This window comes from Streptomyces sp. NPDC048504, from assembly GCF_043200035.1.
Lineage (GTDB): Bacteria > Actinomycetota > Actinomycetes > Streptomycetales > Streptomycetaceae > Streptomyces.
This window is the reverse complement of record NZ_JBICXA010000008.1, coordinates 338,325-437,854: the sequence shown is the minus strand read 5'-3', so window position 1 is coordinate 437,854 and position 99,530 is coordinate 338,325. Positions and strand designations below refer to the sequence as shown.

The following is a 99,530-nucleotide window of genomic DNA, read 5'->3' as shown; positions in this document are numbered from 1 at the left end:
CCCACTCCCCCCCCCCCCCCGGCGCGGGCCGCCGCGGCCGCGCCCCCCCCCCCCCCCCCCCCCCCCCCCCCCCCCCCCCCCCCCCCCCCCCCCCCCCCCCCCCCCCACCGCGTTCCGGCGGCTCGTGTCAGCTGCTGCCGCGCTTGACCTGACTGAACGGCACATCGCGGTCGGCCGCGTATTCGCGCGGCATCCCGAGGATGCGCTCGCTGATGATGTTCCGCGACATCTCGGTGCTGCCTCCGCCGAGGCTGGCGCCCTGGCGCATGAGGAAGTTGTCGCCGACCCGGCCGGGACCCTCGCCGCTGACGGCCAGACCCCCGGCGATCTCCAGTGCCAGGTCGTCGACGCGCCAGTCGGTCTCGGCGTGGGCCAGCCGCATGATCGAGGCTGCCGGGGACGGCATCTGACCGGTCTCCAGGCCGATGCTGACGCGACGGATCAACTGCTCCTGCACCTTCTCCAGCGCGTGCCCCTCACCGAGCATCTCGCGCACCCGCGGGTCGGCGCTCCGGCCGGACGCATTGGCGATCTGGACGAGGTCCGGCTTGGGCTGGCTGACCCGCCCGGTGCCCTTGCCGCTGGTGAAGGGCGAACCGCCGCCCACCGCCGTCCGCTCGTGGAACAACTGCCGGGAGGCCACCGCCCATCCGCCGTTGACCTCGCCCACCACCGCGTCCGCGGGCAGGACGAGGTCGTCGAAGAACTCCTCGCAGAACTCGGTCGACCCGCTCACCTGGGTGATACGGCGCATCGTGATCCCGGGCTGATGGACCTTCACCAGGAACATCGTCAGTCCCCGGTGCTTGGGCGCGTCCCAGTCGGTGCGCGCCAGGCACAGGGCGTAGTCCGCGGCGTAGGCGCACGTGCTCCACGTCTTGGCTCCGTTGAGCACCCAGGTGTCCCCGTCGCGGTCCGCCCGAGTGACCAGGCCGGCGAGGTCCGAACCGCCGCTGGGCTCCGACAGGAACTGCACGAGGATCTCGTCGCCGCGAATCGCCGCGGAGACGCGCTCGCGCTTCTGCTGCTCCGAACCCATGTCCATGATCGTGGGCGCGCAGATGCTGAACGTGGGAACGTTCAGCAGCAGCGGCATCTCGTAGCCCTCGGACTCCTCGGTGAACGCCCGTTGGTGCTCCGGGGTGAGACCCAGGCCGCCGTATTCCGAAGGGAAGCAGATGCCCGCGAACCCGCCCGCGTACAGCTTCTTCTGCAGTTCGCGGGTACGGACCCACTCGGCGTCGTCGTCCCCGGGCGGCGGCGGGACGGCGTCGACGTCGACCCGCGGCATGTTCTCGGCCAGCCAGGAGCGGGCCCTGAGGCGGAACGACTCCACGGCCTCCACAGTGCTGTCGGTCATGACGTCTTCCTCTCTGACGGCGCGATGATGTCGGCGATGCGCAGGCGGTGCTCTTCGGGCGTCCCGTAGAGGGCCCGGTTCACCGTCGCTCGCCGGAGATACAGGTGGAGGTCGTGCTCCCAGGTGACGCCGATGCCTCCGTGCATCTGGACGCAGTCCTGGAGGATCTGCGTGGAGCGGCTCCCGACATAGGACTTGGCCACGCTCACCAGCTCGGCCGCGTCCTCGGTGCCGTCCTGGACTGCATGCGCGGCCGCGCCGGTGGTCGCCTGGCACGCCTCGATCCACGTCTTCATATCGGCGAACCGGTGTTTGAGTGCCTGGTAGGAGGCCAGCGGACGTCCGAAGGAGTAGCGGTCGAAGGCCCACTGCGTGGTGAACTCGAACACCCGCTCAAGGACCCCGCAGGTCTCGGCGCACTGCAGCACGAGCGCGACCTGGAGCTGGCGCTCGACGAGCGGCTCCGCGCCCCCGACGAGGCCGACGACGGCGGACCCGGGAACCTCTACACCGGCGAAGCGGACCTCCGCGAAGCGCCGGACCAGGTCCAGGCTCCGGGACGCCTCGACCGAGACCCCGGCCGCGTCCGCCGACACCAGGAACTGGGTCGGCCCCTGCTCGGTCATCGCCGTCACCAGGAGCAGGTCCGCCTGCGCGGCAAGCTCGACCCGGTCCTTGACGCCGTCGAGTACGAAGCCGTCTCTTTCTGCCTTCGCCGTCAAGCCGGGTGTCAGCGGGGACCACTGTCCGCCCGGCTCGTAGACCGCCCAGGTGGCGACGCTCTCGCCGGAAACGAGCGCTTCGACGATGTGCGAGTGGTCCGGTCCGTCGGTGGCCGCGGCCAGACCGGCCAGCACGATGTTGGTCGCCAGCAGCGGGCCGGGGCCGACGCCACGGCCGAACTCCTCGGCGACAATGGCGAGATCGAGCAGGCCGTCCCCCGAGACGCTGCCGCCCCCGAGCTCCTCGGAGACGAGCATCGCCGTCCAGCCGAGCTCGGCGGCCCGGCTCCACCAGTCGCGGTCGAATCCGGTGGACGTGTCCGCGAGTTCCCGCACCCTCGTGAGCGGAGCCTCCTTCTCCAGGAAGCCCTTCACGGTGGCCCGAAAGAGTTTCTGGTCTGCCGAGAGCACTAGATCCATGCGGACTCCCTTGTCGTTTCACAGCGCCTCGCGGCGCTCATACCTTCGCGGCCGACGGTGCCGGGCGATCGGGGCCAGGGGCACGCGTGAAACCCACCGGCTGCGGCCGCCGGCTCCGGCGGAGGCTGCCCTGGCGGCAGGGCCTTGGAAGCGGTGCGCGTCCACGCACCGCTCGACGCTTGTCCGGGGCCAGTCGACCACCGGCCGAAGAGCCTTGTCAAACGAATTACCGTAAGGCTAACTTGAATCACTACTGGAAGACATACGGTATAACCAACCGAGCCGTCGGTGGAACGCTCGGGAGCTACGGGAACGGGCTCCCCAGAACCACCGCGAGCGGCCCCTGGGGAGAGACAGGCATGCCCGCAGCAGACGAGTACGACGGCAGCGCCGGCCACCGCTTCACGACGCCCCTGGACGTGGCCGACCGGCTAGCCGCCGTCGGATACATCGCGGACCCGCAGATCAGCGGCGCGGTCTTCCTGTCAGGCCGACTCGGCAAACCGTTGCTCGCGGAAGGTCCCGCGGGCACCGGCAAGACCGAGCTCGCGAAGGCGCTCAGCCGGGTGACGGGGGCACGGTTGATCCGGTTGCAGTGCTACGAGGGCCTGGACGAGTCGAAGGCCCTCTACGAGTGGGACTACCGCAAGCAGCTGCTGCGGATCCACGCCTCACGGGACGCCGCCGCTGAGCAGTGGCAGGCGCTGGAGCGGGACATCTTCAGCGAGGAGTACCTGCTGGCCCGCCCCCTGCTCGAAGCGATCCGATCCGAGGACGACGTCGTCCTGCTCATCGACGAGGTCGACCGGCTCGACATCGAGACGGAGGCGCTGCTGCTGGAGGTCCTCTCGGACTTCCAGGTCTCCATCCCCGAACTGGGGACCGTGTCGGCCCGCCGCAGGCCCCTGGTACTGCTCACCTCCAACAACAGCCGCGAGCTGTCCGACGCGCTGAAGCGCCGGTGCCTCTTCCTGCACATCGGGTATCCGGGCGCCGAGCGGGAACGGGAGATCGTCCGCTCCGCCGTGCCGGGCATCAGCGAGCACCTCGCGACGCAGCTCACCCAGGTGGTGCTCTCGCTGCGCGGCCTGCAACTCAAGAAGAAGCCCTCCGTCTCCGAGACGATCGACTGGGCCAGGGCGCTGCTCCTGTTCGAGTCCTCGGAACTGGACCCGGCCGACGTGGTCGCGGCCCTCCCGGTCCTGCTCAAGCACCAGAGCGACATCGAACTCGCGACGCGCGAACTCGGCCGGGTTCCGTCATGACCGTCGCGACAGCGCACTCCGGGCCGCCGTGGCCGGGCCCGTCCGGGCCCGGCCGACTCCCGAGGGCGCCTCAGGAGGCAGGCGAAGCGGTGCTGGCCGCGGTCGAAGGACTGATCGGCGAACTGCGGCAGATCGGTGTGCCGGTGTCGACGAGCGAGAGCATCGACGCGGTCCGGAGCCTGGAGTACACGGACCCGCTCCAGCCGGACCAGCTCAAAGCCGCCCTGGCCGCCACGCTGGTCAAGAGCCACCGGCACGGGCGCGCCTTCGACACGGTCTTCGACCTGTTCTTCTCCCCCGGGCCGCGCCCCGGTCAGGACGGAGGACCGGCACCGGACGCCGACGGCACGCCGGTCCGCGGCCGACTGGCCGCACGGCTCGCCGGGGCCGGTGACACTGAGCTGCGCGACCTGCTCGTGCGGGTTCTCGACCAGCGGGACGATCTGGGCCTGCGCGCCGTGACCGCCGAACTGGTCGACCGGCACGCCCGGATCCGGCCCGGTCAACCGGTGGCCGGCACGCTCGCCGTGCAGCGCACGTTCCGTGCCGTCGAGCCGGATGACCTGCGCGACCGACTGGCCGGGCTCAGTGGCGGGGCCGACGGCTCCCCGGCGTCCGGCCTGCGGGTCCGGCTGGCGGCCGAGGAGGCGGACCAGCGCGTCGAACGGCTCCGGCAGGAGATCGAGACCGAGGTGCGCCGACGCCTCGTCGAGGACCGGGGGGCCGCCGCCGTGGCGCGTTCCCTGCGGAGTGCGCTGCCGGAGGACCTGGACTTCCTGACCGCGTCGACGGCCGAACTGGCCGCGCTGCGCGCCACGTTGGCACCGCTGCCCGCCCAGTTGGCGGGCAGGTTGAGCGCGACGCGCCGACGCGCCCGGCGGGGTCCGCTCGATTTCCGCCGTACGGTACGCGAGTCGCTCTCGGCCGGAGGGGCGCCGGTGCGGCTGGCGTTCCGGCCGCCGCGCCCGGCCAAGCCGGAATTGGTCCTGCTCGCCGACATCTCCGGATCCGTCGCCACGTTCGCCGGGTTCACCCTGCAACTCGCCCAGGCGTTGCGCACGCAGTTCCGGGTGGTGCGCAGCTTCGTCTTCGTCGACGGCACGGACGAGGTGACCGATCTGCTCGCCGGTTCGGACGGCGCCGTCGAGGCGGCGCGCCGGATCGACGAGTCCGGCAGCGGGGTCCGGCTCGACGGGCGGTCGGACTACGGCAACGCGTTCCGGGGCTTCTGGGACCAGTGGGGTACGCAGGTCGGCAGCCGGAGCATCGTCGTCGTCCTGGGCGACGCGCGGACCAACTACCGCTCGCCGTCGGTGGAGTCGCTGTCGGCGCTCCGGCAGCGCGCCGGTCGGGTTTACTGGCTCAACCCGGAACCGCGCGCGGCGTGGGGCAGCGGCGATTCGGTCATGGACCAGTACGCGCCCCACTGCGACGACGTCGTCGAGTGCCGCAACATCCGCCAACTCAGGCAGTTCATCGAGCGGTTGGCGTGAGAACCCACCACCCGCCACGGCCCCCGGGCCGTTCCTTCCGTCCGGTTCGCGAGGAGCACCATGACTGACAGCAGCATCTCGGCGGCCATGCGGGCCGCTGTGGGCGTCGAGCTCGCCCGGCAGGTGAGCCACCCCGTGAGCACGTCCGACATCCGCCGATGGGCCCTAGCGGTGTACTGGCCCGAGCCCGCTCCGCAGCTCTTCCTCAGCGAGGAGTACGCCCGCCGAACCGTCCACGGGGGCATCGTCGCGCCCGAGGAGTTCAACCCGTTCGCCTGGTCGTGCGCCGAGACCTGGGCCCGGAATCCCGAAGCGGTCCCCGATCCCAACGACCCCGACAACACCGAGATCCAGGCCGGTGTACCCGGGCCCGGACTGACGTTCCAGCTCAACGGCGGCATGTCGGTGGAGTACGGCGACCGGATGCGCCCCGGCGACGTGATCACCAGCAGTCGGTGCCTCGGGCCCTACACCGAGCGCGAGGGACGGCTGGGCCTGATGCTCTTCAGCAGCGCCGAGGAGACCTGGACCAATCAGAGCGGCCGGCTCGTCAAGCGGACCGTGTCGACGCTCATTCGCTACTGAAGGGAAGAACCGACGTGCAGACTGCGACGTCAGGCGACAAGGTCGGGATCGGCGACGAGATCGGGCCGTTCACCAGAGAGACCGGTTTCGCGAACTGGAACCGCTATGCGGCTGTCAACGACGAGTTCGTGCCGATCCACATGGACGACGAGGCCGGCCGTGCGGCCGGGTACCCGACCGCTTTCGGGATGGGCAACCTCCAGTGGTCCTACCTGCACAACGCGCTGCGGGCGTGGATGGGCGACAGCGGACGGATCATCAGCCTCTCGTGCCAGTTCCGCGGGGCCAACACGAAGGGCATGACCGTCACCGCCCGCGGTGTGGTGACCGGCGTCGAGAAGGCCGACGGCGCTGTCACCGCGACGGTGGACGTGTGGACCGAGGCGGCGGACGGATCCAGGCTCGCCCCCGGCAAGGCGGTCGTGCGGTTCGGGTGAACCGCACCGGTGTCAGCGCGACCACCGGCACTACTACCGAGATTGCCGTTAGAGTTACCGTAATGCTTTCTATATGTTCTGTACGCCCCCGGCAGCCGCAGGGCCCGTCGGGGCTGTCCGTGACCAGGAGGAGGATTCGTGAGCGAGCCGAGCACCACCGGGCAGGCGTCCGCCGAGCACCCCGTTCTCGTCGAGCGGCGTGGGCACGTGATGGTCATCACCATCAACCGCCCCGACGCCCGCAACGCGGTCAACGAAGCGGTCTGCCTCGGCGTGGGTGACGCCCTCGAAGAGGCGGACCACGACGACGACGTCCGCGCGGTCGTGCTGACCGGCGCTGGCGACAAGGCGTTCTGCGCCGGAGCCGACCTCAAGGCCATCCTGCGCGGAGAGCGGATCATTCCCGAGGGCCGCGAGCTGTGGGGGCTGGCCGGATACGTCGGTCACTACATCGGCAAGCCGACGATCGCGGCGGTGAATGGCGCGGCGATCGGCGGGGGAACCGAACTGGCCCTGGCCAGTGACCTTGTGGTGGCCGCGGACACGGCGTCGTTCGGTCTGCCCGAGGTCAAGCGCGGGCTCGTGGCCGGGGCCGGCGGCGCCTTCCGGCTCGCGGCCCAGCTACCCCAGCGTGTCGGCCTGGAGATGCTGCTGACCGGTGACCCGATCAGTGCGCGGCGGGCGCTCGAACTGCATTTGGTGAACCGCGTGGTGCCGGCCGCGGACGTACTGGAAGCCGCGGTCGAGCTGGCCGGGCGGATCGCCGCCAACGCGCCGCTGTCCGTCCAGGCCACCAAGCGGATCGCGCTGGGATACCAGGGTTCCCAGCGGCCCGCGGATGCTCCGCTGTGGGAGCTGACCACGAAGGAACTGGCCCGTGTGAGCGGCTCGGCCGACGCGGTGGAGGGTCCGCGCGCCTTCGCCGAGAAGCGGGCCCCGGTCTGGCAGGGGCGCTGAGTTCCGGGCACCGGACGGTACGCGCACACGAGCAAGGGCCGGCCGGCGGAGAACTCGCCGGCCGGCCCTTGCTCTCGATGTCACTTGACGTTGAACCGCTGGGCCGCGTCGATCCGGATGACCTCGCCGTTGAGGTAGTCGTTGTCGACGATGTGCAGCGCGAGCCGGGCGTACTCGTCCGCGTGGCCCATCCGCTTCGGGTTCGGCACCCCGGGGCCCCACTTGGCCTGGGCCTCCGCCTCGGGCATGCCGTACGCCGGGGTGAAGAAGGTGCCCGGCGCGATGCTCATCACGCGGATGCCCAGCGGGGCCAGGTCGCGGGCGGCGGTGAGGTTGAGGCCGATCACCCCTCCCTTGGCGGCGGAGTAGTCGGACTGCCCGACCTGCCCCTCGTAACCTGCAATGCTGGCGGTGGTGATCACGACGCCACGCTGGCCGGAGTCGAGCGGCTCGTTCTCGGCCATGGCCGCCGCCGCCCGGCTCAGCACCGTGAAGGTGCCGGTGAGGAAGATCTCGACCGTACGCCGGAAGGTGTCGACCGGGTAGGGCTGCCCCTCGCGGTTGACGATCCGGGCGCCGGCGGCCGGGCCACCATGGACCACGACCGCCGCGCGCAGCGGGCCGAGCTCCCTGGCGGCGTGGATCGCCGCCAACACCGACGCCTCGTCGGTCACGTCCGTGTGCACGAATCGGGCGTTCTCGCCGAGGTCGTCGGCCAGTTGCTTGGCGCGATCCTCGGCCATGTCGGCGATGACCACCTTGGCGCCCGCGGCCACGAGGCGCCGCACCGTCGCCTCGCCGAAGCCGCCTGCGCCGCCGGTGACAATCGCGGATGCACCCGCAAGTTCCATGAGGTCCTCCTTGGTTGGGCCCGTCCCGGGATCTGGTGAGAGGGGAAAGCAGCCCTCTCATATTGGTTATCGTAGGTTATACAGTTAGCATTACGAGCACCATACTCCCGCCTCGCGCGCCGCATCGCGGAGCCACCGAGGCAGGAAGTCCCAGATCTGTCGCTGTGAGGTGGGCCATGCCCGAAGCCGTGATCGTCAGTGCCGTCCGCACCGCCATCGGAACCGCCCACAAGGGCACGCTGAGCGAGACCAGCGCCGAGGAACTCGCACGTCACGTGGTCGCGGAGGCCATCGAGCGGTCCGGTCTCGCACCGGAGAGCTTCGACGACGTCGTCCTCGCCGAATCCATGTACGGCGGCGGCGACCTCGCCCGCCACGCCGCCGTCTCCCTGGGTATGACCGAGGTCGCCGGCCAGGCGGTCAACCGCCATTGCGCCGGCAGCCTGACCGCCGTCGGCATCGCCGCCGGTTCGGTCCGGGCCGGCATGGACCAGGCCGTCATCGCCGGCGGGGCGCAGTCCTCGTCACTGGCCCCGAAGACCGTGTGGCGCGTGCCCGGTACGGTCGACCGGTTCGAGGAGCGCATCGCGCCGACGTTCCCCTACACGGCGGACGCGACCGACGACGTCACCCTGAGCACCGGTTGGAATGTCGCCCAGGAGGCCGGGCTCACCCGTGAGCAGCTGGACGCCTGGGCCTTCCGGTCGCACGCGCGTGCCGTCGCGGCCATCGACGCCGGCGTCTTCGCCGACGAGATCGCCTCGATCAAGGTCACCCGCCGGGACGGCTCGGTCGTCGACTTCGCGATCGACGAGCACCCCCGCCGCAATTCCACTCCGGAGAAGCTCGCCACGCTGAAGCCCCTGCACCCGGAGATCGAGGGCTTCTCCATCACCGCCGGGAACGCGGCCGGGGTGAACGACGCGGCGGCCGCACTCGCGGTGGTCAGCGACGAGCTTGCCCAGACGCAGGGGCTGACCCCCCTGGCGACCGTGCGGGCCTGGGCCGCCACGGGTGTCGCGCCGCGCCGTACCGGCATGGGCGCCGTCGAGGTGATTCCGAAGGTGCTCCAGCGGGCCGGTCTGTCGATCGCCGATGTGGCGCTGTGGGAGATCAACGAGGCTTTCGCCTCGGTCCCGGCCGCGGCGTGCAAACTGCTCGGTCTCGACGAGGAGCTCGTCAACATCTTCGGCAGCGGATGCAGCCTGGGACACCCGGTCGCGGCATCGGGCGCCCGCATGCTGACCACGCTGACGCACGAACTCCGCAGGCGCGGCGGCGGCATCGGCGTCGCCGCCATGTGTGCCGGCGGCGGCCAGGCCGGAGCGGTCGTCATCGAGGTCCGCTGAACCGGGCGTACCCGCGCACATGCCCTGTCGTGCGGTCACGGCGCCATCGGTGCCGCGACCGCACGGAGGGCGGCGCCACCCGTAGCCCCTCGCGCACGTTGCCAAGACATTGCGCCCAGGTGTCGACCTATCGGGTAGATGACTATACCGTAAGCATTGCGAGAAGCATTTCGATCGCAAGCGCAAGGAGGCGCCATGCTGCCCGAGGACCTTCAGATCATCTCCGTCGACGACCACGTCATCGAACACCCCACCGTCTGGACGGACCGGGTGCCGAGCAAGTACGCCGACGTCGCTCCCCGCATCGAGCGCGCCGAGGACGGCAACGACTGGTGGATCTACGAGGGTGCGAAGGCCGGCAACTTCGCCCTGAACGCCGTCGCCGGCAAGGATCCGAGGGACTTCGGCATGGACCCGCGCTCCTACGACGACATGCTGCCCGGGTGCTACGACGTGTCCCGGCGGATCAAGGACATGGACACCGAGGGCGTGTGGGCCCAGCTGTGTTTCCCCAACTTCGGAGGCTTCGCCGGCAGCACGTTCGCCAAGTCCAAGGACCTCGAACTGGCCGCCGCCTGCGTGAGCGCCTACAACGACTTCATCCTGGACGAGTGGTGCGCGTACGACCCCGCACGGCAGATACCGCTGCTCACGCTTCCCTACTGGGACGTCGAGGCGTCGGTCAGGGAGTTCAACCGCACGGCCCCGCTGGGCGCCAAGTCCTACACCTTCCCCGAGTTGCCGGACCGCATCGGCCTGCCCTCCTGGCACACCGACCACTGGGATCCCATCCTCGCCCTGTCCAACGAGTCGGGCATCCCGCTGTCCCTGCACTTCGGTTCGGGCGGATCACCGACGGTGTCGCCGGAGGGCATGAGCACGAACTTCGTCGTCGGGATCTCCCTCTTCGCGCTCAACTCCGTGACGACGATGGCCGAACTGCTGCTGTCACCCGTGTTCCACAAGTTCCCGAACCTGCGCATGGCGCTCTCCGAGGGCGGTATCGGCTGGATGCCGTATCTGCTGGAGCGCCTGGACTACACCTGGGAGCGCCACCGCTGGTACAACGACGTCAACCGCGAGGTCAGCCCGGGTGAGCTGTTCGCGCGCGGTCACCTGGGCGGCTGCTTCATCTCCGACGACGCCGGACTGGAGGCGCGCCACCGGATCGGCGTCGACCACATCATGTTCGAGAGCGACTACCCGCACTCGGACAGCAACTGGCCGAACACCAGGAAGATCCTCGCCGAGTCGACGCTCGACATCCCGGAGGACGAGGTGCACAAGCTGCTGGAGGACAACGCCCGGAGGTTCTACGACTTCCCGCGCAGCAGCTGAGCCGACCCCGCACGCTCGTTGTCCGGATCCGCATCGGCCCCGCCCGACGACCTGTCTGGCGGGGCCGATGAACATGTGCTCGATCACATGCGACAGCACTCGACGCCTTCCCCTGATCAGAGATACGGTAGTACTTACTGTTGCAGATACCGTATGGGCGTCCAGCCGATGCGGACCCGCAGCCGTTCGCCGCGGCTCGGCCAGTGGGAACCAGGAGGCAGAATCAGTGCAGATCAAGCAGATCGCGGTGGTCGGCTGCGGCACCATGGGTGCCGGCATCATCCAGGTGGCCGCTCAGACCGGCATCGAAGTCGTCGGGGTCGAACGCACCGAGCCGGATGCCGAGGCGGCCCGGCTGCGGGTCGAAGCCGGGCTCGATGCCACCGCCGCCCGGGGCAGGATCACCCCCGCGCAGGTACGCGAGGCCGTCTCCCGCTTCAGCGTGACCACCGAGCTGGCACGGGTGGCCGATGCGGACCTGGTGGTCGAGGCCGTGTTCGAGGACGTCGAGCTCAAGAAGGGCGTCCTCAGGGAGATCGACGGCCTGGTCGGACCCGACACGTTCATCGCCTCCAACACCTCCACGATTCCCCTGGTGATCCTGGCCGCCGCGACCAGCCGCCCTGACCGGGTCGTCGGGCTGCACTTCTTCAACCCGGTCCCGGCGATGAAGCTGGTGGAGGTGATCAAGACACCGGTGACGTCCGCGGAGCACGTGCGGACCATGGTCGATCTCGCCGTGGCCATGGGCAAGAACCCGGTCGTCGTGAACGACGTGCCCGGCTTCGTGGGCAATCTGCTCATCGTCCCGTACCTGCTCGACGCGGTGCGGGCCTTCGAGCGCGGTGTGGCCGACATGGAGTCGATCGACAGCGTCGTCCGCCTCGGGTTCAACCACCCCATGGGCCCGTTCCGGCTCAGCGACCTGATCGGCCTCGACATCGTCCACGACATGGCCGCGTCGATGTACGAGGAGTACAAGGACCCGCGGTACTTCCCGCCGCCGCTGCTCAAGCAGTACGTCCGGCTCGGATGGCTGGGTCGCAAGACCGGCCGGGGGTTCTACCGCTATGACGACTGAGGCGACGGCCGGCCGCAGCCGGACGGCCGACTCGCCCACGCTCGTCGAGCAGTGGGACACGCACCTGCGCTCGGTGGATCCGCTCCGGTTCGCGGGGTACGCCGTGCCGGCGTCCGAGGACGAGTCGGTCCGTACCGGCGTGGTCTCCTTCGGCGGCTCCGAGGCCGTCTGGATCGAGTGCGACGCGAGCCGGCAGACCGGGACGATGGGCGCGGTCGCGGGTGAGCGGATCGTGCGCGCGTTCAACCGCGCCGCCGAGCGCCGGCTGCCGGTCGTCGAGACGGTTGCCAGCGGCGGTGCACGCCTCCAGGAAGGCATGCTCTCCCTGCTCCAGATGGCGCGGACATCGTCCGCGGCGGCCCGGCACGCGGCCGCCGGTCAGATGACCGCCGCCGTGCTCCGCTCCCCCACCACGGGTGGCGTCTACGCTTCGTGGGCCTCGCTGGCCGATCTGCGGGCCGCCGTGCCGGGCGCGACCATCGGGTTCGGCGGGCCGCGCGTCGTCGCCCAGGTGACCGGCGAGTTCCCGCCATCGACGTCGCACACCGCCGAATCGGCCCACCGGCACGGACTGGTCGACGCCCTCACACCGAACGGTGAGCAGTGGGGCTGGCTCGCCGCCGCGGTCGGTGCCCGCCCGGGCCCGCCGCTGGCGCTGCCGCAGGGCCGGGCCGAGGGGCCCGACCCGACGCCGGTCCCGGCGGACCCGTATCTCCTCCTCCGGCGGTCCCGTGGCACACGACGCCCGTCCGGCCTGGAGTGGGCGAGCTGGCTGACCGACTCCTGGGTGGAGCTGCGCGGCTCCGACCCGGCCCTGCGAGCCGGCCTCGCGACGATCGGCGGTTCGCGTGCCGTCGTCGTCGCGATGGACAGATTCGCCGGGGCCGGTCGCCCGGCGCTGCCAGGACCGGGGGCATTCCGTCTCGCGCGGCGCGCGATCCTGCTCGCAGGCCGGCTGCGGCTGCCGGTCGTCACCCTCGTCGACACCCCGGGGGCGGACCCGTCGCCGGAGTCGGAGGCGGCGGGCGTCGCGGGCGAGATCGCCCGCACCTTCCTGGCGATGGCGGAGTTGGCGTCCGTGAGTGTGTGCCTGTGCGTCGGCGAAGGCGGCAGCGGCGGCGCCATGGCGCTTGCTCACACCGACCGTTTCCTCTTGCTCCAGGGCTCCGTCTTCTCGGTCATCGGCCCGGAAGCGGGCGCGGTGATCCTCTACCGCGACGCCGGGCGGGCGCCCGAGCTGACCCGCGCCCTGAAGATGACGCCCGCCGCGCTGCTGCGCCGGGGGGTTGTCGACCGCGTCGTGCCCGAGAACGTGGACGCCGTGCGTGAAGCCCTGCTCGACGCCCTGGCGTCCGCCACGCCGGGCGAACGCGACAGCCGAGCCGACGAGGCGACCGCTCGCGCCCTCTTCGCCAGTTGATCGGGCATCGGACGTCGGCGGCAGAAGCAGAAGACGGCGGTGGCGGGGCGGCGACCCGCCGCACAAGACACCAGCAATCGATACCAACCGGTTCGGAAGAGGAGTCCCTCCATGCAGAAGATCGCCAAGACGACCGGCAGCCACGGCATCGGTCAGATGATCCACGTCATCCACATGTCGGACGACGTGGAGAAGCTCAACCGTTTCTATGAGGACGTGTTCGGCGGGCTCCACTTCCTCGGCGTCGACGAGCCCAACTATCTGCCGATCGAGGACCGCTACGCCGGCCTCTTCATGGTCAGTGACGTGTGCATCGAGACCATGGCCCCCGCCCTGCCTGCCGACGGCGCCAAGCCGGTCGGCAAGTTCTACAACAAGTTCGGTGAACACCTGCACTCCGTCGGCTACAAGGTCGACGACCTGCCGGGGCTCGCGGAGCGGCTGCTGGCCAAGGGGGTGTACATCGGAGCCCCGGGCGGCGGGAAGATCGAGAAGCTCGACCCGGAGACGCAGTACTTCTACCCGAGCCCGCGCGACACCGCTGGTCTGATGGTCGAGATGTGCCGGATCGACATGCCCAACGACCCGCGCGACCTGGAGACCTGGTCGTCCCAGGTGAAGATGTGGCGGTCCCACCCGCTCACGATCGAGCGCTTCTCCTACGTCACCCTCGGCGTGCGCGACCTGGAGTCGGCGGTCAGCACCTACGTCGACGTGATGGAAGCCGTCCCGGTCCAGCAAGGGATCGACGACGCCCTCCGGGCCCGTTTCCAGACGGTACAACTCGGTGACTGCCTGCTCCAGTTGGCACAGCCGCTGGAGGAGCACTCCGACCTGGGCCGCCATGTGGCGAAGTGGGGCAACATGATCTACAGCCTCCGGTTCAAGGTGACGGACCTCGACTCGGTCGAGAGCTGGCTGAAGCGTAAGAACATCCGCACCGAGAGGCTCCGTGAGGACCTCGTGGTCACCGACATCGATGACTCGTACGGGGCTCCGATCTTCTTCACGACCGAGGAGATTCCGGGAGATCCCTTCGCCTCCTGACCGCAACGCCGCCGCGTGACCCGCGTCTGGAGCCGGTCGGACCGGCTCCAGACACGGGTCACGCGGCATCCACGGCACATCGAGAAGCTCGGCAACGCGGGCCCGCTGGTCCGCCGGGGCGGCCGTCGGCGTGCCCGGCATCGGCCCCCTGGAAAGCCGAACTCCTGCCCGCCGCCGGGGACTTCAGCACGTCTTCCGCGTCACGACCCACGCGGCCGGCCTTTCCGGAATCCCGCCCGCGCCGCGCGTCTCCGGCGATGTCGGCGGCAGCCCGCGCTGGATTCCGCGCCGCCGCCGGGGACTTCAGCGCGTTCTTCCGCACCTCCACACCGATCGATGTCCGTCACTGCGACGCGTCGGCCGAGATCACCACTGCCAAGGTGGGCTGCTGACGGCTCGGCAAGCATGGAAGGGCCGCGGGCCGGGCCACGCGCTCAGGCGGGCGGCGGACCGACCGGTTCCACCGCGTCGACCAGACCCCAGTTCAGCGCCTGCCCGGCGTCGAGCGGGCAGCCGCTGAGCACCAGGTACAGCGTGCGCCAGCGACCGATACGGCGCGGGATGCTCACCGTGCCGCCCGCGCCCGGGATCAGCCCCATGCCCAGCTCCGGCAGCCGGAAGACCGTGCCAGGGTCGGCGACGATCCGGGAGGCGAAGGCGGGCAGCTCGATCCCGGCGCCGACGCAGGTGCCGTGCATCCGCACGGTGATCCGGTCCCGCAGCTCGTGCACCGACCGAGCCGCGCCACCACGGGTGCGCACCAGGTGCGCCGTCGACAGATCGGCGGCGACCCCGAACTCGCCGAGATCTCCGCCCGAGCAGAAAGAGGGACCGTTCCCGTCCAGGACGACCTCGGCCACTGTCGCGTCGAACCGGGCGATGTCCAGGGCCGCGACGAGCGCGTCACGCAGCTCCCGACCATAGGCATTGCGCCGCTCGGGCCGGTTCAGCGTGAGGTGAAGGGTGTCGCCGTCGCGGCGGACCAGCACGGTCTCGTCCCTCGCGGGCGGGGGCGCCGGCCGGCCGCCACCAGCCGCCAGCCAGCGGGCGAAGCCCCCGCCGGCGAGCAGTGTGGAGTAGGCGAGCGACTCCGCGTCCAGCGCCTGGTGCACCGCGAGTCGCTCTCCGGCCCGCAGGACCTGGCCAAGGACAACCGCCGCCTCCGGATTCCCGAGCGTGTGGCCGTGGAGCACCTGGGCCTCGGCGTCAGGATCCTCGACGGCGACCAGACGGCGATCCCCGTCGTCGGCCGGTGCCAGCGTCAGGTCCAGCGCCTCGGTCAACGCGGTCGAGGGCGCTGCGGCGCGGGTGACGCCGATGAGCAGGCGGTCGCACTCCTGGGCCCGCTCCACGGCGCGTCGGAGGACGGCCGTACCGCCGAAGGAGCGGTCCAGGTCGACCATCAGCAACGGGTCGACCACGACGCCGCCCTCGGCGAGCAGGTCCCCGTGGGCCGCGCCTGCGGCCAAGTCCGCCACGGAGATCGCACTGCGAGTCAACATCATCCTGGCCTAGCATCCTGAACATGGTCACTTGGTCCCCGGGCTCCTCCGCCGAGACCGCACGCGACTGGGCGCGGAGCGGGGTCCTGCCGCTGACCGGTCACAGTACCGGCCCCCCGATCCTACCCGCGGGCGCCGCCGCCTCCTGGGCGGACCGGATGGCCGACCGCGTCGAGCTGGCCACCCGGGGCTCCCGGCACCCGGTCCGGATCGACGGACCGCGGCTGCTGTCCGAGCGTGCGGCGCTCATCGGCGGGAGCCGCCGGGGGCAGCTGTCCGTCGGCGGCAGTTGCCGACTGCTGCCGACGCTGGACGGTTGGGCGGCGGTGTCGTCCGCCCGCCCGGACGACCCTCTCTTGTGGAGCGCGCTGATCGGCCACGACCTCGACGAGCGGTTGCCGCAGCGGCTGGCCGCCTGGCTGGCCGTACACAGCGGCGCCCAACTGGACGAGCGGGCAACGCTGCTGAGCCTGGCCGCGGGCTCGATCAGAACACCCGGACGGCAAGGGGACGGCACAGGCAGCACGGGCCGTTGCACCGAGCCGCCGCAGCCAGGCAGGCCGCGCTCGGTGGAGCGGTTGCTGGTGGTGGACTTCAGCGCGCTGTGGGCCGGCCCGCTGTGCGCGCACCTGCTCGGTCTCGCGGGCGCGGACGTGGTGAAGGTCGAGGTCCCTTCTCGTCCGGACGGCGCCCGACAGGGCAACCGGACCTTCTACGACCTCCTGCACGGTAGCCACAGCTCGGTCGCACTCGACCCGGCGGACCCTGCCGGGCGCACCGCCCTGCACGCGCTGGTACGCAGGGCGGACATCGTCATTGAAGCGTCGCGCCCCCGCGCGCTGGCCGGGTTCGGACTGGACGCCCTGGCCGAGGTGGAGCGCGGTTGCACTTGGGTGTCGATCACCGCCCGCGGCCGGGCCTCGGACCGAGTCGGCTTCGGTGACGACGTGGCCGCCGCGTGCGGCCTGCTGGCGTGCGACGAGCAGGGGCTGCCGGTCTTCTGCGGGGACGCGATCGCCGACCCGCTCACGGGTCTGACCGCCGCTGCGCTGGCCCTGTCCGAGCCCGAGGGCGGGGGCGGAGTGCTGTGGGACGTGGCGATGGCGGACGTCGTGGCGGCGACCCTCGAAGGAGTGGAGACGGGTCCTGGGGCGCGGATGCGACGGGCCGGGACCGGGTGGGCGGTGGACACCGGGCAGGAACGGGTTCCGGTGCTCTCGCCCGTCGCGAGGACCCCACGGGCCGCCGCGCCCGATCTGGGCGCCGACACCGGCGCGGTACTGCGACGGCTCGGGATCGCCGCACCGTGAACGGCCTGCTGATCCGCGGTGCGGAGGTGAACGGGGAACTGCTCGACGTCCGGATCGGGCAGGGTCGGGTGTTGGAGCTGGGCTGGTCGTTGCCGCGTGCGGACCGGGCCGAGGAGGTGGTGGAGGCGCACGGCGGCACGCTGCTCCCCGGACTGACGGATCATCACATCCATCTGTTCGCCACTGCCGCCGACCTGGCGTCCGTCTCCTGCGACCCCGTCACCACGCCTGACCGGGCGGGACTCGCCCAGGTGTTGCGGCGTGCGAGGCCGGATGGGCACGGCTGGATCAGAGGCGTGCGCTACCACGAATCCACGGCCGGAGATCTGGACGCGGCCGGTCTCGACCAGCTGCGCGACGACGTTCCGGTCCGGCTGCAACACCGCAGCGGCGCCCTGTGGGTGCTCAACTCCCGTGCCGCCGAGGCCGTCGGACTCGGCAGCGGGGACCATCCCGGTATCGAGCGGGACGCCGGGGGTCACCCGACGGGACGCCTGTGGCGGGCCGACCACTGGCTGCGCGCGAGGCTGCCGCGCGGCGGACCGCCCTCGTTGGCCGGGCTGAGCCTGCTGCTGGCCGGGTATGGCATCACGGCCGTCACCGATGCGAGCCCGGAGCTGGACACCGGCACGGTCGAGGCGATCTCCGCCGCGACGGCCGGCGGCGAACTGCGCCAGCGGGTGCTGCTGCTGGGCGCACCGCTCAGCGGCTCCCCGCGACCTGGCGGCACCCCGGACTGCGCCCCCGGTCCGAACCGGCCCGAAGCCGGTCCCTGGAAGATCGTGCTCGCAGACTCCGGTCTGCCCGACGTCGACGAGTTGACTGAAACCGTCGCCGCCGCGCACCGGGCCGGTCGGCCGGTCGCCGTGCACTGCGTGACCAGGGAGTCGCTGTTGCTGTTCCTGATCGCGCTCAAGGAGGCGGGCAGCCTGCCCGGAGACCGCCTGGAACACGCCTCCCTCGTACCGGCCGACGTCATTCCCGGCATCCGCCGACTCGGCCTGCGGGTGGTGACCCAGCCTGGCTTCCTGGCCGACCGCGGCGACGACTTCCTGCGCGGCACCCCCGCATCCGAGCACGACGAGCTGTACCGGTGCGCCTCACTGCGCGCGGCAGGTGTTCCGTTGGGGCTGTCCAGCGATGCCCCGTACGGGCCGGTCGATCCGTGGGCGGTGATGCGGGCGGCGGTACGGCGACGCACCCGCTCGGGCGCGGTCGTCGCCCCCAGGGAGCGGCTCACCGCCGCCCAGGCGCTGGACGGCTACCTCTCCCCCGGACAACTGCCCGGCGATGCGCCGCGCCGCGTCCACGTGGGAGCCCGTGCGGATCTGGTTCTGCTGCACGCCTCGTTGAGCGCGGCGCTCGACTGCCTGGACACCCGGATCGTCCGGCTGACCCTCGTCGGCGGGCATCGGGTGGCCTGACGCGGCAGCGCCGTGGGCGAGAAGGCCGCAAGGGTCACCGCGGGTGCGATGTCGGAGGTGGCGATGACGGACAAGCAGGTTCCGGTCCCGGACCGGTACACCGCGTTCTACTGGGAGAACGCGGCCCTGGGACGCCTGGCGGTCCAGGCATGCGAGGAATGCGGCCATGTGCAGTTCCCGCCCGACGCGGTCTGCGAGAGCTGCCAGTCGCAGTCCCTGACCGCGCAGCCGGTCACCGGCCGCGCCACCCTCTACGCGATGACCGTCATCCGCCAGGCCTTCCACCCCGCCTGGACAGACTCCCTGCCCTACGTCATCGCCCAGGTCCAGCTCGACGACGCACCCGGCATCCGCATCCAGACCAACATCGTCCAGGCCGACCCCGCCGACACTGCCCCAGTTCCGCCCCACCCAGCAGAACGGAAGTACGTCTCGCCGACCCGGATGGCGTCAGGGTCGGGCAAGTCGGCGTTGAGGACAGGATCGCCGTAGCCGCTGGACACAGTGGGGACCCGCGGTCAGCGCAGCGTCAGCCGGTACGTCGTCTGTGTACGGCCGGTGATCAGGACGCGGATGCCGTCCGGGGTGAGGGAGCCGCCGAGCCAGGCGTAGGGCTCGCCCGGGTCGACGACCGGTGGCTGCCTGCCGCCTCTGCCGTTGCCGGGGCCGAAGACGATGTGATCTTCCCCCACGGTGTACGCGGCCTCGCCATGGGCGAGTTGATACGTGTCGTCGGAGACCCGCTCCAGGCCGTCGCCGGTCAGCTCGCCCCCGGGCCGGAAGCACAGCTCCAGCGCGAACGGCACGTCGGACCCGGTCTGGGAGCAGGTCAGGTCCCAGCCGCCACCCGGCGTCTCCCGGAGCAGGATCTCCGTACGGAGCATCCGGTACTCCCGCTCACGGTGCGGGAAGTCCATCGCCGACCAGAAGCGGCCGTCGTCGGTGAGCGCGTAGCCGCCGTCCTGCCGCCGGTGACCGGGTGGCAGCGGCTGGTGATAGGCGCCGCGCACCTCGGCGTACAACCGCCATCCGTCCGCGTCGCGCTCCAGGCCCTCGGCGCGGAAATGGCCGAGGGAGAAGAACCGGGGGGCCAGCCGCAGGGAGTCGAGGATCGCCGCGCCCTTGCGCATCTTGAAGAACGTCGGGTTGGTGGACAGTCCCGAGGAGATGGCACGGACCTCGGGGAAGTCCGTGCCTCCGAAGACGGTCGCGGTATTCCGACCGTGACGTATGCGGACCAGCCGGCAGCCGTCGTCGTGGTGCTCGAACTCCGTGGGCGGCATGGCAGGTTCGGGAAGGTGACGGGCCAGTTCGGGACGGTCCAGGACCTCGGCGAGCCGGTCGCCGGCCGGGGTCTCACCGAAGGTCTGGTCCGTGCCGCGTCCGCCCAGGAGCGCGGCCACCGCGGCGAACCGGCCGTCGCCGTCGCGGATCGCCAACTCCCGGTACTGGAGCCAGAACTCGGGGAGGTGGCGCAGCGCGGTCTGGTCCTGGCGCCGTGAATGGACGCTCTCCACCTCGCCGTTGGGCTCGACGAGGTACAGGCCGGCGGTCAGATTGGCCCGTACGTTCGCGTAGAGGTCCTCGCGTCCGTGGAGGCGGGCGATCGTCAGCAGGGCCGGGTTGGTGACGGCCGCGGCGTAGTTGGGGCTGCGCTCGCTGTACTCGCCGCCCGGCAGCTGGTCGATGCCCTCGGCGAGCCAGGCGTCGATCCGGCGGACGTAGGACGGGTCGGGCCAGTGGGAGTGGGTGCGGGCGAGGGCCGCGCAGACCAGCCAGCGGTGGTTCGCCGTGTGGACACCACCGGTCGCGAGCCCGGGGCCCGCCGCGCGGAGGATCCGCCCGACCGTGCTCCGCAGCCGCTCGGTGGACGGGTGCGCGTCCTGGTCGAGAAGGCCCCACGCCATGGCGAGGTCGACGACGGAGAAGGCGGTGTCCGGCGGGGAATGCGCGCCTCCCTGGTCCCACAGGCCGTCCTCGAACTGCTCCTCGGCGACGGCTTCCGCCAGTTCTTCGAGCGGGGCGAGCAGAGTGTTGTCGTGGTGGTACGCCGATCCGCCGTACACGTGGACGGAGGTGAGGGTGCGCAGTGAGCGGGCGGCGGCGCGGGCCTTGCCCAGGTCTCGGAGTTGGGTGAGGTCGTCGGCGCGGCTTTCCAGGATGTCCGTCGCGCGGGCGTCGGCGGTGGCCCCGAGGAAGGCGAGGAAGTGCTGGTCGTTCCGGCTGTCGGTGGGGTCGGTCGACTCGGGGCAGTGACGGGCTTGGTCCGGGATCATGCTCGACGCTCCTCGGGCGGTGCTGGGGGAATCCACTTGGGGCCATGGGATGGGCGATCTTGATTGACGCCCGTGAGCTGGGGTGTCAACCTCGGCACGTGCAGGTGACGATTCGAGATGTGGCGAGGACGGCCGGGGTCTCCCCGTCCACCGTGTCCCGGGCGCTGTCGCCCGACGGAACAGTGAGCGAGAGCACGCGCGAGCGGGTACGGGCCGCAGCCGACCGGCTCGGCTACCAGCCCAACCGTGCGGCACGGGGCCTGATCACCGGTCGTACGGGCCACCTGGGGGTGATCGTCCCGGATCTGCTCAACCCGTTCTTCGCGGACATCTGCAAGGGTGTGCAGGCCCGTGCCCGGGGCCTGGGCCACGCGGTGTTCGTCAGCGACTCCGAGCGGGACGAGGGCCTGGAGCTGGACGCGATCCGCACGCTGGGCCCGGAGGTCGACGGCATCGTGCTGTGCGCCCCCCACCTGAGCAGCGAGGAACTGGCCGCGCTGGACCAGGTCACCATGAAGCCGATCGTGTTGCTGCACCGCAGGGAGCCCGGCTTCGCGAGTGTCACCGCGGACATGGTGGAGGGGATGACCGACGCCCTGACCCATCTGCACGCGCTCGGCCACCGCCGGATCGCCTACGTGGGTGGCCCGCGCTCCACCTGGACGGCGCAGGAGCGGGCGGCCGGGATCAAGGCGGTGGAGGAGTCCGGCAAGGTCGAGATCATCCACGTGGGAAGTGTGGCCCCGCACTTCGACGGCGGGATCACCGGGGCTGCGGACGTGGTCCTGGCCAGCGGGGCGAGCGCGGTGGTGGCCTTCAACGACATCGTCGCGTTCGGGCTGATCAGCCGCTTCACCGCGCGCGGGGTGCGGGTGCCGGACGAGATGAGCGTGGTCGGCTGCGACGACATCGCCCTGTCGGGTATGGCCGCTCCCCCGCTGACGACGGTCTCGGTGCCCAAGGCGCATGCCGCGCGGGCTGCGGTCGACCTGCTGTTCCGCATCCTGGGGACGCCCGCCAAGGAGGGGGCGGAGCCTCAGCAGCGGGTGCTGCCGACGCACCTGGTGGTGCGGGGGTCGACGGCCGCGATCGAGCGGCGCTGAGCGAATCTGTCCGGTCGAGGTCATGGCGTCACGCTGCGCCGATAGGCCTTGTCGTCACGGTGCTCGCGCCTCAGGGAGAGATACGTGGCGTGCAGCCGGTCCAGTACCGCGCGATCGAGCTGTACCCCGAGCCCGGGGCCGTCGGGAATCCGCACCGAACCGTCCAGGAACGACAGCGCGCCCGGCAGCACGACATCCTCCGCCGCGTTCCACGGATAGTGGGTGTCACAGGCGTGGCCCAGGGCCGGGGTGGCCGCCGCCGCGTGGGTCATCGCGGCGAGGCTGATCCCCAGGTGGGAGTTGGAGTGCATGGACAGCCCCCAGCCGACCGCCCGGCACACGTCCCCCAACGCGACGGACGTCCGCAGGCCGCCCCAGATGTGGTGGTCGCCCAGCACGATCCGTACGGCGTCCCGTGCCAGCGCCGGATGTACATCCTTCAGGGAGGTCACGCACATGTTGGTGGCGAGCGGGATCGACGTGGCGGCGGCGACGGCCGCCATGCCGTCGACCCCGGCCACCGGATCCTCCAGGTATTCGACGACGCCCTCCAGTTCACGGACCGCCGCCAGCGCGGTGGTGAGGGTCCAAGCGGCGTTGGGGTCGATACGGAGCGGGAGGCCGGGGAACGCGGCCCGCAGTGCGCGGACCGCCGCGATCTCCTCGTCCGGCGGGAAGACCCCGCCCTTGAGCTTCAGCGAGCGGAAGCCGTAGTGGTCCACCATGCGCTCGGCCTGGGCGACGATGCTGTCCGGGTCAAGGGCCGCGCCCCACTCGTCGTCGCCCGAGCCCGGGTGACCGCCCCACTTGTAGAAGAGGTAGCCCGCGTAGGGCACCTCGTCCCGCACTCTGCCGCCCAGCAGGTCCACGACCGGCACCCCGGCCCTTCTGCCCTGCGCGTCCAGACAGGCGACCTCGATCGCCGAGTACACGCGCATCACGTCGAAGGCGGGCGCGGGTATCGGCGCAGGGCCCCGTGATCCGGGCGTACGGCCGGACCAGCGCCGCCAGTTGGCGTCCGGCCCGTAGTCGAGGCCGTCCGCCCGGCCGGCCAGCAGTTGGCTCACCAGCCGGGCCAGCGCCCCGGTGTCGTAGGCGCTCATGCCCCGAATCCTGGTGCCGACCAGCTCCAGCCAGTCCAACTGCCAGGCGTGGCCGGTGCATTCGCCGAGGCCGGTCACCTCGCCGCCGCGGCCGCCGGTGACGAGTTCGATGACCGCGCGCAGGACGTGCGGCTCGTGCACCCCATCGGCGTTGAGCAGCGGAGGGTCGCGGAAGGCGATGGGGGTGACCCTCAACTCGCTGATGATCACCGGCTCATCCTCCGGGGACGGAGGTGTGGAACTTGTCCCACATGTCGGAGGCGGCCGACTTGAGGCTCTTCTTACCGAAGATGATGTCCTGGTAGACGCTGGTGAAGTCGAGTTTGTCCTCGTCGCTGCCGGACGGTGGCGGGGCCGGCGAGGGCGAGAGCTTGCTCTGGATCGACGTGAGGAACTGGTAGACGGCCTTGTCGCCGCCGGTCAGAGTCGGGGCGAGGGCGGCGAGGTTCTGGGTGTTGGAGGGCAGCCCTCGCACTTGGCCGAGGATCTTCGCCGCGTCCGGATCGTTCAGCAGGAAGTCGATCAGCAGCGCTGCTTCCGCCTTGTGCGCGCACTTGCGCTGGACGCAGAGCGCCTGCGAGGCGCCGCCCGTCATCCCGATCGGGGAGGTGGCCGTCTGGGTGGGGAAGGCGATGGGCTGCACCGCGCCGTACGTCTCGAAGTACGACGAGGCGCTGGACGTGATGGAGAACTCGCCGGTCGACAGCTTCCGGATCAGCGGCGAGTCGGCGGTCGAGCCGCTGGCGTAGGAGGCGGTGAGGCTCGGGGAGGTGAAGACGCCCTTGTCCCGCAGCCGGCCCATGTACTCCCAGAACTGGACGAGGTCGGCCTTCGTGAAGCCGAGGGAACCGTCGTTCTTGTAGAGCGGTTTGCCGTGCTGGACGAGCCAGATCTGGAAGATCTCGATGTGGCCGCTGAAGTCGGTCAGCGGCGCCCTGTCCGGTAGCGCCTTCTTCAGCGCGGGGCCGATGTCGTTCAGCAGGTCGTCCCAGGTCCAGCCCGGTTTGGGGACGCCGACCCCGGCCTTGGTCCACAACTTGGCGTCGATCAGCAGGGCTTGGGTGGCGATGCCGGTCGGCAGCCCGTACAACGTGCCGTCGACGAGGCCGGTGCGGGCGTAGATGGCGGGTATGCGCTTCAGGGAGATCGTGGAGAACACGGAGTCGGTGAGCTTCGAGAGCACGTTGCGGTCGGCGTAGGCACGCAGGTAGCCGAAGTCCATCTGCAGGACGTCGGGGCCGCTGCCGGCCGCGACCTGGGTGGCGAGCCGCTGGAGGTAGGCGGAGTAACCGGCGAACGACGTCGTCACCTTGATGTGCGGGTGGCGCTGTTCGAAGAGCTTGATCGCCTTCTCGGTGGCCAGGTTCCGGTCCGCGGAGCCCCACCACTGGAAGTCGATCGTCACTTTGCCGTCGGTGGACGCGTCGCTCGTGCCGCACCCGGCGGCGGCACCGGCCAGCGGGAGCGCGCCGAGCGAGGCGATGAGCCGACGGCGAGTCAGTCCCGGTGAGGTGGATGGGGTCGGGGGACGGCGTGCTGCGGACATCGCGGCCCTTCGCTCGACGGTGCGGGAAATGTGACTGCAAACGTTGCCACTCTGTTTCCAACTGGCGGGGAACGTACGCCCGCCGGAACACTTCAGTCAATGCGATCGACCGGATCAGCAGGCAAGACATAGTTCCGACACACCTCTTGTCGATGGCAGGGTCGCGTGCAATCGTTACCGCCGACATCCAGCCTCACCGTGGAGGAGTGGACCCCGATGGCCCAGGCGACCGCGCCGCCCCGCCCCATGCCCCGCCCGAGTGGTGGCACTTCCGCTGTAGAGCCGCCGTCCAGGCGCCGCCGATCCCACGCTGTGGCGGGACACGTCTTCCTGGCCCCGTGGCTGATCGGCGCAGTCGTGCTGACGCTCGGCCCGATGCTCATCTCGCTGTATCTGTCGTTCACCGACTACAACCTGTTCTCCAGGCCGCACTGGGTGGGCCTGGCCAATTACCGCTACATGTTCGAGGACGACAAGTTCCTCACCTCGGCCAAGGTCACCCTGAAGTTCGTCCTCATCGGCGGCCCGCTCAAGCTCGCGGCGGCACTCGGCGTCGCCCTGCTGCTGAACCGCGCCCGCCCCGGAGTCGGCCTGTACCGCGCGGCGTTCTACGCGCCCTCGCTGCTCGGCGCGAGCGTCAGCGTCGCGCTGGTGTGGCGGTCGCTGTTCGCCACCGGCGGGCTCACCGACCGCACAACATCCTTCTTCGGCTGGCACGTCGGCGGCCTCACGGACAACCCGGACTACGCCATGTACCCGCTGGTGCTGCTGACGGTCTGGCAGTTCGGCGCACCCATGGTGATCTTCCTGGCCGGGCTCAAACAGATTCCGAAGGAGCTGTACGAGTCGGCGGCCCTCGACGGCGCGGGCCGGATGCGGACGTTCTTCTCCATCACCCTGCCGATGCTGTCACCGGTGCTCTTCTTCAACCTGGTCATGGAGATCATCCACTCCTTCCAGTCGTTCACCTCCGCGTTCGTGATCAGCGGTGGCACCGGAGGACCGTCGAACTCGACGCTGTTCTACTCGCTCTACCTGTACCAACAGGCGTTCACCAACTTCCACATGGGGTACGCCGCGGCGATGGCCTGGCTGCTGCTGATCGTCATCGCGGTGGTCACCTACGCCGCCTTCCGCAGCGCCCGGCTGTGGGTCTTCTACGGACAGGACGATGCGTGATGACGAGCGTGACGACCCTGATCCGCAGCCGCCCCCGCATACCCGGGCGCTCGGTGGCCTGGCACGTGATCTGCGTGGCGATCGGACTGGTGCTGCTCTACCCGCTGTTGTGGCTGTTCACCGCGTCGTTCAAGTCGGGTACCGAGATCCTCTCGAACCTCAGCCCCGTCCCCAAGATCTTCACGCCGGGCAACTACTCCCAGGCGGCCGACGGGATCAGCGGGTTGACGCTGTGGCGGCTGTTCGGCAACTCGCTGCTGCTCGCCTGCCTCGCCGTGGCCGGGAACGTGATCTCCTGCTCGCTCGCCGCCTACGCCTTCGCCCGGCTCCGGTTCCGTGCCCGCGGGCTCTACTTCTCCGTGATGATCGCCACGCTGATGCTGCCGATGCACGTCATGCTCATCCCGCAGTACGTCATCTACCAGAAGCTCGGCTTCCTCGGGACGTATCTGCCGCTCGTCATACCGAAGTTCCTGGCCACCGAGGCGTTCTTCGTCTTCCTCATCGTCCAGTTCATCCGCTCGCTGCCACGCGAACTCGACGAGGCGGCCGTACTCGACGGCTGCGGCCCCTACCGCACCTTCTGGTACATCATCCTGCCGCTGCTCAAGCCGGCCCTCGTCACCACGACGATCTTCTCGTTCATCTCCGCCTGGAACGACTTCTTCTCCCAGCTGATCTACCTCACCGACCCGAAGATGTACACGCTCCAACTCGGCCTGCGGCTCTTCGTCGACCAGACCGACAGCTCCGCCTACGGCCCGATGTTCGCGATGTCCGTCATCGCCCTGCTGCCGGTGCTGCTGTTCTTCCTCGCCTTCCAGCGCCTGCTGGTCGAGGGCGTCCAGACCTCCGGGCTGAAGGGCTAGGCGCGCCGTGATGCGTGGTTCCCGCTTCCATCTCTTCGCGGACTGCCTGCTGCTCGGGGTGTTCCTGCTGCTCTGCTCGCTCCCGGTGGTCACCGCCTACCCGGCGCTGGTGGCCGGCTGCACGGTGCTGCGCGAACAGGCCCACGGCGGCCCCGGGGTGACCCCGGCGAACCTGCTCGCCGCGCTGCGCCGGGTGCTGCGCTCGGGGCGTGCCGTCGTGTTGGTCCCGGTCGGCGTGGTGGCCCTACTGTGGCTGGACGCCGTCGCACTCGACGCCCACGGCCCCGGGCTGGGAGCGGCCTTCACCGTGGCGACCGCGGTCCTCGCGGCGTTGGGCCTGCGCTGCGCCGCCGGTTGGCGGGAGGGGATGCCCTGGCGGGCCGTCCTCGTCGCCGCGTTCCGCTCCGTACCGGAACAGCCGCTCGTACCCGTGCTGTTGGCCGGTTCCGCGGTCGCCGTCACCGTCCTGCTGACCATGTCCCCGGTCCTGCTGTTCATCGTCCTCGGACCGCTGGCCCTCGCGGCGACCGCCACCGACCTCTGGCGGCCGCTGCCGCTGTGACCACCCGTACGCCCCCAAGTGACCCCATCCGAAAGGGCCGTTCCCCCATGCCGTTCACTCTTGGCATCGTCGGCGCCGGGCAGTTCGCCGGTCAGTTCGCCAAGCTGTTCCACCTTCATCCGGGAGTCAGCGAGGTCCACATCACCGATCTGCTCCCCGAACGCGCCGAGCGCGTCGCCACCGAAGAAGGACTGGCGGGCACCCTCCCCTCCTACGAAGCCATGCTGGCGTCCCCGTCCGTCGACGCGGTGGCGATCTTCACCCAGCGCTGGACCCACGGCCCGCTCGTCGTCCAGGCACTGCGCGCCGGGAAGCACGTGTACTCGGCGGTGCCGATGGCGGTCGCCGAGGAGGAGATCGCCGCGATCGTCGAGGCGGTACGGGACACCGGGCTGACGTACATGATGGGCGAGACCAGCCACTACAACCCCGCGACCGTCTACGCCCGCCAACGGATCGCCGACGGCGGCTTCGGGCGGCTGTTCTACGCCGAGGGCGACTACGTCCACGACATGGACCTCGGCTTCTACGAGGCGTACCAGTACAGCGGCGGCGAGAACTGGAAGTCCACCGCCAGCTATCCCCCGCTGCTCTACCCGACCCACTCGATCGGCGGGGTGCTCGGCGCCTGGAGCACCCACGCGGTGAGCGTCTCGGCGATCGGTGTCACCGACGACCGCGACGACGGCGTCTTCGACAAGGATGTCAGCCAGTTCGGCAACGACTTCTCGAACGCCACCGCCCTGTTCGAGGTCGCGGGCGGCGGATCGTTCCGTGTCAACGAGTTCCGCCGGGTCGGATACCCCTCCCGCAAGCGCGAGTCCAGGTTCCGTTTCTTCGGCACCGAGGGCAGCTTCGAGCAGCTCGCGACGTACAGCGTGTGGCAGAACAAGGAGGGCGTCGAGGACGTCAGCGAATATCTGCGCCCCGTCCGCTCCCTCCCCACCGACGACCCGTCGCTGGAGCACATAGCGCCCGCTCTGCGGGACGCCTTCGTCTCCGGTACGGCACCGGTGCACGACCGCGCCCGACTGCCCGAGGAGTTCAACCACGTCCACAACGGCCACGAGGGCAGCCACCACTTCCTCGTCGACGACTTCGTGACAGCCGTCAACACCGGCACCCTGCCGCCGGTCAACGTCTGGGTCGCCGCCCGCTACACCCTGCCGGGCATCATCGCTCACCGGTCCGCACAGCAGGCCGGAGCCAGGCTGCCGGTACCCGACCACGGCGACCCGCCCGCCGCGCCCGAACCCGCACCCCACACCCCGGAACCCCGCCGAACGGAGAACGTATGACCCTCGACACCGCACGCCGTCGCCGCTGCGCCGTGGTGGGGCTCGGCGCCCGCGCCCAGCTCTTCACCCAGGCGCTGTCCGGTCCCTACGCGGACCGGGTCGAGCTGGTCGGCTTCTGCGATGTCAACGCCCACCGCATGGCCGTCCACAGTCAGTGGATCGGGGCGGACCTACCCGCCTACGCGGCCGAGGACTTCGAGGAGATGCTGCGCCGCGAACGCGTCGACCTCGTGGTGGTGTGCAGCGTGGACCGCACCCACGACCACTACATCGTGCGGGCGCTGGAGGCGGGCTGCGACGTGGTCACCGAGAAGCCGATGACCACGGACGCACCCCGCGCCCGCCGCATCCTGGACGCCCAACGCCGCACCGGCCGCGACGTGCGGGTCGCGTTCAACTACCGCTACAACCCGGTGCACGCCGCCGTCAAGGAGACCCTCGCGTCCGGCGCGATCGGCGAGATCGGCTCGGTGCACTTCGAGTGGCTGCTCGACCTGCGCCACGGCGCCGACTACTTCCGCCGCTGGCACCGCGACAAGGCCAACTCCGGCGGCCTGATGGTGCACAAGGCCAGCCACCACTTCGACCTGGTCAACTGGTGGCTCGGCACAGCCCCGGAGACGGTCTACGCACAGGGCGGCCTGTTCTTCTACGGCGACGAGGCCGGCCGGCGCCGCGGCCTCGCCCGCGAATACGCCCGCGCCCACGGCTCCCCCGCCGCCGAGGGCGACCCCTTCGCCGTACGCTTGGCGGACTCGCCCGTGCTCAGCGCGCTCTACCTCGACGCGGAGGCCGAGGACGGCTACCACCGCGACCAGAACGTCTTCGGCCCGGGAGTGACGATCGAGGACGACATGGCGGTGCTGGTGCGCTACGCCTCCGGCGCCACCCTCACCTACCACCTCACCGCGTACGCCCCCTGGGAGGGCTACCGGATCGCCTTCAACGGCAGCGCCGGACGCCTCGAACTGCTCGTCGAGGAGTCCACCTGGACCCGTCCCCAGGCACGGACGGACGGCGCGAGCGCGGTCATGCACGGGACGGCGGTCGGCGACGACGCCGGACGTACGCAGCTGCTGTTGCGCCGCTTCTGGGAGCAGCCGGCCGAAGTGAAGGTCGCGACGGGCGAGGGCGGCCACGGCGGGGGTGATGTCCGCATGTTGGAGGACCTGTTCGGCGGTCCGCGCACCGGCGGTCCCGACCCGCTCGGCCGGGCGGCGGGCGCGACCGACGGGGCCCGGTCCCTGGTCACCGCACTGGCCGCGAACGAGTCCTTCGAGACGGGTCTCCCGGTGCAAGCCCGGGATCTCCTGGAGGTGTGACCGTCGACGCGGGACCCGGGCCGGCCTGGGTTCTGTCAGTCCTCCCGCACCAGGTGGATCAGGGCGCTGGCGTTGTCCTGCGCGGCCAGCGGCAGTGGCAGGCCGTGGCTGAGCAGGACGGCGCCGTGGTGCAGCGCCCCGGTGTCGGCGTCGCGGTAGCGGGCGTCCGGGGCGAGGGCGCGCAGCGGCAGAGCGGGGTCGGCGTGGCCGTAGCGGCGGGCGCGGCGGGTGACCAGGACGGCGGCTTCGGTGCCGTCGGAGGCGAGGTACTGGACGGCGCTGAGTTCGCCGTCTCCCGGGGCCCGGAGCCGGTACTGCAAGCCGTGCTGGATCAACGGCCGGACGCGCTTGTACGCGGCCACCAACTCGGCGGCGCGGGCGAGTTCGGCGTCGCTCCAGCGAGTGAGGTCGCCGCCGATGCCCAGGACACCGGCCATGGCGACGTGGAAGCGGAAGTCGAGAGGGAGCCCGCGGCCGGTGTAGGGGTTGGGGCTGTCGGTGACCCAGGCGCCCATGACACGGGCGGGGTAGAGCTGGGAGAAGCCGTGCTGGATGTCCAGGCGGTCCAGCGCGTCGGTGTTGTCGGAGGTCCACACCTGGTCGGTGCGGGCGAGGATGCCGGGGTCGAGCCGGGCGCCGCCGCTGCTGCAGGACTCGATGCGCAGGTGCGGGTGGGCTCCGCGCAGCCGGTCGATGACGGCGTAGAGGTGGTGGACGTGCTCGGTCCACAGGGCCTCGGGATCGCTCTCGGCGTCGGGCCAACCGGCTTCGGTGAAAGGGCGGTTGAAGTCCCACTTGAGGAAGTCGATGTCGTCCTTGGTCAGTAGCTCGTCGAGCCGGTCGTACATCCAGGAGGCGACGTCGGTGCGGGCGAGATTGAGGACGAGCTGGTTGCGGTGCTCGGTGCGGCGGCGGGTGGGGTGGTGCAGGACCCAGTCGGGGTGGGCGCGGTACAAGTCGCTGTCGGGGTTGACCATTTCGGGCTCGACCCACAGTCCGAAGCGCATGCCCAGCTCGTGGACCCGGTCGATCAGGGGAGTGAGTCCATCGGGGAAGCGTTCGGGGTTGGGGGTCCAGTCGCCCAGCCCGGCCGCGTCGTGTGTACGGGAGCCGAACCAGCCGTCGTCCATGACGAACAGCTCGACGCCGAGCGCGGCGGACCGTTCGGCCAGCGCGCTCTGGCCCTCGACACTGACGTCGAACTCGGTGGCCTCCCACGAGTTGTAGAGCACCGGCCTCAACTCCCGCGGGTGCGGCAGCACATGGTCGAGCAGATAGCGGTGCCAGGCGCGGCTGGCACCGCCGAAGCCCCCCTCGGTGTACGCGGCGGCGCTGACCGGGGTGCGCAGTTCGGCGCCGGGCGACAACTGCGAGGTGATGGGGGCGTGGCCGGAACCGGCGGAGACGGCGACCCGTTCAGTGGGCAGCCGCTGCACGGTGAGCTGCCAACTGCCGCTCCAGGCCAGCGCGCAGGAGTGGACGCTGCCGTGCTCCTCGGTGGCGGTGCCGTCGTCGAGCATGACCCAGGGGTTGGCGTGATGGCTGGTCGTGCCTCGACGGCTGCTCAACACGGTCTCGCCGTACGGCAGTTCGGTGCGGGTGAGCTGGGTCTCGGCGCCCCACTGTCCGTGCACCTGGCTGAGCCGGTAGCCGTCCAGGAGGGGGACGGTCCAGGTCGCGGAGTCGGCCCGTACGACCGTGATGGGACCGTCGGCGGCCTCGGTTCCCGTGTGCCGGAGCACCAGGTGCCGCTCCATGACATCGGTGTCGGCGTGGACCCGGAAGTGTGCCTCGACCGTCAGCGGATAGTGCCGGTCCGCGAAGGTCAGGACCAGTTCGTGGTCAGTGCGGGACTCGCCGGTCCAGTTCAGCTCCAGGTCGCGTACGCCGTCGGCGAAGCGGACCTGGACGGCGGCGTGGCCGTATCGCATGCCTCCGGCGGCGTCCAGCGCCAGGGTGCCGTCGGTCGGGTCCTCGAACTGCCGCCGGGGCAGCGGCCGTTCAAGGAGTGAGGCGGCCTGTTCGGTGGTGAGCCTCGGGCCCCAGTGCAGGCCCCGCAGCCGGTCCTCGTCGTCGAGGTGCAGGACGTAGGAGGAGGTCGGTCCGGACAGGACCCACAGCCGGCGCTCGGGGTCGTGGGCGATGTACGGAGGCATGGGGGCGGGCCTTTCGGGCTGGGGCGATGCGGTACGGGCAGGGGCGGGCCGCCGCCGCGCCGGGCTGACGCGGCGGCGGCCCTCGGGAAGCCGGTGAGTTGTCAGCCGATCACCGGTGCCACCTCGATGTAGTCGATGTTGGGTGCCCAGGCGGAGGAGTTGGACAGCTTCAGGGTGTTGGTGCCCGCCGTGAGGGTGACTGTGGTCGGGAGCGTCCAGTAGTCGCTCCAGCTGTAGGAGTTGCGGAAGGTGAGCGTGGTGGCGGTGCCGCCGTTCACCGACAGGTCGGCGGTGCGGGATTCGACGTTGGTGTTGTAATTGCCCGTGCCTGCGCGGTCGTTGTTGGCGTAGTGGACCACGACGGTGTAGCGGCCCGCGGCGGCTGCGCTGACGCTGCCGAAGGTGAGGGTGTTCGCCGAGGTGTTGCCGATGTAGCCGACGTTCTTGCCACCGGACGCCCAGCTGTCGGTCTGCGTCACCGCGGCGCCCGCCAGGGTGGCGTTCTCCGCCTGGTAGGTGGTGACGCCTGTGGTGGAGCCTGCGCCGGTGACCTTGAGGTCGCTCAGCACGGTGGTGGCGCCGCTGTTGGGCGAGATCTTGACCCGGTTGATGCCGGCGGTCAGGTAGAGCTTGGTGCTGGAGGTGGTCGCCGATCCGCCGGACGACCCGTAGGTGGCGACGGTGGTGCCGTTGAGGGCGAGCGCCGTGGAGCCGCCCGCCGATGTGTAGTCGGTGCTGACGGTGTAGTAGCCGTCGGTGGCCGCGTAGGCGTCGAAGATCGTGCTGCCGCCGCTGGTGAGCGCCACCGTGCCGGTGCCGGTCTCACCGATGCTGCCGTACGCGTACGTGGCGCTGCCGCTGGTGTCGGCGAACGCGGCGTCGTACACGGTCTGCGGGGTGCTCTGCGCGGCGGTCAGGTCGATCTTGTCGAGGGTGACCTCACCGCTCGCGGTGCCCAGGGTGGAGTTGGAGACGGCGAGCGCGATGGTGTGACTGCCTGCGCTCAGAGTGACGGGCACGGTCACGGTGCTGCGGTACTGCCAGTTGAGCGTGGACGGGTAGTTCACGAACTGCGGGTTCGCGCCGTCGACGGTCAGCACCTGCTGGGACGGCGTGCCGTGCTGGTTGCCGTAGAAGATGGCGAGGTTGTACGTGCCCGCGCTGGGGACCGAGACCGAGAAGGCGACCTTGCTGTCGGCGGCGCTGATGTAGCCGACGTCCTTCGTGCCCGAGGTGGCGTAGGCGTTGTAGTTGGACACCGTGCCCTGGGTGACGACGGTGGCGTCCGTGATGGTGGCGTTCTCAGCCTCGTAGGACGCGCTCCACGGCACGGTGGGCGCGGTGGCGGTGCCGCCGCCGTTCGGGGTGACGGTGACGCGGTAGGCCGACATGGCGTTCAGGCCCGTCAGCGGCACGGTGACGCTGCCGCTGGAAGGAGTGTACGCGGCGCGGGATATGGTCACCGGCGCGGCCGAAGCACCTTCGTATCCGCTCCAGTTGAGGGCCTGGACGGTGACCTCGACCTTGCTGCCGAAGGTCGCGCTGGGGATGTTGTTCAGCACGACGTTGGTGTCCGAGGCGGAGCCGCCGACGATGACCTGGGCCTGCTTGCGGGTGGTGTCCAGGGACGCCATGCCCTGCAGGGTATCGGTGGTGTTGGCCGACGGCGGGGTGACCTTGACGGTCTTGCCGGTCAGGCCCGCGTACCAACGCCAGAACCACCAGGTGCTGTTGGGCACGTTGGTGTGCACGGTGTTGCCGTCGAGGTTGCCCGCGATGTCCCAATAGGCCTGCTCGCCATAGGACTTGGTGTTCTCCAGCATCGAGGCCCACTGCACCATCTGGCCCGGCACCGACAGGTCACGCCGGTCGGCGTACTCGTCGATGTTGATAGGGCGGGCGCTGATGCCGCGGGCGGTCTCCAGGGCCCGGTAGGTGGTGTAGTGGCCCTGGTAGTCGGCGAGCGAGCCGGGGTTGAGCTCGTGCCAGGTCATCCAGTCCGGCAGCTCGGAGTTGGCCTTGGTGTAGGTCAGGAAGTCGCCCAGGAACGTGGAGTTGTACGAGGCCGTGTTGGGGCCGCCGATGACCGCCGCCGGGTAGTCCGCCTTGATGCGGTTGTAGACGGTCGTCCAGTCGGCGAGGAACTTGTCGCGGGCGGTCTGGTAGGTGGAGGTGTCCGAGGAGTTGAGACCGCTGTACCAGATGCCGTCCGGCTCGTTGAACGGGACGAAGACGACGTCGGAGGCGTAGGAGCTGGCCTTGATGGCGTTGACGACGGTGTCGACCTGGGTCAGGTAGTCGGCGATGCCCAGGTTCTGGTACGGCCAGTCCGAGTACATGTCCTGGATGTTGCAGAAGAGCTTGCCGCCGCCGTTGCGTTTGTAGGAGGCGGCGACTTTGAGGATGTCGCCGTTGGGGTGCTGCGCGCCGCCCGGGGGCTTCTGGGAGACGGTGGTCAGCTTGAGCGGGGCCAGCAGGTTGTCGCCCGGGACGCCGTCGTCGCTGAGGCCGTACAGCGAGCCGTTCGCGCCGTGCAGTACGTCGCCGGTGGTGGTGCCGAGGTCGGCGGTGAAGGTCTGGGTGGCCGCCGAGGCCGTGGATGGCACGGCGAGCGATCCGACGACCAGGGCGGCCGTCGCGAGCAGCGCGCCGGTGAGGGCGCGTCCGGTCCGTCTTGTGCGGGTGGACATGGGTACCTGGCTTTCTCCCCCCGCTGCACTGCGGGAGGGCAAGGTGGGGACGGGTGTGAACGCTCACATCCCCCGCGAACGTGAGTGCCTGTTTCGAGTTTCGAGCGGCTCGGCTCGCCGGCGGTGAACCGGCGAGCCGTGGATCAGGTGGTCACGTACGGGCCCGCCGGGAAGGCGCCGGACCGCTGCTCTCCCGGACGATCAGCTCCGGCTCGCCCCACAGCGGCAGCGCCGGCGCGGTCTCGGGTTCGAGGAGCCGGTGGAGCATCCCGAAGCAGCCGCGGCCCAGGCCCTCGAAGTCGAGCCGGACCGTGGTCAGCGCGGGATGGACGTACGCCGACTGGGGTGCGTCGTCGAAGCCCACCACGCTCAGGTCGCCCGGCACGTCCCGGCCGGCCTCCCTGGCGGCCCGCAGTACGCCGAGCGCCAGGTCGTCGTTGCCGCACAGCACGGCCGTCACCGACGGGTCGGCCAGCAGCGAGCGGGCGGCGAGGTAGCCGGAGCGTGGACTCCAGCCGCCGTCCAGCGGTTCCGGGAGCGGTTTGCCCGCCGCCCGCAGCGCGTCGCGCCAGCCTTCGGCGCGCTGCCCGATGCGGGTGGTCGAGGAGGGGATCGAGACGTAGCGCACGCTCTCGTGGCCGAGACCGAGGAGATAGCGGGTGGCCTGAGCGGCGGCCGCCCGGTCGTCGAGCCAGACCTGGGGCCGGTCGCCGGGGCTGCCGTCCTCGGGCCGCTCCACCACCGCCGCGGCCGGGAACTCGGCCGGCAGCGCCTGCCACGCCCGGACGCCCGGGGCGTCGAAGGCGATCACCAGCACCGCCTCCCCCGGCCGGCTGACGCGGGCCGCGACATCGGCGGGCCGCTGGGCCGAGCCGGAGTCGAGCACGCTGATCCCGACCGTGAAGTCGGCCGCCCTGGCCGCCTCTTCGATCCCCTTCAGGGTCGCCGAGGCGCCGTACAGGGAGGTGTCGGAGGTCAGGACGGTCACCGACCGTACCGCCCCGCCGGCCAGGGCGCGAGCCATCCGGTTGGGGGTGTAGCCCAGTTCGGCGATCACCTCCAGGACCCGGGTGCGGGTCGACTCCTTGACCTTGGGGTGGCTGTTGACGACCCGGGAGACGGTCTGGTGGGACACGCCCGCTTCCTTGGCGACGTCAAAGATGCTGACGGCCTTCGGAGCCTGCGGTCCCCCGTCGGACCGGGGGGCGGGCGTCGCTTCCTGCATGGCGGTGACGGCTCCTTGTCGCTGTCGGCTAGTCGGTGATGGCGGCGTTGGACTCGGTGTTCACCGTGTCCGCGGCCTTCTTCGGGGTCTGCTGGCCGAGCCAGACCTGATTGAAGGGATCGAGCACCTTCACGTTGTATGTGGCCGACGAGGTGGTCAGCGGGTAGCCGATCGTCGTGCCCTCGGCCCCCTTGGAGAAGGCGCTGACGTCCACGCCCTGCTTCTGCCAGTACGCCACGAAGTCCTTGTTCAGAGTCGGGATCGACGGCCACACCGTACCGGCAGCGGTGATGATCTTCTCGGACTCCTCCGAGCCGAGCCACTTGACCAGTTCCCAGGCCTCCTTGGGGTGCTTGCTCCCCGCGTACAGGGCGTTGCTCAGACCGTTGTACACAGTGCCCTGTCCGGCCGGCCCGCCGGGCAGCAGCGCGACGCCGAAGTTGCCCTTCAGCGAGGTCTGGTAGGCGCTGAGGTCCCAACTCCCGTCCCACACCACGGCGGCCTGCTTACGGGCGAGCACCGCGGGCAGGGCGGCGCCGTTGGGGGTGTTGGTGACCGAGGCCGGCACCGCCACGTGGTACTTCAGCCGCAGGTCCTGGACGAACTGGATGGCCTCGACACAGGACGGCTGGTTGATGGTCCACTTGCCCCAGGCCTTGTCCTGGAGCTTGCAGCCGTTCTGGGTGGCGAAGTCCCACCAGTCGGTCTGGCCGTTGGGCGAGGCCAGCGCGAGCCCGTACTGCTTGACGTTCTTGCTGTCGAAGCCGGACTCGTTCGGGTGCTTGCCGTTCTTGTCGACGGTGAGCTTCTGCAGCGCCTTGACGAAGGTCCCGCCGTCGTCGGGATTCCAGGTGAGGCCGGACAGGTCGTCCTGGGTGAGGCCGGCGGTCTTCAGCATGGTCTTGTTGTAGACCTGCTCGATGGTGTCCCAGTCCTTGGGCAGGCCGTACTGCTTGTCGCCCTGCTTCCAGCCGGCGGTGAGCTTGGGGTCGTACACCGACAGGTCGACCTTGTCGGCCTTGATGTAGGGGCTCAGGTCGGCGAGCACGCCCTGCTTCGCGAACTGCGGGAAATACCCCACGTGGTCCCAGAAGACGTCGGGCGCGGTGCGGCCGGCCATCTGGGTCTGCAGCTTGCTCCAGTACTGGGCCCAGGCGTTGAGCTCGATCTTGACCGTGATGTTCGGGTGCGCCTTCTCGAAGGCGTCGACGGACTTCTGCAGGGCCGGCTTCTGGACGGCGTCCCAGATCCCGTACCGCAGGGTGACCTTGCCACCCGCGGAGTCGGAGCCGGAGGAACCGCAAGCGGCGGTGAGGCTGGCCAGGAGGGCGCCCGTGGCGGCGGTCGCCAGGACTCTTCGGGAGCGTGCGGACATGGTGAAGGTCCTCTTCTGTGAGGTGCTGCGGTTCTACGGGGGCGGGGTACTCGTGGGGTCTTGGGTGGCCGGCTGCTTCAGCCCCGTGAGGGCGGTTACTTCAGCCCTGTCAGGGCGATCGACCGGACGATGTGGCGCTGGAACATCAGGAAGACGGCGATCAGCGGCAGCAGCGCGAGCGCGGCGCCCGCCAGCACGATGTGCGGCAGGTCGGAGACGTGCTGGCCCTGGAGGGCGGAGATGCCGACGGTGATGACCTTGGTGCGGTCGCTGTTGGTGATGATCAGCGGCCAGATCAGGTTGTTCCAGGTGTTGATGAAGGTGATGGTGGCGAGCGTGGCCAGGATCGGCTTGCTCAGCGGCAGCATGATCTTCACGAGGATCGTCCAGGTGCCTGCCCCGTCGATGCGGGCGGCGGCCTCCAGGTCCTTCGGGATGGTGCGGAAGTGCTGCCGGACCAGGAAGATCCCGTACGGGGTGCCGAAGACGGTGGGGAGGATCAGGCCGGCGAAGGTGTCGACCAGGCCCAGCTCCCGCATCATCAGGAAGAGCGGCACGAGCGTGATCATCTGCGGCACCATCATGGTGGCGATGTAGCCCCAGAACAGCAGGTCCCGGCCCGGGAACTCCAGCCGGGCGAAGGCGTACGCGCCCATGGCACTGAAGACCACCTGACCCACGGTGACGGCGACCGTGACGAACAGGGTGTGTGCCAGGAACGACGACATTCCGTACTGGTTCCACACGGCGGCGAAGTTGCCGAAGGTGGCCGGGTGGGCCGGGGCCCAGGCGTTCGTGGTCAGCAGGTCCTGGGGCCGCTTGAACGCGGCGTTGAGCGTCATCAGGTAGGGCGCGACGGACAACAGGGCCCCAGCGATCAGGACCACGTAGAGACCGGTGCGTCCGAAGGCGGTGGTGATGGTGCGGTGCGTACGCATGGTGGAGCCGCCCTCAGCTGAAGTCGTAGACGGTGCGCTTGCGGAAGTACAGGAACTGCGCTGCTGTGACCAGCAGGATCAGGGCGAACAGCAGCATCGCGAGCGCGGAGGCGTAGCCGGTGCGGAAGAGCTGGAACGCCTGCTGGTAGATGTGGAAGTTCATGGTGTCCGTGGAACCGTTCGGGCCGCCCTGGGTCATGACGTAGACGGTGTCGAACATCTGGAACGAGCCGATGACGTTGGTGACCAGGACGAAGAGCATCGAGGGCCGCAGCAGCGGCAGGGTGATCCTGAAGAACCGCTGAAGGCCCGTCACCCCGTCGATGTCGGCGGCCTCGTAGAGCGATTCGGGGATCGCCTGGAGACCGGCCAGCAGGAAGAGCATCGTGTAGCCCGTGTACTGCCAGACGTTGATGGAGGCGAGCACCGGCATCGCCCAGGTGGTGGACGACAGCCACTCCGGGCCGCTGATGCCCAGCAGGGACAGGAACTGGTTGACCGCGCCGTGCTCCGGGTCGAAGGCCCAGTTCCAGATGATGCCCAGGGCCACCGGCATCGCCATCCAGGGGAGGACGAACAGCACCCGGATCACCTTGCCGCCACGCAGCCTGCGGTTCATGGCGAGCGCCAGCAGGAGAGCCAGCACGGTCTGGGCGGGGATGTTGAGGACGACGTAGTACAACGTGTTCCGCACCGAGCGCCAGACCTCGCTGTCGCCCGCCATCTCGCGGTAGTTGGCCAGCCCGACGAAGCGCGGCGACCCCATCAGGTTCCAGTCGAAGAAGCTGATCACCACCACACCGACGATCGGCGCGACCAGGAACAGTACGAAGCCGACCAGGCTGGGAGTGAGCAGCGCGTACGCCTCCAGGGTCTGCCGCAGACGGCGGCGGGGTGGAGGCCCCACGACAGGAGAAGCAGCGCGGGGAATCGCGGTGGTCGCCAGTGAGTCAGCGGCGCTCTCGATGTCGGCTACGCTCCGCCCAGAAATGTTAGCGCTCACAATTTTGAACTCCGTAGGACCTTGACGACAGACGACGCAGCAATGGAGTGACGCGGGACAAGACGCGCCAAGGTGGCCCCAGCGTGGGGTTCTTGTGCCATTCTCCGACATGGGACGTTAACGTGTCGGTGACGCGAGCCATAGTGTTAGCGATAACTCTTGACGGCCGCAATACCCTGGACGGAAATACTCGCGTGACGCCCCGTCAGGTGAGAAAGGGCCCGCGCCGCACCATCGCGGCGCGGCCCACAGGGCTTGGGTGTCCAAGTCAGAGACACTGCCGACGACTCGGGTCGAGGCCGCAGCGACGGCTCGGCAAACAGGGTCGTCGACACGTCCTCCGGTGGAGCGCGGCTATCGACTCACCAGGAAACCCGATCACCAACGGGCAACTGGGCATGCACCGTTGGGCTGTGCGTGCGGGCAAGCCGCGCGGCCGGCATCACCGCGGGCGCGCAGCCGACATGGGACGCCACCGCGATATCCGGCGGTGCTCGCCCCGCACTTGCTCCCGTCCGCGCTCGCGCACGTCAACACGCCGGTGCTTAAACAGGCGCTCTCCGGACCGGCCTGGACGAAGAAGCCCTCGGAAGGGGACGGGCGCGGCTCGACCGTGCTGTCCTCGTCGAACATCAACCCACATGGGTCCTGCCGCCTGGACATGGACAAGCGGCCCGACCTCGCGCCGGTTCTGCCCCTGCCCTGCCCCCTGCCCTGCCCCCGGACCTCAGCGGCCACCGTCGGCCCGGTCATGGCGGAGTCGCGGTGAACCCGGTACCGACGGGCCGGAGTTCGCCTCTCCCCGCCCAAGAACCCGCACACCAACCGCCTTGGCCGCCACCCGTTCACCACAGAAACCAGCCGCCCCGGGCATGGCCCGCGCCCACTGCGCGACCTGAACAGCACCGAGGACTCCAGCGACGAGTAGCCGTGAGGCCGGCTTACAGGTCGGCGAATGGTCGGGCGGCGTCAGCCCCTTTTTTGAGCAAACGATCCAGATAGGTTACGGTGGAGCCATGGCAAGGACCCGGGAGTTCGACACGGAGGCGGCGGTGAGCCGCGCGATGGAGCTGTTCTGGGCGCGTGGCTACGAGGCCACCTCGGTGCGTGACCTGACCGGGCACCTGGGGATCGGACAGGGGTCCTTGTATGCCGCGTTCGGCGACAAGGACGGCCTGTACCGGGCAGCGCTGGAGCACTATCGCACCACCCTCGCGGCGGCCGCCCTGCGCAGCCTGGAGGAGGGGGCGGACGCCCGGTCGGCGATCCGCACGATGCTGGTCGAGCGGGTCCGGATCGCCGTGGAGGACAACGGCCGGGGCTGCCTGGCGGTCAACGCCGCCTGCGAGCGCCTGCCGAAGGATGCGGCGACCCGGCGCACCGTGCGTGACATGCAGGACGCCAGCCGGGACGCGCTCGCCGAAGTACTGCGAGTCGCGGTGGAGCGGGGCGAGATCGTGGCGCGGCACGACCCGCAGACCCTCGCGGCTTTCCTCGTCACCTTCCTCAACGGACTGCTGGTCTCCTCGAAGATCACGCCGGACGTCCGCGCCCTCGAACCCCTTGTGGAGATCGCCCTGGCCGCCCTCGACTGACCTTTTCATGCCCGGAATCTGTATCAGGCGATCCAGAAAAGAGACCATGCCCGAGCAGGCAGGGAATCCGGGCGACATCCGCGACATCCGTCTCCGCTTCATCGCATACCGAGGAGGACCCATGCCCCCCGCGCCCACCCCGAGCACACCCGTTCTCGGCGGCAGCCGCTGGAACACATTCCCCGCGGCCGGCACCACCCTGACAGCCCGCGATTTCTTCACCGCCACCGAGCCGCTGTTGCAGGGCATCATCGACGACAACGCCCTCACCAGCGCCGACGGCGAGGTGCTGGAGAACCAGATCCGCGCGACGCTCGCCCTGGACACCCGGGAGACCTCCCTGCCGCTGTCCCTCGGCCCGGACAGCGCCTCGGCAGCGCGCGAACTGGGCGCGCAGACCGAGACGATCGGCCGGGAACTCGCCTCCTGGGCCGCCTCGGCCCTGGACAGACTGCTCAGCCACCGGATACCGCTGCCCGACGGACCGCTGGTCGTCCGCAGCCACTGCTACGGCCACCTGCTCACGCCTCCCGCGGCCGACCTGCTCATGGGCCGACGCGGCGGGCCGGTCACGATGCAGCTCTACAACGAGTGGGTGCACCAGATGGTCCTGCTGCGCGACGCCCTGCTGCCCTTCACCAACTGGCAGGACGTCCCGCTCCTGATCACCCCGACCGGGCTACGGCACACCGAGCCGGCCCGCGACGGGTTCCTCACCGAACTGCTGGTCCGCCAGATCCGGCACTCCGGCATCGTCGACTTCGCCCGCCACGTCACCACCGGCACCTCCGGCCCGGCCGGCTACGGCTTCGAGGCGGCCGGCGGCACCGCCCTGCCCGCCGTCCTCGACCAGCCGCCCCTGACCGCACCCCGGCACCTGCTGACCTGGCGCGCCGACCCGGCCGCCAAAGACACCGTCACCTATGTCGCCGAGGTACAGGACTACTACGCCGCCCCCCGCACCCCCGTCGAGGACCTGCCGCCCGCCACCCCCGTACCGGGGCCGCTCACCGCCCGCACCATCACCGGGCCGGCCGCCGACGGGACCCGCACCGCCCGCATCGAGATCACCCACGACGGCACCACCGCCCACGTCGACCTCGGCCAGTCCCTGCGCGGCCACCGCTACGCCCACCGACCGGACCGGCCCGCAGGCGACACACGGTCCGCCACCGCGCCCCGCACCGCGACGGTGTGGTCCGCGCTGCGCGCACCTGGGCTGGTGTGGACGCAAGGGGGCGACGTCACCCTGGACGCCACCGGCCAGGACGACCTCGTCGTACTGGCACTGCTCGGCCGCCTCTACCCGGAGAACGTCACCCTGCGCCCCGTCGACCGTCCCGCCGGTCTGACGCCCTCCGGCGGCAGCGGACCGAGCCGCCTGGTGGCTCTCGTCGACCCTCCGCAAGCCCACTGACACCCGCATCGCGACGTACACCGGGAAGGTTGCAGAACATGATGTTCGACCATGACGGAACGCCGGTCCGCACAGGCCGAGCCGCCGTCAACGGAACGAGCCTGCACTACCGGACCGCCGGGTCCGGCCCCGCGGTGGTGCTCCTGCACGGCGTGCCCAAGACCGGCTACCACTGGCGCCACCTCGTCCCGAAGCTGACGCCCCGCTACACCGTCGTCGTCCCGGACCTCCGCGGTCTCGGCGACTCTGCCCGCCCGTCGGACGGCTACGATTCCGCGACGATGAGCGACGACATCGCCGCACTGATGACCCACCTCGGACACGAGACCTACGCCGTGGCGGGTGAGGACTGGGGAGCGGTGATCGGCTACCAGCTGGCCGCCCGCCATCGTGACCACGTCACCACTCTCGTGTTCGCCGAGGCCCTGTTCCCCGGATTCGGCTTCGAGGACCACACGGCCCTCACGCCCGAGAACGTCTCCAGCGGCATGCACCTGTGGCACCTGGGCTTCTACTTCCAGCCCGACGTACCCGAGATGCTGATCGCCGGACACGAGCGTGAGCTGATCACCTACATGATCAAGTACGAGCGCAGCCACCCCGACACCGCCACCTCCGACGCGGTCGACGAATACGTGCGCTGCTACTCCATGCCCGGCGGCATCCGCGCGATGCTCTCCATCTATCGGGCCATGCTCGTCGACGCCGCACAGAACCGGCGGGCCGCACAGAAGAAACTGGACATCCCGGTCCTGGCGCTCGGCGGATCCGCGTTCATCGGCGACCGCAACGAGTCCCAGATGCGGCTCATGGCCCACGACGTCACCGGACACGTCTTCGACGCCGGCCACGACCTGGCGGAGGAAGTGCCCGACGAGATGGCCGACATCGTCCTGCCGTTCCTGGCCGCACATCCGTAACCGCACCCCGCCACTGAAGCCGGCGAGCTGAAGCGGCCTGCACACGGACAAGCGCGACGTCTGCACCAGCTCGGCGCTGATCAAGCGCCCGCAGGGTGATCTCCTGGTCGACTCCCGCTTCGCGCGCGCCACCGCCAAGCGGTTCGCCACGATGCCGAGCCGCGTCATCGTCCTCATCACCCCACCGGAACCCGGGCCGGACGCGCTACCGGCGCCGGTCACCTGTTGGACGTCGGCGAAACCGCCCTGGCCACCACGGCACGCACCGTGGTCGAAGACCCACGCCATCCGCCACGGCGGCCCGGGCCGGATCCGCCAGGGGTGGACGGTCACGCAATTCCCCGGACTGGCCTCGGGCTCCACGTAAAGCGGAGCCCGAGGCCGCGTCACAGACGCGTTCATCGACCCTGGTAAGACAAAAGAGCCTGGTCAGAGCACCAGCGGTAGGCGAGTCAGGCCCTACACGCTGTAAGGTGAGCGCCATGGCTGGCAGAGACCCCCAGGTCCGGGCGGAGCGGCGCAGCGCCGGTGAGCTGGAGAGCGAGGTCCTCGCCTCGTTGTGGGCGACCGACCGGCCGCTGACTCCGGCCGAGATCCATGCCCAGATCGACGGCCCTCTCGCCTACAACACCGTGCACACGATCCTCAAGCGCCTCTACGACAAGGGGCTCGTCCTGCGTGACGCGGACGGACGGCGCGGCTCCTATCGGCCGGCGAAGAACGCGGCCGAGTTGACCGCCGAAGCGATGCACGAGGCGCTGGACCGGGGACCGGATCCGATCGGCGCGCTGCAGCAGTTCGTGAGCGGTCTGAGTCCCGAGGAGGAGAGGGCGCTGCGCGAGTTGCTGGCCGGGGGCCCGGGATGAGGTTCGACGTCTGCGCCCCCTTACCGTCCGGGGTGCTCAACCAGGCGCAGGCGGCGGGGTGTTCGAGCGGGACACGGCAGAACACACCGGTCGTCAGCGACCGCGGGGCTTGCCGCGCTTGGTTCCCTTGGCGCCGCCGGAGGAGCCGCGAGGGTTCTTGCCGGTGTTTCCGGTCCTGCCGGTCGACTTCCCGGCGGCGGGCTTGCGGCGGGCGGGGGTTTCGGTGCGCTTCGCCTTCGTCTTCGGCTGAGGGGGCGTCGGGGTGCGGCCCCGCGTGCTGTTGACGGTGCGGCCGCGGACGATGCCGATGAAGTCCTCGACCAGTTCGGTGGTCGCGTCCTCGGGCCAGGAGAGGGCGACGTCCGACTGGGGGGCGTCGACGACGGTCCGGTAGGTGAGGTCCTTGCGGTGGTGCAGCCGGGCCAGGGACTGGGGGACGTAGAGGATGCCGATGCCGGACGCCACGTGTTCGACGGCGTCCTCGGTGGTCGCGGGACGCTCGAACGCGGGCTCCCCCGGCGGCTGTTCCCAGCCGAGGACGTCGTCGAGGGGGTGGAGGACCACCTCGTCGGCGAGTTCGTCGAGGGACACCTCTTCGGCCGCCGTCACGACATGGTCCTTCGGGGCCACGACCACGGTCGCCTCGGTGTAGAGGGGGATCGCGCTGAGGACCGTACGGTCGACCGGCAGCCGTACGAGTCCGGCGTCGGCCTCGCCGCGCCACAGCACATCGGACACCTCGGCGGCCGGGACCGGTACGAGGACGAGGGGGACGTCGGGCAGGCGCTCGTTCCAGATCCGCACCCACTTGGCGGGCGTCACCCCGGGGACGTACGCGAGCCGGAACGTGGGGGATGCTTCCGAGCCTGTCACCCCGCAAGGTTACCCGCCGTGGTCGGAGGTCTCGAACGCGGTCGATACTCTTGACGGTATGAAGTCGCACCAGACCACCCAGACCATGAAGCCCGCCACGGCGGCGAAGAAGCTGGGTGTGTACCTAGAGGCCACCCCCGCCGAGTTCCAGAAGGCCGAGATCTCCCGCGCCGAGCTGAACGAGCTGCAGGCCAATCCGCCCGAGTGGCTGCGCGAGCTGCGCGCCAACGGCCCGCACCCGCGTCCGGTGGTCGCGGCCAGGCTCGGCGTCTCCATCGCCGGTCTCGCCCGCGGCGGGGTCACCGAGCCCCTCACCACCGAGCAGATCGAGGCGCTGAAGACGGCCGGCCCCGAGTGGCTGGAGAAGGAGCGCGCCACCCAGGCCGAGGTCCGCAAGGAAGCCGAGCGGATCAAGAACAAGAAGAACGCCGAGAACGCGGACAACGACTGACGGCCTCGGTATCCAGGGAGACGCGCGCGGTGACGGACGGCCCGGCCGGTACGGGAAAACCCCCGGCGATGTACCGGAAGGTCGCGGCCGACCTCGGCCGTGAGATCGGCGAGGGCCGTTACGGCTCCGGCGGCCGGCTGCCCGCCGAGGGCGAACTCGCCGAACGGTACGGCGTCTCCCGGGGCACGGTCCGCCAGGCGATGGCCCTCCTGCGCACCGAGGGCCTGATCGCCTCCCGGCGCGGCACCCGCCGGGTCGTGATCGGCACGCCCCGCCCGCAGAGCTTCGGCGAACTCCTCAGCTTCACCCGCTGGGCCCGCTCGACCGGCGAGGAACCCGGCGGCCGGACCGTCACCGTGGAGACCCGCCCCGCCGACGCGACCGAGCGGGCCCAACTGCGCCTGCCCGCGGGGTCGGAGATCTACGAGGTACGGCGGCTGCGCACCCTCTCGGGACGCCCGGTGATGATCGAGCGGACCGTATACCCGTCCGCCGTGGGCGAGTTGATCGCCGAGCTGCCGCCCGACACTGTCTCGCACACCGTGGCCCTGGAGGAGTCGGGCGTGCTGATCGCGGACGCCCAGCACACCATCGACCTGTGCCGGGCCGACGAGGAGGACGCCCGGCTGCTCGGCTGCCGGCCCGGCGACCCGCTGTTGCGCGAACGCCGGTGCAGCACGGATCCGGCGGGCACGCCGGTCGAATGGTCCGAGGACCGCTATCTTCCGGAGACGGTGGCCTTCACCGTGCACAGCTCGGCCGCCGCCGGTTCGCTGGCCCGCCGCCCGGCCGACGACGCCTGAGCCAGTCCTTCTACCAGTCCCTGTTCAGCCCTTCCGCAGCAAGGCCATGAGCAGCGGGCGGAAGTGCGCGAAGTCCGGGGTCGGGGCCTCGGGGTCCTTGCCCTCGTCGTCCCAGCGGCGCACCGCGACCCCGTCGGCCGCGTAGGGATTCGCCTCGTACGCGGCGACCTCGGCCGGAGACATCGGACCACCCTGCACCTCCAGCGTGTACACCGACGCCTGGGAGAGCTGCCCGAAGTAGCCCGGCTCCACCGCGCACAGATACCGTTTGGCCGCCACGTGCAGCCGGATCGGCTCGGTGACCTCGGGGCCGAACCACTCGGCCAGCCGGTCCGCCCCGGTGTGGCTGTGCCGGTTGTCGGTGCCCTCCATCAACTCCTCACCGCCGACCGGCCCGTGGAAGTGCCCGAGGTCGTGCAGCAGCGCGGCGGCGACCAGTGCGCCGGGCGCACCCGCCTCCTCGGCACGCGCCGCCGCCTGGAGCATGTGCTGCGCCATCGTGACCTCCTCCCCCAGGTAGGCGCTCGCACCCTCGCCCGCGAAGAGTCCGGCCAGCTCGTCCACGAACTCCGCTGCGGCTACGGCCCGTTCGCGACGCAGTACGGCCAAGGTGCCGGCCAGTGCGTCGATGTCGGCGTAGGCGCCCTGGAGGTGACGGGCGCCGCTCTCCTCGAAGGCCGTCCGCGCGTGCAGCAGACGGACGTTGTCGAAGATCAGGCAGTCACCGGGCAACAGCCGGAATTCCAGCTGAAGTTCGGGGCGCAAGGTGATCTCGGCGAAGGCGCGATAGGCCCGGTAGAAGGCCTCCAGTTCGTCGGCGGGCAGCAACAGGGTGCCGATGGAACGGTTGTTGAAGCGCACCTCGCGGATCCGGCCGCGCCCGTCCACGTCGATCAACGGCCGGTCGGCGGCCAACACGGTCTGCGCATCACTGAATTGGAACGGCACCGGCGTGCGCGTCAGTACGGCGAACGCCTCCGGGTCCTCGGCCCGCAGCAGCGTGGCGGCCTTGAACCCGTCGACCAGTCCGGAGTCACCGCCGACCGCCGCGTTGGACAGGCAGTGCAGGAGTTGGAGGGTGGGCACCGGGTCGCGGTACGGGTTGTCGGTGTGCGGGGTGATCCGGGCGCCGGTGAAGGCGAGGTTGTTGGGGTCCGGTTCGACCCGTACGTCGAAGAGCCGCCCGTAGTTGGTCTCACGGACGTACCCGAAGGTCTCCGCGACCTCCAACACCTGCCCCTCGCGGCACGGCACATCACGCAGGAGGGTGAAGCCGAGCCCGAGAACCGACTCCAGCACCCGCGCCTTGCCCACCGGGTCGCCGAGGTATTCCGCCCAACTCGCCTCGGGGAGAAGGCTGTTCAGGTCGGCGGCGGCCCACAGGGTCTTGCCGTTCTCACCACGCCGGTCCCCGGAGCCGTGCCCGCCGTCGGGCCGGTTGGCGGTCAGCCACTGCGCGGAGTACGCGGACCGGTGCCCGTCGGGCGCCCAGTCGACCTCGACACCGTCGGCGGTCCGCCGTACGGCGCCCAACGCGAGGCCGGTGGGCAGCTCGGTGATCTGGAACAGCTTCTGCCCGTTGCGCGGGTCGCGGCACCGGGGGCAGGGGCAGTTGTCCCTCAGCCAGGTGAGCGGCAGGTCTTCTACGTACGGTGACATCCCCATCACTTTCCCTTAAAGTTGTATAGCCAACTTTTCCGACAGAGGGAACGTCTCAGCGCGGGATGAGCAACAAGTGACGCGCTGGCCACCTGTGCGTGAACGAGGCGGCGGCTACTCGGTCAGCGGGGCAGGCGCATGCCCGCGACGAAGACATCGACCAGGCGGAGCGCGTCGTAGCGCTCATCGCCCTCCGCGCCGACGCAGAGATTGCCGACGCCGCGCATGATCTCGTAGGCGGTCAGGTCGGACCGGACCTCGCCGGCGGCGGCCGCCGCGTCGAACAGCTCGGCACACACGGGCAGCAAGCGGTCCAGGAAGTAGCCGTGCAGCGCCTCGAAGCCGGCCGTGTCGGACCGCAGCACCGCGGCGAGTCCGTGCTTGGTGACCAGGAAGTCGACGAAGAGATTGATCCACTCCCGCAGTGCGGCGTACGGCGTGGCACTGCTCGCCAGCAGCGCGGGACCCGCTTCGGCGCAGGCCTCGACCTGGTGGCGGTAGACGGCGATGACGAGATCCGCGCGCGTCGGGAAGTGCCGGTAGATCGTGCCGAGTCCGACGCCGGCCTCGCGTGCGATGTCGCGCACGGGAGCGTCGACACCGGACGCGACGAAGACCTTGGCGGCGGCGTCGAGGAGGGTCTCCTTGTTACGCCGGGCGTCGGCCCGCTTGGACTGCCCGTCCGCCTTCGCGGGCCGGGTCGCGCGCCCCGCGTCCGCACCGTTCTCACTCACCGCGCAACTCCTCCACCCTCGCGACTTGCCAAACCGGAACCTTGTTCCGTATCGTTTCCGGAACAAGGTTCCGGTTGCCCATGATGCCAGAGCGGAGGCCGGACGACCAAGCCACGCCTGCCACCACGCGGTGCGGAAGAGCGGTGCAGGAGAACGGACACCACCATGCCCCACACACTCCGCCCCAGTTTCGGGATCATGACCGCCCCCATGCAGGTCGGCTACCACGACCTCCTCCGCGTCTGGCGCGAGGCGGACACCGTCCCGGAGATCGAGCACGCCTGGCTGTTCGACCACCTCATGCCGATCGGCGGCGACCCGGACGGCCCGGCCTTCGAGGGCTGGACGCTGCTCGCCGCGCTCGCCGCGCAGACCCGGCGACTGCGGCTCGGCGTGATGGTCACCAGCAACCGCATCCGACCTCCCGCGATACTGGCCAAGATCGCCACGACCGTCGACATCGTCTCCGGCGGACGGCTGGACTTCGGCATCGGTGTCGGCTCACGCCCCGACCATCCCCTGGCCAGGCGGGAGTACGAGGCGCACGGCCTCCCCTTCCACGACTCCGCGCACGCCGTGGCGAGCCTCGCCGAGGCCTGCACGGTGATCCGGCGGCTGTGGACCGAGGAGAAACCGTTCGGCTTCCATGGCACCCATCACCACCTCACCGGGGCGTTCGGCAGCCCCAAGCCCGTCCAGCGCCCCCACCCGCCGATCCTCATCGGCGGACGCGCTGCCGCGACACTGCGCGTGGTCGCCGAACACGCCGACCTGTGGAACATCCCCGGCGGAGACATCGAGGACGCCACCCACCGCAGCGCACTCCTCGACCGCTACTGCACCGAGATCGGCCGCGACCCCGCCGCGATCACCCGCTCCATCCACCTCTCCGTCTCCTACGACCGTCCCGAGGCCACCCGCGCCGCGATCAGCGAGGCGCTCGAAGCGGGCTTCCACCACATCGTGCTCGGACTGCCCGCTCCCTACCCCGCCGGAACAGCACGTTGGGTCGCCGACGAGTTGGTCAGGAAGTCGACCTGAGCGCCCTGTCAGCCTCAGTCGTGCGGGAACGAGTGGTGTTCATGCGCGACCAGCCACCGGCCCCGCTCCTTGCGCAGCCCGAAGGTGAGCCGTAGGCGCAGGGCGGGGAATTCGGCGAACTCCTCGGGGGTGCCGCACCGGAGCAGGGCGTGGGCGTACGCGACGTCCGTGCCGGCGGTGATGTCGAGGGAGTCGATGTCGAAGCAGGCGCCCTGGGCCTGCCACTCGAAGAACGGCGGCCAGGTGGCGCGGTAGGCGGCGAGGCCGTGGATGCCGGCGTGGGGCGGCGGGACGTCGTACATGACGAGGTCCTCGGCGTGGTCCGCCATGACCCGGTCGAGGTCGCCGCGGTGGACGGCCTCGGCCCAGCCGGTGATGAGGGCGCGGATCTGTGTCGCGTCGTCGGTCATGGACGGCTCCTGTTCCTGTCCCCCACTCCATGGTCTCTCTGCTCGGTCGACTCCCCGATCTTCCGCACATCATCGCCCCGGCCGGGCAACCGAGACGGATGGCACACTCTCCGTGTGCCGCTGACTTTCGACGACCTCCTCACCCGTGCCACCGCCCTCGCCGCCCCCGGCCGACGGGCCGTCCTCGGTATCACCGGCAGCCCCGGCGCGGGCAAGACGACCCTCGCCGAGCACCTGGTGCGGACGCTGAACGGGAACAGCGCGGAACCGTGGGTCGCGCACGTCCCCATGGACGGCTTCCACCTCGCCGACGTCGAACTGGACCGACTCGGCCGCCGCGCCCGCAAGGGCGCGCCCGACACCTTCGACGCGGCCGGTTACGCGGCGCTGCTACGGCGGTTGCGCGAGGAGACCGACGAGGTGGTGTACGCGCCGGGTTTCGAGCGGGTGCTGGAGCAGCCGATCGCCGGAGCGATCCCGGTGCTGCCCACCGCCCGGCTGGTGGTGACGGAGGGCAACTACCTTCTGCTGAAGGCGGGTTCATGGGCGCGGGTACGGCCGTGCCTGGACGAGGTGTGGTTCTGCGAGGTCGACGAGGACGAGCGCGTCCGCCGACTCGTCGCCCGGCACGAGGAGTTCGGCAAGGACCACGAGACCGCGGTGGCCTGGGTGTCGGGCACCGACCAGCGCAACGCCGACCTGGTGGCGACGACGCGGGACCGGGCGGACCTGGTCGTACCGGTCGGCGCACTGCCCGCGCCGGAGCGGAACTCGGCGGCGCGGGCAGGCGGCTGAGAAGGCTCAGGCCCGCAGGCTGAGCTCCGGCTCGGCGTCGGCATCGCCCGCCGGGTCACCGATCACCGCGGTGAAGGCCTCTGTGCGCACAGTCAGGCCCTCCTCGCCGGTCTCGAAGGCGGGCGAGAACTCCGCTGCTCCGGGTCCGTACCGTACGGCGAACACGTGCAGGTTCTCCGGGGCGCCCGGTGCCGGGTCGGCCTCCAGTGCCGTGGAGCCGACCAGGTGGCGCCAGCCTTCATCGGGGTTGCCGTAGCCGCGCGGGTCGGCGGCGAGGGCGAACGCGGCCTGTTCCTGGGTGAGTTCGGAGCGGGCGTCGAAGTGGTCGGCGCCCTGGCCGGTCGGGTGGGTGAGGCGCAGGGCGCCCGCGGAGGTGACGTCACTCTCCGCCGTCCTGCGCACCCGGTCGCCGTCGTCCGCCGCGTAGGGCAGCCCGGCGAGCAGGTACGGGGCTCCGTCGAGGCGTTCGAGGGCCACCGTCGTCCAGAGACGCGTGCCGTCCGTGACGTACAGGGACTGGATGTGCCGCAGGATGTGGTCGCGGCCGACGACCGGCTTCGTGACCAACTTGGCTGTGAGTCCGTCCACTTGGAGATCCCGGACCCGTACCTCGCCCATCGGGCGGCACAGCAGGAAGCCGTCGACGACCGGGCCGAAGCCGTGCTGCCGGTTCACGGCGGCGGGCAGGTAGTAGGTGCCGTCCGCCTCGACGAGTGAGGGGGTCATCTTGCTGTCGAAGGCCACCGAGACGGTTCCCGCCCGGAGTTGATGCCGGGCTGCCGTCGTCGACGGGGTGCGGTGCCAGCGCGTGGTGTCCTGGATCTGCCAGACCAGCATCCACGCGAAGTGCCCGTCCACTCCCCCGTCCGGCTTGACCGCGTGCCGGCCCCAGCGGCTGTCGCCCCGGTAGCGGCCGATGTCCGAGCCGATACGGCTGCCGAAGTAGCGCAGGCCGAGGACCGATTCGAAGCCGGAGTGCTGTTCGCTGTAGCGCGGGCCGCCGTTGTCGAAGCCGCCGCTGGTGAGGCGGGCGTCGATGTAGCGGGCCAGCGCCTCCCCGTCCTCGGCGAAGACGTCCTCGCCGCTGACGATGTGGGCCTGCGCGAGGAACGACAGGGAGATCGGGCCGTAGTTGTTGTCGTACGCGCCGCCGTGCTCGGGCGGGAGGAGGGCGCCGCGGTCGCTCACTCGGTGGGCGCGGATCTCGTCGCCGTACACACGGAGTGCGCGGGTGCGGACCAACTCCCCGTCTCCCGGCGGGAGATGGCGAGCCAGCATCAGGCCGCCGACGACGCACCCGATGGCCTGGTTGCCGGCCTCCTGCGGGTTGAAGAAGGTCGCCTCGGTGAGCCAGCGCCAGTAGCCGTGCGCCAACTCGACCAGGGCGGTGCGCTGTTCGTCGTCGACGAGGCCGTCCGTCGCGTCGAGGATGTTGACCGCCTGGAGCAGTGCCCACGCCGTGCTCGGCCAGTCGCCGATGGGGTGCGCGCCCGCTTCCAGGACGTAACGGGCGTACGGGAGGCCGGAGTTGCGTACCCGAAGGTTCGGGTAGCCGGGGTTGTCGTCCGTGTAGACGCGCTCCCGGAGGTGGAACGCCAAGCTGCGCCGTACCGCCTCCGGCAGTCGCGGGTCCTTGCCGCGCTGCCATGCGAAGGCCAGCAGGGACGTCATCCCGAGCGAGGTGTCCCCGATGTCGTCGTGGCAGTCGGGGTGTTCGAGGTTGCCCTCCGGCGTGATACGCCGCAGGGCCTGCTCGACGACGTCGGCGAGGACAGCGTCGTAGGCCTCCGGGGTGTCGGGGAGGTCGTGCAACGGGCCGCGCTGGTGAGGGAGTTGCATCGCGGTGGATCAGCCCTTCATGCCTGAGGTGGCCATGGCGTGGGTCATCGGGGTCAGAGGGCAGGTGCGGGGCGGCCGGCGCGCAGTGCGACGCACAGTGTCTGGGGGCCGATTCCACCGAGGTAGACGCGGTTCCCGGTCGTCGCGTCGGTGCCGCCGACCACGGTGTGGTCCTGCCCCGGGTCGTACCGTAGTACGTCGCTCCGGTCCGGTCCGGCGAGGGGTTCGCCTGCCTCGACGGTGGCCTCGACCCGGATCTCGTCGTCGCCCACGCGGTAGGTCATCGGGCCGGTCGTGAGGCACCAGCGTCCGTCGTCGAGCGGTTCGGCGCCCTCGGTGACGCCCCCGGGCCGGAAGGTCAGTTCGAGGGCCCAGGGCACCGATGGGCCGCTGATGTCGATCCGCAGGTCGGCCCCGTCCTCCCGCAGGTCGACCTCGACCCGGGTCGTGTGGGAGACCTCGTCCTGAGGGCGGTCGGGGAAGGACATCGCCGCGGAGAAGCGACCCTCGTCCACCAGGCGGTAGGCGCCGTCGTCACGCCTCCCGTCCTTCGGGAGCGGCTGGTAGTAGGCGGTCGTGAGGGTTTGGGTGAGCCGGTACCGGTTGTCGGCGAGCCGTTCCATGTCGGCGGCACGGAACGGGCCCAGGTCGAAGAACACCCGCGAGAGGCGGACCGCGTCGAGGACGGCGGCACCGGCGAACAGGCGCAGGAAGGTGGGGTTGCAGGCGAGGCCCGAGCGGATGCGCCGGTGCTCGGGCACGTCGGAGCCGCCGTACACCACGGTGTGCGCGGTGGCCGAGACGTGTGCGGCGAGGCGCGCGGTGGCGAGGTACCGGTCGCGCGGGAGCTTCTCCGCGTCCGGGGCCGGCAGGGCGCGGCACAGATCCGGGGTGAGGAGGGTCTGGGCGAGCAGGTCGGAGTCGTCGATGCCGTCGGCGGCCGCCAGGCGGGCCGCGCGGGCGAAGTCGCCCCGGCCGGTGCGGATCGCGAGCAGCCGGTAGTGCGGCAGGTAGGGCCACAGCGCGAACGAAAGCTTCTGGTCCTGGCGGCGCGAGTGGACGGTCTCCACCGTGCCGTCCGGCCTGATCAGGTCCAGGGTCGCGGCGAGGTTGCGTTCGACGGTGTCCAGCAGGTCGGTACGCCCGAGCACCTCGGCCAGCAACAGCAGCGACGGGTTGGTCACGATGGACGCGTAGACGGCACTGCGTTCCGAGTACAGGCCCTCCGTGTCGATGTCGACGCCTTCGGCGAGCCACTCCTCGACGCGGTCGAGCAGCCGGTCGTCGGGGAACGACCGGTGCAGCCGGGCGAGCGCCGCGCTCAGCTCCCAGCGGTGGTTGGGGGTGTGCACGCCACCGGTCAGGAGACTGGCGGTGGCGGCGCCGGCGATCTCGGCGAGCACGGCCGCCACCTCGCCCAGTTCCGGTCCCGCGTCGGCGGCGAGGACGTACGCGTCGCACACGTCGTTGACGGTGAACGCGGAGTCCGGCGGTGACTGGACGTTGTCTCCGCCCGCGAAGAGACCGGAGGGCGTCTGCACGGCCCGCAGGGCGCGGAGGTGGGTCATCGCGGCGGCGACCGTCTGTCCGCTGCCGTGCAGTGCCGAGTCCGGGGAACGGTAGGCCGCGATCAGGGTCTTCACCCGGCGCGCCAGACCACGGTGCGGTACACCGGCGGGTTCCTTGTCGGGGCCGGCCGCCAGCGGGACGGCCGACCGGTCGGCGGCGCGGGCAGCCGCGCGGACGAACTCGTGGTCGAGCGGGGTGCGCAAGGTCAGTCCTTCAGTCCGGCGTTGATGTCGGCACTCATGACGTACCGCTGGAACACCAGGAAGATGATGATCAGCGGGATCATGGAGATGACCGAACCGCCGAGTAGCACCGACCAGTTGATGTTCTGCGCGCCGACGAGGCTCTGGATGCCGATCTGCACGGTGAACTTGTTGGGGTCGTTCAGCATCAGCAGCGGCCAGATGTAGTCGTTCCACCGCCACTGGAAGGACAGGATGGCGAGGGTCAGCATGATGGGCCGGGAGATCGGCACCATGATCCGCAGGAAGATCGACAGTTCACGGGCGCCGTCGATGCGCGCGGCCTCGACGAGTTCGTCGGGGACCGTCAGGAAGAACTGGCGGAACATGAAGCATCCGGTCGCGGTGAGCACGGCCGGGAGGATGATGCCGGCGAACGAGTTGTAGAGGCCGAGGTCACGGACCACCAGGAACTCGGGGGCGAGCATGACCTCGGACGGCAGCATCGTGGTGGCCAGGATGCAGAGGAAGAAGAACTTCAGCCACCTGTTGTCGTACTTGGCCAGCGCGTACCCGGTGCAGCAGCTGACCCCCACCGTGAGGATCGTCGTGATCACGCACACGAGGGCCGTGTTGATGAAGTACTGGGAGAAGTTGGCGCTCTCCCACGCCGCCTTGTAGCCCGACACGGTGGGGTTGTGCGGAAGCACCGTCAGCGGGAGGGAGAACAGGTCTCCCGCCGGCTTGAAGGAGCTGAGGACGAACCACGCGACCGGCAGCCCGTAGAGGGCCGCCAGGATCCACAGCAGTGTCGTCGCGGGTACCGCGCTCCGAAGCCCGCCGTCGCGCCCGTTGCGTCGCCGCCTCTTGGAAAGGGGCCGGACGGAATCGGCGGCGGCCGGACGCGTCGTGTCTGTGGTTGTCATCGGTTCTCCACCCGCCGGTTGACGATCAGCTGGATGATCGCGACGGCCATCAGGATGAGCATGAGCACGAAGGACGCGGCGCTCGCGTAGCCGATCTGGCCCCGGTTGAAGCCGGTCTCGTAGATGTACTGGACGAGCAGGTTGTTCGACGTCCCGGGTCCGCCGTTGTTGAGGGAGACGAACAGCGGATATTCCTTCATCGCGTTGATCGTGTTGAGCAGGATCACGATGAACGAGGTGGGCGCGATGCTCGGCAGTGTGATGCTCATGAACTGGCGCCAGGGGCCGGCACCGTCGAGCGAGGCCGCCTCGTAGTACGACACCGGCACGTTCTTGATCGCCGCGATGAACAGCAGCATCGAGAAGGCCGTTCCCCACCAGGCACCCGCCATCACCACGACGCCCAGCGACAGGTCCGCGTTCGACTGCCACGCGATCGCGTGCCCGCCGAACTTCTCGATGACGTAGTTGATCAGTCCGAAGTTCTCGCCGAACAGCCACCGCCACAGGACACCCACGACGATGGGCGAGATGAGCCACGGGATGAAGAAGACGACACGGGCCACCGACGCGCCCTTGGCCTGCTTGCTCACCACCAGGTTGGCGATGAACAGCGAGAGCACGAAGTTCAGCGGGACGACGAGCACGGCGTACAGCAGCGTCCGGAACAGCGCGTCGTAGAAGGTGGAGTCCCCGAACAGGTTCTGGTAGTTGTCCAGTCCGATGAACTGGAACGCCCCCACACCTGTGTAGTTCGTGAACGAGTAGACGAGCCCGATCACCGCCGGCCACACGAAGAACAACGCGAAGAGCACGACGTTGGCCGCGATGAGGACGAGCGGCGCGAGGGTGTAGGTGCTACGTCGTTTCCTGGGCGGCCTCACGGACACGTCCGCGGCGCTTTTTGTCATCTTCCTGACTTCCGTGCTGGTGGGTTGGATCACTGTGGGCCCACGCCGTGAGCCCGGCATCACGGGGGCGACCAGGGCGGGCGGCGGTGTCTGTCCCCCGCCGCCCGGCCCTGTGGCCCACGATCAGCCGCCGACCGCCTGGTTGTAGCCGTCCACGATGTTCTGCAGGGCCTTGTCGGCCGACTGCTGGCCGTTGATCGCCTTGCCGAGCTCCGTCTTGGTCGGGTCGGTGGTGAGGCTCTTGCCCTTCAGCACCCAGTTCGTCTGCGCGCTGTTGAAGTAACCCGAGATTGGGGCGTAGAGCGGGATCTCCTCGTTGTAGAGCTTGAACGCCGCCTGCGCCGCCGCGGACTTGAAGGGGTACTTCGGGCTCAGACCGCTCTCGACGGGGAGGAACCCGGAGGTCTCGACCAGCTCGGTGTAGTTCTTCGGCTCGTACACCCAGGACATGAACTTCGTCGCGGCGGTGGCCGCGGCGCCGTTGTTGTTGAAGCCCACCATCATGCCGCCGCTGTTGACGTCGCTGGCCTGCACCGGCTGCGCCGGGGTCGGGACGCTCGCCCAGTCGAACTTCTTGATGCTGTCCGCGAAGGCGGGCACCTGCCACACGCCGGACCAGTAGGCGACCACGTCACCGCTCTGGAACATCGCCGACGGGTCGGCGCCGCTGGTCCACACCGACTTCGGCATGACCTTGTCGTCGTTCAGTCCGACGAAGTACTCCACGGCCTTCTTGGTCGCGGCGTCCGCCGAGAACTTGCCGGAGGAGTCCGCGTGGACGTACTTCCCGCCCATCTCGTACACCATGGCGCGGAGCCGGGACGGCGACTGGTCGAACGTCAGGGAGTACTTGGCGCCGGTCTTCTCGCGCACCTTGTTCGCGGCCGCGATGAACTCGGTCCAGGTCCAGGTCTTCGACGGCGAGGACGGGACGGCGACGCCGGCCTTCTCGAACAGCGACTTGTTGATGAACAGGCCGGACGCGGTGACGTCCGAGGGGATGGCCAGCACCTTCCCGGACGAGTCCTTCGCGAGGAAGTTCGAGTTGATGTTGTAGCTCTTGTTGTTCGCGATGGACTTGAGGTCGACCAGCTTGCTCGACCAGATCGGGTCCAGCGCGGGCACGTCCGCCACGTCGGGCAGCGAGTTCGCCTGCGCGGCGTTGTGCAGCTTCGTCGGGTACCCGTCGTAGGGGATGTTGACGAGCTTGACGCTGACGCCGGTTTCCTTCTTGTACTGCGCGACCAGCTTCTTCCAGCCCGCGTCCTGCCCCGGAACCGTGGAGATCCAGAACGTCAGTGACTTCGCGTTACCGCCCGAGCCGGACCCCGACCCGCAGGCGGAGAGCAGCAGGGCACCGGACACAGCGACGGCAGCGAGGGGAACCAGGCGGCGCATGCCGCCGCGGCCGAGTCGGCTGGAGCGCCGCACACCCACAGTGGTCATCTTCGATCCCTTTTTCGTCGTAGGGGACGGAGCACGGCGCCGACCGATGCGGCACGGGTGCATTTTGCAGGAAGGTCTGCTTTCCGGGGGCGCGGCCTCGCCCGGCCGCGTCGTCCACGCGGAGTGAGATCCCCGGCCGTCCTGGCCGTCACCGCACAAGCACACCCTCGTGCGGTTGCCGTACTTCGCGTACGGGCTGGGAAGCCTCACCCCAAGTCGGTGTCCCGACCGACTTAGAAAGCGCTTGTCCGGACATTGGCAGACCAAGTCGGAGGCCGTCAATCCTTCGCCCCCGCACCATCGGTCACGGTTTGGACTCCTCTGGCGACCGCGAGCCGGGCCGCGCCCACCACGGTGCCGAGATCACCGACCGTGCTGCTGACCACCTCGGTGGGCCAGCTCAGCCGCCCCAGCTCGGCCCGCACACCGGGCAGGAGCTGCGGGTCCGTGCCCGTGCTGCCCCCGAGGACGATCAGTCCCGGGTCCAGTACGGCGGCCACGGCGGCGGCCAGCCGGCCCACGTCGGCGGCGTGCCGGCCGACCAGTGCGCTCGCCGTGTCGTGTCCCTGCCGGGCGAGGGCGAAGAGCCGCTCCGCGCTGCCGGGGCACGGTTCGCCGGTGTCCGGCCAGGCGGCCGCCGCCCGGCGCAGCAGCGAGCGGGCGCCCACGTACTCCTCCAGGGCCTCACGGCGCGGCTCCACGGCGTCGTCCCAGGGGTAGGGCAGCCGGGCGAGCTCACCGGCCGCGCCGTTCGCGCCGCGCAGCACCTGGCCGCCGACGACGATGCCGAGGCCGATACCGACGCCGATCCGCAGATAGCCGAAGGTCGTGCGGCCCCGGGCGGCGCCCTCGTGCAGTTCGGCGAGGGCGGCGCAGTTGACGTTGTTCTCCAGGTGGACCGGCACACCCGGCGGCAGGGCGACCGTCATGGCGTCGAACACCGGGCCCGCCTTGGCGGTCGCGGGGCGCATCCCGGCGCCCGCCCGGTCCCGCGCGGCGACGTCACCGACGGCGACGACGACGGTGCGCAGCGGGGTGCCGTCGGGCAGCTCGCCGAGGGCCTCGCGCACGGCGTCGGCGGCGTCCTCCCGGGAGCCGGTCGCCTCGGCCAGCAGGGTGCCGTCGAGGGCGCAGCCGCGCACCCGGGTGAGGGCGGGGCCGAGATCGACGGCGAGTACGGCGCCCGCGGCCGGGCCCAGACGGTAGACGGCGGCGTTGCGGCCCGTGCCGCCGGAAGCGGTGCCGGAGTGGGCGGCGAGCCCGACGTTCTCCAGTTCTACGACGGCGGAGGACACCGTCGGCTTGGACAGGCCCGCGAGGGTCGCGAGCTGCGGCCGAGTCGCGCTGCCGGCTCTCGCCAGCACCGCGAACACCGCACTCGCGCTCTCGGTCAGCCGAGCCGCCCGCGCCACGACGTGTTCCACACTTCCCCCAGTTCACAGGCCGCGTTCCCGGTGGGTGTCCGTGGGATGCGGCGACGGGATGTCCTGATGTCACGCGGGCCCGGGCAGCGGTCCCTGTGACCGAGTTCGCGATGACTCTTGACGCACTGTACTTCGTTAGTTAACTTCCTAACGAACGTCACGGTACTCGCCTGCCGTGGTCCGTCAGAAGCCCGTCCCGGGGCTTCCCTAGTGCTTGAACTGCCGTTCCCCCGGACACGGTTCGCCCAACCGTCGCAGCACTGCGCAACGACGAAAGAGGTTCCGTGCAGGACTTCACGCCCCTCGTGGTCGGCATCGACGTGGGTGGCACCAAGACACATCTGCGCGCCTGCGCGGGCGCGGATGTCGTCGCCGACCACATCCGTGCGAGCAGCGGCTGGCGGCCGCACGACCCCGCGACCGCCGCCGACTGGCTGACCGCGCTGGTCCAGGACGCCCTGCCCGCCGACGCGCGCCCGGCCGCGGTCGCCGTGGGCGGGCACGCCTGTGAGACACCCCGCCAGTGCGCCGGGATCCGTGCCGCGCTGGAGGAACGTCTCAAGGTGCCCGTACTGGTCGTGGGAGACGCCGAACTGCTCGTCCCCGCCGCCGGGTTGGACAAGGGGGTCGGCCTGGTCGCCGGCACCGGTTCCGTCGCGGTGGGTCTGCTCGCCGACGGCGGCCGGCTCCAAGTGGGCGGCTGGGGCGCCGTATTGGGTGACGAGGGCGGCGCCGCCGGTCTCGTCCGCGAGGCGGCCCGCGCCGCCTGGGCCGCGCACGACCGCGGCGAGGCCCCGGACGAACTCGCCCTGGGACTCGTCGAGGCGTTCGGTGTGGCCGAAGTACCCGAGCTCGGCGCCGCGTTGGAAAGCGCTTCCGACGTCTCCGCCGACTGGGGCCGCCACGCCCGTGTCGTCTTCACCGCGGCCGACGCTGGCTCGCTCCTCGCGCGCGAGGTGATAGCCGAGGCCGGCCACTCCCTCGCCGCGCTCGTCGTACGGCTCGCCGAACGCGGCGTCCCCGTCGACGACGTGGTGGTCTCGGGCGGCACCGTCCTCGCCCAGCCCCGCCTGTACGACGCCCTCACCGCCGCGCTCGCCGAGCGGGTGCCAGGGGCGCGGCCGTGGCCCATCCAGGTGCCGCCCGTCGAGGGCGCGGTGGCGCTGGCCCGATCGATCCTGTGAACCGCACGGCCCCCGTTCACCCGGGGGTCATGTCGTGGACGCCGAACACCCTCCGACGGGACATGGCTCGCCGCAAATCTTCGCACGTACGCACCAGTTGACGTATGCGCTTTCTCGCGTCGTACGGTGCACCCCGAACCACAGCCGATCACACGACCCTCCCTGGTCGCACGACCTCGCCGGCCTCAGCGGCCGTAGAACTCAAGAGAGGCACACCCATGCCGTCACCCGCCGGGCAGCGCACGAACGCCGTTCGACCCGCCGTGAACAGACGTGGTTTCCTCAAGACCTCGCTCGGCGCCTCGGCCGGTGTGGTCGCCGCGCCCACCCTGGTCAGCTGGCTGGCCACCGCGGACGCCAAGGCCGCCACGGCTCCGCTCGCGTTCGTCGACGACTACAAGACGAACGTCATCGCGAACCTGACGCCCGAGACCAACGCCGTGGTCCGGATCCTCGGCGGCATGGCCCAGATATGGAAGACCGGCGCCGCCTGGAACACCGGCACGCCGCTGCGCCCCGAGATTCTGCGCGCCAACATGCGGTACTGCGTCGACCTCACCGCCCGCCGCACCCAGGCCCAGGCGAAGGAGGCGTTCCTCTACGACCGCCAGCACCAGAGCTACGCGATGATCGCGGGCCTGGGTCCGCTGGCCGACCTGTACAAGTCCGGTGCCCTGGCGGTCACTTCGATCACCAGCGCTCCTGACGGCACACCCGCCACCACGATCAGCGACGCCGTCCCCGCCGACGCGCCCGCCGGTTCCGCGCTCGGCGCGGGCTCGCACGACTCCGCGCTCGGCAAGGTGGCCGAACTGGTCGACACGCTGCGCGGGAACTACGCGTCGGGCAACCCGGGCAAGTACGCATACCAGTACCCGCGTCCGTGGCGCATGAACGAGAAGAGCGAGGTCGTCGACACCGGCAAGGTCGACGCGCTCGGTTTCCCGGTCTACGACTCGAAAGTCGTCGTCGCGCCCCAACTCCTGCGCCAGCGCAGCACGTCACCGGTCGACGACGGCGGCTTCCCCAGCGGCCACACCAACGCCTTCCACCTGGCGGGCCTCGCCTACGCGTACGCCGTACCGGAGCGCTTCCAGGAACTGGTCACCCGCACCCTGGAGTTGAGCCACACCCGGATCATGGCCGGCATGCACTCCCCCGTCGACGTCATGGGCGGCCGCATCATGGCCACCGCGCTGGCCGCCGCCACGCTCGCCGACCCGGCCAACGCGGCACTCAAGGCGGCGGCGCGCGCCCAGGCCCTCGCCTACTTCGAGGCGAAGACCGGCACGACGGCGGACACCCTGTACGCGTACGCCCACTCGGCGACCACCGCGACCGACCCGTACGCGGACCGGACCGCCAACGCCCGTGTCGTGGAGCCCAAGTTCACCTACGTGCTGACCCGCAGCGGCCGTGACAAGGCGCTGACCGTGCCCAAGGGCGCGGAGGTCCTGCTGGAGACCCGGCTGCCGTACCTCGACGCGGCCCAGCGGCGCGAGGTGCTGCGCACCACCGCCCTGCCGTCCGGGTACATCCTGCTCGACGGTCTTGAGCAGTGGGGCCGCCTCAACCTCTTCGCGGCGGCGGACGGTTACGGCTCCTTCGAGTCCGACGTCGTCGTCGCCCTCGACGCGGAGGCCGGCGGCTTCGGCGCGGCCGACGCCTGGCGCAACGACATCGACGGCTGCGGCGGCCTGACCAAACAGGGCACCGGCACGCTCACGCTGACCGGGCACAACGCGTACACCGGCGGGACCGTGCTCACGTCCGGTGCGCTGGTGGCCGGTTCGGCGCACGCGCTGGGCCACGGTGACGTGAGCGTGCTCGGCGGTGCGCTGCGGGTCTCGGAGTCCGTGCAGATCCACGGCGCCTACACCCAGCAGTCCGCCACCCTGGAGGTCACGCTCCGCTCGGGCCACCAGCCCGCCGTCGACGTCACCCGGCGCGCGACGCTCGGCAGGGGCAGCACGCTGTCGCTGCAGTTCGACGCCGAGCACCCGCCGGTCGCGGGCTCCACGGTGCGGGTCCTGGGCGCGTCCTCGCTGCGCGGCCAGTTCGACACCATCAAGGTGAACTCGGACAAGCTGCGGGCCGTACCCGTGTATACGGCGGAAGGTCTGTCGGTACGACTCCTGAAGCGGTGACGCCCCTGGTGGCGGGAGCGATGCGACAGTAGGGCCATGACCCGGCCCCGGCTCGCTCCCGCCACCGCACGGCCGGCCTCACCGCAGGGCGGATGATGGCGCGCGAACAGCACTCGGTCCTCGACCCCGGCACGCTCGACGACGGCGGTGGCGGGGACTCCCCGCCGCGCGCCGAGGGCTCGCGGTCGGCACGTCTCTACGCCGGGCTGCGGCGCCGCAGGCGGTGGCTGTTGCCCCTCCTCGCGGTGGTGCTCCTCGCGCAGATGGCCGCCGTGATGGTCACGACCGCCGTCCAGCAGACACCGACCATCGACGAACCGGTGTACGTGGCGACGGCCACCGTCTATCTGCGCGAGCACAGCCTCGACTACAACCCCGAGCACCCGCCCCTCGGGAAGCTGGTGATCGCCGCCGGAATCGCGATCGCCGACCCGCACTTCGACGTCAACTACCAAGGCAATCAAGGGGCGTTGGGCCGCCACCTGCTGTACGAGTCGGGCAACGACCCCTGGCGGCTGATGTTCTGGGCCCGGTTGCCGGTGATCGTGCTGACCCTGCTGTTCGGGCTGGTCGTGTTCGCGTTCGCCCGTGAACTCGTGGGACCGGCACGGGGGTTGGTGGCCCTCGCGCTGTACGCCTTCTCGCCGGATGTCATCGCGCACGGCTCGCTGGCCACGCTCGACGTGCCGGAGGCCGGCTTTCTGCTGACGTCGGTGTGGCTGCTGTGGCGGGCCAGGCGACGTCCGAAGCTGTATCTGCCGCTCGCGGGGGCGGCGCTCGGGGCCGCCGTGGCGACGAAGATGAGCGCCCTGCCCGCCGTCCCCGTCCTCATGCTCCTCGCCGTCGCCTCGGTGTGGTCCGCCCGCCGCCCGTCCGACCGCGACGCCCGGCTGCGGACGCTGGCGCTCGGGGCCGCGGGCGCGGCCGTGGTGGCGGTGGTGACGGTCGCCGTCGTCTGGGCGTCGTATCTCGTCGTCGATCCGCAGCTGCGGTTCACGTCCACGGAACCGGTGCCCGTCATCGACGGGCTGCGCGGGCAGTTGGTCCCTCTGATGCCGTTCCCGCGCGCGTTCCGGGACGGGATGCTCATCCAGTTCGGCATGGAGGACTACCCGTGGCAGGGCTTCCTGTTCGGGCATCTCTACACCGGTTCGCACTGGTACTACCTGCCGGTGGCGCTGCTGGTGAAGACCCCGCTCGGCATGATCGTGCTGTGGGCGGCGGGTGCCGTCGCGGTCGTGGCGGTACGGCGGCTGCGGCCGGCGGCGCCGTATCTCCTCGTGCCCACGGCCGTGTTGCTGGCCACGGCGATGGACGGCTCGCGGGACTTCGGCACCCGGTACGCGATCTTCGTGCCGATGTTCCTGGCGGTCACGGCGGCCTGTGTGCCGGCGCTGCGGTCGTGGTGGCGGTGGGCTCCGCTGTCGACGGGGCTGCTGGTGGCGTTCGTCGCGGTCAGTTCGCTGCGGACGTTCCCCTACTATCTGCCGTACTCCAACGAGGCGTTCGGCGGTCCGTCGAAGACCTATCTGCGGCTGCACGACTCCAACGTGGACTGGGGCCAGGACCTCGGCCGCCTCGCCGACCGGCTCCACGAGCGGTACGCGGGCGAGCGGATCTGGCTCGTCTACAAGGGCAGCGGTGTGCCGTCGTACTACGGCATCGAGTCGTCCGATCCGCGCAAGGTAGGGGTGCGCGATGTGCACGGGCTGTTGGTCGTCTCGGACACCGCGATCGACAAGGCACAAGGGAAACTGGCCGAGTTGATCGACAGCAGTCACCCGATCGATCAAGTCGGTCATTCGATCACGATCTACCGGCGCTGATCACTCTCTGGTCACAACGCTCTGTGAGCTATGTTGAGTGGCTGTGGGAGACAAAGGAGGCGCACCGGTGCCATCGCCGCAGCAGGCACGCGCCCAGGCATCCGTGATCACCTCGGGAAAAACCGACCCGGAAGTCGGCGCGGCACCGACGTCCCAACTCAGGGAACTCTTCGACGGGCCACGGCTGTCACCGGGCCAACGGCGCATCGCCCAGTACCTGATCGAGCACATCACCGAGGCGGCGTTCCTCTCCATCACCGATCTCGCGGAGCGCGTCGGCGTCAGCCAGCCCTCGGTGACCCGGTTCGCGGCGGCGGTCGGCTTCAGCGGTTACCCGGCGCTACGGGAGCGGCTGCAGGCGATCGCCCTGCGGACCCTCGCGGGCGGCCCGGCGGCCGAGGAGAACCGGAGCAACGAACTGCAGGCCGCGGTCGACGCCGAGATCGCGAACCTGGAGAACCTGCGCCGGGACTTCGCCGACCCCGACCGGCTGATCGAGGTCGGCCGCGAACTGTCGGCGTCCACCCCGCTCACCGTCCTCGGCCTGCGCATCTCCGTCTCGCTCGCCGAGTACTTCGCGTACGCGGCGCGCCGCATCCACCCCGATGTGCGGCTGGTGACCCGCGGCGGCAGCGTCGCCTACGACGCGATCCTGCAGTCCCGCGAGGCGGGCGGCACCTGGCTGCTCGCGTTCGACATGCCCCGGCACGCGCACGAGACGCTGACCACGCTCCGGGTGGCGCGCAGCGCCGGGCTCAAGGTGGCCCTGGTGACCGATCTGGCGCTCGGCGCGCTGGCCGACGAGGCCGACGTCACCTTCGCCACCGGCACCGGCTCCCGCCTGGTCTTCGATTCGTACGCGGCCCCCGGGGTGATGGCCTCCGCCCTGCTCCAGGCCATGACGGACGCCGATCCCGAGCGGACCCAGGCCCGCCTGGAGGACTACGAGCAGATCGCCGAGCAGCACCAGTTCTTCATGCGGGACTGACCCGCCACTCCCCCCTCATAGGCATCCAAACCGGGGCGATTACGCCCATGTCGCGCATGAATGTTTTCATACGTCTTGCAAAGCGGACGGCATATATAAATACTGCTCACGGATCGCACCCGCCCCGAGAAAGCCCGGCCCGCCCATGCGCACCTCCGCTCGACCCGCCGCGCCGGCGACATCCGCTTCCCGGGGCCCTCTCACGAGCACGCCCAGCCGCCGTCTCCTACCCGCGTCGGCGCCGGACGTGTTCGGTCGGGCATCGCCTCCGCGAGCGCCCAAGGCGGCCTCGGTCAATCCCCTGGGCCGGGGCCGCCTCACACCGTCGACCCACCCCCGCGACGCCGCACACCGGGAAGCGATGACATGCAACTGACCACCACGCGCATCAGCCAGGACTGGCCCTGTCAGGTCAAGACGCCCGGCAGCTACGACTGGGAGCGCTCGGCGGCCAAGTGGCTGCGCGAGCTGGTGCCGGCCCGCTACGCCAGCTACCCCGCGTTCATCCGCCACCCCGTGCTGCTCGCCCGCCATGCGCAGATCCAGGTCCAGCACGAGATCCGGGTGGCCCGGACCGCCCTTCAGACCGCGCGCGCCGACCTGCCCGGGATCGGCCTGCCCGAGTCGGTCATCGAGCACACCATCAAGCTGTACGCCGCCGAGGTCCTCCAGCTCCAGCACATCGCGCGCAGCGTCCGCGCGGTGACCGAGGCGCTGGTCGGGCACAGCACGGGACGCTGACCCCACCGCCGGCCGGGGTCAGTCGTCGTCGCGGTGCCGCCAGTACCAGAACACGCCCACGACGAGGGCCAGCAGCAGGACTCCGGGCAGGATCAGACCAGGAACGCGGGAGCCGCTCATCGGCGTGGCCTTCGGTTCGGAACGGGCACGACTCCGCCGTCCTGCGGCGCCGCGCTGTCCATGATGAGGCCCTACAGCCCCGTCACCACCCACTTTCCGCAGGCCTTGCCACGTGTTCGAAACCCCGGGTGCCCGAAACCCGTACGCCTACTGGCCGTTGTCGAGCGTCGTGCGTGACTCCAGGTCCTTGCGGGTGTCGTCGCCGTACACGCCGTTCTCGTCGCCCCGGATGCCGTACCAGAGCTGGAAGCGGGCGACGGCGGCCGTGAGCGTCGCGTCGTACTGGCCGCTGGTCGAGCCGTTCTCGTAGACGTTGGGGATGCGCAGGAGGCGCTGTTCCAGCTCCTTGACCTCGGGACCACTGTCACCCTCGCGGAGGGTGCCGGCGCCGTCCGGGTCGGCAGTCGTGACACTGCCGGCCGTGGCGGACGCCACCGGAGTCGGCGTGCTGATCGGCTGGGCCGTGCTGGCCTCCCCCCTACCCGGCAGCAACAGGGCGCAGGCGAAGCCGACCAGCGCCGCGGCGCTCACGCCGACCACGATCGCGGCCCGGCGCAGACCCGGTCCGAAGGGACCGGTGGCCGGCAGCGGGTGCAACTCGCCGGATACGGGCGGCAGTTCCTGTGTCTCGGCCTCGGAGCCGAAGAACGGCCGGGGCACCGGCACGGACTCGAAGACCGAGGAGTCCCGGCGGGTCTCCCGCAGCAGCTCCGCGAGGTTGTCGGAGCGGCGGCGGCGCAGGACTCGGGCGGGTTCCAGGACCGGGCCGCCGGACGACGATCCCGGTTCGGGCGGTGTAGACACACTGCTCTCCTTCCGTTCCGCGCGCACGGATGTCCGCCATCCCCCTGGAGAGATACGCGCGCGCAGCCGCCGGAGTTCAGCTCGGCCTCACGCTCGCACGAACCGGTGCAGGGACGCCTTCAGCGCGGCGACGAAGGCGTCCCGCCGCGTGTCGTCGAGCGCCTCCAGGGAGAGGTAGGGGTTGAGGTCCTCCAGTTCGACCAGGAGCAGCTCGCCGTCCGGGGCACGGCAGGCGTCGACGCGCTGGATACCGTGGTCGACGCCGTTCCAGTCGATGAAGCGTTGCGCGAACTCCAGGTCGGCGGGGGCGGGTTCGTACGGTTCCAGCTGCCAGCGCTTCTCGGTGTCCGGAGCGTAGAGGGCGTACTGGAAGTCGTGGTCGACGAAGTAGAAGGACACCTCGTACGAGAAGTCGACGCACGGCTGGACGAGGACGCTTCCGTCGGTCAGCGCGGGCAGGCGGTCGGCCGGGACGATCTCCAGCCCTATGGAGTCGGCGCCGAGTTTGGGCTTGACCACATAGCGGTCCGTGCGGGGCAGCCGGTCCAGGTCCTCGACGCGGTCGACGGTCGGAATGACCGGGAACCCGGCGGCGCTCAGGTCGAGGAGGTACTGCTTGCCCGCCATGTCCGCCCGGCCCGAGAGCTGGTTGTAGACACGGGCCCCGGTGCGGAGCGCGCGCTCGCGGAACGCGTCGTACTCCGCCTGGTAGCCGAGGACGGGGCCGCTGTTGCGGACGACGACCGCGTCGAAGCCGGCCATCAGCGCGGCCGCGTCCAGCGGATGACACAGCGCCAGGTCGAAGTCCTCGCGCAGCCGGGAGGTCAGGTCGATGTCCTCGTCGCAGTAGCGGCGCCCGCGCGCGGGGTACGTCAGGTCGGTGACGTACAGGACGCGGGGGCGGGCGAGGGGTACGGAGGGCATGCCGGTTCTCCTTGGTCGAGAGCGTTCACCGAGAGCGTTCGCGCGGAATGATCAAAACGGTCGGCCCGCGGTCACCGGGCGAGCGTTCTGGCTCCGCAGGACGAGCGGATCCTCAACTCGGGGAGGAGTTCGACGTGTTGACGCGGGGCCGGCCGGCGTCCGTCGCCTCGCTCGGCGAGCCGTCGCAGGAGGAGCTTCGCGGCGGACTCTCCCACCGCTCGCTTCGGCGGGGCCACGGCGGTGAGCGGTACGTCGGCGAGCGGGGCGACCTCGTCGTCGTAGGCGATGAGCGCCAGGTCGTCCGGGACGCGGATGCCGCGGGCCTGGAGCCGGGGCACGAGCACGATCGCGTCCTCGTCGCTGTGCACGAGGGCGGCGGTGACTCCGCGCTCGCGGACCGCGTCGACCAGGTAGTCCACGCTCGACTCGTAGTCGCCGTGTTCGCGGACGGACGGGGCACCGCGGGCGTCGTCGAGGCCGAGGGAGCGTACGGCCGACTCGTAGCCCGCGCTGATCTGCGCGGCGTGCGGGCCGTCCTGGAGTACCGCGGTGATCCGGTGATGGCCGAGGGCGGCGAAGTGGCCGACGGCGACCGCGGCTCCGTGGGCGCGGTCGGTGCGGACCCGGTCCAGAGCCGCTGCGGGGTTGCCGGGCGGGGCGGCGCGCTCGACCAGGACGGTGGGCACACCCCGGTCGAGGAGCCGCTGTTCCTGGCCGCCGACGGGGACACCGCCCGGCCAACTGGGCGCGACGAGCAGCCCTTGCGCGCCGCCCGCGAGGAGGTGCCCGGCCTGGACGGCGTCCTCCGTGCCGACGTATCCGGAGACTCCGAGCACCAGTCGGCCGCCCTGCGCTCCCACGGCCTCGCGGGCACCGTGCACTATGCCGGCGAAGATCGAGGCGGTGGTCGGCACGATCATTCCGATCACGACGCCCTCCGCGGACGCGGTGGACCCGGCGGACGCGGCTGGCTCCTGTCGCGTCGCCCGCATCCCGGCGGTGCTCCCGCCGCCCGGCCACACCACCGCGCCGTGCAGCCGGTGCACCCGGCCCTGGCCTGCCAGTGCCTCCACGTCTCGCCTCAAGGTGACGGCGGAGACGCCGAGTTCGGCCGCGAGCTCGGCGACCCGCAGGCTGCCGCGCTCACGGACGAGTTCGAGCACCCGCTCATGGCGCTGGTCGACGTGCGGTCGCATGGGTCCCCCTGGAGGTGAAACTGGTCGCGGTCACTCTATGCGGCGGATCGTATCGATCGTTTTGATCGCATCGGTCGCTCCAGATCGTCAAGGGGACTCAGTTCCCCGCTTGGAGCGCACTGAGTGCCATCCCTGTGGGCCTGGTGCTACGTTCCCGTCCATGAGCTCCAAGCCGCCCATGCGGGACGCCCTGGTGGCGGCCGCCTTCCAGTTGTTCCTGGAGCGGGGCTACGAACAGACCACCATCGACGACATCGTGGCGTTGGCCGGGGTCGGTCGGCGGTCGTTCTTCCGCTACTTCCCGTCCAAGGAGGACGTGGTCTTCCCCGACCACGAACGCTGCCTGGCCGACATGACGGCCTTCCTCTCCTCAGGCGGCGACGAGCACGAACCCGTACGGCGGGTCTGCGACGCGGCCCGGCTCGTGCTGCGGATGTACAACGAGAACCCGACGTTCTCCGTGCAGCGTTACCGCCTCACCAAGAAGGTGCCGGGGCTGCGCGCGTACGAGCTGTCGGTGGTGTGGCGCTACGAACGCGCGCTCGCCGACTATCTGCGCGGGCGCTTCGCCGGGCGGCGCGACGGCACCCTGCAGGCGGACGTGATCGCGGCCGCCGTGGTCGCGGCGCACAACAACGCCCTGCGTTCCTGGCTGCGTTCGGACGGGCAGCGCGACGCGGGGGCCGAGGTGGACCACGCTCTGGGGTATGTGCAGTCCGCGTTCGGACACCCTCCGGTGCGGCCCGTCGGCACACACCAGGAGCAGCTTCCCGAGGACGTCGTGGTGGTCGTCTCGCGGCGCGGGGCCCCGATGTGGCGCGTCGTCCAGGAGATCGAGTCGGCGTTCGGCCGCGACTGAACCGGAAAACACAAGGGTACGCAGTATCTTTACGCCTGGCACTGAGTGCCATACGCTGTAGCCGTGCACGGTGGCACGGCAAGCCGCGCACATGCGTGCCCGGCTCGGCCGCGCGCGCGGGATTCCGGCCGAGCGCAGGGAGTTGACAGCGTGTACCACCACTCAGGATTCGCGACCCGTCCGGCAGTCGGCTCCCCGGCGGGCCTCCTCGATCCGCCCACCGCGGACGGGGACACCATCCTCTTCCAGCGCTGCACCTGGTGCGGGACGGCCATGTACCACCGGCTGTTGTGCCCGGTCTGTCAGGGCGGCGACCTGCGCACGGAACGCAGCGAGGGCACCGGCACGGTCCGCCACTCCACGGTCGTGCACCGCAACACCCCCGCCGCCCGCAATGTGTCGCTGATCGAGATGGCCGAGGGCTTCGTGGTGCGCGGCCGGGTCATCGGCCCGCCGATCGGCATCCACAGCGGTGACCGCGTCCGGCTGTCCACGGCCAAGGACCCGGTGCGCGGCGAGCCGGTCTTCCAGCTCCTCGACGAGCCGTACCGCGCCTGGCACTGACCCTCACCCCGATCGGCGCCGGTCCGTGGACCTGGACCGCGCCCGAACGGCCGTAGCGCGAAGCCGAGTTCAGGCCCGGCCGGAGAAGATCGGCCGAATCCTCCTCCACAGGCAACCCACAGGCTCTGCTTCTCGTCCTCCGGGGCGCGAGAGGCTCCCGTGACACACGGGGTGCCTGAGCCTGGGGTTCGAGGAGGAGAACACATTGTTCCGTGCCCGGCGAATATGGGTCACGGCCGCGACGGTGCTCGCGGTGGCGGGAGGGATGTCCGGGTCCGCGCAGGCGGCGCCACCGTCGGACGCCGGACCGTTCACGGCGACGGCGGCGGCCAACGACGGTACTCTTCCGCCGGGTTGGCGGATCACGGGGAAGGGTTCCGCGCAGCAGCTGGTCTGGCGCTCGGGCACGCGGGTGCCCATGGGGGACGCGCGCGTCGAGTTCCATGCCGGGGGCCGGTTCCTCGGTGTGCCGAAACCGGCGAAGGACGGCCGGACCTTCCGGCTCGGTCTCGGTGCCGTCGCTCCCAAGCGGCTGACGGATCTTCAAGTACTGGCCGCAGGGCGGCGGTTGGACGCCGCAGGTGACAACAGCGGCTCCGGCAAGGGCCGTTCGGAGGTCGCCGCGCAGCCCGCGGCCCCACTCCCGGCCGGGGCGATCGATCCCGGTAAGCCGGGCACGTACCGTACGACGACCGGCGAGTACACGCTCGACTCGGTCCGACTGCCCGGGTATCCGCAGCCGATCGAGATGCAGGCCGTCGTGGTCGCGCCGAAGGGCGCCACCGGCAAGCGGCCGCTCGCGCTGTTCCTGCACGGCCGTCACTACACCTGCTACAAGCCGGGCACCGAGGAGATCACCGGTGACTGGCCCTGCCCCACCGGCCTGAAGTCGGTGCCGAGCTACCGGGGTTATCTGCGCGACCAGCAACTCCTCGCCTCCCAGGGCTATGTCACGGTGTCCATCTCCGCGAACGGCATCAACGCGCAGGACGCCGATGCCGAGGACGCCGGCGCGCAGGCCCGTTCGTCGCTGATCCGGCAGCACCTGGCCCACTGGGCCGACTGGTCCGCCCACCCGGAGACGGCTCCGCCGGTCGTGCGGAACGCGCCCCGGGCCGACCTCTCCCGCGTCCTGCTGATCGGCCACTCGCGCGGCGGCGAGGGCGTCAACCGCGCGGCGATGGACAGCCTCTACCCGCCGCCGGCCGCCCAGGACGGCTATCACGGCCCGGTCCGCTGGAAGATCCGTGGCACGGTCCTCATCGGCCCAACGATCTTCGGCCAGAACCCGGTGGCCGACGTGCCGTCGGTGACGATCCTGCCCGGCTGCGACGGTGACGTCTCCGACCTCCAGGGCGAGGTCTACGTCGACGGCACCCGCGGGGTCAGCAAGGGAACGGCCCTGCACAGCGCGGTCTACGTCGAGGGCGCCGACCACAACTTCTTCAACACCGAGTGGACGCCGGGCCAGGCCCAGGCGCCCGCCGAGGACGACTTCTACGACGACCCCGACCAGCGGGACGCGGTGTGCTCGCCCGGCACAGCGACCCGGCTGACCGCCGACCAGCAGCACAAGGCCGGCTCCACCTACATCGCCACGGCGGCACGGCTGTTCATCGGCGGCGACGACCGGGCGCGCCAGCTCCTCGACGGCACCGGCCGCCGCGCCCCCTCTGCCGATCCCGCGCGAGTGCTCACCCACGCGGTGGGCGCGAACCGCGGCGCCGGCTTCCTCCCCGACGGTCAAGTCACCGTCTCCGGCGGCACGTTGTGCTCCGCGGTGGACCCCGACCCAGCCGTCGCCTGCCTGAGCGACGACGCCAAGGGCATCTCGCCGCACTTCGCGCAGTGGGAGGCCGCGAAGGAGGTCGGCCGCCGCGCCGTCGCCCTGCGCTGGTCCGCCGCCGGTTCGCCGGTGACGGTACGTCCCGGCAAGCCGGTCTCCCTCGGCGGCGCCAAGGGCCTCGCCCTGCGCGTGATCGTGCCGCCCAACACCACCGACACCCAGCTCGACGTGTCCGTGACTGACGCCTCCGGCCACCGGGCGACCCTCGGCCGGGTCCGCGTCGACGGCCTGCCCGGCACCCAGCGCACCGCCTCCTACTGGGCCCGCGAGATCCGCGTACCGCTGGCAGCCGCCTCGCACGCCGGGCTCGACCTGCGCCACACCAAGTCCCTTGACCTGACCCCGCGTTCGCGCTCCGGCCAGGCCTGGCTGATGGACGCCTGGGCCTGGCGCCCCGGCACTCCGGCGGTCACCTCGGCCCCGCTTCCCCGCGTCGACATCGGCCGACTCGCCGTCAAGGAAGGGGACTCGGGCGTGAAGACGTACCGCGTGCCCGTCCAGGTTTCCGGCCACGGCAGCGGCCAGGTCCGGGTCTACGTCCACAACCCGGCCACCGGCGAGGACACTTCACATCTGGTGACGGTACGGCCCGGCGGAAACTCCATCGACGTACCGGTGAAGGTGGAGGGCAACACCCGCTTCGACTACGGCGTCCAGCACGACATCTTCGTGAAGGCGGTGCACGGCGCGGTCGTCGGCGCCCACCGGGGCGGGGTGACCACCGAGAACGACGACCCGATGCCCACGTTCACCGTCACGCCGATCGCGGACCGGGTCACCGAGGGCAAGCCCCTCAAGTGGAAGGTGACGCTGTCCGCGGCCGCCGACGTGGAGCTGAACCCGGCGTTCCTCGTCCAACCGGTCGTCTCGGGCCCGGAGTTGTCCACCCTGGACGTCGACCCGCAGTGGCTCAGCGAGAACTCCGGTGAGGAAGCCGCTCCGGAGCGCCCGCTGTCCAAGGTCCTGGGCCTGTTCCTCTGGACGCCCGTCCCGGCGGGCGAGTTCAGCGGGGAGATCAGCGTGCCCACGATCACCGACCAGGTGACCGAACAGCCCGAGTCCGTACGCTTCCTGGCCGTGGACCAGAACGGCGACCCGCAGAGCGGCGGACCGGAACTGACCGGCACGGTGCTCGACGCGTCGTAGCGGAACGTCGTAACGGATCGTCCGGCGAAACGCCGTGAGAAGTGAAGGGGCCGCAGCGCGAAAGCTGCGGCCCTTTCATCGTGCGACTGACTGCATCGCACGATCGTGCAGGTGCTCAACTCGGCTTCTGGGTCCCGCTGTTCATCTTGGCGCGGTTCTCCGTGAGGAGTTCCTGGACGCGTTGTTCGACCTCGCGGGGGTCGAGGCCGAGCGCGGCGCCGATGTGGGCGGACCACACCTCGGAGCGGAGGTTGGTCTCGAAGTCGAGGTCGGCGCGGACGTTCTCGCGGGTCGCCTGACGGTTCTGGCTCACCATGACGAAGGTCGACAGGAAGATGGCCTCCAGGCTGACGATCATCGTGAGCAGCCCGTACGGATACGGGTCGAAGATTCCGCCCTGCCCGAGGAGCCCTTCGTTGAGGGCGATCCAGACGGCGAACCACAGGGCGTGGATGTAGACGAAGAGCATGGTGCCGGCGAAGGCGGTGATCGCGTCGGCGACCCGGTCCTGGGTGCTGCGCATCCGGGCGAAGACGACGCGCTCCTGCCGCAGCGGCAGGTCGGCCGGGTTCAGCGCGGGGTCCACGGGCGCTCCCTGGGTTCGGTGTGCAAGGGGTTCGTCGTCAGGGGGTGAGCGTCACGCGGATGCCGATGGTGCCGTCGAGCCCACGGCGGAGCCGGCTGCCGAGGAGTGTGATGCGCCCGGTGAGACCGTACTTGCGGGTGATCAGCTTGCGGTAGCGGGCGGTGGTCTCGGCGTCGCAGATCTCGGCGGTGCCGGGGACCTGGTTGCCGGTGGGGTTGCCGCGCAGGTCGCAGGGGCCGACGAGGACGTCGGCGCGGGCCCGGATGCGCTTCACCTTCCAGGAGTCGGCGACCGTCCACACACCGAGGGTCTCGCCGTCGCGGACCACCCACACAGGGGTGGCGACCGGGGAGCCGTTCTTGCGGTAGCTGGTGATCAGCAGGTACTGGCTTGCGCCGAGCCGGTCCAGCGGGGTCTCGTCCATGGTCGGCAGTCTAAGCACCCGCCGATGCCCGCAGGAGATCGAGATACCGGCGGGCGAAAAGGTAGGCGTCCCCGGGCCAGCGCGCCGACAGGTAGGCCCCGTCCCGCACGGCGAACGCGTGCGTGTCGTCGCTCGCGGTGCCACGCCGGGTGAGTTCCTTGGGGCCGCGCTCGAACTGCGCGCCCGGGTCGTCGAGCGCGGCCCGCACCTCGTCCTCCACGTAGGCGGGGTAGGTGCGGTAGTAGCGGCCGAGGCGCCAGGCGGTGGTCAAGTAGGCAGTGCGTTCCATGTACTTGGGCAGACAGGTCGTACGGCGTCCGGCGATGACACTGCGGCCGGTGTCCGGGTCCTGGGTACGGGCCAGCACGAGAACCCCGTGACAGATGGCGCCGACCGGGCGGCCGAGCTTCCAGAACTCCCCCACCTTGGCGCTCAGTTCAGGGGATCCCAGGTACTGGCGCATACCGGGTGCGTGTCCCCCGGGCAGCAGCAGCCCGTCGAAGCCGGTCACGTCCAGGTCCGCCCACGCGACGGTGGCGCTGAACTCCTGTGCGGCAGTGAGCTGTTCGTAGAACCGCTGGGGTTCGTCCTCGGCACCGAGCTGTCCGAAGAGAACGCCGGTCAGCAACCGAGGATCAGCGGCGGGCAGGGTCCCGGCCCGCTCGGTGGCGAAGACGACCTCGTGCCCGGCGTCGGTGAGCAACCGCCAGGGCACGGCGACCTCGGTGACGTCGAAGTCACGGTCGGGGAGCGGCATCAGCACGCGCATGGGGCCATCATGGCAGCCGGGGCAGGTGGTCAGGACGGCACGGCCGGCGGGTCACTGGGGCGCCGACGGCAGGCCTGACGCGGCATTGTCGCGAGGCCTGCTCCAGCGCCGGCGAAGTACTCAGCCCGGCACGCCGACGCGACTCGCTCCAGCACCGCCGCCCCGTTCAACACGGCACGGCCCCCCGGGCCCAGCCCGGCTGCCCCGCTCAGCACAGCCGCCCGGTCACCCCAGGCACCATCGCCCTGCTCAACTCAGCAGAGCCACCCGGCCCGCCTCAACGCCGCACCCCGCTCAGCCCAGCGCCATCCCCATCCGCCGCACCGCTTCCGTGATCACCTCGGGAGACGTCGCCACATTCAGCCGTACATGCCCGGCTCCCCCGGTCCCGAAGTCGATTCCGGGGCTCAGCGCCACCCGTCCCCGCTCCAGAAAGACCTCCGCCGGATCGTCACCGAGGCCGAGCGCCCGGCAGTCGAGCCAAGCAAGGTAAGTAGCCTCGGCGGGCCGGTAGCCGATCGCCGGCAGATGCTCCGCGAGCAGGTCCGCGAGGAGCCGCCGGTTGTCGTCGAGGCCGGCCAACAGCGCGTCCAGCCACGCCGTACCGTCGCGCAGCGCGGCCGTGTGAGCCATGACCCCGACGTGACTCGGACCATGGCCGACCTCCTCCGGAAGCCGGGCCAGGTCGGCGGCCGACGCGGGCCCCGCGACAGCGAGGGCGGCCTTGAGGCCGGCCAGGTTCCACGCCTTCGACGACGACATCAGCGACAGGCCGCTCTCCCCACCCGGCACGCTCAGATACGGCACGAACGTCACGCCCGCGGCAACGACCGGCGCGTGGATCTCGTCGGCGACGACCCGCACGCCGTAGCGCTCGGCGAGGGCGGCGACAGCGGTCAACTCCTCAGCGGTGTGCACCGTACCGGTCGGGTTGTGCGGGCTGCAGAGCAGATACGCGGTCCGTCGCCCACCCTCGACCGCCCGCCGGAACGCGTCCTCCAGCGCGCCGAAGTCGATCCGCAGATCCACCCCCAGCGGAGCGCCCACCACCCGCCGGTCCATGTGCTCCACGAACTGGAAGAACGGTGGATACACGGGCGGATTCACCACCACCGCGTCACCGGCACCGGTCACCAGCCGGAGCATCTCGACGACGCCCAGCATGACGTCCGGCACGATCCGCGTGCGCTCGACGGCGAGCCCGCCCCAGCCCCACCGCTTCTCCGCGAACCCGGCCAGCGCCTCCGCGTAGGCCGTACCGGCGGGATAGCCGGTGTCGCCGAGCGCGAGCGCGTCGGTGACCGCGCGGACCACCGGTTCGGCGAGCGGTACGTCCATCTCGGCCACCCACACCGGCAGCACGTCCTCCGGATACGTGCGCCACTTCATGCTCGTGCGACGGCGGAGGCGGTCGAGCGTGAGGGCGCGCAGGGGATTCGGTTCACCGGACGTGTCCTGCGGGATGCTGGTCATGAGGCACAAGATAGGGGGATGTGCGGTGACCGGGAATCCTGAGAACGGCGCCCTGACGGAGATCGCCTGCGACGAGTCCGGCTCGGACGGCGAGAACCTCACCGGCGGGAACACGGACGTCTTCGCCCATGCGAGTGTGCGGCTCCCCGTGGAGACCGCCGCCGCGTACGTGCGGGAGATACGGCGCCGGATCCGCTCGCCCGCGGAGGAGTACAAGGCGAACCATCTGCTGCGGGACAGACACCGGGCCGTACTGGAGTCGTTCCTCGGCCCCGCCGGACCGCTGCGGGACGGGAACGCCCATGTGCATCTGACCGAGAAGACGTTCTTCGTCGTGGACCGCGCCGTCGACCTGCTTCTCGACGGGGAGGGCGACGGCACCGAGGCGGTCACCCTGTTCCGGGAGGGCCCTCGGACCTTCGGAGAGCGGGGATGGCGGGAGTTCCTCGCCGCCTCCAACCGGTTGCTGCGGGTCAGGAACGACGCGGCGGCGACCGTCCCCGCCGACGTCTTCTTCCGCACGGTCGACGCCCTGCGCGACGAGTACTCCGGTACGACCGCGGGCGTGATCGTGGGGCGGCTCGCGGCGGCCCGGTCGCGCGCGGAGGCGTACCGGGAGCGGATGCGGGACTCGCCGGTGCTGTTCCCCGTGCTCAATCCGCTGCTCCCCGCGATCGTCAGCACGGCCCGGTACTGGCTCGCCGGGGGACGGTCCGTGCGGCTGGTGCACGACCGGCAGAACATGCTCACCCCGGAACGGATCGCCTGGATCATGGAGTCGGTCCCGCTGAGCGACGTACGGCTCGTCGCCGCCCGGTCCGACGCGCGGGTCCAACTGGCCGACTTCCTCGCCGGCATCGCCCGCAAGCTCGCCTCCGACGAGCTGCACGGCCGCGGCGACCCGGCCCTCACGACGCTGCTGCGCCCGTACGTCGGCACGGATTCCGTCTGGGGCGACGAGGGCAGCGGACTCCGGCTGGGTACCGCCGAGGCCAACTCGGCCGTATAGACCGCTCGTTGGTCGCGACTGCTGAAGCCGATCTTCCGTCCGGTGAACACGGGAGCGCCGGGCCACGTATGGAGGAAGGGCACTCAACGACCGGAGGGCCCCGCGGTGTCGCACCGCACGTTCGGGGTTCGGGAGCCAAGCATGAGGCACGCACGACGACGGGTCATCCGGCGAGTTACACGGTTGGCGGCCGTCGGCGGACTCCTGCTGGGAGGTGCCATGGTCACCCAGGCGGCCATGGCCAGTGACTCTTCCGGCACGTCCGCCGCCACGCTCAGCGCGCCACAGACCCCCGCGGACAAGGGTTCCGCCCTGGTGGCGAAGCTCGGTTCGGCCCGTACGGCAGGCAGTTGGGTCGATGCGGGCGGCCGTACGGTCGTCGCGGTGACCGATGCGAAGACGGCGGCCGAGGTGACGAAGGCGGGCGCCGAGGCGAAGGTCGTGCGGTACAGCATGAACGTGCTGAACTCGGCCGCCACGACGCTGAGTTCGGCGCCCAAGGTGCCGGGCACCGCGTGGGCGATGGACTACCGGAACAACAGGGTGCTGGTGGAGGCCGACAGCAGCGTCTCCACCGCCGACTGGAACGCCATGACGAAGGTCGCGACCGGCATCGGCGCCTCGGTCCAGATGCAGCGCACAGAGGGCAAGTTCACGACCCGGATCAATGGCGCGCAGCCGATCCTGTCGACGGGCGGGCGTTGTTCGGCGGGCTTCAACGTGACCGACGGAACGAACGACTTCATCCTCACGGCCGGGCACTGCGGGCCTGTCGGGTCCATCTGGTTCGCCAACAACCAGGGCGACCAGCAGTTGGGCAAGACGGTCTCCGACAACTTCCCCGGCAGTGACTTCTCCCTGGTGCAGTACGCGAGCGGTTCCGCGGGCGACGGCGCGGACGTCGTCGCGATCGGCAACGGCAGTGGCGTGACCATCACGGGCCTGGCGGACGCGGCCGTGGGCGAGAAGGTGTTCCGCAGCGGCAGCACCAGCGGGCTGCACGACGGCGAGGTGACCGCGCTCAACGCGACGGTGAACTACCCGGAGGGCACGGTCACCGGTCTCATCCAGACCACGGTGTGTGCCGAACCGGGCGACAGCGGCGGCCCGTTGTTCGCCAACGGCATCGCGCTGGGCGTGACGTCGGGCGGCAGCGGTGACTGCACGGCGGGCGGCACGACGTTCTTCCAGCCGCTGACCAAGGCGCTCGCCGCACTCAACGTGAAGCTGCTGGTCGCGCCGAAGACGGCCGCCTCACCCGCGCCGTCCGCCTCGGCGGCCGGCAGCGGGGCAGCCGCCGGTGCGGCCACGCCCGGGACCTCCGCGCCTGCGACGAACACCGCGGCGTCCGGGTCGACGACGCTGGCGGCCCGGCTCACGGACCCGAAGAACGTGGGTCCCGGTCTGCTGGTCATCGCGGGAAGTCTGATCGCGCTGGTGGCGACGCGCTGGATCCGCGCCGAGCAGGACCGCAAGGCGTTCCAGCGGCACTACTCGGCGATGTGGGGCTGATCACTCAAGGGAGTCGACGGGGGTGATCAGGTCGGTCGGGTCGACAGGGGCTCGGCCGGCTGGACCGGGGTCACGAGGAAGGCCGGGCTGCGCGATACCGATAACGACAACGACACCTGCGTCGGTCGACAGCGGCGGCGCTCAGGCCGCCTCAGCCGGCTGCGGAGCCGCGGCGGCCCATTCCATCACAAGCCGTCGGTATTCCTCGCGCTGCTCGACGCTCAGTGTCCCGCCCGATCGGTGCCACAGGGCCCTGATCTCCTCGTTGACCTCGGCTGCCGATCGCTCGGTGGCTGATTCAACGCTGGTGGACATGGTGTGAAGCATACGTCGCCGAAGGTGAAGGCGATGTGAGTAATCGCGAGCTAACCGGACATATCGGACCGTGTTACTGATCACGTCATCTGTCAAGCCCCGTAACGCAATTCACACCTCGGCCACACCCAGCACCAGCACCTGGATCGCCAACACCGCCGCGCCACGCGCCCAGTCGTGGAAGTCGGACACCTTCGTCTCCACGTCGAGCGGGGCGGCCAGCGGGTGCCGGTGGGCGCGGAGCGTGTCGTCCACCGTCTTGCCGGCGACATCGATCAGGCCGACACCCTCACCGGCGAGCAGGATCTTCTGCGGGAGCACGAAGTTGGCGATCTGGGCGACCAACGTGCCCAGCGCGCGGGCCGCTTCGTCGATCACGCGGGCGGGCATGGACTCACCGGCGGCGGCGCGGGCGAGGATCTCCTCGTAGCCCAGGTCGAGTCCGGTGGCGGCCCGGATCTGGTAGCGGATGCTGGGGATGGTCAACAGCGAGACGGCGCTGCCCCGTTGACCGGCGGGGGTGATCGGGCCGTTGGGGTTCAGGATCCAGTGCCGGCCGAACCCGCGGTCCTCCTCGGCGTACGGCACCCGCTTGCCGCCGAGGACGAGACCGTAGCCGATGCCCGCGCCGATGGTGAGGACGACGAAGCGGTCGAGGCCGCGCCCGGCGCCGAACCAGGTCTCGGCCTCGACGAGGGCGGCCACGTCGTTCTCGACTACGACCGGCAACCCGGTTCGCTCCTCGACGAGTTGGGCCAGCGGGACGTCGCTCCACTGCAGGAAGGCCGACTCCCCCACCACGGCACGGTCCTGGACGAGTCCGCCGACGCCGATGCCGATGCCGGTGAGCGTGGGGAACCGGGCGGTGAGTTCACCGGTCATCTCGCCCAGCAGATCGGCCACTTGGGCGGGATCGTGGGTGGTGAGCGGCCGGTCGAGGCGGGCGACGATCTCGCTCCTGAGGGTGGTGACGACGCCGTAGACCATGTCCTCGGTGACCTTGAACCCGACGAACGTGCGTGACTCGGCGACCACGTCGAGGGGCTGGGAGGGGCGGCCCTGGCGGACCTCGGCCGGGCCGCCGCCGTCGGGGACCTCGACCAGCAGGCCGGATTCGGTCAGCGGCTTGGTGAGGCGGGTGAGGCTGCCCGCCGAGAGATCGAGCCGGCGCGCGAGGTCGGTGCGCGACAGCGGGCCGTGGACGAGCACCTCGATCGCGACGGAGCGTTCACCGGGGCTCAGCGGCTGCCAGCTGGCGGCACGTGTGGTCATGAGGGTCACACTCCCACAAGGTTTCCCTCCCCGAGGTTTCTTTTCCTCTGGAAGTAACAGGGCCACTCTACGACCACAATCCCGCACAGAGAAGATCCTTGCACGACTATTGACGCCTGGATTCTTTCGTGGCGAAAGTAAGTGGCCCGAGGACGAGCCGTCGTAGACAAGGGAGTCTCCAGATGACCATCGCCTCAAGCAGTCCCCCGACCCGTCGGCCGCGGGCCCGCGAAGACAGCGGCGACGGTCGGCTGGCGGCGGTCTTCATCGCCCCGGCCCTGCTGGGCTTCCTGGTCTTCCTGCTCTGGCCGACCCTGCGGGGCATCTATCTGAGCTTCACCCGCTACAACCTGCTGACCCCGGCGAAGTGGGTGGGCCTCGACAACTACGACCGGATGGTCCACGATCCCATCTTCTGGTCGTCGTTGAAGGTCACCGTCGAGTACGTCCTCATCAACATCGGCATCCAGACGGTCACGGCCCTCGCCATCGCGGTCCTGCTCCAACGGCTCACCCAGTCCGCCCTGTTGCGCGGGATCGTGCTGACGCCGTATCTGATGTCGAACGTCGTCGCCGGCATCGTCTGGCTGTGGATCCTCGACACCCAGCTCGGCATCGGCAACGAGATCATCGGCGGGCTCGGCTTCGAGCACATCCCGTTCCTCGCCGACAAGACCTGGGCGATCCCGACGATCGCCCTGATCAACGTGTGGCGGCACGTCGGCTACACCGCGCTGCTGCTGTTCGCGGGGCTGCAGGCCATCCCGGGCGACATGTACGAGGCGGCGAAGGTGGACGGCGCGAGCGAGTGGCGCATGTTCTGGCGGATCACGATGCCGCTGCTGCGGCCGGTGCTCGCGGTCGTGCTGATCATGACGGTGATCGGTTCGTTCCAGGTGTTCGACACGGTCGCGGTGACCACCGCGGGCGGCCCGGCGAACGCGACGAACGTCCTCCAGTACTACATCTACGGCTCCGCCTTCGGACGCTTCCAGTTCGGCTACGCGTCCGCGATGTCCGTGGCCCTGCTGATCGTGCTGAGCGCGATCACGTTCCTCCAGTACCGGCTCACCCGCGCCGGCCAGACCGACCTCGGCTGACCGGAAGGAGTCGACATGGCCACCCTCACTACCACACCCAACGTGCCCAACACCCCTACGCCTACGGCACAGCAGGAGATCGTACGGCCGCCCCGGCCCCGGCCCTCCGTCGGCAAGGTCGCCGCCTGGGTCGCGATGACCGCGATCATGCTGATCACCCTGCTGCCCTTCTACTGGATCCTGCGCACCGCGCTCTCCACCAACACCGGCCTCGCCGCCCACCCCTCGGACCCGCTGCCGGTCGACTTCACCACCGGCGGTTTCGAGCGGGCCCTCGGCCTCCAGTCCACCAAGGAGGCGATCGCACAAGGCGGTTCGGGCGGCGGGCTGAAGTTCTGGCGCTATCTGCTCAACTCGGTGATCGTCTCGACCCTGATCACCGTCTGCCAGGTGTTCTTCTCCGCGATGGCCGCCTACGCCTTCGCCCGGCTCCGCTGGCGCGGCCGGGACCGGATGTTCGGGCTGTTCCTGGCCGGGCTGATGGTGCCGGCGATCTTCACCCTGCTGCCGAACTTCGTCCTCATCAAGCAACTCGGGCTCGTGGACACCCTGTTCGGGATCGCGCTGCCGACGATGTTCATGACGCCGTTCGCCGTGTTCTTCCTCAAGCAGTTCTTCATGAACATCCCGCGCGAGGTCGAGGAGGCCGCCCTGCTCGACGGCGCGGGCAAGATCCGCGTGTTCTTCCGGGTCCTGCTGCCGATGGCGTCCACGCCGGTCCTCACCCTCGGCGTGCTGACGTACATCACGTCCTGGAACGACTACTTCTGGCCGCTGATGGTGTCCTACAGCGACAGCTCGCGCGTGCTGTCGGTGGCGCTGGCCATCTTCCGCTCGCAGACCCCGCAGACCGGCTACGACTGGTCGGGCCTGATGGCGGCGACCCTGATCGCCGCGCTCCCGATGCTCGTGCTCTTCGGGGTGTTCGCGCGCCGCATCGTGAGTTCCATCAGCTTCACCGGAATCAAGTAAGGGGCAGGGCATGCGATTTCGTACGGTCATGGCACTGACCGGGGCGCTCGCGCTGTCCCTGACGGCGGGCTGCGCGAAGGGCGGCTCCGTGGGCTCGTCCTCGGACACGGTGACGTACTGGCTGTGGGACTCCAACCAGCTCCCCGCCTACCAGGCCTGCGCGAAGGACTTCGAGCGGCAGAACCCCGGACTCAAGGTGAACATCACCCAGTTGGGCTGGGCCGACTACTGGACCAAGCTCACCGCGAGCTTCATCGCGGGCACCCAGCCGGACGTGTTCACCGACCACATCCAGAAGTTCGGCCAGTTCGCCGACCTCAAGGTGCTCCAGCCGCTGGACGACCTCGGCATCGACGCGTCCGCCTATCAGCCCGGTCTCGCCGCCAACTGGCAGGGCCAGGACGGACATCAGTACGGCACGCCCAAGGACTGGGACACGGTCGCCCTCTTCTACAACCAGAAGATGGCCAAGTCGGCGGGGCTGAGCGCCGACCAGCTCGACAGCCTGTCCTGGAACCCGACGGACGGCGGCACCTTCGAGAAGGCCATCGCGCATCTGACCGTCGACAGGAACGGCAAACGCGGCGACGAACCGGGCTTCGACAAGCACCACGTCAAGGTGTACGGCATGGCCACCGGGGGCGCCGGTGACTCCGACGGCCAGACGACGTGGAGTCCCTTCACCGCCTCGGCCGGCTGGAACTACACGGACAAGACACGCTGGGGCACGAAGTTCCAGTACGACAGCAAGACCTACCAGTCGACGGTCAAGTGGTACTTCGGCCTGGCGAAGAAGGGCTATCTCGCGCCGTTCACGGACTACAGCGACGGCGCCAACCCGCCCAACGCGCAGATCGCGGCGGGCAAGGCGGCGACCGCGTTCGACGGCGCCTGGATGATCTCCACGTACGCCGCGGCCAAGGGAATCAAGATCGGCACCGCGTACACCCCTACCGGTCCGACCGGGAAACGGGCGACCATGATGAACGGACTGGCCGACTCGATCACCAAGAACGCCCACAACAAGGCGGGCGCACGGAAGTGGGTGACCTACCTGTCGTCGAACAACTGCCAGAAGACGGTGGGGAGTTACGGCATCGTCTTCCCCGCGACCCCGGACGGCACGAAGGCCGCCGTCGCCGCCTACAAGAAGAAGGGCATCGACGTCACGGCCTTCACCCGGCCGGTCGCCGACAAGAAGGACTTCGCCACCTTCTCCTTCCCGATCACCAACTACTCGGCGGACGTGTACGCGTTGATGCGCCCCGCCATGCAGGACGTCTACGCCAACGACGCACCGGTGAGCGGCCTGGGCAAGACCAACAAGCAGATCAACTTCATTCTCGGTCAGTGATGTTCGTTCAGTGATTTCCACTCAGGGAAATCCCCGTCAGAGAAGGACACGCACCCATGACGTTCTCCCTCGGCATCGTCGGAGCAGGCCAGTTCTCCGGCCAGTTCGCCCGACTGTTCCAGGCCCACCCGGGCGTGAGTGAGGTCTATGTGACCGACCTCCTGCCGGAGCGGGCGGAACAACTGGTCGCCGAACAAGGGCTGGCGGGCACTTTCCCCTCCTACGAGGCGATGCTGGAGTCGAAGGCCGTCGACGCCGTCGCGATCTTCACCCAGCGCTGGACGCACGGCCCCCTGGTCCTCCAAGGGCTCGGCGCCGGCAAGCACGTGTACTCCGCGGTCCCCATGGCGATCAGCACGGACGAGATCGCGGCGATCATCGACGCGGTCAAGGCGACCGGACTGACGTACATGATGGGCGAGACCAGCCAGTACAACCCGGCGACCGTGCACGCCCGCAACCAGATCGCGGAGGGCGCCTTCGGGCGGATCTTCTACGCCGAGGGCGACTACGTCCACGACATGGATCTGGGGTTCTACGAGGCGTACCAGTACAGCGGCGGCGACAACTGGAAGGCCACCGCCAGCTATCCGCCGCTGCTGTACCCGACGCACTCGGTGGGCGGGGTGCTCGGCGCGTGGCAGACACACGCGGTGAGCGTGTCCGCGATCGGTGTCGTCGACGAGCGCGGGGACGGGGTCTTCGACAAGGACGTCAGCCAGTTCGGCAACGACTTCTCCAACGCCACCGCGCTGTTCGAGGTCGCGGGCGGCGGCTCGTTCCGTACGAACGAGTTCCGGCGGGTGGGCTATCCCTCGCAGATCCGGGAGTCGCGTTTCCGGTTCTTCGGCACGGACGCGAGCATGGAGCAGCTCGCGACGGTGGCCTTCTGGCAGGACAAGAAGGGGGTGCAGGACATCAGCGAACTGCTGGAGCCCAAGCCCACCATGTCTCCTGACGATCCGTCACTCCAGCACATCGCGCCCGACCTCCGGGCCGCCTTCACCTCCGGCTCGGCGCCGGTGCACGACCGGTCGCGGCTGCCGCGGGAGTTCGACAACCTGCACAACGGCCACGAGGGCAGCCACCACTTCCTGGCGGACGACTTCGTGACCGCGGTCAACTCCCGCACCCTGCCCAGCGTGAACGCGTGGGTCGCGGCCCGCTACACCCTGCCGGGCATCATCGCGCACGACTCGGCACGGCAGGGCGGGGCGCGGCTGGAGATCCCGGACTTCGGGGACGCGCCCGCGTAACGGGGTTGGTGCGCAAGCCGGGTGACTGTTCGTCAGTTGCCCGGCCTACGGCTCTGTCAGGTACCCGGCTTGCGGCCGTACACGAAGACGTCGTCGCCGTTCTTCAGCAGCGACCAGTACTTCTTGGCGGTGGCCGGGGTCATGTTGACGCAGCCGTGCGAGCCCGGCGGGTTCCACATGCTGAGGTTGACCGAGTGGAAGGCCTGGCCGCCGTCGAAGAACTGGCTATAAGGCATGGGCACGTTGTAGATGTTCGAGACATGGTCGATGTCCCGCCAGTAGATCTTCTTCAGACCGGTGCGGGTCTCGTAGCCGTTACGGCCGGTGCGCACCGGGACCGGGCCGTAGACCAGCCGGCTGCCGTCCTGGATCCAGCTGATCTGCAGCGTGAGGTTGACGCAGGCGATGCGGCCCTTGTTGGTCGGGCACTTGCCGGCCGCGTTCGGCTTGTTGCCCACGGCCTTCTGCTTGTTCATGAGGTCCATCACGCCCCAGGTGACGGATCCCGCGTAGCCGATGTTCGGCGTGATGCCGTGCTTGGTCTGGAAGGCCTTGATGGCCTTGCAGTCGGCGGCGGACTGCTTCCCGTCGACCGGCCGGCCGAGGAACTTCTCGACCTGCTTCTGGTACGGCCCCGCCTGCGTCGTACAGCTCGTCGCCGCCTGCGCCGGAGCGCCGCCCAGCGCCAGCGTGAGCGGTGCCACCAGCCCGGTGATACCGAGCGCCATGACACCTCGTCTGCGTATGTCCCCCATGACGTGCCCTTCCCCAACCCATTGTCCGGTCCTGCGATCTCTGCCAGCTAGACCGGTGTACCCGGGTGGCGGTTGTAGACGCGGACACGCTGCAACGAAACGGTGACTTTCCTCGTCACCCGGTGACATTTCCGGACGCAGGGGTCTCGGTGCCTACGGTTGCGTGGTCTTGCCCTGGGGCGGTCCTCGGTACATTTCCCCTCAGGCCAGTTTCCCCGAAGTGGACCGATACCCCGGCCACCCCCTCGTCCTACGCTGCCGCCCATGCACCGCACTCTCGCCGACGATCTCTCCCGGCTCCCCGCCCTCCTCCAGTCCGCCCGTGACATGGCCGCCCGTGAGCTGGACGGGATGGCCGAGCGGCCGGTCGCCCGGCTCGACAAGGCGCCCGACAGGGAGCCGCTGCCGGTCGAGGGGGCCGGTGGCGAGGCGGCTCTCGCGCGGTTCGCCGAACGGTGGGCGCCCGGGCTCTCCGCGTCGGCGGGCCCGCGCTACCTCGGCTTCGTGACCGGTGGCGCCACGCCCGCGTCGGTCGCCGGGGACTGGCTGACCAGCGCGTACGACCAGAACGTGTCCGGTGCGGCCGGTTCCTGGGCGGCGGCGCTGGAGCGGGAGACGGTGGGCTGGCTGCGCGAGCTGTTCAGGTTGGGCGAGGCGCACTCCGGGGCCTTCGTCACCGGTGCGACCGTGTCCAACACGGTGGGTCTCGCCGTCGCCCGCGAGTGGCTCGGCGAGCGCCGGGGCGTGGACGTGTCGCAGGACGGGGCCGCCGCGCTCGGCCCGGTCGACGTGCTCTCCGGCAGCCCGCACTCCAGCGTCCCGAAGGCGCTGTCCGTGCTGGGCATCGGCCGCGACCGGATGCGGTACGTGCCCGTGCTCGCCGGGAACCGCGAGGCCGTCGACGTGGCCCAACTCGACGCCGCGCTCAGCGAGTTGAAGGGCCGCCCGGCGATCGTCGTCGCGAACGCCGGCACGGTGAACACCGTCGACTTCGACGACCTGCGGGCGATCGCCGCCCTCAAGGCACGGCACGACTTCTGGCTGCACGTGGACGCCGCGTTCGGCGGCTTCGCCGCGCTCTCCCCCGCGTACGCCCACCTCGTCGACGGCCTCGACGCGGCCGACTCGGTCTGCGTCGACCTCCACAAGTGGCTCAACGTGCCCTACGACGCGGCCGTCCAGTTCACCCGCCGCCGCGACCTCCAGACCAGGGTGTTCCACAACGCGTCCCCGTACCTCGGCCCGCCGACCGGCGACCCGGACTTCCTCCACCTCACCCCCGAGAACTCCCGGCGCCTGCGCGCCCTCCCCGCGTGGTTCTCCCTCATGGCCTACGGCCGTGCCGGGCACCGCGAGATCGTCGAGCGCAACGTGGCTCTCGCCTACCGCCTCGGCGAGGGCATCGCCGCGTTCCCGGGCCTGCGGCTGTCCGCACCGGTCCGGCTGAACGTCGTCTGCTTCACCCTCGCCGAGAACCCCACACAGGAACGGGTGGCCGCCGTCGCGGAGGCCGTGGCCGCCACCGGCGAGGCGTTCCTGACGCCGACGGTCTACGACGGGACACCCGCGCTGCGCGCCGCGTTCAGCAACTGGCGTACGTCCGAGGCCGATACGGACCGGGTGCTGGCGGCGCTCGCCTCACTGCGCCTTGGACCCGCGCTCTGAAAGGGACAGCCGGAACCCGGTGTTGACCGCGGTGAGCCCTCCGTCGACGGCGAGGGTGGTTCCGGTGATCCAGGATGCGTCCCGCGAGGCGAGGAACGCGACGGCCGCGGCGATGTCCTCGGGCTCACCGACCCGGCCCAGCGGGAACAGCCCGCTGACGGCGTCCAGTTCGTCGTCGCGCCCCTCCCACGCGGAGGTCCGTACCGTGCCCGGCATCACCAGATTGACCCGCACACCGCGTCGGCCGGCGTGCCCGGCGAGGGTGCGGGTCAGCGAGGTGAGTCCGGCCTTGGCCGCGCTGTAGGCATGGTTGCCGAAGTCCTGAGCGCCGTTCACGGAACCGATGTTGACGATCGCCCCGCGTCCCGAGGCGACCAGGTGCGGGAGAGCGGCACGGCAGCACCGGTACGTTCCCGTCAGCGTGATGTCGAGGTCGCCGGCCCACTTGTCCTCGGGCTCGTCCTCGAAGAGCGGGAGGTCGGGCGTGCAGTGCGCGGCACTGTTGACGAGAACGTCGAGCGCCCCGAAGGACTCGACGGCCCGGGCGACGGCCCGCTCCACCGCCTCCCGGTCCCCCACATCACAGCCGAACGCCTCCGACGCCAGCCCGAGTTCGCGCAGTGCCGCCGCCGTCTTCTCCGCCTCGGGCAGATCGACGTCGGTCACCAGCACCCGCGCCCCCTCCTCCGCGAGCCGCCGGGAGATGGCCGCGCCGATGCCGCGGGCCGCACCGGTGACGAGAACTCCGTACCCTTCGAAGCGCGTTGTGTCAGTCATGCGGCCGAACGTACTGCCGGAACGATCAACTCGGCAGATAGCGTGCGGACATGAACGCGTTCATCCAGCAACTTCCCGCGCTCATCGGTGTCGTGATCGGCGCCCTCGGCTCGTACGTGGCGATCGTGCGGGGCGATCGGGCGAGGTTCCGCCGTGAGCGGGACGCCCGTTGGGAGGAGCGGCGGCTTGAGGTGTACGCCGAGTACGCCAGGACCCTGAAGAAGTCCGTGACCCTGACCTACCGGGTCGCCTCCCATTTCGGCAACGACCCGCATCCGCACCCGCTGTCCCCGGCCGAGGCGGAACCGCTGCTGGCCGAGGCGACCGTGGACCGGGATCCGCCCGGTGAGGCGCTGCTTCTGCTGGGGAGTACGGAGGTGGTGGACAAGGCCCGGGCGTGGGTCGGCGCGGTGATGGAGATGGAGCGGTTCATGCGTGCGGAGACCCACGACCCCGAGGCCTGGCGGGAGTTGATGGATCGTCAGCGCTCCAGGCGCGAGGGCTACTACGCCGCCGTACGGAACGATCTGGCGCTCCCGCCGGGCCACTCGGGACGCTGGCCGGTGACGCGGGTCTGACCTCTCACCTCACCGATACCCACTCACATCCGCAGGTTTCCCCACGTCCTGCACCTCCACCAGGTACCGCCACGCGTCCGGACGGCTGCCGTCGAGGTCCGTGAAGCCGTACACCGGGGCGAGTCCGCCGCTGGACAGCGACTGCCCGTTCCAGCGGGCCACTTCGGGGTCGGCGGTGAGGGCGGCGACGGCGCGGCCGACATAGCGCGGGGTCTCCGAGATGGCGAAGTGGGGGACGCGTTCCAGGGCGTCGCGCCAGTTGTCCTCGCGTACGCCGAACTGGTCGAGCATGATCTCGGAGCGCAGCCAGCCCGGGGTGAGCGCGAGGGCGGTGGCGCCGCGCGGGCCGAGTTCGTGGCCGAGGGCGAAGGCCATGCGCAGGACGGAGGACTTGGCGAGGTCGTAGAAGAACGAGACGCGGTAGGTGTCGCGGTTGTACTCGGCGGTCCCGTCGGTCATCTCCACGACCAGGCCGCCGGGCCTGCGCAGGAGCAGGGGCAGCGCGTGGTGGCTGGTGATCGCGTGCGTCTCGACCGCCAGCCGGAGGATGCGGAGCCCGTTGTCGAGGTCGTGTTCCCAGACGGGGGTGTCCCAGGCGAAGAGGTGCTCGCCGCCCCAGATGTCGTTGACGAGGACGTCCAGGCGGCCCTGTTCGTCGTCGATACGGTCGACGAGCGCCCGGACGGCCGAGGGTTCCAGGTGGTCCGTGGGGACGGCGATACCCCTGCCGCCGGCCGCCGTGACGAGGTCGGCGGTGTCCTCGACGGTCTCGGGCCGGTCGTACTCGGAGCGCTGGGCGCGGGTGCTGCGCCCGGTCACGTAGACGGTGGCGCCGGCCGCGCCCAGTTCCACGGCGATCCCGCGTCCCGCTCCGCGCGTCGCCCCCGCGACCAGCGCGACCTTGCCTTCCAGTGGACCCGGCATGTCCGGCCTCCCGTGCTCGTTCGACTCGCTGTCATGTCGATCGTGCAGGAGAAGCCGGACACCCTCTGTCGGGTATTCGCCGGTGTCTCAGTGGCCCCGCGCGATCCACTCCTCCAGGTGTGCGGCCTCCGCCCCGACGGTCGTCGAGTCGCCGTGTCCGGTGAGCACCTTCGTCTCGGGCGGGAGGGTCAGCAGCCGGTCGCGGATGGAGTCGATGATCGTCGGGAAGTCGGAGTACGACCGTCCCGTGGCGCCCGGGCCGCCGTGGAAAAGGGTGTCTCCCGTGAAGACCGTGCCGAGCCCGGGGTCGTACAGGCACACCGCGCCGGGCGCGTGCCCCGGCGTGTGCAGGACCTTCAGGTCGGCGCCCGCGGCCTCGATCACCTGACCGTCGGCGAGGTGGGCGTCGGGGTCGCGGTCGGGGTGGGTCTGCTTCCACAGGGGCAGGTCGTCGGGGTGCAGCCAGATCGTGGCGCCGGTGCGGTCCGCGAGTTCGGGCGCCGCGTCGATGTGGTCGTTGTGCGCGTGGGTGCAGATGATCGCGGTCAGCCTGCGGTCGCCGATCGCCGCGAGGATCGCGTCCGCGTCATGGGCCGCGTCGATGACGACGACCTCGTGGTCGTCGCCCACGATCCACACGTTGTTGTCGACGTCCCAGGTACCGCCGTCGAGGCTGAACTGCCCCGAGGTGACGAGGTGTTCGATACGAGCGGCCATCACAGCTCCACCACCGAACGCAGCACGTCGCCGCCGTGAATCCGCTCGAACGCCTTCTCCACCTCGTCCAGTTGGATCGTCTCCGTGACGAACGCGGCCAGGTCCAGGCGCCCTTGCTGATGCAGATCGATGAGCATGGGGAAGTCGCGGGAGGGCAGACAGTCGCCGTACCACGACGACTTCAGCGCGCCACCCCGCCCGAAGACGTCCAGGAGCGGGAGTTCGAGCTTCATCTCCGGCGTGGGCACACCGACGAGGACGACCGTGCCCGCCAAGTCCCGGGCGTAGAAGGCCTGTTTGTAAGTCTCGGGGCGCCCGACGGCCTCGATGACGACATCGGCACCGAAGCCGCCGGTGAGTTCGCGGATGGCCTCGACGGGGTCGCTCGTCTTGGAGTTGACGGTGTGCGTAGCCCCCATGGAGCGGGCCTTCTCCAGCTTCCGGTCATCGATGTCCACGGCGATGATCCGCGCCGCACCCGCGAGCCGGGACCCGGCGATCGCCGCGTCACCGACACCGCCGCACCCGATAACCGCGACCGTGTCACCGCGCCCGACGTTGCCGGTGTTGATGGCGGCGCCGATGCCGGCCATCACGCCACAGCCCAACAGCCCGGCGACGGCCGGGGAGACGGACGGGTCGACCTTCGTGCACTGCCCGGCGGCGACCAGGGTCTTGTCGGCGAAGGCGCCGATGCCCAGGGCCGGGGAGAGCTCCTGGCCGGTCGAGGCGAGGGTCATCTTCTGCTTGGCGTTGTGGGTGTTGAAGCAGTACTGCGGCCGTCCGCGCAGACAGGCCCGGCAATTCCCGCACACGGCACGCCAGTTGAGGATCACGAAGTCGCCGGGGGCGACATCGGTGACGCCCTCGCCGACCGACTCCACCACGCCCGCGGCCTCGTGCCCGAGCAGGAACGGGAAGTCGTCGCTGATGCCGCCCTGTTTGTAGTGCAGGTCGGTATGGCAGACCCCGCAGGCCTGTACCTTCACCACGGCCTCACCGGGTCCGGGATCGGGTACGACGATCGTCTCGACCCGGACCGGCTCGTTCTTGCCCGGTGCGATCACGCCGCGTACTTCCTGCGCCATGGTCCTGAACCCTTTCGTCGCCGTTGTCCCTGCCTCCGACCCTACGCGTGACTGATCGGTAAGGGCACGCTGACGTCCCGGCCACGGCCCCCGCCCATCACCGTGATCGATCGCGGCCGACGTAGCCTGAATGTTCCGACCGACTCCCGAGGAGCGCCGTGAGCATCGCAGGGACTCAGAGCGGTCCGCCGGCCTGGCGGTTGCTCCTCGACTACGTACGACCGCACCGCTGGGCCCTGTTGGCGGGCGCGCTGCTCTCGTTGGTCACCGGGGGCACCGGGTTGCTGCTGCCGCTGGTGGCGCGGGGGCTCATCGACGATCTGTCGCACGACCGGACGATCACCGGGGCGTTGCTCGCGATGTCGGCACTGGTGGTCGCCAACGCGGCGGTGGGCGCGCTGGGTTCGTATGTTCTGCGGCGCACCGCCGAGTCGGTGGTGCTCGGTGCGCGGCGCGCCCTGTCGTCGTATCTGCTGCGGCTGCGGATCAGCGCGGTGGACCGGAGCGAGCCCGGCGACCTGATGGCCCGCATCACCTCCGACACCACGCTGCTGCGCGAGGTCACCACCGACTCACTGGTCGGCCTCGGCACCGAAGGGCTCATCCTCGTCGCGACGGTGGTGATGATGGGTCTCGTCGACCCCGTGCTGCTGGCCGTCACGCTTGGTGTCATCGTGGGCGCGGGCACCGTGCTCAGCGTGATCGTGCCGCGCATCAACCGGGCCAGCCGGCAGGCGCAGGACGCGATCGGCGTGATGGGTGCCTCGCTGGAGCGGATCCTCGGCGCGCTGCGCACGGTGAAGGCGTCCGGCGCCGAGGACCGCGAGGAGCGCACCCTGCACGCGGCGGCCGAGGAGTCGTGGCGGCAGAGCATCCGCGCGGCCAAGTGGGCAGCGGCGGCGGGCAATACGGCCGGCCTGTCGATGCAGATCGCCTTCATCACCGTCCTCGCGGTGGGCGGAGCACGCGTGGCGACGGGCGCGATAGACGTCGGCACGCTGGTCGCCTTCCTCCTCTACGTCTTCTACCTCATGCAGCCGATCCAGCAGGTCGTCGGCGCGATCACCCAGTACCAGACGGGCTCCGCGGCCCTCGCCCGCATCCAGGAGGCGCTCCGACTCCCGGCCGAACCCCCGTCCCCGCCCGCCCAGTTGCCCTCCCCCGGCGCCGAACCCGCGGCACTCGCCTTCGACGACGTCCGCTTCCGCTACGCCGACGACCTCCCCTACGTCCACCACGGCGTGACCTTCGAGGTACCGGCCCAGGGCATGACGGCGTTCGTCGGCCCGTCCGGCGCGGGCAAGACCACCGTGTTCTCCCTCATCGAGCGTTTCTACGACCCCGAGTCCGGCGCGATCACCCTCGACGGCCGGGACCTCGCGGACTGGGAACTGACCCAACTCCGGTCCGCCATCGGATATGTGGAGCAGGATGCCCCGGTCCTGTCGGGTTCCCTGCGCGACAACCTGCTGCTCGGCAACCCGGACGCCGACGACGACGCCGTCACCCGCGTCCTGAGGACGACCCGCCTCGACGGCCTGGTCGCCCGCCTCCCGAAGGGCGCCGACACTCTCGTCGGCCACCGGGGCACCCGCCTCTCCGGCGGCGAACGCCAGCGCGTCGCCATCGCCCGCGCGCTCCTGCGCCGCCCCCGCCTGCTCCTCCTGGACGAGGCGACCTCTCAGTTGGACGCGGTGAACGAGGCGGCCCTGCGCGACACCGTCGCCGATGTGGCCCGTACGACGACGGTCCTGGTCGTGGCGCACCGGCTGTCCACGGTGACGATGGCCGACCGGATCGTCGTGATGGACGCGGGCCGGGTCCGCGCGGTGGGCACGCACCGGGAGCTGGTGACCGCCGACCCGCTGTACGCGGAGCTGGCGGCGACGCAGTTCCTGGCGACGGCGGGCTGATCCCGCGCAACGGCTGAGGGCCGCCCGTTTCCGGACGGCCCTCAAGGTCCGCGTGCTCCGCGGGATCAGTACTGCGGGCTCACGGCTCGATGCTGGGGAGGAGTCCCGTGACCGGCGCGGCCATGTCAGTGACCTGGTGCAACTGCTGGAGGTCGTTCAGGTGGTTCAGCCCCTGCAGCTGACTGGCGACCCGCGGGACCTCCGCCCGGTGCTCGGCGGGGATCTCGCTCACCGCGAGCGAGTCCAGCAGGGCGACCGGGCTGACCTTGCCGTCCTTGAAGGCGGGCGCGTCGGCGGCGTTCGCCATCGGCGCGACGAGGCCGGTGACCCCGACGGCGAGACCAACGGCGGCGGCAATACGTCGTGTTGAGATCATGCCCTCAGCAACGCGGCCGGTCCTCGCGCGGTCACGGGTACCGGGCACCGCTCACCCGTGAGGCGGAGCGCGCCTCCCGGTTTGCCGACCACGGCGAGGCGGAGGAGTCTCGTAGGAGAGGCCCGTCGCGGCTCGCTCCTGTGTGGGCCGCGCCCCTCCGAGGAGGTCACCATGGGCACTGCGGCACGCTCCGGCTTCGACTCCGAAGCCCTGCGCCGGGGCATCGAGGAACACACAGCGGCGACACTTCTGTCGCTCTACGCGGACGACGCCGAGATCCACGTCGTCGACCACCAGACCCAGCCCAGTCACCCCAAGGTCCTGCACGGCCGGGACGAGATCGGCGCGATGCTCGCCGACGTCTACAGCCGCGACATGACGCACAAGCTGGAGGAATGCGTCGTACAAGGGGACCGGGTCGCCTACAGCGAATCGTGTCAGTACCCGGACGGGGCCCGTGTCCTCGCCGAGTCGATGCTTCTACTGGAGGACGGCAAGATCACCCGGCAGACCATGATCCAGGCATGGGACGGCTAACGAGGCTGGTGCCGAAGGTCCGGATCAACACCCGTCTGACCTGGACCTTCTCGGCGACCACAGCACCAGCCCGCTCCGCTGCGACGCGACGGCGGGCGCCGGTCTCCGCGGCGGGACTGCGAGCGTCCGCCACGCTGCTGGGGTCGGCGCTGCGAGCGGCACGGTCCCACTCGCTTCCGCCGCCTGCCGGTCGGACGCGGGGTTTCCGGCGTGGCTGAGCGGGCCCGTGCTGTCGTAGGACTGTCGGTTAGGCTGTTCGTGGGTCGTGACTGGCGCTGAGGTGGAGCACCACCGTGGAGCGGCCCACGCGGAGTCGATGCCGTGCGCCTGGGCGATTGGTCAACCAGCTCAGGAGTGGATCATGTCTCAGGCATGGCTGGGGGCACCTCCCAGGCCCTTAAGGCACTGGGGGAGGACGGCACCGCGCTCGCCCGGCGCATCGTCGAGGACACCGCGAAGAAGGCCGCCGACCTCACGGAACGCACCGGTACGGCGCCCTGTCTCGCGACGGTTCTGGTGGGCGCGGACCCGGCGTCCGTCACCTACGTCCGGATGAAGCAGAACCGTTCGCGCAAGGCCGGCATCGAGTCTCGGCACGTCGAACTGCCCGCCACCACGACCACCGCCGAACTGGTCGCCACCCTCACCGCGCTCTCCACCGACGAGACCGTGCACGGCATCCTGCTCCAGCACCCGATGGGTGAACACATCGACGAGCGGGCCGCGTTCGAGGCGATCGCGGCGGAGAAGGACGTGGACGGCGTGACCTTCGCGTCGTTCGCGACGATGAGCTTCGGCCTGCCGGGCTTCGTGTCCTGCACGCCCGGCGGGATCATGCGGCTGCTCGACGAGTACGACGTCGACCCGTCCGGCAAGCGGGCCGTCGTCGTCGGCCGCAGCGCGATCCTTGGCAAGCCGGCCGGCATGCTGCTCCTGGCCCGCGACGCGACGGTCACCTACTGCCACTCCCGCACCCGGGACCTGTCCGCGGTGGTCCGCGAGGCGGACATCGTGGTCGCCGCCGTGGGACGCCCCCGGCTGATCCGCGGCGAGGACATCAAGCCCGGCGCGGTCGTGATCGACGCCGGCTACAACGCGGGCAACATCGGCGATGTCGACTTCGAATCCGCCGCCGAACGCGCCTCGTTGATCACGCCGGTGCCGGGCGGCGTCGGCCCGATGACGATCGCCACGCTCCTGGAACAGACGGTGACCGCCGCCGCCCGGCAGCTCGGGGTGTGATCAGCGCGTCCACGCGCTGTAGTCCATGACGTCCCCGGCCTTGACGCCGTACTCGGGCTGGTCCTTAGTGAAGGTGGTCTCCATTCCGAGGACGGCGCCGGTGGCCGGGTCCATGATCAGCATCAGTCGGGTCGCGGACCGCTGATAGACGTACGCCTGCCCGTGCCGCCCGAGCCGGTCGGTCACCTCCCCCACCGGCCGCAGCCCGTCCGCCCCCGCGAGCAGCCGCGCCAACGCGGCCGACTCACGCGCCCCGAGCGTCCAGTGGTCCAGCAACACCCCCACGGCGTCGAGGAGTTCGGGGGTGGTCAACGGCGTCTTGCTGTACGCCGTCTCCTGGAGGTACGCCCGCAGTCCCGCCACGTCGTGCGGGGGCCGGGCATCGGGCGGCACATCGCTCCAACTCGGCGGAAACGTCGTCTCCTTGAGAACATGCCCGTCCTCGACGACACGTTCCGTGTGACTGTCGTCCGCGTTCCAGCGCACGATGCGTTCCTCGGGGATGGTGACCGGCGGCTTGTCGTCGGACATGCCGAGACTCCATGACTGCACGTGAGTTCCCCTGCGCAGAGCGGGAGTTCCGTCGACCGCGGTCGCCACGGCGAGGGCGGCGAGCTGCTTCAGGGACACCGGCGTGGAGCCCGCCTGCACTGTCAGCGCCCGCGGCGCCGCCACCGCCGGGGTACTGCTCGGCCCGCCCAGCACCAGAGCAAGCACGGTCGCAGCGACGGCAGTCGCGGCCGCGAGACCCCACAACATCCGGCGCCGCCGCGAACGCCGTCCGTACACCAGCCTGTTGAGCCCACGCTCGGCATGATGGTCAAGCGGCCCGTCGCCGTAGAGGGACCCGTCGCTGGTGAACGGGTTGGCGTTACGCAGGAGTTCAAGTTCATCAGCCATGGCGATGATCCCTCGGTTCAGCGGTGGCGCCCCTTGGGTGCGCGGGGAACTGCGCGACCAGCCACGACGGCGCAGCAGCCAATCGACAACACATCACGCCACTCCTCCGGCCACCGCGCTCAGCCTTTCTATCTCCGCTCTCAACCGCCGCCGCGCCCGATGCAACCGCATAGCCGCAGCCCGCACCCCACACCCGAGGACGACGGCAACCTCGTCCACCCCCAGCTCCTCCCACGCCGTCAACCGCAGTACCTCCTGATCAGCCGGAGACAACCGCGCCAACGCCTCGTGCACCCAGCCGCCGGGCGCATCCGCATCGGGCCCGGCCACAACCTGCCGCCCATGCGCGCTCTCGTCATTGCCCAGCCGGTGGACAAGCCGACGGCGCCGCCCGTACCCCCGCACCACGTTGGCCAGGCAGTTACGGGCCACGCCGTACAGCCAGGGCAACGGCGCCGACGGCAGATCCGCACGGCGGCGCCAGGCGACGGTGAAGACCTCCGCCACCACTTCCTCGACCTCACCGCTCCGCCCGTCCAATCGCCGCGCAACATAGCGGCTGACCGCCCAGTAGTGCTCGCGATAGGCAGCGGCGAAGTTCTCGTCGTTGCTCATGTCCCGTTCGTGTCCGGCACCGGGGCGATCGTCACACCCGATTTCGTGATTCTCCTCGCGTCACTCGAGTGTGACGTGCGGGCGGTGCGCGGACACAGGCGGGGCGTGAGAGACCTCAAGAGCATCAAGTGGCTGACGACCACGGACCACAAGACGATCGGCACGCTGTATCTGGTCACGTCGTTCGGGTTCTTCTGCATCGGCGGCGTGATGGCGCTCCTCATGCGCGCCGAACTCGCCAGACCCGGCCTGCAGATCATGTCCAACGAGCAGTTCAACCAGGCGTTCACGATGCACGGCACGATCATGCTGCTGATGTTCGCGACGCCCCTCTTCGCCGGCTTCGCCAACTGGATCATGCCGCTGCAGATCGGCGCGCCCGACGTGGCGTTCCCGCGGCTGAACATGTTCGCCTACTGGCTGTATCTCTTCGGCTCGACCATCGCGGTCGGTGGCTTCCTCACCCCGCAGGGTGCGGCCGACTTCGGCTGGTTCGCCTACAGCCCGCTGTCGGACGCGGTCCGCTCGCCGGGCATCGGCGCGGACATGTGGATCATGGGTCTGGCCTTCTCCGGCTTCGGCACGATCCTCGGCGCGGTCAACTTCATCACCACGATCATCTGCATGCGCGCACCGGGCATGACGATGTTCCGCATGCCGATCTTCGTGTGGAACGTGCTGCTGACCGCCGTACTCGTCCTGCTGGCCTTCCCGGTCCTCGCCGCCGCGCTCTTCGCGCTGGAGGCGGATCGGAAATTCGGGGCACACGTCTTCGACGCCGCCAACGGCGGGGCGTTGCTGTGGCAGCACCTCTTCTGGTTCTTCGGCCATCCAGAGGTGTACATCATCGCCCTGCCGTTCTTCGGCATCATCTCCGAGGTCATCCCGGTCTTCTCCCGCAAGCCGATGTTCGGCTACATGGGACTGGTCGCCGCGACGATCTCCATCGCCGGCCTGTCCGTGACGGTGTGGGCCCACCACATGTACGTCACCGGCGGAGTGCTCCTGCCGTTCTTCTCCTTCATGACGTTCCTCATCGCCGTACCGACCGGCGTGAAGTTCTTCAACTGGATCGGCACCATGTGGAAGGGGTCCCTGTCCTTCGAGACCCCGATGCTCTGGGCCACCGGCTTCCTCATCACCTTCGTGTTCGGCGGCCTGACCGGTGTCATGCTCGCCGCCCCGCCCATCGACTTCTCGACCTCGGACTCGTACTTCGTCGTCGCCCACTTCCACTACGTCGTGTTCGGCACGGTCGTGTTCGCGATGTTCTCCGGCTTCCACTTCTGGTGGCCGAAGATGACCGGCAAGATGCTCGACGAGCGCCTCGGAAAGATCACCTTCTGGACGCTGTTCATCGGCTTCCACGGCACCTTCCTGGTCCAGCACTGGCTCGGCGTGAACGGGATGCAGCGCCGGATCCCCGACTACCTGGCGGTGGAGGGCCTGACGACACTCAACACGGTGTCGACGATCTTCTCGTTCCTGCTGGGCCTGTCGTTGCTGCCGTTCCTCTACAACGTCTGGAAGACGGCCAAGTACGGCAAGAAGGTCGAGGCCGACGACCCCTGGGGCTACGGCCGTTCACTGGAGTGGGCGACGTCCTGCCCGCCGCCGCGGCACAACTTCGTCTCGCTCCCCCGCATCCGCAGCGAGTCCCCGGCGTTCGACCTCCATCACGCCGATATACCGGCCCTGGAACGGGAGTTGACGCCCCGGTGACCGCGATGGACGAACACCCCCTGGACACCGGAGCCTTCCTCAACGACATCGAGGGCCACCTGCTGATCGCCGCCGCCCACGCGGAGGGCCGTACCGCCGCCGCCCGTTTCACGGCACGGCTCGACTGGCTCACCGACGGCCAACGGGGCGAGGTGGAGCGGCAGTTCGAGGCGGAGTACCTGGCCCTCACTCGCCTGTCGTGGCAGCGCACGGCCGAGCGGGGCCGTCAACTGCGGGACGAGTACGAGGAGACGTACCGGCGACTGC

The 99,530-nt window shown here is 70.3% G+C and carries 89 protein-coding genes and 1 riboswitch (1 of these 90 only partly in view); of the genes, 49 read left to right on the top strand and 40 right to left on the bottom strand.

Annotated elements, in window-relative coordinates:
* Window positions 1–127: 127 nt before the first annotated feature.
* Both ACGFY9_RS22630 and ACGFY9_RS22625 read right to left on the bottom strand, forming a co-directional pair.
* Window positions 128–1,360 (bottom strand): acyl-CoA dehydrogenase family protein, encoded by a 1,233-nt coding sequence (locus tag ACGFY9_RS22630; RefSeq protein ID WP_393756686.1) that lies wholly within the window; start codon window positions 1,358–1,360, stop codon window positions 128–130.
* Window positions 1,357–2,502: an acyl-CoA dehydrogenase family protein gene (locus ACGFY9_RS22625; protein ID WP_393756684.1), complete on the bottom strand. Its 1,146-nt coding sequence runs from the start codon at window positions 2,500–2,502 to the stop codon at window positions 1,357–1,359. Before ACGFY9_RS22625 ends, ACGFY9_RS22630 begins: the two co-directional genes overlap by 4 nt.
* A gap of 359 nt (window positions 2,503–2,861) precedes the next feature.
* Between ACGFY9_RS22625 and ACGFY9_RS22620 the strand changes: the two genes are divergently transcribed.
* From ACGFY9_RS22620 to ACGFY9_RS22600, 5 genes are all read left to right on the top strand, one after another.
* Window positions 2,862–3,767 (top strand): AAA family ATPase, encoded by a 906-nt coding sequence (locus ACGFY9_RS22620; RefSeq protein WP_393756682.1) that lies wholly within the window; start codon window positions 2,862–2,864, stop codon window positions 3,765–3,767.
* The gene (locus ACGFY9_RS22615) at window positions 3,764–5,260 is read left to right on the top strand and encodes a VWA domain-containing protein (RefSeq protein ID WP_393756680.1); all 1,497 of its coding nucleotides are present in this window, start codon (window positions 3,764–3,766) and stop codon (window positions 5,258–5,260) included. Before ACGFY9_RS22620 ends, ACGFY9_RS22615 begins: the two co-directional genes overlap by 4 nt.
* Before the next feature lie 60 nt (window positions 5,261–5,320).
* Window positions 5,321–5,845, top strand: coding sequence for a MaoC family dehydratase N-terminal domain-containing protein (locus ACGFY9_RS22610; RefSeq protein ID WP_393756678.1), 525 nt, complete (start codon window positions 5,321–5,323; stop codon window positions 5,843–5,845).
* 14 nt (window positions 5,846–5,859) lie between these two features.
* Entirely contained in the window at window positions 5,860–6,282 is a 423-nt protein-coding gene (locus ACGFY9_RS22605) for a MaoC/PaaZ C-terminal domain-containing protein (protein ID WP_393756676.1), read from the top strand.
* A 138-nt stretch (window positions 6,283–6,420) separates the two neighbouring features.
* Window positions 6,421–7,239, top strand: coding sequence for a crotonase/enoyl-CoA hydratase family protein (locus ACGFY9_RS22600; RefSeq protein WP_393756674.1), 819 nt, complete (start codon window positions 6,421–6,423; stop codon window positions 7,237–7,239).
* A gap of 80 nt (window positions 7,240–7,319) precedes the next feature.
* On the opposite strand, the gene ACGFY9_RS22595 is transcribed toward ACGFY9_RS22600, so the two are convergent.
* Window positions 7,320–8,090 (bottom strand): SDR family NAD(P)-dependent oxidoreductase, encoded by a 771-nt coding sequence (locus ACGFY9_RS22595; protein WP_393756672.1) that lies wholly within the window; start codon window positions 8,088–8,090, stop codon window positions 7,320–7,322.
* A 176-nt stretch (window positions 8,091–8,266) separates the two neighbouring features.
* On the opposite strand from ACGFY9_RS22595, the gene ACGFY9_RS22590 reads away from it, so the two are divergent.
* The 5 genes from ACGFY9_RS22590 to ACGFY9_RS22570 all read left to right on the top strand — a co-directional run bounded on the left by ACGFY9_RS22590 (window position 8,267) and on the right by ACGFY9_RS22570 (window position 14,325).
* A complete protein-coding gene (locus ACGFY9_RS22590; RefSeq protein WP_393756670.1) occupies window positions 8,267–9,439 on the top strand; it encodes a thiolase family protein in 1,173 nt (390 codons plus the stop codon).
* Between the two features lie 195 nt (window positions 9,440–9,634).
* Window positions 9,635–10,777, top strand: a complete 1,143-nt coding sequence (locus ACGFY9_RS22585) for an amidohydrolase family protein (protein ID WP_393756668.1) — start codon at window positions 9,635–9,637, stop codon at window positions 10,775–10,777.
* 226 nt (window positions 10,778–11,003) lie between these two features.
* Entirely contained in the window at window positions 11,004–11,858 is an 855-nt protein-coding gene (locus ACGFY9_RS22580; protein WP_393756666.1) for a 3-hydroxyacyl-CoA dehydrogenase family protein, read from the top strand.
* Window positions 11,848–13,278, top strand: a complete 1,431-nt coding sequence (locus ACGFY9_RS22575) for a carboxyl transferase domain-containing protein (protein WP_393756664.1) — start codon at window positions 11,848–11,850, stop codon at window positions 13,276–13,278. Before ACGFY9_RS22580 ends, ACGFY9_RS22575 begins: the two co-directional genes overlap by 11 nt.
* 111 nt (window positions 13,279–13,389) lie before the next feature.
* Complete coding sequence (locus ACGFY9_RS22570) at window positions 13,390–14,325, top strand: VOC family protein (protein WP_393756662.1); 936 nt, start codon at window positions 13,390–13,392, stop codon at window positions 14,323–14,325.
* Window positions 14,326–14,759: 434 nt separating this feature from the next.
* Here the strand turns inward: ACGFY9_RS22570 and ACGFY9_RS22565 are convergent, their stop codons facing one another.
* Window positions 14,760–15,827, bottom strand: a complete 1,068-nt coding sequence (locus tag ACGFY9_RS22565; RefSeq protein WP_393756660.1) for an enoyl-CoA hydratase/isomerase family protein — start codon at window positions 15,825–15,827, stop codon at window positions 14,760–14,762.
* 23 nt (window positions 15,828–15,850) lie between these two features.
* Between ACGFY9_RS22565 and ACGFY9_RS22560 the strand changes: the two genes are divergently transcribed.
* The 3 genes from ACGFY9_RS22560 to ACGFY9_RS22550 all read left to right on the top strand — a co-directional run bounded on the left by ACGFY9_RS22560 (window position 15,851) and on the right by ACGFY9_RS22550 (window position 19,053).
* Complete coding sequence (locus tag ACGFY9_RS22560) at window positions 15,851–17,137, top strand: CoA transferase (RefSeq protein WP_393756658.1); 1,287 nt, start codon at window positions 15,851–15,853, stop codon at window positions 17,135–17,137.
* Window positions 17,134–18,561: an amidohydrolase family protein gene (locus ACGFY9_RS22555; RefSeq protein ID WP_393756656.1), complete on the top strand. Its 1,428-nt coding sequence runs from the start codon at window positions 17,134–17,136 to the stop codon at window positions 18,559–18,561. Before ACGFY9_RS22560 ends, ACGFY9_RS22555 begins: the two co-directional genes overlap by 4 nt.
* Before the next feature lie 63 nt (window positions 18,562–18,624).
* The gene (locus ACGFY9_RS22550; RefSeq protein ID WP_393756654.1) at window positions 18,625–19,053 is read left to right on the top strand and encodes a Zn-ribbon domain-containing OB-fold protein; all 429 of its coding nucleotides are present in this window, start codon (window positions 18,625–18,627) and stop codon (window positions 19,051–19,053) included.
* A 26-nt stretch (window positions 19,054–19,079) separates the two neighbouring features.
* On the opposite strand, the gene ACGFY9_RS22545 is transcribed toward ACGFY9_RS22550, so the two are convergent.
* Entirely contained in the window at window positions 19,080–20,837 is a 1,758-nt protein-coding gene (locus tag ACGFY9_RS22545; protein WP_393756652.1) for a hypothetical protein, read from the bottom strand.
* Between the two features lie 44 nt (window positions 20,838–20,881).
* On the opposite strand from ACGFY9_RS22545, the gene ACGFY9_RS22540 reads away from it, so the two are divergent.
* A complete protein-coding gene (locus ACGFY9_RS22540) occupies window positions 20,882–21,940 on the top strand; it encodes a LacI family DNA-binding transcriptional regulator (protein WP_393756650.1) in 1,059 nt (352 codons plus the stop codon).
* A 20-nt stretch (window positions 21,941–21,960) separates the two neighbouring features.
* Here the strand turns inward: ACGFY9_RS22540 and ACGFY9_RS22535 are convergent, their stop codons facing one another.
* On the bottom strand, window positions 21,961–23,253 hold the full coding sequence (locus tag ACGFY9_RS22535; RefSeq protein WP_393756648.1) for an enolase C-terminal domain-like protein: 1,293 nt from the start codon (window positions 23,251–23,253) through the stop codon (window positions 21,961–21,963).
* 4 nt (window positions 23,254–23,257) lie between these two features.
* Entirely contained in the window at window positions 23,258–24,589 is a 1,332-nt protein-coding gene (locus ACGFY9_RS22530) for an ABC transporter substrate-binding protein (RefSeq protein WP_393756646.1), read from the bottom strand.
* Window positions 24,590–24,805: 216 nt separating this feature from the next.
* Between ACGFY9_RS22530 and ACGFY9_RS22525 the strand changes: the two genes are divergently transcribed.
* The 5 genes from ACGFY9_RS22525 to ACGFY9_RS22505 are packed head-to-tail and all read left to right on the top strand — an operon-like array spanning window position 24,806 to window position 29,819.
* Window positions 24,806–25,768 (top strand): carbohydrate ABC transporter permease, encoded by a 963-nt coding sequence (locus ACGFY9_RS22525; protein WP_393756644.1) that lies wholly within the window; start codon window positions 24,806–24,808, stop codon window positions 25,766–25,768.
* Entirely contained in the window at window positions 25,768–26,637 is an 870-nt protein-coding gene (locus ACGFY9_RS22520; RefSeq protein WP_393756642.1) for a carbohydrate ABC transporter permease, read from the top strand. Before ACGFY9_RS22525 ends, ACGFY9_RS22520 begins: the two co-directional genes overlap by 1 nt.
* Before the next feature lie 10 nt (window positions 26,638–26,647).
* Window positions 26,648–27,199, top strand: coding sequence for a hypothetical protein (locus ACGFY9_RS22515; RefSeq protein WP_393756640.1), 552 nt, complete (start codon window positions 26,648–26,650; stop codon window positions 27,197–27,199).
* 47 nt (window positions 27,200–27,246) lie between these two features.
* Window positions 27,247–28,497 (top strand): Gfo/Idh/MocA family protein, encoded by a 1,251-nt coding sequence (locus tag ACGFY9_RS22510; protein WP_393756638.1) that lies wholly within the window; start codon window positions 27,247–27,249, stop codon window positions 28,495–28,497.
* On the top strand, window positions 28,494–29,819 hold the full coding sequence (locus ACGFY9_RS22505; protein WP_393756636.1) for a Gfo/Idh/MocA family protein: 1,326 nt from the start codon (window positions 28,494–28,496) through the stop codon (window positions 29,817–29,819). The genes ACGFY9_RS22510 and ACGFY9_RS22505 overlap by 4 nt, the downstream gene beginning before the upstream one ends.
* Before the next feature lie 35 nt (window positions 29,820–29,854).
* Here the strand turns inward: ACGFY9_RS22505 and ACGFY9_RS22500 are convergent, their stop codons facing one another.
* The 6 genes from ACGFY9_RS22500 to ACGFY9_RS22475 form a co-directional block, all read right to left on the bottom strand.
* On the bottom strand, window positions 29,855–31,975 hold the full coding sequence (locus tag ACGFY9_RS22500) for an alpha-galactosidase (RefSeq protein WP_393756634.1): 2,121 nt from the start codon (window positions 31,973–31,975) through the stop codon (window positions 29,855–29,857).
* 101 nt (window positions 31,976–32,076) lie between these two features.
* Window positions 32,077–34,665, bottom strand: coding sequence for a CBM35 domain-containing protein (locus ACGFY9_RS22495; protein WP_393756632.1), 2,589 nt, complete (start codon window positions 34,663–34,665; stop codon window positions 32,077–32,079).
* A gap of 151 nt (window positions 34,666–34,816) precedes the next feature.
* Entirely contained in the window at window positions 34,817–35,890 is a 1,074-nt protein-coding gene (locus ACGFY9_RS22490) for a LacI family DNA-binding transcriptional regulator (RefSeq protein ID WP_393756630.1), read from the bottom strand.
* Between the two features lie 28 nt (window positions 35,891–35,918).
* The gene (locus ACGFY9_RS22485) at window positions 35,919–37,265 is read right to left on the bottom strand and encodes an ABC transporter substrate-binding protein (protein WP_393756628.1); all 1,347 of its coding nucleotides are present in this window, start codon (window positions 37,263–37,265) and stop codon (window positions 35,919–35,921) included.
* A gap of 95 nt (window positions 37,266–37,360) precedes the next feature.
* On the bottom strand, window positions 37,361–38,203 hold the full coding sequence (locus ACGFY9_RS22480) for a carbohydrate ABC transporter permease (RefSeq protein ID WP_393756626.1): 843 nt from the start codon (window positions 38,201–38,203) through the stop codon (window positions 37,361–37,363).
* Window positions 38,204–38,216: 13 nt separating this feature from the next.
* A complete protein-coding gene (locus ACGFY9_RS22475) occupies window positions 38,217–39,110 on the bottom strand; it encodes a carbohydrate ABC transporter permease (RefSeq protein WP_393756624.1) in 894 nt (297 codons plus the stop codon).
* A gap of 586 nt (window positions 39,111–39,696) precedes the next feature.
* On the opposite strand from ACGFY9_RS22475, the gene ACGFY9_RS22470 reads away from it, so the two are divergent.
* From ACGFY9_RS22470 to ACGFY9_RS22450, 5 genes are all read left to right on the top strand, one after another.
* Window positions 39,697–39,975 (top strand): hypothetical protein, encoded by a 279-nt coding sequence (locus ACGFY9_RS22470; protein ID WP_393756622.1) that lies wholly within the window; start codon window positions 39,697–39,699, stop codon window positions 39,973–39,975.
* Between the two features lie 247 nt (window positions 39,976–40,222).
* Window positions 40,223–40,801 carry a TetR/AcrR family transcriptional regulator gene (locus tag ACGFY9_RS22465; protein ID WP_393756620.1) on the top strand — a complete coding sequence of 193 codons (579 nt, stop codon included), beginning with the start codon at window positions 40,223–40,225 and terminating at the stop codon, window positions 40,799–40,801.
* Window positions 40,802–40,922: 121 nt separating this feature from the next.
* Window positions 40,923–42,218, top strand: coding sequence for a hypothetical protein (locus ACGFY9_RS22460; RefSeq protein WP_393756618.1), 1,296 nt, complete (start codon window positions 40,923–40,925; stop codon window positions 42,216–42,218).
* A 38-nt stretch (window positions 42,219–42,256) separates the two neighbouring features.
* Window positions 42,257–43,138 carry an alpha/beta fold hydrolase gene (locus tag ACGFY9_RS22455; RefSeq protein ID WP_393756616.1) on the top strand — a complete coding sequence of 294 codons (882 nt, stop codon included), beginning with the start codon at window positions 42,257–42,259 and terminating at the stop codon, window positions 43,136–43,138.
* Window positions 43,139–43,620: 482 nt separating this feature from the next.
* The gene (locus tag ACGFY9_RS22450) at window positions 43,621–44,004 is read left to right on the top strand and encodes a BlaI/MecI/CopY family transcriptional regulator (protein WP_393756614.1); all 384 of its coding nucleotides are present in this window, start codon (window positions 43,621–43,623) and stop codon (window positions 44,002–44,004) included.
* A gap of 93 nt (window positions 44,005–44,097) precedes the next feature.
* On the opposite strand, the gene ACGFY9_RS22445 is transcribed toward ACGFY9_RS22450, so the two are convergent.
* Complete coding sequence (locus tag ACGFY9_RS22445; protein ID WP_393756612.1) at window positions 44,098–44,877, bottom strand: LysR family transcriptional regulator substrate-binding protein; 780 nt, start codon at window positions 44,875–44,877, stop codon at window positions 44,098–44,100.
* Between the two features lie 58 nt (window positions 44,878–44,935).
* On the opposite strand from ACGFY9_RS22445, the gene ACGFY9_RS22440 reads away from it, so the two are divergent.
* On the top strand, window positions 44,936–45,328 hold the full coding sequence (locus ACGFY9_RS22440; protein ID WP_393756610.1) for a DUF5997 family protein: 393 nt from the start codon (window positions 44,936–44,938) through the stop codon (window positions 45,326–45,328).
* Window positions 45,329–45,357: 29 nt separating this feature from the next.
* The gene (locus ACGFY9_RS22435) at window positions 45,358–46,131 is read left to right on the top strand and encodes a GntR family transcriptional regulator (protein ID WP_393756608.1); all 774 of its coding nucleotides are present in this window, start codon (window positions 45,358–45,360) and stop codon (window positions 46,129–46,131) included.
* Window positions 46,132–46,155: 24 nt separating this feature from the next.
* Here the strand turns inward: ACGFY9_RS22435 and ACGFY9_RS22430 are convergent, their stop codons facing one another.
* Window positions 46,156–47,790, bottom strand: a complete 1,635-nt coding sequence (locus tag ACGFY9_RS22430; protein WP_393756606.1) for a TauD/TfdA family dioxygenase — start codon at window positions 47,788–47,790, stop codon at window positions 46,156–46,158.
* A 122-nt stretch (window positions 47,791–47,912) separates the two neighbouring features.
* Window positions 47,913–48,524 (bottom strand): TetR/AcrR family transcriptional regulator, encoded by a 612-nt coding sequence (locus ACGFY9_RS22425; RefSeq protein ID WP_393756604.1) that lies wholly within the window; start codon window positions 48,522–48,524, stop codon window positions 47,913–47,915.
* Between the two features lie 165 nt (window positions 48,525–48,689).
* Between ACGFY9_RS22425 and ACGFY9_RS22420 the strand changes: the two genes are divergently transcribed.
* A complete protein-coding gene (locus ACGFY9_RS22420; RefSeq protein ID WP_393756602.1) occupies window positions 48,690–49,565 on the top strand; it encodes an LLM class flavin-dependent oxidoreductase in 876 nt (291 codons plus the stop codon).
* A 14-nt stretch (window positions 49,566–49,579) separates the two neighbouring features.
* On the opposite strand, the gene ACGFY9_RS22415 is transcribed toward ACGFY9_RS22420, so the two are convergent.
* On the bottom strand, window positions 49,580–49,975 hold the full coding sequence (locus ACGFY9_RS22415; protein WP_393756600.1) for a YybH family protein: 396 nt from the start codon (window positions 49,973–49,975) through the stop codon (window positions 49,580–49,582).
* A 114-nt stretch (window positions 49,976–50,089) separates the two neighbouring features.
* Here ACGFY9_RS22415 and ACGFY9_RS22410 point away from each other — a divergent pair, with 114 nt between their 5' ends.
* On the top strand, window positions 50,090–50,770 hold the full coding sequence (locus ACGFY9_RS22410) for a nucleoside/nucleotide kinase family protein (RefSeq protein ID WP_393756598.1): 681 nt from the start codon (window positions 50,090–50,092) through the stop codon (window positions 50,768–50,770).
* A 6-nt stretch (window positions 50,771–50,776) separates the two neighbouring features.
* Here the strand turns inward: ACGFY9_RS22410 and ACGFY9_RS22405 are convergent, their stop codons facing one another.
* The 6 genes from ACGFY9_RS22405 to ACGFY9_RS22380 form a co-directional block, all read right to left on the bottom strand.
* A complete protein-coding gene (locus ACGFY9_RS22405; RefSeq protein ID WP_393756596.1) occupies window positions 50,777–52,609 on the bottom strand; it encodes a hypothetical protein in 1,833 nt (610 codons plus the stop codon).
* Between the two features lie 53 nt (window positions 52,610–52,662).
* Window positions 52,663–54,381: a hypothetical protein gene (locus tag ACGFY9_RS22400; RefSeq protein ID WP_393756594.1), complete on the bottom strand. Its 1,719-nt coding sequence runs from the start codon at window positions 54,379–54,381 to the stop codon at window positions 52,663–52,665.
* Between the two features lie 2 nt (window positions 54,382–54,383).
* Window positions 54,384–55,286 carry a carbohydrate ABC transporter permease gene (locus ACGFY9_RS22395; RefSeq protein ID WP_393756592.1) on the bottom strand — a complete coding sequence of 301 codons (903 nt, stop codon included), beginning with the start codon at window positions 55,284–55,286 and terminating at the stop codon, window positions 54,384–54,386.
* A complete protein-coding gene (locus tag ACGFY9_RS22390) occupies window positions 55,283–56,197 on the bottom strand; it encodes a carbohydrate ABC transporter permease (RefSeq protein ID WP_393756590.1) in 915 nt (304 codons plus the stop codon). Before ACGFY9_RS22390 ends, ACGFY9_RS22395 begins: the two co-directional genes overlap by 4 nt.
* Window positions 56,198–56,320: 123 nt before the next feature.
* The gene (locus tag ACGFY9_RS22385; protein WP_393756588.1) at window positions 56,321–57,643 is read right to left on the bottom strand and encodes an ABC transporter substrate-binding protein; all 1,323 of its coding nucleotides are present in this window, start codon (window positions 57,641–57,643) and stop codon (window positions 56,321–56,323) included.
* A 278-nt stretch (window positions 57,644–57,921) separates the two neighbouring features.
* The gene (locus ACGFY9_RS22380) at window positions 57,922–59,067 is read right to left on the bottom strand and encodes an ROK family transcriptional regulator (protein ID WP_393756586.1); all 1,146 of its coding nucleotides are present in this window, start codon (window positions 59,065–59,067) and stop codon (window positions 57,922–57,924) included.
* 284 nt (window positions 59,068–59,351) lie between these two features.
* Here ACGFY9_RS22380 and ACGFY9_RS22375 point away from each other — a divergent pair, with 284 nt between their 5' ends.
* The 5 genes from ACGFY9_RS22375 (at window position 59,352) to ACGFY9_RS22355 (ending at window position 65,953) form a co-directional block, all read left to right on the top strand.
* Entirely contained in the window at window positions 59,352–60,251 is a 900-nt protein-coding gene (locus ACGFY9_RS22375; protein WP_393756584.1) for an N-acetylglucosamine kinase, read from the top strand.
* Between the two features lie 218 nt (window positions 60,252–60,469).
* A complete protein-coding gene (locus ACGFY9_RS22370; protein WP_393756582.1) occupies window positions 60,470–62,398 on the top strand; it encodes a phosphatase PAP2 family protein in 1,929 nt (642 codons plus the stop codon).
* 92 nt (window positions 62,399–62,490) lie between these two features.
* Window positions 62,491–64,224, top strand: a complete 1,734-nt coding sequence (locus tag ACGFY9_RS22365) for an ArnT family glycosyltransferase (RefSeq protein ID WP_393756580.1) — start codon at window positions 62,491–62,493, stop codon at window positions 64,222–64,224.
* Window positions 64,225–64,291: 67 nt separating this feature from the next.
* On the top strand, window positions 64,292–65,212 hold the full coding sequence (locus ACGFY9_RS22360; protein WP_019064418.1) for a MurR/RpiR family transcriptional regulator: 921 nt from the start codon (window positions 64,292–64,294) through the stop codon (window positions 65,210–65,212).
* 366 nt (window positions 65,213–65,578) lie between these two features.
* Complete coding sequence (locus tag ACGFY9_RS22355; RefSeq protein ID WP_019064417.1) at window positions 65,579–65,953, top strand: hypothetical protein; 375 nt, start codon at window positions 65,579–65,581, stop codon at window positions 65,951–65,953.
* Between the two features lie 267 nt (window positions 65,954–66,220).
* Here the strand turns inward: ACGFY9_RS22355 and ACGFY9_RS22350 are convergent, their stop codons facing one another.
* The 3 genes from ACGFY9_RS22350 to ACGFY9_RS22340 all read right to left on the bottom strand — a co-directional run bounded on the left by ACGFY9_RS22350 (window position 66,221) and on the right by ACGFY9_RS22340 (window position 68,997).
* Window positions 66,221–66,877, bottom strand: a complete 657-nt coding sequence (locus tag ACGFY9_RS22350) for a peptidoglycan-binding protein (RefSeq protein WP_393756577.1) — start codon at window positions 66,875–66,877, stop codon at window positions 66,221–66,223.
* Between the two features lie 87 nt (window positions 66,878–66,964).
* The gene (locus tag ACGFY9_RS22345) at window positions 66,965–67,801 is read right to left on the bottom strand and encodes a hypothetical protein (RefSeq protein ID WP_393756575.1); all 837 of its coding nucleotides are present in this window, start codon (window positions 67,799–67,801) and stop codon (window positions 66,965–66,967) included.
* Between the two features lie 71 nt (window positions 67,802–67,872).
* Window positions 67,873–68,997 carry a substrate-binding domain-containing protein gene (locus tag ACGFY9_RS22340; RefSeq protein ID WP_393756573.1) on the bottom strand — a complete coding sequence of 375 codons (1,125 nt, stop codon included), beginning with the start codon at window positions 68,995–68,997 and terminating at the stop codon, window positions 67,873–67,875.
* A gap of 178 nt (window positions 68,998–69,175) precedes the next feature.
* On the opposite strand from ACGFY9_RS22340, the gene ACGFY9_RS22335 reads away from it, so the two are divergent.
* The 3 genes from ACGFY9_RS22335 (at window position 69,176) to ACGFY9_RS22325 (ending at window position 73,412) form a co-directional block, all read left to right on the top strand.
* Complete coding sequence (locus tag ACGFY9_RS22335) at window positions 69,176–69,856, top strand: TetR family transcriptional regulator (RefSeq protein ID WP_393756714.1); 681 nt, start codon at window positions 69,176–69,178, stop codon at window positions 69,854–69,856.
* A 150-nt stretch (window positions 69,857–70,006) separates the two neighbouring features.
* The gene (locus ACGFY9_RS22330) at window positions 70,007–70,420 is read left to right on the top strand and encodes a Zn-ribbon domain-containing OB-fold protein (protein ID WP_033280331.1); all 414 of its coding nucleotides are present in this window, start codon (window positions 70,007–70,009) and stop codon (window positions 70,418–70,420) included.
* A 205-nt stretch (window positions 70,421–70,625) separates the two neighbouring features.
* Window positions 70,626–73,412, top strand: a complete 2,787-nt coding sequence (locus ACGFY9_RS22325; protein ID WP_393756571.1) for a hypothetical protein — start codon at window positions 70,626–70,628, stop codon at window positions 73,410–73,412.
* 115 nt (window positions 73,413–73,527) lie between these two features.
* Here ACGFY9_RS22325 and ACGFY9_RS22320 read toward each other — a convergent pair whose 3' ends face one another.
* From ACGFY9_RS22320 to ACGFY9_RS22305, 4 genes are all read right to left on the bottom strand, one after another.
* Window positions 73,528–73,998: a DUF1003 domain-containing protein gene (locus tag ACGFY9_RS22320; protein ID WP_393756569.1), complete on the bottom strand. Its 471-nt coding sequence runs from the start codon at window positions 73,996–73,998 to the stop codon at window positions 73,528–73,530.
* 37 nt (window positions 73,999–74,035) lie between these two features.
* Window positions 74,036–74,422: a PPOX class F420-dependent oxidoreductase gene (locus ACGFY9_RS22315; protein WP_393756567.1), complete on the bottom strand. Its 387-nt coding sequence runs from the start codon at window positions 74,420–74,422 to the stop codon at window positions 74,036–74,038.
* 10 nt (window positions 74,423–74,432) lie between these two features.
* Window positions 74,433–75,191 carry a type 1 glutamine amidotransferase domain-containing protein gene (locus tag ACGFY9_RS22310; RefSeq protein ID WP_393756566.1) on the bottom strand — a complete coding sequence of 253 codons (759 nt, stop codon included), beginning with the start codon at window positions 75,189–75,191 and terminating at the stop codon, window positions 74,433–74,435.
* A gap of 294 nt (window positions 75,192–75,485) precedes the next feature.
* A complete protein-coding gene (locus ACGFY9_RS22305) occupies window positions 75,486–76,664 on the bottom strand; it encodes a MalY/PatB family protein (protein WP_393756564.1) in 1,179 nt (392 codons plus the stop codon).
* Between ACGFY9_RS22305 and ACGFY9_RS22300 the strand changes: the two genes are divergently transcribed.
* Both ACGFY9_RS22300 and ACGFY9_RS22295 read left to right on the top strand, forming a co-directional pair.
* Complete coding sequence (locus ACGFY9_RS22300; RefSeq protein ID WP_393756562.1) at window positions 76,663–77,673, top strand: hypothetical protein; 1,011 nt, start codon at window positions 76,663–76,665, stop codon at window positions 77,671–77,673. The two genes, ACGFY9_RS22305 and ACGFY9_RS22300, sit on opposite strands and share 2 nt — an antisense overlap.
* Before the next feature lie 141 nt (window positions 77,674–77,814).
* Window positions 77,815–79,185 carry a S1 family peptidase gene (locus tag ACGFY9_RS22295; RefSeq protein ID WP_393756560.1) on the top strand — a complete coding sequence of 457 codons (1,371 nt, stop codon included), beginning with the start codon at window positions 77,815–77,817 and terminating at the stop codon, window positions 79,183–79,185.
* A 141-nt stretch (window positions 79,186–79,326) separates the two neighbouring features.
* Here ACGFY9_RS22295 and ACGFY9_RS22290 read toward each other — a convergent pair whose 3' ends face one another.
* A complete protein-coding gene (locus tag ACGFY9_RS22290; protein WP_327399287.1) occupies window positions 79,327–79,512 on the bottom strand; it encodes a hypothetical protein in 186 nt (61 codons plus the stop codon).
* A 99-nt stretch (window positions 79,513–79,611) separates the two neighbouring features.
* Window positions 79,612–80,772, bottom strand: coding sequence for an ROK family protein (locus ACGFY9_RS22285; RefSeq protein WP_393756558.1), 1,161 nt, complete (start codon window positions 80,770–80,772; stop codon window positions 79,612–79,614).
* Window positions 80,773–80,954: 182 nt separating this feature from the next.
* Here ACGFY9_RS22285 and ACGFY9_RS22280 point away from each other — a divergent pair, with 182 nt between their 5' ends.
* The 4 genes from ACGFY9_RS22280 to ACGFY9_RS22265 are packed head-to-tail and all read left to right on the top strand — an operon-like array spanning window position 80,955 to window position 85,454.
* Window positions 80,955–81,872: a carbohydrate ABC transporter permease gene (locus ACGFY9_RS22280; protein WP_393756556.1), complete on the top strand. Its 918-nt coding sequence runs from the start codon at window positions 80,955–80,957 to the stop codon at window positions 81,870–81,872.
* A gap of 15 nt (window positions 81,873–81,887) precedes the next feature.
* Window positions 81,888–82,844, top strand: coding sequence for a carbohydrate ABC transporter permease (locus tag ACGFY9_RS22275; protein WP_393756554.1), 957 nt, complete (start codon window positions 81,888–81,890; stop codon window positions 82,842–82,844).
* A gap of 10 nt (window positions 82,845–82,854) precedes the next feature.
* Entirely contained in the window at window positions 82,855–84,198 is a 1,344-nt protein-coding gene (locus ACGFY9_RS22270) for an ABC transporter substrate-binding protein (protein WP_393756552.1), read from the top strand.
* Window positions 84,199–84,254: 56 nt separating this feature from the next.
* Window positions 84,255–85,454 (top strand): Gfo/Idh/MocA family protein, encoded by a 1,200-nt coding sequence (locus ACGFY9_RS22265; RefSeq protein ID WP_393756550.1) that lies wholly within the window; start codon window positions 84,255–84,257, stop codon window positions 85,452–85,454.
* Window positions 85,455–85,510: 56 nt separating this feature from the next.
* Here the strand turns inward: ACGFY9_RS22265 and ACGFY9_RS22260 are convergent, their stop codons facing one another.
* Window positions 85,511–86,209: a L,D-transpeptidase family protein gene (locus tag ACGFY9_RS22260; protein WP_393756548.1), complete on the bottom strand. Its 699-nt coding sequence runs from the start codon at window positions 86,207–86,209 to the stop codon at window positions 85,511–85,513.
* A gap of 264 nt (window positions 86,210–86,473) precedes the next feature.
* On the opposite strand from ACGFY9_RS22260, the gene ACGFY9_RS22255 reads away from it, so the two are divergent.
* Window positions 86,474–87,874: a pyridoxal phosphate-dependent decarboxylase family protein gene (locus ACGFY9_RS22255; RefSeq protein ID WP_393756546.1), complete on the top strand. Its 1,401-nt coding sequence runs from the start codon at window positions 86,474–86,476 to the stop codon at window positions 87,872–87,874.
* On the opposite strand, the gene ACGFY9_RS22250 is transcribed toward ACGFY9_RS22255, so the two are convergent.
* Entirely contained in the window at window positions 87,848–88,651 is an 804-nt protein-coding gene (locus ACGFY9_RS22250; RefSeq protein ID WP_393756544.1) for an SDR family NAD(P)-dependent oxidoreductase, read from the bottom strand. The two genes, ACGFY9_RS22255 and ACGFY9_RS22250, sit on opposite strands and share 27 nt — an antisense overlap.
* A 50-nt stretch (window positions 88,652–88,701) precedes the next feature.
* On the opposite strand from ACGFY9_RS22250, the gene ACGFY9_RS22245 reads away from it, so the two are divergent.
* A complete protein-coding gene (locus tag ACGFY9_RS22245; protein ID WP_393756542.1) occupies window positions 88,702–89,229 on the top strand; it encodes a hypothetical protein in 528 nt (175 codons plus the stop codon).
* 9 nt (window positions 89,230–89,238) lie between these two features.
* On the opposite strand, the gene ACGFY9_RS22240 is transcribed toward ACGFY9_RS22245, so the two are convergent.
* From ACGFY9_RS22240 to ACGFY9_RS22230, 3 genes are all read right to left on the bottom strand, one after another.
* Complete coding sequence (locus tag ACGFY9_RS22240; RefSeq protein WP_393756540.1) at window positions 89,239–90,153, bottom strand: SDR family oxidoreductase; 915 nt, start codon at window positions 90,151–90,153, stop codon at window positions 89,239–89,241.
* 87 nt (window positions 90,154–90,240) lie between these two features.
* On the bottom strand, window positions 90,241–90,870 hold the full coding sequence (locus ACGFY9_RS22235; RefSeq protein ID WP_393756538.1) for an MBL fold metallo-hydrolase: 630 nt from the start codon (window positions 90,868–90,870) through the stop codon (window positions 90,241–90,243).
* Window positions 90,870–91,958 carry an S-(hydroxymethyl)mycothiol dehydrogenase gene (locus ACGFY9_RS22230; RefSeq protein WP_393756536.1) on the bottom strand — a complete coding sequence of 363 codons (1,089 nt, stop codon included), beginning with the start codon at window positions 91,956–91,958 and terminating at the stop codon, window positions 90,870–90,872. Before ACGFY9_RS22230 ends, ACGFY9_RS22235 begins: the two co-directional genes overlap by 1 nt.
* Before the next feature lie 158 nt (window positions 91,959–92,116).
* Between ACGFY9_RS22230 and ACGFY9_RS22225 the strand changes: the two genes are divergently transcribed.
* Complete coding sequence (locus ACGFY9_RS22225) at window positions 92,117–93,871, top strand: ABC transporter ATP-binding protein (RefSeq protein WP_393756534.1); 1,755 nt, start codon at window positions 92,117–92,119, stop codon at window positions 93,869–93,871.
* Window positions 93,872–93,950: 79 nt separating this feature from the next.
* Here the strand turns inward: ACGFY9_RS22225 and ACGFY9_RS22220 are convergent, their stop codons facing one another.
* Window positions 93,951–94,247 carry a hypothetical protein gene (locus ACGFY9_RS22220; RefSeq protein WP_366435392.1) on the bottom strand — a complete coding sequence of 99 codons (297 nt, stop codon included), beginning with the start codon at window positions 94,245–94,247 and terminating at the stop codon, window positions 93,951–93,953.
* A 171-nt stretch (window positions 94,248–94,418) separates the two neighbouring features.
* On the opposite strand from ACGFY9_RS22220, the gene ACGFY9_RS22215 reads away from it, so the two are divergent.
* Both ACGFY9_RS22215 and ACGFY9_RS22210 read left to right on the top strand, forming a co-directional pair.
* Complete coding sequence (locus ACGFY9_RS22215) at window positions 94,419–94,784, top strand: nuclear transport factor 2 family protein (RefSeq protein WP_393756532.1); 366 nt, start codon at window positions 94,419–94,421, stop codon at window positions 94,782–94,784.
* Between the two features lie 255 nt (window positions 94,785–95,039).
* A riboswitch (ZMP/ZTP riboswitch) is annotated at window positions 95,040–95,124 on the top strand.
* 32 nt (window positions 95,125–95,156) lie between these two features.
* Window positions 95,157–96,026, top strand: a complete 870-nt coding sequence (locus ACGFY9_RS22210; protein WP_393756530.1) for a bifunctional 5,10-methylenetetrahydrofolate dehydrogenase/5,10-methenyltetrahydrofolate cyclohydrolase — start codon at window positions 95,157–95,159, stop codon at window positions 96,024–96,026.
* Here ACGFY9_RS22210 and ACGFY9_RS22205 read toward each other — a convergent pair whose 3' ends face one another.
* Complete coding sequence (locus ACGFY9_RS22205) at window positions 96,027–96,926, bottom strand: CU044_5270 family protein (protein ID WP_393756529.1); 900 nt, start codon at window positions 96,924–96,926, stop codon at window positions 96,027–96,029.
* A gap of 93 nt (window positions 96,927–97,019) precedes the next feature.
* A complete protein-coding gene (locus ACGFY9_RS22200; protein ID WP_393756528.1) occupies window positions 97,020–97,541 on the bottom strand; it encodes an RNA polymerase sigma factor in 522 nt (173 codons plus the stop codon).
* Between the two features lie 105 nt (window positions 97,542–97,646).
* Here ACGFY9_RS22200 and ctaD point away from each other — a divergent pair, with 105 nt between their 5' ends.
* Both ctaD and ACGFY9_RS22190 read left to right on the top strand, forming a co-directional pair.
* A complete protein-coding gene (ctaD, locus tag ACGFY9_RS22195) occupies window positions 97,647–99,263 on the top strand; it encodes a cytochrome c oxidase subunit I (RefSeq protein ID WP_393756527.1) in 1,617 nt (538 codons plus the stop codon).
* Window positions 99,264–99,268: 5 nt separating this feature from the next.
* Window positions 99,269–99,530: the 5' portion of a hypothetical protein gene (locus ACGFY9_RS22190; protein ID WP_393756712.1), read on the top strand. Its footprint extends 80 nt past the window's final position; the window shows 262 of its 342 coding nt (coding positions 1–262); the start codon lies at window positions 99,269–99,271; its stop codon lies off the right edge, out of view.

Bases quoted from the DNA above. Each gene is read 5' to 3' on its own strand.
- ACGFY9_RS22630 (WP_393756686.1), bottom strand. From the start codon at position 1,360: ATGACCGACAGCACTGTGGAGGCCGTGGAGTCGTTCCGCCTCAGGGCC.
- ACGFY9_RS22625 (WP_393756684.1), bottom strand. From the start codon at position 2,502: ATGGATCTAGTGCTCTCGGCAGACCAGAAACTCTTTCGGGCCACCGTG.
- ACGFY9_RS22620 (WP_393756682.1), top strand. From the start codon at position 2,862: ATGCCCGCAGCAGACGAGTACGACGGCAGCGCCGGCCACCGCTTCACG.
- ACGFY9_RS22615 (WP_393756680.1), top strand. From the start codon at position 3,764: ATGACCGTCGCGACAGCGCACTCCGGGCCGCCGTGGCCGGGCCCGTCC.
- ACGFY9_RS22610 (WP_393756678.1), top strand. From the start codon at position 5,321: ATGACTGACAGCAGCATCTCGGCGGCCATGCGGGCCGCTGTGGGCGTC.
- ACGFY9_RS22595 (WP_393756672.1), bottom strand. From the start codon at position 8,090: ATGGAACTTGCGGGTGCATCCGCGATTGTCACCGGCGGCGCAGGCGGC.
- ACGFY9_RS22590 (WP_393756670.1), top strand. From the start codon at position 8,267: ATGCCCGAAGCCGTGATCGTCAGTGCCGTCCGCACCGCCATCGGAACC.
- ACGFY9_RS22585 (WP_393756668.1), top strand. From the start codon at position 9,635: ATGCTGCCCGAGGACCTTCAGATCATCTCCGTCGACGACCACGTCATC.
- ACGFY9_RS22575 (WP_393756664.1), top strand. From the start codon at position 11,848: ATGACGACTGAGGCGACGGCCGGCCGCAGCCGGACGGCCGACTCGCCC.
- ACGFY9_RS22570 (WP_393756662.1), top strand. From the start codon at position 13,390: ATGCAGAAGATCGCCAAGACGACCGGCAGCCACGGCATCGGTCAGATG.
- ACGFY9_RS22565 (WP_393756660.1), bottom strand. From the start codon at position 15,827: ATGTTGACTCGCAGTGCGATCTCCGTGGCGGACTTGGCCGCAGGCGCG.
- ACGFY9_RS22560 (WP_393756658.1), top strand. From the start codon at position 15,851: ATGGTCACTTGGTCCCCGGGCTCCTCCGCCGAGACCGCACGCGACTGG.
- ACGFY9_RS22550 (WP_393756654.1), top strand. From the start codon at position 18,625: ATGACGGACAAGCAGGTTCCGGTCCCGGACCGGTACACCGCGTTCTAC.
- ACGFY9_RS22545 (WP_393756652.1), bottom strand. From the start codon at position 20,837: ATGATCCCGGACCAAGCCCGTCACTGCCCCGAGTCGACCGACCCCACC.
- ACGFY9_RS22540 (WP_393756650.1), top strand. From the start codon at position 20,882: ATGGGATGGGCGATCTTGATTGACGCCCGTGAGCTGGGGTGTCAACCT.
- ACGFY9_RS22530 (WP_393756646.1), bottom strand. From the start codon at position 24,589: ATGTCCGCAGCACGCCGTCCCCCGACCCCATCCACCTCACCGGGACTG.
- ACGFY9_RS22525 (WP_393756644.1), top strand. From the start codon at position 24,806: ATGGCCCAGGCGACCGCGCCGCCCCGCCCCATGCCCCGCCCGAGTGGT.
- ACGFY9_RS22520 (WP_393756642.1), top strand. From the start codon at position 25,768: ATGACGAGCGTGACGACCCTGATCCGCAGCCGCCCCCGCATACCCGGG.
- ACGFY9_RS22515 (WP_393756640.1), top strand. From the start codon at position 26,648: ATGCGTGGTTCCCGCTTCCATCTCTTCGCGGACTGCCTGCTGCTCGGG.
- ACGFY9_RS22510 (WP_393756638.1), top strand. From the start codon at position 27,247: ATGCCGTTCACTCTTGGCATCGTCGGCGCCGGGCAGTTCGCCGGTCAG.
- ACGFY9_RS22505 (WP_393756636.1), top strand. From the start codon at position 28,494: ATGACCCTCGACACCGCACGCCGTCGCCGCTGCGCCGTGGTGGGGCTC.
- ACGFY9_RS22500 (WP_393756634.1), bottom strand. From the start codon at position 31,975: ATGCCTCCGTACATCGCCCACGACCCCGAGCGCCGGCTGTGGGTCCTG.
- ACGFY9_RS22495 (WP_393756632.1), bottom strand. From the start codon at position 34,665: ATGTCCACCCGCACAAGACGGACCGGACGCGCCCTCACCGGCGCGCTG.
- ACGFY9_RS22490 (WP_393756630.1), bottom strand. From the start codon at position 35,890: ATGCAGGAAGCGACGCCCGCCCCCCGGTCCGACGGGGGACCGCAGGCT.
- ACGFY9_RS22485 (WP_393756628.1), bottom strand. From the start codon at position 37,265: ATGTCCGCACGCTCCCGAAGAGTCCTGGCGACCGCCGCCACGGGCGCC.
- ACGFY9_RS22480 (WP_393756626.1), bottom strand. From the start codon at position 38,203: ATGCGTACGCACCGCACCATCACCACCGCCTTCGGACGCACCGGTCTC.
- ACGFY9_RS22465 (WP_393756620.1), top strand. From the start codon at position 40,223: ATGGCAAGGACCCGGGAGTTCGACACGGAGGCGGCGGTGAGCCGCGCG.
- ACGFY9_RS22460 (WP_393756618.1), top strand. From the start codon at position 40,923: ATGCCCCCCGCGCCCACCCCGAGCACACCCGTTCTCGGCGGCAGCCGC.
- ACGFY9_RS22455 (WP_393756616.1), top strand. From the start codon at position 42,257: ATGATGTTCGACCATGACGGAACGCCGGTCCGCACAGGCCGAGCCGCC.
- ACGFY9_RS22450 (WP_393756614.1), top strand. From the start codon at position 43,621: ATGGCTGGCAGAGACCCCCAGGTCCGGGCGGAGCGGCGCAGCGCCGGT.
- ACGFY9_RS22440 (WP_393756610.1), top strand. From the start codon at position 44,936: ATGAAGTCGCACCAGACCACCCAGACCATGAAGCCCGCCACGGCGGCG.
- ACGFY9_RS22430 (WP_393756606.1), bottom strand. From the start codon at position 47,790: ATGTCACCGTACGTAGAAGACCTGCCGCTCACCTGGCTGAGGGACAAC.
- ACGFY9_RS22420 (WP_393756602.1), top strand. From the start codon at position 48,690: ATGCCCCACACACTCCGCCCCAGTTTCGGGATCATGACCGCCCCCATG.
- ACGFY9_RS22415 (WP_393756600.1), bottom strand. From the start codon at position 49,975: ATGACCGACGACGCGACACAGATCCGCGCCCTCATCACCGGCTGGGCC.
- ACGFY9_RS22405 (WP_393756596.1), bottom strand. From the start codon at position 52,609: ATGCAACTCCCTCACCAGCGCGGCCCGTTGCACGACCTCCCCGACACC.
- ACGFY9_RS22395 (WP_393756592.1), bottom strand. From the start codon at position 55,286: ATGACAACCACAGACACGACGCGTCCGGCCGCCGCCGATTCCGTCCGG.
- ACGFY9_RS22390 (WP_393756590.1), bottom strand. From the start codon at position 56,197: ATGACAAAAAGCGCCGCGGACGTGTCCGTGAGGCCGCCCAGGAAACGA.
- ACGFY9_RS22385 (WP_393756588.1), bottom strand. From the start codon at position 57,643: ATGACCACTGTGGGTGTGCGGCGCTCCAGCCGACTCGGCCGCGGCGGC.
- ACGFY9_RS22370 (WP_393756582.1), top strand. From the start codon at position 60,470: ATGCCGTCACCCGCCGGGCAGCGCACGAACGCCGTTCGACCCGCCGTG.
- ACGFY9_RS22365 (WP_393756580.1), top strand. From the start codon at position 62,491: ATGATGGCGCGCGAACAGCACTCGGTCCTCGACCCCGGCACGCTCGAC.
- ACGFY9_RS22355 (WP_019064417.1), top strand. From the start codon at position 65,579: ATGCAACTGACCACCACGCGCATCAGCCAGGACTGGCCCTGTCAGGTC.
- ACGFY9_RS22345 (WP_393756575.1), bottom strand. From the start codon at position 67,801: ATGCCCTCCGTACCCCTCGCCCGCCCCCGCGTCCTGTACGTCACCGAC.
- ACGFY9_RS22340 (WP_393756573.1), bottom strand. From the start codon at position 68,997: ATGCGACCGCACGTCGACCAGCGCCATGAGCGGGTGCTCGAACTCGTC.
- ACGFY9_RS22335 (WP_393756714.1), top strand. From the start codon at position 69,176: ATGCGGGACGCCCTGGTGGCGGCCGCCTTCCAGTTGTTCCTGGAGCGG.
- ACGFY9_RS22315 (WP_393756567.1), bottom strand. From the start codon at position 74,422: ATGGACGAGACCCCGCTGGACCGGCTCGGCGCAAGCCAGTACCTGCTG.
- ACGFY9_RS22310 (WP_393756566.1), bottom strand. From the start codon at position 75,191: ATGCGCGTGCTGATGCCGCTCCCCGACCGTGACTTCGACGTCACCGAG.
- ACGFY9_RS22300 (WP_393756562.1), top strand. From the start codon at position 76,663: ATGAGGCACAAGATAGGGGGATGTGCGGTGACCGGGAATCCTGAGAAC.
- ACGFY9_RS22305 (WP_393756564.1), bottom strand. From the start codon at position 76,664: ATGACCAGCATCCCGCAGGACACGTCCGGTGAACCGAATCCCCTGCGC.
- ACGFY9_RS22295 (WP_393756560.1), top strand. From the start codon at position 77,815: ATGAGGCACGCACGACGACGGGTCATCCGGCGAGTTACACGGTTGGCG.
- ACGFY9_RS22290 (WP_327399287.1), bottom strand. From the start codon at position 79,512: ATGCTTCACACCATGTCCACCAGCGTTGAATCAGCCACCGAGCGATCG.
- ACGFY9_RS22285 (WP_393756558.1), bottom strand. From the start codon at position 80,772: ATGACCACACGTGCCGCCAGCTGGCAGCCGCTGAGCCCCGGTGAACGC.
- ACGFY9_RS22280 (WP_393756556.1), top strand. From the start codon at position 80,955: ATGACCATCGCCTCAAGCAGTCCCCCGACCCGTCGGCCGCGGGCCCGC.
- ACGFY9_RS22275 (WP_393756554.1), top strand. From the start codon at position 81,888: ATGGCCACCCTCACTACCACACCCAACGTGCCCAACACCCCTACGCCT.
- ACGFY9_RS22270 (WP_393756552.1), top strand. From the start codon at position 82,855: ATGCGATTTCGTACGGTCATGGCACTGACCGGGGCGCTCGCGCTGTCC.
- ACGFY9_RS22265 (WP_393756550.1), top strand. From the start codon at position 84,255: ATGACGTTCTCCCTCGGCATCGTCGGAGCAGGCCAGTTCTCCGGCCAG.
- ACGFY9_RS22260 (WP_393756548.1), bottom strand. From the start codon at position 86,209: ATGGGGGACATACGCAGACGAGGTGTCATGGCGCTCGGTATCACCGGG.
- ACGFY9_RS22255 (WP_393756546.1), top strand. From the start codon at position 86,474: ATGCACCGCACTCTCGCCGACGATCTCTCCCGGCTCCCCGCCCTCCTC.
- ACGFY9_RS22250 (WP_393756544.1), bottom strand. From the start codon at position 88,651: ATGACTGACACAACGCGCTTCGAAGGGTACGGAGTTCTCGTCACCGGT.
- ACGFY9_RS22245 (WP_393756542.1), top strand. From the start codon at position 88,702: ATGAACGCGTTCATCCAGCAACTTCCCGCGCTCATCGGTGTCGTGATC.
- ACGFY9_RS22240 (WP_393756540.1), bottom strand. From the start codon at position 90,153: ATGCCGGGTCCACTGGAAGGCAAGGTCGCGCTGGTCGCGGGGGCGACG.
- ACGFY9_RS22235 (WP_393756538.1), bottom strand. From the start codon at position 90,870: ATGGCCGCTCGTATCGAACACCTCGTCACCTCGGGGCAGTTCAGCCTC.
- ACGFY9_RS22230 (WP_393756536.1), bottom strand. From the start codon at position 91,958: ATGGCGCAGGAAGTACGCGGCGTGATCGCACCGGGCAAGAACGAGCCG.
- ACGFY9_RS22220 (WP_366435392.1), bottom strand. From the start codon at position 94,247: ATGATCTCAACACGACGTATTGCCGCCGCCGTTGGTCTCGCCGTCGGG.
- ACGFY9_RS22215 (WP_393756532.1), top strand. From the start codon at position 94,419: ATGGGCACTGCGGCACGCTCCGGCTTCGACTCCGAAGCCCTGCGCCGG.
- ACGFY9_RS22210 (WP_393756530.1), top strand. From the start codon at position 95,157: ATGGCTGGGGGCACCTCCCAGGCCCTTAAGGCACTGGGGGAGGACGGC.
- ACGFY9_RS22205 (WP_393756529.1), bottom strand. From the start codon at position 96,926: ATGGCTGATGAACTTGAACTCCTGCGTAACGCCAACCCGTTCACCAGC.
- ACGFY9_RS22200 (WP_393756528.1), bottom strand. From the start codon at position 97,541: ATGAGCAACGACGAGAACTTCGCCGCTGCCTATCGCGAGCACTACTGG.